Source organism: Candidatus Microbacterium phytovorans (genome assembly GCA_029202445.1).
Classification (GTDB): domain Bacteria; phylum Actinomycetota; class Actinomycetes; order Actinomycetales; family Microbacteriaceae; genus Microbacterium; species Microbacterium phytovorans.
The window spans coordinates 628,957-742,075 of sequence record CP119321.1 but is presented as its reverse complement, the minus strand read 5'-3'; the positions used below and the strand labels follow the sequence as shown (position 1 = coordinate 742,075).

Here is a 113,119-nt window from a genome sequence, read left to right as displayed (position 1 = left end):
AAGGCGGCGAGCGGACGTTCCTCGCCTCGACGGTCGAGTTCCTCGCGAACGATGCGGGGGAGGTCCGTGCGCTGCGGATCGCGGAGACCGAGTACACCTCCGACGGCCGTCGCGTGCCCAAGAGCGGCACGGAGCGCGAGATCCCGGCTGACCTGGTACTCATCGCGATGGGTTTCACCGGCCCGGAGCGCAGCGCCCTCGAGGACCAGCTCGGTACCGTGTTCACGGGCCGCGGCAATGTCGAGCGCGGCGACGACTACCAGTCGACCACCCCGGGCGTCTTCGTCGCGGGTGACGCGGGCCGCGGTCAGTCGCTCATCGTGTGGGCGATCGCCGAGGGTCGTGCCGCCGCCGCGGCCGTGGACGAGTACCTCATGGGCCGGACGACTTTGCCGTCGCCCGTGCGCCCGACCGACATCGCTATCGGCCTCCAGCCCGCGTAGGCTGGAAATCCTTCCCGAACAACCAAACACAGACCGGAGAGTCAGTCAGTGAGACGCGCGAAGATCGTCGCAACCCTGGGTCCCGCCACCGAGTCGTATGAGATGATCCGCGCGATCATCGACGCCGGTGTCGACGTGACCCGCATGAACCTCAGCCACGGATCGTATGCGGAGCACGAGGTCCGCTTCGCCAACGTCCGCAAGGCCGCCGACGACTCCGGTCGCGCCGTCGCCATCCTCGTCGACCTGCAGGGACCGAAGATCCGGCTCGGCAAGTTCACCGACGGCCCGCACGAACTCGCCGTCGGTGACATCTTCAAGATCACCGCGGAAGACGTCCCCGGCACCAAGGAGCTCGTCTCCACGACCTTCAAGGGGCTTCCCGGGGACGTCAAGCCCGGCGACTTCTTGCTCATCGACGACGGCAAGGTGCGCGTCCAGGTCGAGAGCGTCGACGGCCCCGTGGTGACGACGAAGGTCATCGTCGCCGGTCCTGTCTCCAACAACAAGGGCATCAACCTGCCCGGCGTGGCCGTGAGCGTGCCGGCGCTGTCCGAGAAGGACGAGGCCGACCTGCGCTGGGGCCTCCAGGCCGGTGCGGACATCATCGCGCTGTCGTTCGTGCGCAACGCCGCCGACGTCACGCGGGTCCACGAGATCATGGCGGAGGAGGGCCGCAAGGTCCCCGTCATCGCCAAGATCGAGAAGCCGCAGGCGGTCGACAACCTCGAAGAGATCATCGACGCCTTCGACGGCATCATGGTCGCCCGCGGCGACCTGGGTGTCGAGCTTCCGCTGGAAGCCGTGCCGATCGTGCAGAAGCGTGCGGTCGAGCTCTGCCGCCGCATGGCGAAGCCCGTCATCGTCGCTACGCAGATGCTCGAGACGATGATCGAGAACCCGGTTCCCACGCGCGCCGAGACGAGCGACGTCGCCAACGCCGTCCTCGACGGCGCGGATGCGGTCATGCTCTCGGGCGAGACGAGCGTCGGCAAATACCCCGTCGTCGTCGTCGAGACGATGGCGCGCATCGTGGAGTCCACCGAGGAGCACGGCCTCGAGCGCATTCGTCCGTTCACGGCGAAGCCGCGCACGCAGGGCGGCATCATCACACTCGCCGCTCACGATGTCGCCGAGTTCGTCGAAGCGAAGTACATCGCGATCTTCACCGAGTCCGGCGACACCGCGCGCCGGATGTCGCGTCTGCGCTCCGGCATCCCCATGATGGCCTTCGCCGTCGATCCCGCCATCCGACGCCGGATGGCGCTGACCTGGGGCGTGCAGTCGACCCTCGTCGAGCACGTCGAGCACACCGACCTGATGTTCGTGCAGGTGGACGAGTTCTTCCTGAACAACAAGCTCGCCGAAGAGGGTGACAAGGTCGTCGTGATCTCCGGCTCGCCTCCCGGAATCATCGGCTCGACCAACGACATCCGGGTGCACCGGATCGGCGACGCCGTGCATGGCAAGGCGCCGATCTACCAGGCTGCCAAGTAGGTCGAACGACGAAGAGCGGATGCCGGACGGCATCCGCTCTTCGTCGTTTTCCGAGTGTTGTCGTGCCGGTGGTGGGAGTCGAACCCACACGCCCTCGCGGGCAACCGAGTTTGAGTCGGTCGCGTCTGCCATTCCGCCACACCGGCGCACGTCGAATCGACGATACCGCAGAAGCAGGCACGGTCCTGGCTCTAGGATGGACAGGTGACAGAGCAGGAACTGAGCGCAGCCGCCACGGCACCCGCCCCCCGACGCGTCGTCGTCGCTGAGGACGAGTCGCTGATCCGCCTCGACATCGTCGAGATCCTCCGCGACAGCGGGTTCGACGTGGTGGGTGAGGCAGGCGACGGCGAGACCGCCGTACAGCTGGCCACCGAGCTTCGGCCCGACCTCGTGATCATGGACGTGAAGATGCCCGTCCTCGACGGCATCAGCGCCGCGGAGAAGCTCAGCAAAGCGCACATCGCGCCCGTCGTGCTCCTCACCGCATTCAGCCAGAAGGAGCTCGTGGAGCGCGCGAGCGAGGCAGGTGCCCTCGCCTACGTCGTGAAGCCGTTCACCCCGAACGACCTGCTGCCGGCGATCGAGATCGCGCTGGCCCGCTACGAGCAGATCATCACGCTCGAGGCCGAGGTCGCCGACATGGTGGAGCGGTTCGAGACCCGCAAGCTCGTCGACCGTGCCAAGGGCCTTCTGAACGAGAAGATGGGTCTGAGCGAGCCGGAGGCCTTCCGCTGGATTCAGAAGGCGTCGATGGACCGCCGACTGACCATGCAGGACGTCGCGAAGGCGATCATCGAGCAGCTGTCGCCCAAGAAGGGCTGAGCCCCAGAAAGCTGGGGCCCAGGGAGGCTGAGCCGCGATCGAGCGGCCGCGCGTCAGCGCTGAGCGAGGTCGCGGATCATGTTCGTGATCCGGATCGTGGAGCACCGGCGCCCCTGATCGTCGGTGACGACGATCTCGTGCACCGTGATGCTGCGACCGAGATGCACGGGCGTGCACACGCCCGTCACGGTGCCCGACGTGGCCGAACGGGTGTGGGTCGCGTTGATGTCGACGCCGACGGCGAGCCGATCCGGGCCGGCATGCAGGTTCGCCGCCATCGAGCCGAGCGACTCACCGAGCACGACGTATGCCCCGCCGTGCATCAGGCCCACCGGCTGCGTGTTGCCTTCGACCGGAAGCGTGGCGACGCACCGATCGACCGAGAACTCGAGGAACTGCATGCCCATCTTCTCGGCAAGCGCACCCATCCCTCGGCGGGCGGCCCACTCCAGGCCGGCGGACGCGTCGGACGAGTCGGGTCGATCGGATGCGGCGGGGGCGGAATCGGGCTTCATCGCTCACCTTCGAAGGGGGCCGTTCGGGGTGTCCGCCCTCGCGTCTAGGCTTGCAGGGTGACGGACTCCGGAAAGCCTACCCTTCTCGTCGTCGACGGCCATTCGCTGGCCTATCGCGCATTCTTCGCCCTCCCGGTCGACAACTTCTCGACGAAGGACGGGCAGCACACCAACGGCATCTACGGGTTCCTGTCGATGTTCGTGAACCTCGTGAAGGCCGAGAAGCCGACGCACCTCGCGGTGGCCTTCGACACCTCGCGCCACTCGTTCCGCACCGAGCAGTACGCCGAGTACAAGGCGAACCGCTCCGAATCGCCCGCCGAGTTCAAGGGGCAGATCCCGCTCCTGCAGGACTGTCTCGCCGCCATGAACGTGACCGTGCTCACGCGCGAGGGCGTCGAGGCCGACGACATCCTGGCCACCCTCGCCACCGAGGGTGCCGCGCAGGGCTACGACGTGCTGGTGTGCTCGGGCGACCGCGACACGATCCAGCTCGTCACCGACGACGTCACCCTTCTCTACCCGAGCGTGCAGGGCGTGTCGCAGCTCAAGCGGTACACACCCGACGCCGTCGTCGAGAAGTACGGGCTTCCCCCCGCGAACTATCCCGACATCGCGGCGCTGGTCGGCGAGACCAGCGATAACCTCCCCGGCGTGCCGAAGGTCGGCGAGAAGACCGCCGTCAAGTGGCTCACGCAGTTCGGTTCGCTCGAATCCCTGCTCGATCGTGCCGATGAGATCAAGGGCGTCGTGGGAGGCAACCTCCGCGACCATCTCGACACCGTGCGCCGCAATCGCACGCTCAACGCGCTCCTGCGCGATGTCGACCTCGACGTCACGCCCGCCGACCTCGCGGTGCGCCCGATCGACGCCGAGCAGGTCCGCGACATCTTCGCGCGCCTCGAGTTCCGCACCCTGCTCCCGCGCGTGTTCGAGGCGATGGGGGAGTCGGGCGACACCGCGCACGAAGCACCCGTCGCCGACGCTCCCGTGCCCGCCGAACCGGATGCCGCGGGCCTCGCCGCCTGGGTCGCCGCGGCGGAGGGGGCGACCGTGGGACTGACGCTCACGCTTTCCGGCGGGCTACCGCAGCGCATCGGCCTCGCGACGATGCAGGGCGCCGTCGAAGCGACGTGGTCGGCCGAGGTCGAGGCGGCACTTCGTCCGTGGCTCGAGGGCGACGCGCCGAAGGCCGTGTCCGACGCGAAACCGCAGGTGAAGGCACTGCGACGTGCCGGCATCCGTCTGGGCGGTCTCACGTTCGACCCGCTGCTGGCCGGTTGGCTCCTGCGTCCGAGCTTCCCCGACAAGGGCCTCGGCGACCTCGTGGGGCGCTACCTCGATGAGAAGCTGCCGGAGGCAGACCCCACTCAGCTCGTTCCCGAGACCGAGGGCGCGACACCGGGGCAGCTGTCGTGGTACGTCCTCCGGGTGACCGAGGCCATCCGGGCGGAACTGCCCGACAGCGTCTCGCGCGTCCTGACCGAGATCGAGCTGCCGACGCTCGATGCCCTCGCCGACATGGAGCTCGCGGGCGTCGCGGTCTCGCACCAGCAGTTGTCGTCGTTCTCGGCAGATCTGGGCGCGCGCGCCGACGCCGTCGCCCAGCTCGCCTATGCTGAGATCGATCGCGAGGTGAACCTGGGGTCGCCCAAGCAGCTCCAGGAGGTGCTGTTCGAGCAGCTGCAGCTCCCCAAGACGCGCAAGACGAAGACCGGCTACTCGACGGATGCCGCGGTCCTCGCAGATCTGCAGGAATCGCACCCGCACCCCTTCCTGGATCTGCTGCTTCAGCACCGCGAGGCCACGAAGCTCCGGCAGATCATCGAGTCGCTCGATGCCGCGATCGCGGCGGACGGACGCATCCACACGACCTACGTGCAGACGGGCAGCCAGACGGGACGCCTGTCCAGCACCGATCCCAACCTGCAGAACATCCCTATCCGCACCGAGGAGTCCCGGCGTATCCGCGCGGCCTTCCAGGTGGGCGCCGAATACGAGACGCTCCTCACCGCGGACTACTCGCAGATCGAGATGCGCATCATGGCGCACCTGTCGGCAGACCCCGGTCTCATCGAGGCGTTCAATTCGGGTGAAGACCTCCACCGTTTCGTGGGCGCCCGAGTGTTCGGCGTGGAGCCGAGCGATGTCACACCGGCGATGCGCACCAAGGTGAAGGCCATGTCGTACGGCCTCGTCTACGGTTTGAGTGCGTTCGGGCTCTCCAAGCAGCTGCGCATAGAACAGGCCGAAGCCAAGCAGCTCATGACCGAGTACTTCGCCCGGTTCGGGGCCGTGCGCGACTACCTCCGCTCCTCGGTCGGGCAGGCGCGGATCGACGGCTACACGGAGACCATCTTCGGTCGGCGCCGTCCGTTCCCCGATCTGGCCAGTCCCAACCGGGTGCTGCGGGAGAACGCCGAGCGCGCCGCCCTCAACGCCCCCATCCAGGGGAGCGCCGCCGACATCATGAAGATCGCGCTGTTCCGCATTCACGACGAGTTCGTGACGCGGGGACTCGCATCGCGCGTGCTCCTCCAGATCCACGACGAACTGGTCGTCGAGGTCGCCGAGGGGGAGTGGGATGCCGTCGAGGGCATCGTGCGTGCCCGGATGGGCGATGCCGCCGATCTGTCGGTACCGCTCGATGTGCAGATCGGTCGCGGCGGCGATTGGGATACTGCGGGCCACTGACGGCAGGCGGGATCTCGTCGCCGCGGCCGCACGCTCCGGGCTCCGACGACCTCCCTGAGATTCACGCGCCCCGGGGATAGGCTCGGAGGATGACTGATGCACAGCGCGCTTCAGAAGAGCGCACCCCCACGCAGATCGATGCCATCGCCGACGCCTGGGTCGACACGGCTGCCGAACTCTCGCCGGGCCTGGCCACGTACATCGGACGTTTCGAGTACAACGACCGGCTCGACGACCTCTCGCCGGAGGGCGCGCAGCGCGGCTACGACGCCGCGAAGGCGACGCTGGCGGCCCTGGAGGCCGCGGAGCCGGTGGACCAGGTCGATATCGTGACGCAGGCCGATCTCGCGGGCGACCTTCGTCTTCACCTCGAGCTCCATGAGGCCTCCGCCCACCTCCGCGACGTGAATGTGATCGCCTCGCCGGCGCAGGAGATCCGCAGCACGTTCGATCTCATGCCCACCGACTCCGTCGACGACTGGTCCGTCATCGCGGCGCGCCTCGGCGCTGTCCCCGGCGCGATCGCCGGCTACATCGAGACCCTTCGCGCCGGCATGGCCGAGGGGGTCGTTCCCGCACGCCGGCAGGTGACCGAGGTCGTCACGCAGATCGGTCGCTACACCTCCGACAACGGCTTCTTCGCCACTTTCGCGGGTGACGCCGCGCCCGCCGAGGGCAACCTGCCGGCCTCCCTGGCGCGCGACCTCACCGACCACGCCAACGCCGCGCGCGTGTCGTACGACGAGCTCGCCACCTTCCTCGCCACCGAGCTGGCTCCCGAAGCCTCGGAGGAGGATGCCGTCGGCCGCGACCTGTACGCGCTCCACTCGCGTCGCTTCCTCGGCGCCGTGATCGACCTCGACGAGACGTACGAGTGGGGGCTCGAGGAGCTGGCCCGCATGGTCGCCGAGCAGGAGTCGATCGCGCGCGAGATCAAGGCGGGCGCGACGGTCGAGGAGGCCGTCGCCTTCCTGGAGGGCGACGAGAGCCGGAAGCTCCACGGCACCGATGCACTGCAGAAGTGGATGCAGGAGACGAGCGACCGCGCCGTGGCCGAGCTGGGCAAGACGCACTTCGACATTCCCGAGCCGATCACTCACCTCCAGTGCATGATCGCCCCGACGAACGAGGGCGGCATCTACTACACGGGGCCCACCGACGACTTCTCGCGTCCGGGCCGCATGTGGTGGTCGGTGCCCGAGGGCGTCGATTCGTTCGACACGTGGCGGGAGCTGACCACGGTCTACCACGAGGGTGTGCCGGGGCATCACCTGCAGATCGCGCAGGCCGTGTACAACCGCTCCGAGCTGAACTCGTGGCGCCGCCTGCTGGCCGGCTCCAGCGGGCATGCAGAGGGCTGGGCCCTGTACGCCGAGCGCCTCATGGAGCAACTCGGCTATCTCGATGACCCGGCAGACCGGCTCGGCATGCTCGACGGGCAGCGCATGCGCGCCGCGCGCGTCGTCCTCGACATCGGCGTGCACCTGAAGAAGCCGCGGCCCGACGGTCAGGGCGTGTGGGACGCGGACTTCGCGCTGGAGTTCATGCGTCGCAACGTCAACATGTCCGACGAGTTCATCCAGTTCGAGGTCAACCGCTACCTCGGCTGGCCGGGACAGGCGCCGTCGTACAAGGTCGGACAGTGGATCTGGGAGCAGATCCGCGACGACGTGGCGGAGCGCGAAGGCGCCGCCTTCGACATCAAGCGTTTCCACATGCGTGCGCTCCGCCTGGGCGGCGTCGGTCTCGACACGCTCCGGATGGCGCTGGCACAGGGCTGATTCCGACGCGGCATTCCCGCCCCGTTCGCGTGGGCGGGAATGCCGCGTCCTCCTTCCCTGTTCCATTCACCGGAATAGAACGTCGGCAGAGGAGACAGCCATGGACACGGCGCATCAGGTGCAGCTCGGACTCGACACGTTCGGCGACGTCACCGTCGGCGACGACGGCGCGCGCGTCACCGACGCACAGGCGATTCGCGACACGGTCGACCAGGCCGTCCTCGCCGACCAGGTGGGTCTCCACTTCTTCGGCGTGGGAGAGCACCACCGTCACGAGTTCGCGGTGTCGAGCCCGGAGATCGTGCTGGCCGCGGCGGCGGCCCGCACCCGCGACATCCGCCTCGGAACGGCCGTGACGGTGCTCTCCAGCGACGATCCCGTGCGCGTGTACGAGCGCTTCGCAACGTTGGATGCCGTGTCCGGCGGACGCGCTGAGGTGATCCTGGGGCGCGGCTCGTTCATCGAGTCCTTCCCGCTGTTCGGCTACGACCTGTCGGACTACGAAGTGCTCTTCGAGGAGAAGCTCGAACTGTTCGCGAGGCTCCGCGAGGAGAAGCCCGTGACGTGGGAGGGCACGACGCGCGCCGCACTCCGCGACGCCGACGTGTACCCGAAGACCGAGAACGGATTCACGGCGTGGGTCGGTGTCGGCGGCTCGCCCGAGTCGGTCGTGCGCACCGCCCGCTACGGCTACGGGCTGATGCTGGCCATCATCGGCGGTGCGCCGGCACGCTTCCGCCCCTACGTGGACCTGTTCCACCGATCGCTCGACTCGTTCGGCCGCGACCGCCTGCCCATCGGCATCCATTCGCCGGGCCATATCGCCGACACCGACGAGCAGGCCTGGGAGGAGCTGTATCCGGCGATGGAAGCCAACCGCAACGCGATCGGCGCGGAGCGCGGGTGGCCTCCCTACAGCCGGCTCCAGTTCCAGCACGACGTGGGGCCGGAGGGCTCGGTCTACGCGGGCTCACCCGAGCGGGTCGCGCGGAAGATCGCCGACACCGTGCGGACGCTCGGGGCGGATCGCTTCGACCTCAAATACTCCAACGGCACGCTTTCGCACACGCGCATGATGCGCTCGATCGAGCTCTACGGCAGCGTCGTGATGCCGCGGGTCGCCGAGCTCCTCCACGAAGCCTCGGAGGCTCCGCGTCCGTAGCCCTCCGGTCGCGGCGGGTGCTCCGGCCGAGCGCCGAGCCGCGGTCGCCGGACCATAGAGTGGATGCCATGGCATCCGTCCGTTTCGTCGCGATCGGCGACTCGTTCACCGAGGGCGTCGGAGACGAACGCGCCGACGGCACCGTCCGGGGCTGGGCAGACCTCGCCGCGCGGGGATGGGCGGACTCCCGCGGGGAGAGCGTGCACTACGCCAACCTCGCGATCCGCGGCAAGCTGGTGTGGCCGATCGTCCGCGAGCAACTCGAGCGCGCGCTCGCCCTGGAACCCACGCACCTGTCGTTCAACGGCGGCGGCAACGACATGCTGCGTCCGCGCACGTCGGTCTCGCACATCGCCGACGCCTTCAGCCACGTCCTGCGTCGGTGCGACGAACAGGGCGTCCGCCTCATCCTGCTGTCGGGAGCCAACCCGTCCGGTCAGCTTCCCCTCGGTCGCGTCGTGCAAAGACGGGGCGACCTCATGTCCGCCGAGGTGGTCCGGCGCGTGGCGGATCGACCCGACGTCGTCCGCGCGCTGAACTGGCCGGACCGCGAGCTCTCCGACCCTTCCTACTGGTCCGAAGACCGCCTCCACATGAACAGCCGCGGACATCACCGTGTCGCCGCACGGGTGCTGGACGCTCTCGGCGAGCGCGTTCCCGACGGATGGTGGTCGCTGCCGCCCCTTCCCGACGCGGTGCGGCTGGCGCGTGGTGACTATATGCGGGATCACCTCGGGCCGTGGGTGCGCCGCCGGCTCACGGGAACCTCGTCGGGCGATGGCCGGGAGGCGAAGTACGGCACCTGGACGGAGATCTCGCCGTCCTGAGCCGGGGCCGCCTACACACGGCGCGTGGTGCCGTGTCAAGGGGTTCCTTCCGCGCCCTCTGCAGAGGACCATGGCATCACATCCAGCTGATCGGAGTGTGCACATGAGTATCGGAGCAGGTATCGCTCTCTTCGTCATCGGCGCGATCCTCGCGTTCGCCGTGAACGTCGATGTCGAGTACGTCGACCTCGACCTCATCGGTTACATCCTCATGGGTGCCGGTGCCGTCGTCTTCGTGATCGGACTGGTCCTCGTCGCACGGCGGCGCTCGACCGAGTCGGTCACGCGGACGGTCGACCCCGTCGCCGGGGAGCGCGTGACCCACACGGAGTCCCGCACGTCGGGCGACCAGACCATCTGAGTCGCTCGCCGCGCCGCCGCATCCTCACCGGGTGCGGCGGCGCGGCTTTTCCATGCCCAGGCGGATGCGCGTCCGTCGCCGCTCGACGACGATGAACGCCGAGCCCAGCAGCCACAGCGGCACCTGGGTGAGGAACGCGAGGCGGAACGCGTCGAGCGTGTAGGTCGCGGGCGTTCCGGCCCCCTGCAGGTCCAGGGCGAGGCCGATCATGAGGATGGCGAGAAGCGCCGCGAGGAATCCGCCCGCGTTGGTCACGCCTGTGGCGGTGCTCAACCGGTGGGCGGGGTTGTGCGTGCGCGCGTGGTCGAAAGCGATCATCGAGGCGGGACCGCCCATCGCGAGCGCGACGGCGAGCGCGACGAGGAGCCAGATCGGTGCGGGGCCCGGCCAGACGATCACGGCGACCCAGGCCACGAACTGGACGCCGATCGAGGGGAGCACGAGGACCCGCGAGCGCAAATGGGGAATGCGTCGCGACAGGTCGCCCATGACCGGACCGATGACCATACCCACGACGACGTAGGTCGAGATGATCGCGGATGCCGCCGCCTTGCTGAGTCCTTCGCCGGCGGTGAGGAACGGCATGCCCCACAGGAGGATGAACGCCGTTCCCGCGAAGGGAGAGGTGAAGTGCGACCAGAAGGCCAGGCGGGTACCGGGGTGTGACCAGGCCGCGCGGATGCCGACGCCGGTGTCGACCGCGGAGGTGACGACGCGGATGGCGCCCGTGTCGGTGTCGACGGCCACGTCGGAGGCGAGTTCGGGCGGCCGATTGCGGATCAGCAGCACCACGAGGACCGTGAAGAGCGCCCCGAGCCCCGCGATGCTCCCGAAGGCGATCGTCCACGACGTGGCGTGCAGCAGGGCGGCCAGCGGGATGAGCGCCACGAGCTGACCCGACTGCCCGACGATGCCCGTCAACTGGACCATGAGCGGCGCGCGCTGCGCAGGGAACCAGAGCGCGATCAGTCGGAGGACGCCGGGAAAGATCGCGGCGTCGCCGGCGCCGAGGAGCACGCGAGCGAGAATGGCGACGCCGACGCTGGGGGAGAGGGCCATCGTCAACTGCCCGATCGCCATGAGGATCATCCCCACCGTCATGACGGGCCTCGCACCGTAGCGATCGAGGAGCACTCCGACGGGGATCTGCATGCCCCCGTACATCGCGAGCTGCACGACCGCGAAGAGGGACAGGGTCGCGGCGTCCGCCTGGAAGCGCTCCGCGGCATCCACGCCCACGGCAGCGAGCGAGGTGCGGTTGGTGATCGCGAGCACGTAGGCCGCGACGCCGACCGTCCAGATGATCCACGCCCGGGCACTCGGCGCGCTGGCGGCGGAGACTGTCATGACACCGTCCACGTTACCGAGCGCTAGAGTGCGTCGGTGACCGACATCGAGATGAGGGCGATCGCCGGCGGGCGGGTCGAACTGCACGACGCGCGTCGGAAGATGCGACGCGCGGTCGACCTCGAGCCCTTCGAGATCGGTGTGTTCCCGCTCACCGAAGAGATGCGGGCAGAACTCCTCGGTGAGACCGCGCGTCATCCGCGGCGCCCCGCAGCGGACATCTCCTGGTTGCGTGCCGTACGGCTGTGCAATGCGGCATCCGAGTGGGAGGGCCTGGACCCCGCGTACACATTCGACGGCGAGGATGTCACGTGGCACGTCGATAGCGACGGATTCCGCCTGCCGACGGAGGCGGAGTGGGAGTTCGCATGCCGGGCCGGCTCGACGGGACCGCACTACGGGCCGCTCGCCGACGTCGCGTGGACCGCGGCAGACGGCGTGACGAGCCCTCAGGACGTCGGCGGCAAGCACCCCAACCTCCATGGTCTCTTCGACACGCTCGGCAACGTGTGGGAATGGTGCTGGGACCTGCTCGACCCCGCCCGGTACGGCGATTATCGCGTCTTTCGCGGCGGGGGGTTCGCCGACGACGCCTGGAGCGTGCGCGCGTCCACTCGCCGCGGCGGAGCCCCCCGTATGCATCACGAGGACGTCGGCGTGCGGTTGGCGCGCGGCGGCTTCGACTCCCCGGCCGCGGCCCAGGGTTGGTCGGCAGCCGCGGACCGAGAGCGGGCGGATGCCGACGGGCCGCTGCCTACGGGGTGGACGCCGCTGCGCTGACGTGCGCTGATCTGCGCTGACCTGCGCTGACCTGCGCTGACCTAGGGTGGGCTCCATGTCGCCTCGCCGCAAATACTCGGTCGACGTGTCGATTTCGTCGATTCTCGTTCGACGTCATAGTGAGAGGATGCCGCGGGCATCCGGATGAAGGAGACGGACAGATGAAGCACATGCTGATCATGCGGACCACGGCCGAAGCGCTGGAGGCGTCGAAGGAACTCGACTTCGAGGCGGTCATCAACGCGATGGGCGCCTACAACGAGTCGCTCATCAAGGCGGGAGTGCTCGCCGGCGGAGACGGGCTGGCGCCCGAGGCCGGTTACCTGGTGACGTTCTCGGCGGATGAGCCGCCGCTCGTGTCGGACGGCCCGTACGGGGAAGTGCACGAGCTCTTCAACGGCTTCTGGATCCTCGACACGGCGACGGCGGAGGAGGCGATCGAGTGGGCGAAGCGCTGCCCTCTCGGCCCCGGGAACACGCTGGAGGTCCGGCGGATCACCGACGAGTCCGACTTCGCCGACTTCGCTGACAACGAGTTCGTGCAGAAGGAGGCCGGCTGGCGCGAGCAGCTCGGCACGGTCTGATGCCGCTCGAGGCCACGCGAGCCGTCGAGGCCGTCTGGCGGATCGAGGGCCCCCGCATCGTCGCGACGCTCGCGAAGATGACGGGCGACCTCGGCCAGGCGGAGGACGTCGCCCAGGAAGCGCTCGCGGAGGCTCTGACGTCCTGGCCGGAGGCCGGGATACCCGCGAACGCGGGCGCCTGGCTCACGGCGACGGCCAAACGCCGTGCCATCGACGCGTGGCGTCGGCGCGAGCGCCGCGACGATCGCTATCGGCTCATCGCGCACGAGCTGTCGGAGTCGGCGGAAGACTCGTGGGAGCCGATCGACGACGACCTGTTGAGGCTCGTCTTCACGGCGTGCCATCCGGCGCTGTCACGGGAGTCGCAGGTCGCCCTCACCCTCCGCGTCGTCGGCGGTCTCACCTCGGCCGAGATCGCCCGAATGCTGCTGGTTCCTGTCGCCACCGTGCAGGCACGGATCACGCGAGCGAAGAAGACCCTGTCGGCGGCAGGTGTCGCCTTCGAGACGCCGGAACCGTCGGAGTGGCGGGCGCGGCTGGACGGCGTGCTCGGCGTGGTGTATCTGATCTTCACCGAGGGCTACGCGGCGACGGCAGGGGAACGGTGGATGCGCCCGGAGCTCGCCGACGAGGCCCTGCGCCTCGGACGGGTGCTGTGCGGGCTGGTCCCTCGAGAGCCGGAGCCGGTGGCGCTCGTGGCTCTCATGGAGTTCCAGCGCGCCCGGTTCGCCTCCCGAGAGGACGCCGCCGGGCGCCCGGTGCTGCTCGCCGATCAGGACCGAACGATGTGGGACCGGCGACAGATCGCACGCGGGCGAGCGGCCCTGCGGCGAGCAGACCTCCTGGCATCCGGTCGGGGACGGGGCACGTATGCGCTGCAGGCGGCCATCGCCGAGTGCCACACTGTGGCATCGCACGTCGACGACACCGACTGGGAGACGATCGTCGTGCTCTACGAGGCGCTCGGACGGATCGCGCCGAGCCCGATCGTCGAACTCAACCGCGCCGTCGCCGTATCGATGGCGACCGGTCCCGCCACCGCGCTACGGATCGTCGACGATTTGGCGCGGCGCGGAGAGCTCCGAGGCTCGCCGCTGCTGCCGAGCGTGCGCGGTGAACTCCTGGCACGGCTCGGGCGCGCCACGGAGGCGCGGGAGGAGTTCGCGCACGCCATAGCCCTGACCGCCAACGACGCGCAGCGCCGAGTGCTCGAGGAGAAGGCGGCCGCACTGGACTAACCTGCGACGCGCTCGACCCTCACATACTCCGAGCCCGATCGCGTGCGTTCGACGAGTCCGTGATCGACCAGATACCGCCGCAGCACGGCGACATCGCCCGCGGGGGCGTACGGCTCCAGCCGCGCGTTCACCGCGGCCTCATCGAGCACCACACCGTGCGGCAGGGCCCGCGCCGCGACCCACGTCAGAAGAGCCTTCCGGTCGGCGCTGCGCAGCGGGTAGCGGTCGATCCGTCCGTCGCGGTCGAGGAAGCGGGCGATATCGTCGGCGGCGGCCCGGGCGCGCGGGGCGGAGCGACTCCACTTGTGGCCGGCACCCCCGGCATCCTCGGGCGTGAACCCCAGCCGGCGCGCGAGAGACGCAGCAGCCTCGTCGCCCGCGTCGACCTCGGCGATGTAGCGCACGTCGTGGCCCCACGGCGCGGAGCCGAGAAGGCGGCCGATCGCTGCACGTGCGATCCCGCGGCGCCGCGCCGACTCGTCCACCTCGACGAACAGCTCGACGTCGCTGCTGCGCACACTTCCGCGCAGCACGCCGACATCGACGCCGTCGACACGAAGAGTCCATGATGTCGTGTCGACGCGGGGGATCAGATCGAGGTGGATGCGGGCGGGCGCCATCCCGACATTCTGCCCGTGCGAGGGGACGTCTAGGCAATATCACTGTTGCCTGATATAAATGCATCGTGAACTCCTTCGATCTGCTCGCCGATCCGGTGCGTCGGCGCATCGTCGAGATCCTCGCCAACGCCGACCGCACCTCGGGTGAGATCAGTCGAGCCATCGGCTCGGAGTTCGGCATCTCACAGCCCGCCGTCTCGAACCAGTTGCGTGTGCTGCGCGACGGGGGAGTCGCCGAGGCACGCGCAGACGGCGCCCGGCGACTGTACGCACTGCGGCCCGAAGCGCTCGACGAGGCCGCAGCCTGGGTGGCCGAGCAACGAGCTCGATGGACGCACCGGCTCGACGCCCTCGACACCGAACTGCGACGCGGGATCGCACACTCCGAGCAAGAGAGGCGAGAGGACCATGCGTGACCTGCTTCTTCGAGGCCTGACAGGCTCGTCGCACGAGCCGATCGTGACGATCGTGCGGCGCTACGCCGCGACTCCCGACGACGTGTGGTCGGCGCTCACCGACAGCTCCCGCCTCGCCCGCTGGCTCGGCGACGTCGAACGGGATGCCGATGACCCCGCCCTCGTGCGCATCCGTTTCGCGGATGATCCCGACGGCCCCGCTGCGCTGCGCATCGAGCAGTGCGCTCCCGCGGAGACCCTCGCCGTGGGGTGGACCTGGGATGCCGAAGCCCCGAGCCGCGTGCGCGTCGACCTCCGACGTGACGGCGACGGCACGATTCTCACCCTCGAGCACCGTCTCGGCGAGCCCGATCACGTCGCGGACTACGGCGGCGGGTGGGAGTCGCACCTTCGCGCGTTGGCCAAGCTCCACGGGGGAGCGGACAATGGCACGGATGCTGCCGCACCGTGGGCCCTGCTCGCACAGCGCCCGCTCCACCTGGAGATCGAGCTGTCGTCGCCGGTGGCCGACGTGTGGGCCTCCCTCACACGGCCCGAGAGGCTGCGCACCTGGTGGTGGAACCACTGGGACGACGTCGAGATCACGGCCGACGCCCGCCCGGGTGGCGCCTACCGGTTCGCGGCGGGAGCGGCAGGCATCGCCGTGGCGGGGCGCTACCTCGCCGTCGAGGCCCCGCACCGCCTGGCGTTCACGTGGCGGTGGAGCGACGCCGACGGCGAGAGCCGCGACGAAGCGTGCGACATCGACCTCCGCGAGACCGCCGCCGGGTGCGTCCTGACTCTGCGGCACACGGGTCCGTGGACGGACGACGGCCCTGTCGAGTCGTATCGACAGGGGTGGGAGTTCGTCTTCGCGGCGTTGCGCGTCAGCCTCGGGGAGGAGGGCACCCGATGAGGTTCGATCACGCGAACGGCGAGAGCTACGAGGATGCCGGAGGAGGCCGGGTCATCCATTCGGCCCCCGGGTTCCCGGGTTTCCCGCCGCGCCTGGCCGTCGAACTCTTCGAGCGGGCGCGTCTCCTGACCGGTCGCGAGCGCGTCGGCCTGTGGGATCCGATGTGCGGCGCGGGTGGCATCCCCACCGCCGTCGCGATGCTGCGACCGGAGAGAGTCCAGCGGGTGCTGGCGAGCGACGTCGATCCCGCCGCCGTCACACTCGCCGCGAAGAACCTCGCACTGGCGACACCCGCCGGGCTCGCGGAGCGGCGACGCGAGTTGACCGCCCGCGGCGCCGACGCCGACCGCCTGGCCGCGATCGATCGGCTGCTCGATGTTCCCGGGCGCTCCTCCGCACTGCGCACCGACGCGGTGGAGGCCGATGTCACGGATGCCGGTTCACTGGCACGGCTCGACCTCGACGGCATCCATGTGGCGCTCTGCGACCTGCCCTACGGCACACAGACCTCGTGGTCGGCGGCGACCTCCGCCGGACCTCCGGCGGCGGCCGCTCTCGAGACTCTTGGGGCGGTGCTCCCCACGGGCGCCGTCGTCGTGTTCGTGACGACGGAACGTGACGATCTGCGGCCGCTGCCGAACGCGACCCGTTCGTTCAAGCATGGCCACCGGCACGTTCGCATGTATCGCCTCGGTGAGGCCGCAGGGGGTGCGGACTGAGCAGGGGGGAGAGGGTACGCCGGGAGGTCTCACGAATCCGACGAGGGGTGCGCGCCGTCCGGCCACGCCGCGAGGCACACCTTGTTGCCCGCCCGATCGGCGAGGATCCACGCACTCGGCGCCTCGCTCTCGTCGACGATGCGTCCGCCGGCGGCGACAGCGGCCTCCAGCCGCGCCACGATGTGCTCACGGGGGAGTGACACATCCAGGTGCATGGCGTGACGCAGCGGCTTGCCGGAGTCGAGTTCCTGCATCCACACCGTCGACCCCTGGCCGAGCGGATCGAGGCCGTTGTCATCGTGCAGAGGCGCGTAGCCGAGCACAGCCCGCCAGAACGGCAGATCGATCGCGTCGGGCTGAGCGGCGACGGCGACCTGGACCTCCTGCACCGACGACGGGTCGGCGACCGCCCCGTGTGCGCGCGCCACGTCGGAGATTGCGCGAGCGACGGCGATGTGCTCCGCCTCGGTGCCCCACATCTCCCGCGTGAGCTTTACCGTGAGGCGGTCGGATGTCGCCGAGAGCAGGGTGCGGTCGCCGAGTCTGGGCACCTCGGCGATTGCGGCGGCCAGCCGCGCAGCCTCGGCCAGTGAGCCGACGCGGAACACCGCCGTCGGGCCGCCGTGGAGAATGACCCAGTCCGTCGGGTCGTCGTCGAGAAACGCGCGCCAGCCGTCTTCGCTCATGCGCGACACCCTACGCCCGTGCCGCGCTCGCACGCAGCGTCGGGAGTCCGGAGGGGAGTCACTTCCCACCTGCTCCGTTCGGTTGAGTTGACATAATGTGCATTATCGGAGAATGATCGATCGATGTGACAGCGCGGTGTTCCCGGCGGCTCTAGGCTCGAAGGATGCTGGAGGCGCTCACGGGTTTCGTCGTCATCGGCGTCGCCATCTTCGTGGGATGGCTCCTCGGGCGCATCGATCTGCTCGGGCCTCACGCGCGCCACGTGCTCGGACGGCTCGTGTTCTTCGTCCTCTCACCGTTCCTGCTGTTCGTCGTGCTCTCGCAGGCCGACGTCCACACGCTCTTCTCCGCCATGCTCCCGGTCTCGGCGATCGCCGCCGTCGTGATCTTCGTCGTGTACGGCCTCGTGGCTCGGCTCTGGTGGCGGCGGAGCGTCGGCGAGACCCTCATCGGCGCACTGTCGGCGGGACAGGTCAACTCGAACAACATCGGCATCCCCCTGTCGTTGTATCTCCTCGGCAGCGCGGCGTATCCGGCGCCGGTGATCCTGTTGCAACTCGTGGTGTTCACGCCGATCGCGATGGCGGTGTTCGAGGCCGTCTCCACCGGTCAGCGCCGCGTGACCCCGATCGTCCGACGCACCGTGAGCAACCCGCTCGTCGTCGGCTCGGTGCTCGGAATGCTCGTTTCGCTTTCCGGCTGGTCGCCGCCCCCGATGATCATCGAGCCGGCCACGCTCATCGCCAACGCCTGCGTGCCGGTCATGCTGATCTCGTACGGCATCTCCCTGCACGGCCGGCGTGTGCTCGGAACCCGCGGACGGCGCCGAGATGTCCTGGTCGCCTCCGGGCTCAAGCTGTTCGTGATGCCCGTGATCGCCTGGGCAGTGGCGGCATTCGTCTTCCGCCTCTCCCCCGCTGATGTTCTCATCGTCACCGTGTTGGCCGCTCTTCCCACGGCTCAGAACGTCTTCAACTACGCCCAGCGGTTCGACATCGGCGAGCCGATCGCGCGCGACACCGTTTTCCTCACCACCATCGGCTGCGTTCCCGTACTCCTGCTGATCACGGTTCTCCTCGGAAGCTGACACTTCGCCTACGGGATGTGTAACCGGTTCCGCGCGCATACCCGCGCGGCGGTCCGGATGGGGATATTCTGGCGCTGATCCCACTCAGGGAACTCCCAGAAAGGGGCACTCACCCATGTCAACTGACGTTCCGCTCGCGAAGTCCGAGGTCAACGGCATCCGCACGACACTCGGTCTCGCCGGACTCCTCACCCTCGTCGCCGGCATCCTGATCCTCGTCTGGCCGGGCCAGACCGCCGTCGTCGTGACGTGGATCCTCGCCATCTACATCATCGCCGCCGGCCTCGTCTACGCCGGCCTGGGCATCTTCAGCAAGACGAAGGGTGGCTGGGCTCGTGTCGGCCATATCGCCCTCGGCCTGCTCTTCGTCATCACGGGAATCATCACGTTCTCGAACCTCACCGCCACGACGGTCTGGCTCGCGGTCTTCGTCTCCGTCTTCATCGGTATCAGCTGGATCGTCGAGGGCATCGTCTCGCTCTCCACGCTCGGCGACTCGAAGTCGAAGGCCTGGACCGTCTTCTTCGCGATCGTGAGTGTCATCGCCGGGCTCTACCTGCTGTTCTCGCCGCTGTGGGGAGCCGTCGTCCTGTGGTGGCTGCTGGGCATCATGCTCATCGCCATGGGTGTCCTGAACCTCGTCCGCGCGTTCACGTTCGGCAAGTAGGGAGCTGACGCCGACCGACTCTGACGTCGACACGAAGAGGGCCCCGGGATCGCATCCCGGGGCCCTCTTCCGTATCTACCTCGAACTCAGACGGTGGGCAGGTAGCGCTGCCACCAGTCGAGGACGGCAGCGAACCGCTCCCGGCGGTGGCGCGGCTGACCCGATCGTGTGAGTTCGTGATCCTCCCCCGGGAAGATCAGCATCTCGGCATCCGTGCCCTGCCGTTTCAGCGCCGCGTAGTAGCGGGTGGCCTGCTCGAGCGGGCAACGGAAATCGAGTTCCGAGTGCAGTACGAGCGTCGGCGTCTTCACCTGTCCGACGACGGCCATCGGACTCTGGGCGGCCATCGCCTGCGGATCGACGCCCACGTACTCGTCACCGAAGAACGATCCGATGTCGCTCGTGCCCTGGAAGGTGGCCGGATCGAGAAAACCGCGCTCGACGATCGCTCCGGCGAAGCGGTGATCGTGCGCGATGACCCAGGCGGTGAGGTAGCCGCCGTAAGAACCGCCCATGATGCCGACGCGCGCGGCATCCAGACGCGGGTCTGCGTCGAGTGCAGCGTCGAGGAAGTCGATGACGTCGTGGAAGTCGACGGTGCCCATGCGCTGGCGGATGCTGCGGCCGTGCTCGCGACCGTATCCCGCACTGCCGCGCGGATTCGAGTAGACGACGGCATACCCGGCGTCGACGAGAACCTGCGTCTCGTCGAACGCATGGATGCCGTAGGAGGCATACGGTCCGCCGTGAATCTGCAGGATCACGGGGAACGGGCCGTCGCCCTCCGGGACGGCCACCCAACCATGCACCGGATATCCGTCACGACCAGGTATTTCCTTCTCCACTGGAATGACGACCCCGGCGTCTTGCAGAGCCTTGCCGAAGTGCGTGAGCGGCCCGGCATCCGCGAGGAACAGTTCCCCGGCGGACTCGGGCGTGGCCACGGATGCCACGATCCGCTCGCCCGTACCACTGGCGGCTTGACCGGACACCTCGACGTCACCGCCGATGACCACCGACATCTCCCCCTGGCGCGTCACCCGAAGCAGCTCGACGCGACCCCGCGTACGGTTCTGCACGAGGAAATCGGTGCCGGCGGCGCCGATGTGGGACCCGACCTCTCCGAGGTCGATCGTCTCGGGATCGGTGAGTCGGCGCGGTCCGTCGCCCTCGAGAAGCCACAGTGCGTCGCCGGGCGCGATGAAATCGACTCCGCTCTCCCCCATGTCGGCGGCGATCATGGCGATGACGCCGTCGGGCGCGACGAAGACGTCGTCGATCGCCAGGCCGCGGTCGGCTCCCACGACCTCTCGCTGGCCGCTCCCATCGGTCCGAACCGCCACGAGCCGGGAGCGCAGGTCGCGCCGATCGCGCTCGATCTCGTCGGGCACCGTCAGCACCTCGGAGCCGTCCGCCGCGAAGACGACACCCGAGTACGAGGTATCCCCGGCGGTGAGTTGGCGTGGCTCGGCGGCGACGATGCGCTTCGTGGGCGCCTCGGCGCCTTCCGGCAGCACGGCGGGTGCGGGCTCGTAGAACGGCTCGGCGTCGGTGGCGGGCACGGCGACCGTGAAGACGTGCGCGGGACGATCGGCCAGGTAGCCGAGCCCGTTGGCGTGCCAGCGGATGCCGGTGATCCGCCGCGGGGACTCGGCCGCAGGCTCGAGTCCCTCCACGCTGCCGTAACGACCTGCTTCGACGACGCGCGACGTGTAGGCGAACGCGTCGCCCGTCGGCGACCACGCGAAGCTCCCGACGCCGCCGGGGGCGTCGGTCGCCTGGACGGGTTCCCCGCCCTGTGACGCGACGACGTGGATCTGAGTCTTCCCGCGCGCGTCGGCACGGAGGAACGCAACCGCCTGCCCGTCGGGCGAGACCTGCGGAGCCGAGTCGGCCACGCCGCGGGTCAGTCGTCGCGGCGCTCCCTCGGGCAGGTCGATTCGCCAGAGCTGACCGACGTTCCGGTTGGCGAGAGTGTCGGGACGTGAGGTGGCGAACACGGCGAACCCGCCGTCTGCCGAGATGGCCGGACGGCCGACGCTGATGAGAGTGTCGATGTCGTCAGCGCGCATTTCACTCCCCGCCGAACGACGCCACGTCGCCGATGAGGCGCGTGTTGTCCGCCGGGATCGGCTCCACCGCTGCCAGCGCGACCTCGGCAGCGAACTCCGAGACGTTGTAGAGCTTGCCGGCCGACTCGCGACGGGACTCGATCGCTCCCGGGTTGGCGCGCTCCAACAGCGTCGCCGTGATCGTTCCTTCGATCATGTCGCCCGACACGACCACGAATCCGATGCCGTGCTCGGTGAGCGATGGGATGCGCTCACGAAGCGCATCCTCCCCCGCACGCTTGGACAGCGCGACCACCTCGTACTCGGGCATCGTGGGCGTCGTGCGGATGAAGTGCGCCTGGTGGCTCGTCACGAACACGACGCGGGAACCGTCGTGCAGCACGGGCAGCGCGGCGTCGAGCACGCCCACCTGCGCGTCACGGTTGAGGGTCATCGCGTAGTCCTCCGCCATTCCGCCCTCCATCCCGCCCGACGCGTTGAGAACGAGGATGTCGAGCGATCCGAAGCGCTCCCTCACGGCCGCGAACATCTCGCGCACCGAGTCCGCGTCGGTGAGATCGGCGCCGACGACCAGGACCTCCACCCCGAGTTCGCGCAACTCCGTGGCGAGCTTCTCGGCACGCGGCGCCTTGTTGCGGAAGTTGATGACGACGTTCGCGCCCGCCTGTGCGAAGTAGCGCACGGTGTCGGCGCCGATGCCCCGCGAGGAGCCGGTCACGAGGGCGGTGCGGCCGGCCAGAGCGCCGGCGGGAATGGGGTGAGACATGCTGCCGAGCCTATCAATCGACCCCCCTTCCCGACGGGGTGTTAGGGTTCGAGGACGCACCCCGGAAGGAGCCTGGCCGTGCTGCCCGATCTCACGCAGTACCTCTGGATCGCCTGGCTGGTCCTGTCGCTGGTGTTCGTCATCATCGAGCTGCTGACGCTCGAGTTCACCTTCCTCATGCTGGCCGCCGGCACGCTCATCGGCGGACTCGGCGTCAACCTCCTCGGCGGCCCCTGGTGGGCTCAGGTGCTCGCTGCCGCCGCCATCGCGGCGCTCCTCCTCTTCACGATCCGGCCGCTGCTCCTGCGCGCCCTGCACCGCAGCAGCACTCTGCAACCGACGAACGTCGACGCCCTCTACGGGCTCGGCGCTCGCGTCCTCCGCCCGTTCGTCGACGGCGACGGCTCGGTCAAGCTCGACAACGGCGAGACGTGGACCGCTCGGCTCGTCGGCACGGATCCCGGTCTGGATGCCGGTTCCCGCGTCACCGTCACCGCTGTCCGGGGGGCGACTGTCGAAGTCTCCCCCATCATCGAGGCCACCCCCGGTGAGCCCACTTCGGAGAGGAGCATCTGATGGCCGTCGACGTCGGCGCTTTCATCGGTCAGATCTTCATCATCGTCCTGCTGGTCGTCGTCGCGATCTTCGTGATCGTGGTGCTCTTCCGGTCGATCCGCATCATCCCGCAGGCCTACGCGGGTGTCGTGGAACGTCTCGGGCGCTATCAGCGCACCCTCTCCCCCGGACTGAACCTCCTGGTGCCCTTCATCGACCGGCTCCGCCCGCTCGTCGACATGCGCGAGCAGGTCGTCTCGTTCCCGCCGCAGCCCGTCATCACGGAGGACAACCTCGTCGTGTCGATCGACACGGTCGTGTACTTCCAGGTGACCGATGCTCGCGCAGCGACATACGAGATCGCCAACTATCTGGGTGCCGTCGAGCAGCTGACGACCACGACGCTGCGAAACGTCGTCGGCGGTCTCAACCTTGAAGAGGCGCTCACGAGCCGTGACGAGATCAACGGCCAGCTCCGCGTCGTCCTCGACGAAGCCACGGGCAAGTGGGGCATCCGCGTTTCGCGCGTCGAGCTGAAGGCGATCGATCCGCCGCACTCGATCCAGGACTCCATGGAGAAGCAGATGCGGGCCGAGCGCGATCGCCGCGCGGCGATCCTCACGGCGGAAGGATCCAAGCAGTCGCAGATCCTCGAAGCAGAGGGTCGCCGGCAGGCCGCGATCCTCGGTGCAGAGGGAGACAAGCAGGCCGCCGTGCTCCGTGCGCAGGGTGAGTCGGAGGCTATCCAGATGGTCTTCAACGCCATCCATCGCGGGCAGCCCGACGAGAAGCTCCTGGCATACCAGTATCTGCAGACTCTGCCGAAGATCGCCCAGAGCCCGTCGAGCAAGTTGTGGGTCATCCCCAGCGAGTTGACCGAAGCACTCAAGGGCATCGGCGACGCATTCGCCGGTCGCGCCACGGCACCCTCTCCCCGGCCGTCCGAAGATGTCCCCGGGCACGCAGGCGGTTCTGCGGCGGCTGAGGCCGCTGCCGCCGCGCGCGCCGCCGCCTCCGCCGCCGACGAGATCGCGAGTGAGGCGCAAGCCACCACTCCCCCGACCATCGACGACGGTTCCGCGCCGACGCCGACCTCCTGAGCACCGTCGTATCCATGCATCCGTGGTTCGCGGCATCCGCGTCTCCGCGCGTGCTCGCCCACCGAGGCTTCGTCCCGCCCGGGTCGGAGGGCGTGGCCGAGAACACGGCCGCGGCGTTCGCGGCGGCACACGCCGCCGGAGCTGCCTACGTGGAGTCGGACTGCCACCTGACGGTGGACGGACAGGTGGTCCTGTTCCACGACGACGATCTCTCGCGGGTCGCCGGCGACCCGCGACCGGTCTCGGCCGTCACCTTCGCCGAGCTGGAACGGATCATGTCGGACCGCGGCGGCCTCCTCGGACTCGGCCAGGCGCTCGATGCGTTCCCGACGCTGCGATTCAACCTCGATGTGAAGGCCGCCGCCGCAGCCGATGCCGTCGGGCGCGGCGTCGCCCGCGAGTCCTCCCGCGTCCTGCTCACGAGCTTCTCCGACGATCGGCGGCGCCGGGCCCTCGCCGCAGCCCGCGCGTCCGGCGGTGACCCGGCGACCTCCGGAGGCCGCGCGGTGATCACGACGCTGCTGGCCGCCGTAACGTCTCGGTCGCCTCGGCTCGTGCGGCGTGCCCTCGCCGGTGTGGATGCCGTGCAGGTGCCCGAGCGATACGGTCGCGTCCGTATCGTGACGCGGCGACTCGTGGATGCCGTCCACGGCGCGGGTGCCGAAGTGCACGTGTGGACGGTGAACGACCGGCACGACATGCTCCGCCTGCTCGACCTCGGCGTCGACGGACTCGTGAGTGACCGCGCCGACCTCGCGGTGGAGGCTGTCGCCTCCGAACGCTGAGGTGGGCAATCCCCCATAACCCGCGCCGCCCCGGTGAGTCTCGGAAGACGCTGGGCATCGGCTGTGAAAGACCGCCTGCGCCTGCCCGTTCGGATGATGCGCACAGGTGAGGGCGTTATACCTGACGGAGACGAGAGGACCACACAATGGCAGATCGCAGCCTGCGCGGCATGCGGATCGGCGCATCCAGCCTACAGAGCGAGGATGGCGTCGTTTTCCATGAGCGCGCGAACTTCACGTACGTGTGCACGCAGTGCTCACGAGAGACCGTCATGACCTTCGCGGCCGACGCGGAGGCCCCCGAGGCGTGGGAGTGCCGCACCTGCGGCGGAGAGGCCGTGCTCCGCACGGGTGACACCGTGGCGGAGGTCGATCACTCCGGTGACAAGACCCCGCGCACCCACTGGGACATGCTGATGGAGCGTCGCACCATCCCGGAGCTGGAGGAACTGCTCGAAGAGCGCCTCGCTCTCGTGCGCGCGCGGCGTGGCGACGGTGACGGGACCACCCGGCTGACCGCCTGATGCACGTGCGTCAGCTTCGCTGACCATCCACGACGCCGGCCTCCACCACGGGGGTCGGCGTCGTCGTGCGTCGCCGCACCCGCTGCAGGATGCCGAGCGCGAGCAGTGCCACGAGGCTCCCCACCCCGATCGACGTCTGGATCGCGCCGCCGAACAGCACCGCCGGCGTGAGCCCCGTGCGCAGCGGCACGTCGGTCACGAGCGCGCCCGCTCTGCCTGCCGGAAGGGAGTCGACGGTCGTACCGTCCGGAGCGATGACCTGACTCGTGCCAACCGTCGACAGATTGACGACCGCGCGTCCCGTCTCGATCGCACGCATGCGCGCGAACGCCAGTTGTTGGAGATTCTCGTCGGTGTCACGGAAGTCGGCGTTGTTCGTCTGGAACATGTAGACCTCGGCGCCCTCCCGCGCCCCGCTCCAGATCACGTCGTCGTAGATCACGTCGAAGCAGATCGCGAGCCCGACACCGACACCGTCGACGTCCATGAACGGCGCGTTGGTACCGGGGGTGTACTCGCGTTGGATGAGCCCGACCAGGTCGGGGGCGAGCTTCTCGAAGAACCAGCGGTCCGGGACATACTCCCCCATCGGCACCGGGTGGCTCTTGTCGTGGAAGGCCACCGGATTGTCGGCGCCCGCCTGCCACAGCATCGACGTGTTGAACGTGTCGGGTCCGCGCTGCGTGGCCGCATTGACGATGAGGGGGGCGTCCAGTGAGGCGGAGAGCCTATCGAGCACCCGCGCCACGGAGTCGTTGCGAGTGGGGTCGGCATCGATACCCCCTTCCGGCCAGAGCACGACGTCGACATCCTGACCGAACAGGGGCGCCGAGGCATCCAGCTGGGATTGGAGCACGGCGTACGGCTCGCGCTCGTCGAAGTATCCCGTCGGACCGTTGCCCTGGACCGCCCCGACCCGCATCGTGCCGGCATCGGTCGTGGGGAACGCGGGAGTGAGGACGAGGAGCAGGGCGGCCACAGCGACCGGGAGCAGGCGTGTCGGGGAGAATGACGTGGATCGCTCCGGCGCGTCGGTGGCGCGCCGCTTCCGCCCGCGAACGACCTCGAGCACCACCTCGACGGCGGCTGCACAGAAGAAGACCATCAAGAACGTGAGACCGCTGACGCCGGCCCACGACGCGATGTGCGCCAGAGGGCTCTCCGCCTGGCTCATGCCGATGCGGCCCCATGGGAACCCGGTGTACGGCCACCCGCCGAGCCACAGCTCGCGGGCCGTCCACAGTCCCGCGACCAGTACGGGCAGAGCGAGACGGCGCGCCCAGCCCCCGGGCGCGACCCGGGGAAGCCATCGGTAGGCGAGCGCGATCGCGATCGCCCCGACCGCGCTGAGGATCGTCTCCACCCCCGCGAGCGCGAACCACGGCACGGGACCGAGATAACGCGTGATCCAGACGATGTGGACGAGGTAGAAGCTGGCCGCGAACGCGGCTCCCACGGCCAGTGCCCCCGGCGCGGAGCGTCCGACCAGAGTCACGAGGGATGCCATCACCCCGACGAACGCGAGCGGCCACCAGCCGATGTCGGGGAAAGCGAGGTCGAGGATGACGCCCCCGGCGACGGCGACGAGGACGGCCGACCACAGCGGCAGGAGCGGTCGATCGGTGCGGCTCACGCGGCCCGCGCGCCCACCATCGGAATCGGATGCAGGGAGAGCCACGGGGGAAGCCACGGAAAAAGCCTAGGCGAGCTCAGACGGCCGAGTACGCCACGATGCCGCGGCGCACAGCGTCGAGCGCCTGCCGCGCCGTGGTCGCGACGGGCGGGTCGGCGACGATCGACAGCTGATCGAGCAGATCGATCGTCTGCTTCGTCCACCGCACGAAGTCGCCGGCCGCGAGGTCGGCTTCGGCGAGCACTCGATCGAGCGCCGCACCACGCGCCCACGAGTGTATCGCCTGGGCGAGGCCGGCCGCGACCGGCTCGGAGCCGGGCAGGCGGTGATCCCGCTCGAGGTCGTCGAGCACTGCCCAGAGCTGCTGCGTGTCACTCAGCGCCGCACGGAACGCACCGCGGGGCAGGGCGCGATCGCCGCCTTCGTCGCGTCGCGGCTCGTAGACCAGGCAGCAGGCGAGAGCGGCGAGCGACGGCGCATCCAGGGACGTCCAGATGCCGGTACGCAGCGACTCCGCGACGAGCAGGTCCCTCTCGCCGTAGATCCGCTTCATGGTCGCACCGGCGGGAGTGAGGCGCAGTCCGCCATCGACGTCCGGGGTGACGTACTCGAGCGCGGCGAGCACCTCGACGACACGGTCGAAGACGCGCGCCACGGTGCCGGTGCGGGTGTCGATCTGCTGACGCAGCTTGTCGGCCTGGCGCCGCAGCTTTCCGTAGCGCTCCCCCCACCGCGCGTGACTCTCGCGGTCGGGACAGGTGTGACACGGATGCCGCTGCAGCGCGCGGCGGAGGCTCTGGATCTGATTCTGCCGCTGTTGTCGGATCTTCGCCGGCGCCGTCCGGTCGGCGCGGTTCAGCTTCTCTAGGTCGCTGAGCTCACGCCGGAGTGCGGCGTACTCCGCGAAGTCGCCTCGGTCGCACGCCATCGCCTTCTCGTAACCGGCGAGCGACTCCTCGGCATCCTTCACCTGCCGCGCCAGCCCGACGACCGCGCGGTCGGCCTGGAACTGCGCGAAAGAGGACTCGAGGATCTCGCGCGCGCGAGGGCGACCGAACTGGTCGATGAGATTGACGGCCATGTTGTAGGTCGGACGGAAGCTGGAGTTCAGCGGATAGGTGCGCCGGGAGGCGAGCGCGGCCACGGCCTGCGGGTCGAGACCCTCGGTCCACTGGATGACCGCGTGGCCCTCGACATCGATGCCACGGCGGCCGGCGCGCCCGGTGAGCTGGGTGTACTCCCCCGCGGTGATCGCCACCCGCGCCTCACCGTTGAACTTCTCGAGCTTCTCGAGCACGACGGTCCTGGCCGGCATGTTGATCCCGAGCGCGAGCGTCTCCGTCGCGAAGACGACCTTCACGAGTTTGCGCTGGAAGAGTTCTTCGACGATCTCCTTGAAGGCGGGCAGAAGCCCTGCGTGATGGGCCGCGACCCCTCGTTCGAGGTTGTCGCGCCACTCCCAGAACCCGAGGACGGCGAGATCCTCGTCGGGGATCGTGCGAGTGCGCTCGTCGACGATCTGACGCACCTCGTCGCGTTCCTCACGCGTCGTCAGCCGCACGCCGGCGCGACGCACCTGCTGCACCGCCCCGTCGCACCCGGCGCGACTGAAGATGAAGAAGATCGCCGGAAGCAGGTTCGCGCGCCCCAGCAGCTCCACGACCTGCGGGCGGTCGATTCGTTCGATCCGCTGCACGTTGGCGGAGCGCACCGGCCGGCGTCCGCCCTTGTTCGGTCGCCTTCGCTGCGCTTCGTACCCGCCGGACGAACGGAACTCCTGCACCCGCCGGTTGTTGTCGAAGTTCGCGCCCTTCACCGAGCGGATGCGCATGAGCTCCTGATTGACCTGCGCGGTCGCGATCCCGGCGCGATCGTCGAAGAGCGGCAGCAGGTCGCCGCGCACCAGGACGTGCTGTTCGAGGGGAACGGGGCGCGTCTCCGAGACGATGACCTCCGTGTCGCCGCGCACGGTGTCGAGCCAGTCGCCGAACTCCTCCGCGTTGGACACGGTCGCCGAGAGCGACACGAGCCGGACGGCGGGCGGCAGGTGGATGATCACCTCTTCCCAGACGGCTCCGCGGAAACGGTCGGCCAGGTAGTGCACTTCGTCCATCACGACATAGCGGAGTCCCCGCAGCGCGGGTGAGTCGGCGTACAGCATGTTGCGCAGGACTTCCGTCGTCATCACGACGATCCGCGCGCTGCCGTTGATGTTCGTGTCGCCGGTGAGGAGCCCCACCTCGCTCTCGCCGTAGACGTCCTGCAACTCACGGAACTTCTGGTTCGACAACGCCTTCATCGGCGTCGTGTAGAACGCCTTCTCACCGGGCTCCTGCATGGCCAGGTGGATGGCGAACTCTCCGACGATGGTCTTTCCTGCGCCCGTCGGGGCGGCCACCAGAACGCTGCGTCCCGCCTCGAGCGCGTGACAGCCCGCGATCTGGAAGGGGTCGAGGTCGAAGCGCTGTGCCGCGGCGAATGCGGTCGTCACAGGATGCGTGCGGGCCGCCTCCGCGCGGGCGAACCTCGACGCGGGATCGTTCGCTGCGCTCACACGAGCCCGTCTCTCGCGGCCTGCTTGGCGCGACGGCGATCGAAGAGCATCGACACCCCGGCGGCGGCGAAGAACAGCACGACGAGGATGCCGGCGAGCAGCAGCATGCTGACCACGTCGGCAGCCGGTGTCGCAAGGCCCGCGAAAACGACCGCGATGATCACCGCGACCCGCCAGCCCTTGATGATGGCCCGACCGCTCATGACCCCGGCGAGGTTCAGCGCGACGAGGAAGACGGGGACGACGAACGAGACCCCGACGACGAGGAGGAGTTTGAAGACGAAGTCGTAGTAGTACTTGCTGTCGAACCAGTTCGCGGCGCCGTCGGGCGTGAAGGTCGCCATGATCTCGACGATGTGCGGCATCACCCACCAGCCGACGTACACGCCCGCGAAGAAGAGCGGGACGGCTGCCGCGACGAAGCCCACCGTGTAGCGGATCTCCTTGCGGGTGAGGCCGGGCATGAGGAAGGCCCAGATCTGCCAGATCCAGATCGGGGCGGACAGCAGGAAGCCCACCGCAAACGCGATGCGCAGACGCATGTCGAACGGCCCCGTGACCGTCTGGTACATGAGGCCGACCTTGTCCTCCATGCCGCGCTGCTCCGCGACCATGCGGATCGGCTCCGTCATCGCCCAGATGATGAAGTCGGTGAGGAAGAAGGCGAGGATGCCGGACACGACGAGCGCGATGAGGGCGATGATGAATCGCCGGCGGAGCTCCTTGAGGTGCTCGGCGAGCGACATGCGCCGGTCACGGCGCGGCGAGTCTTCGGCGGTGTCCGCTCGCTGGACTGTGGCCACGCGAGGCTACGGCTTGGGTGTGTCGACGCCGCCCGCGCCCGCGGTCGGATCGGCCGGTGCCGATGCCGTCGGCTCGGCGACGGGTGCGTCGGCGGCCGCGGAGGCGACCGTCGCGTCGTCGGTCTTCATCGCCTTCATCTCACCGCGGAAGATCCGGGCGGACTGACCCATGCTCTTGGCCAGCGCGGGGAGCTTGGCGGCGCCGAACAGCAGCAGGATGACGATGAGCAGGATCCACAGGTGAGGACCGGCAAACAGGTTGGACATGGCATCCCCTCGTCAGAGCTTGTCCGCAAGTCTAACCCGCCGAGTGACGCGGAACGCTCTCCCGCTCCGGGTCAGCGGTACTGGGCCAGGCCCGCCTCCGCCCAGGCGGCGACGGCGTGGCGCGCCTCCCCCGGCGCACGCACCTCGACGTCGCCGCTGTGCCGGGCGGCCACCCGCTTCAGGCTCCGCTCATCTGCCACCCGTACCTGCGCGGTACGGAACTCGCCCTCGCCTGCGACGGTCGACAGATCGAGGAAGTCGGACAGGAGCGGGACGACCGCGGCACGCACCCGGAGGTCGACGACGGCATCCGAATCGCTCGGCGCGAACAGCCCCGGTACGGGGTCGCCGCCGTGGGTGATCGGGATGTCGGTGAGGCGGACGTCGGATACGCGGTCGAGGTGGAACGTGCGCACCGCCTGCCGGAGATGACACCAGCCCTGCAGGTACCACTGGCCCGAGGCGATGTGGACCTTGACCGGATCGACCGTCCGCGTCGTGATCGGCGCGTCGGGGGCCTGGTAGGTGAAGGAGACGGCCACGCCCTCACGCAGCGCCTCGGCCACGGCCACGCGCACGTCGTCGACGGCTTCCGGCGCGACGATCACCTCCGCGGGAACGGCGGACGCCCCGCGTGCGAGCTTGGCCAGCAGCCCCTGCACGAGACCGCTGTCGCCGACTCCCGGAAGCGTCGCAGCCAGCTGCAGGCCCGCCAGCAGCGCGGCGGCCTCGCGCGCCGTGAGACGCGGCGTGCGCTCCAGTCCGACCGTGTTCGTGATCGAGACGACGCCGTGCTCGTCCAACAGATCCCAGTCGATGTCGAAGAGGTCGTTCGCCATCTGCCAGAAGCCGCCGTCACCCGGCAGCCCGATCACCGTGAGCTTCTCGACCATCGAGCGCATCTGCGCCTCGGTCACGTCGAACTCGTCGGCCGCCTCGGCCAGCGATACCTCGCCCTTGCCGATGAGATACGGCACGAGTTGCAGGATGAGCGCCGCCCGGTCGGTCGCCAACAGGGGGCCCGCGGTCATGAAGCGTCTCCGTCTCGATGGGTCGCCACCGTGCGCTCCAAACGCACGATGACCTGCTCACGCAGCTCCGCAGGTTCCACGACCCGAACCTCCGGACCGTAGGAGGCCAGTTCGTCGGCGAACACGTGCACGTCGACGAAAGGCACGAGGATGCCCTGTCGGGGGGCGTCCTCGGAGCCGGCGACCGCACGGCGCTCCAGCCGCAGCGCAGCCTCCGTGCCGGGTGCGACCTCCACGAGCGCCCGCTGCCGAGCCGCCACCTCCTGGAGTCCCCGAAGCGCCTGCTCCCCCGCGCCCTCGCGCAGCGCGGGATCGAAACCGCGCTTGGTGACCTGGACGGCGGACGAGATGCGCGACAGAAGGAAGGTGCGCATGGCATCCTGGTCGCGATCGAAGCCGTACACGTGCCAACGCCCCTCGTACTCCAGCAGCGCCAGCGGGCGCACGCGACGACGCATCGCGGCGCCTCCGCCGGGCTTCAGATAGTCGAACTCCGCCTCGCGCGCCTGCTCGATGGCGCGCTGCAGCGGGGCGAACGCCGGCTCATGCAGGCTGATGCGCGGCGAGTACCCGATGATGGGCGCGTCAACCTCGTTGCCGAGAGCACGGATCTTGCGCAAGCCACTACGGGCTTGGGACGACATGGAGCTCTCGCTCCAGACGCCTCCGGCGAGATTCAGCACCGCCAGCTCGGCGGAGGTGAAGTCGATGTCCACCGGCAGCTCATACTCACTCGTCGGGATGCGGTAGCGCGCCTCGCGGAGGTCGTCGGGATCGGCGAAATCGCCGATCGTCTCGATCGGGACGCCGAGACCACGGAGGTTCTCCTTGTCGCGCTCGAACATCTTCTCGAGCGCGTCCTTGCCCGCTCCGGCCTCGCTCTGCTCCCGATACCCCGAGACGGAGGTGAGGATCGTGTCTTTCGTCAGCCCCTGTTCGGTCGCCAAGAGGGCGACGACGAGGTTGACCAGCCGCTCCTCGGGTGCGATGCGCGTCGATTCGGTGGCCACGCGACTCATCCTAGGACGGTCACCGGCACCTCCGGCGCGACTACTCCGTAGGCGCGGGGGCGGGCGCGTCGACGCCGAGGACGTCGATCACGAAGACGAGAGTGGCGTTGCCGGGGATGGACCCGGTGCCTTCCTCGCCGTATCCGAGGTCGGGCGGGATCACGACCAGCAGCTGCGAGCCCACCGTCGCACCCTCGAGCGCCTGGGCGAATCCCGGCACGACGCCGTCGAGGGTCACGGCCGCCGATGCGCCCTTGTCCCATGTCGAGTCGAACACGGTGCGCTCGGCCCACGTGACGCCCGTGTAGTGGATGCGGATGCTGTCGTCAGCGGTGACCGCGGGGCCTTCGCCGCGCTTGAGCACCTCGACGGCCAGTTCCGCCGGCGGAGCGGCGTCGGGCACGATGATGCCGGGGGCGCCGCTGGGGGCGAGCACGACCGACGGCATACCCGGTCGGTCGTTGTACTGCGGGATGCCGTTCGCTGCGGGCAGGTAGACCTTCTGCAGGTCGAGCACGACGGCGAGCGACTGACCTTCGGTGAGCCCCATGCTCGAGGCCGCCTCGGCCGAGACGGCGTCGAACGGGAGGGCCCCGACGATGCGCGACCCCTCGGTGGCGCACTGCATCATGTCTGCCAGGCCCGCATAGTGCTCGGCCCAGCCGGAGACCGGACGGACGTCGGTGCCCGACGAGATGAGCGTCTCACCCGACGCGCCGTTGGCGATCGCAACGGAGAAGACGACGTCCTGCGCGTCGGAGGTGACGGCGGGACCGTCGCCGACGGTCACGTCCTCGAAGGACGTCTCGTCGACGTAGACCGGGTCGGCCAACGTCACCGCGGGCGAGCCCTCTGCGCCGGAGGCGTCGATCAGCCCCAGAGCGGACGAACCGGCATCGGGGCGTTCGCACGCCGCGGGCGCCGATGACGAGCAGCCCACGAGGGCGAGGGCGGACAGGCCGATGACGGCGAGAGCAGCAGGGATCCGACGCAGCACCGGATCAGTCTACGGCGTCGGCGCCACCGGACTCGGACGCGCGGCGCGCTCCGTCGACCGCGCGCTGCGCCTCCCGCACGCGCTTGCGCAGGTTCTTGTCCGTGATCTGCCGGTCGCCGACAGCCCCCGGGGTCCAGATCTCGACGTCCTCGTCGGCGTACGACGGCTTCTTGAGCGCACGCTTGCGGACGTCCGGCGGAACGGCCCCCGGGGCCAGTCGTCGGGCGGTGAGGAGGAATCCCGTGTGCGCGACCATCCGGTGGTCCGGGCGCACGGCGAGTCCCTCGACGTGCCAGCCCCGCACCATGGTCTCCGTCGCCTCGGGATCGGTGAACAGCCCCGTCGCGCGGAGATACTCCGCGACGCGGCTCAGCTGGGTCGCGGTGGCGACGTAGCAGAGCACGACACCACCGGGGGTGAGCGCGTCGGCGACGACGTCGATGCACTCCCAGGGCGCCAGCATGTCGAGAACGACGCGATCGACGGATGCCGGGGCCACCGCCTGCGGCAGCTGCTCCACGAGGTCTCCGACGACGACCTGCCACGTGTCGGGGTAGTGACCCAGGAACGTCTCAACGTTGGCCTCGGCGACCTGGGAGAACTCCTCCCGTCGCTCGAACGACACCAGACGGCCCGCCGTACCGATCGCCCGCAGCAGCCACAGCGACAGCGCTCCGGAGCCCACCCCGGCCTCGACCACGCTCGCCCCGGGGAAGATGTCCGCCGCGGCGAGGATCTGGGCGGCATCCTTCGGGTACACGATCGCCGCGCCGCGCGGCATCGACATGACGAAGTCGCGCAGCAGGGGTCGCAGGGCGAGGTACTCGTGGCCGCCGCTGTTGGTGACGACAGAGCCGTCGGGTTGGTCGACGATGCTCGCGTGCTTCAGCACACCGTGATGAGTGTGGAGCTCGCCGCCGTCGCGGAGCGTGATCGTGTGAAGGCGACCTTTGGGTCCCGTCAGCTGGACGCGGTCGCCGTAGCGGAACGGGCCGCTCGGTCGCAGATCGGTGTTCACGCGGGGGTCTCCTGGCGGTGAGCGGCATGGAAGGCGGCAAGATCGGCGACGGTTCGTCCGTCGAGCGTGGGCCACAGCTCGTGTGCCCCCACTCCGACCAGCGAGACCACGTTCGGCACGCCGAGCGAGGCGATCCCGGCCGCGAGCGACGAACGCAGACCGTTCGGCGAATCCTCGATCGCCACGACGTCCTCGGGTCGCACTCCCAGCGCCTCGCACGCCTGCAGGTAGGGATCGGGGAACGGCTTGGGCCGGGCCACGTCGTCGCCGCCGATGACCAGATCGAACGCCTCGAACTCGATGAGATCGACGATCTCGGTGGCCATCCGCCGCATCGACATCGTGACGAGCGCCGTCGGGATGCCGGCGTCCCGCAGACCGAGGAGGAGCTCCTTGGCACCCGGCCGGAACGGCACACCCTCGGAACGCAACTGCCGCATGACCTCGGTGGTGAGGACGTCGATGATCTCGTGGACAGGCATCCGCACGCCGGCATCCTGCAGAATGCGTGCGGCATCCTCCAGCCCCATGCCGACCATCTGCAGCGCCTGCTCGTGCGTCCACGTGCCCCCGAAGCGTTCGACGAGGGGCGCCTCCGCAGCGATCCAGTAGGGCTCGGTATCGACGAGGGTGCCGTCCATGTCCCAGAGGACCGCGGCGGGGAGAGCGGGAGTCACGTCTCCATCGTAACGAGCGCAGGGCGTCATCCCCGCGGGCCGACGCCCCGGTCAGGGCGGGCGGGCGTATCGTGGGGGAACGCCGCACGGACGGAAGGAGCGGGGTGGACGGTCTGGGTCAACGGGTACTCGTCATCGCCTTCGACGGGTGGAACGATGCCGGAGAAGCCGCCTCGGCGGCGGCCGCTCACCTGCGCACGACGCGCGACTACGAGCAGGTGTACGCCGTCGATCCCGAGTTGTACTTCGACTATCAGTACACGCGCCCGCACGTCCGTCTCACGGCCGAAGGTGCACGCGAGCTGGTCTGGCCGGACGCGACCCTCTGGCGACCGCCCCATCTCCCCGGGAGCGATCCCGAAGCCCCGAGGCTCTGGCTGCTGACCGGCGTCGAGCCCGCGCGGGCGTGGCAGGCGTTCGCGGCGGAACTCGTCGACGCGGCGCTCAGCGAGGACATCACCGGCATCGTCGCACTGGGGTCGATGATGTCGGACGTGCCGCACACCCGCCCGATCTCCATCTTCGCCGGCAGCGACAACGACGCCCTGCGCACGACGCTGTCGCTGGAGCGCCCCACCTACGAGGGCCCCGTCGGCATCCTGAGCGTGCTGGGAGCCGTCGCCGAGGAGGCGGGTATCCCCACCGTGGCCCTGTGGGCGAGCGTTCCCCACTACGTCGCGGGGCACACGCCCTCCCCCAAGGCGACCCTGGCGCTCCTCGACCGGCTGTCCGACATGACGGGCGCCGACGTGGAGCGCGGTCAGCTTCCGGCGGAAGCGCTCGCGTGGGAGGCCTCGATCGACGCGGCCGCCGCGGACGACGAGGAGATGACGGAGTACATCCATCAGCTCGAGGCGACGCGCGACACGTGGGACTCCCCCGAGGCCTCCGGCGACGCGATCGCACAGGAGTTCGAGAAGTACCTCCGTCGCGGCGGCGAGGGCCCGCAGAAGCCCGGCCGCGACGACCCTCGCCGCTGAGAGCTCAGTAGGCCTGCATCACGCCCGTCGCGAGCAGGATGATCAGCACGGTGCCCAGCGCAAGTCGGTACAGCACGAACGGGAGGAAGCTCCCCCGGCTGAGGTAGCGCATGAGGAAGGCGATCACGGCGAGGCCCACTCCGAAGGCGATGACGGTCGCGACGGCGGTCTCGACCATCGTGAAGACCTGCGCTCCGGGCTCGCGGATCGCGTGGTACAGCTCATAGAGCCCGCTGCCGAACACCGCCGGGACGGCGAGGAGGAACGCCACCTCGGCGGCGGCCGGTCGCGTGTACCCGAGGGCGAGACCCATCGTCGTGGTCGCGCCGGAGCGCGAGACACCGGGAACCAGCGCCAGCGCCTGCGCGACACCGAGGGCCAGACCGTGAGGATAGGTGAGGTCCTTCTCGGTGCGCACGCGCTTGCCGAGCGCGTCGGCCGCGCCCAGCAGCAGACCGAACACGATGAGCACGATGGCGACGAGCCACAGGTTGCGGAACGTGTCGCGGATCACGTCCTGGAACAGGAATCCCAGGATGCCGATCGGCAACGTCCCGAGGATCACGATCCACCCCATCCGCGCGTCAGGGTCGTTGCGCGGCACACGCCCCGTGAGCGAGCGGAACCACTGCGCGATGATCCGGACGATGCGGTGCCAGAAGTAGACGAGCACCGCGAGCTCGGTGCCGATCTGGGTGATCGCCGTGAAGGTCGCGCCCGGGTCCTGAGCCGCGGGCAGGATCTCGCCGACGATGCGCAGGTGAGCGCTCGAGGAGATCGGCAGGAATTCGGTGAGCCCCTGCACGATGCCGAGGATGATCGCGTCGAAGAACGAACCCATGAGGGCCTCTCAGTAGCTGCGGAGAAGGTCGGTGAGCACGCGCTGCCCGAAGGTGAGCGCGTCGAGCGGCACGCGCTCGTCCACCCCGTGGAACATACCGGTGAAGTCGAGTTCGCGCGGCAGGCGCAACGGGGCGAAGCCGTACCCGGCGATGCCGAGCTCCGCGAGCGCCTTGTTGTCGGTGCCGCCACCCATGAGGTACGGGATCACCGGCACGCCGGGATCGTGGCGGTCCAGGGCGCCGACCATCGCCTCGACCAGCGGGCCCGAGAACGGCACCTCCAGCCCGATGTCGCGATGGGAGATCTCCACGACGATGTCGTCGCCGACGATGCGCTGGATCTCTGCGAGCACCTCGTCCTCGCGCCCCGGAAGCGTGCGCACGTCGATCGTGGCGACCGCGGCGTCGGGGATGACGTTGTGCTTGTAGCCGGCGGTGAGGCCCGTCGGATTGGTCGTCGTGCGCAGCGTCGACCGGAGGAACCCGGATGCCGGGCCGGTGCTGTCGGCGACGGCATCCGGATCGCTCGGGTCGCCTCCGCAGAGATCGGCCAGGCCTGCCACCGTCTGACGCGTCGTGTCGGTGAGCGCAAGGGGCCAGGCGGTGCGCCCGAGTGCGGCGACGGCCTCGGCCAGCCGGGTGACCGCGTTGTCGGTGTGGAACCGGCTGCCGTGGCCGGCGACCCCGCGGGCGCGCAGGCGCAGCCACACGAGAGCCTTCTCGCCGACTTGGAGCAGGTAGGCCTGCCGGTCGCCGACGGGAATCGAGTAGCCGCCGACCTCGCTGATCGCCTCGGTGGCTCCGGCGAACCATTCCGGTCGCTCGCGGACGACGAGCTGCGAGCCCTCGACGCCGCCGTTCTCCTCATCGGCGAAGAACGTCACGACGAGATCCCGTTCCGGCTGCTCACCTGCTCGGAGGATGGTGCCGAGGGATGCCAGGATCATGGCGTCCATGTCCTTCATGTCGACGGCGCCGCGGCCCCACAGCATGCCGTCGCGGATCTCGCCGCCGAACGGGTCGACGCTCCAGTCCTCTGCGACGGCGGGCACGACATCGAGGTGACCGTGCAGGACGAGGGCGGGCTTGGTGCGATCACGACCGGGGACGCGCACCGACAGGTTCGTGCGGCGCGGCACGGGCTCGAAGTACTCCGGCTCGAGGCCGAGGCCTTCGAGGTAGGCGCCGACGTACTCGGCGGCCTCGCGCTCCCCCGCAGAACGACCCTCTCCCCAATTGGTGGTGTCGATCCGGATGAGGTCTCGCGCGATGCGGACGACCTCGGGCAGTTGCACGGGCTCGGGCATGCGCTCCACGCTACCGGAGACGGCGCCGTCCACCCGTCGGCGAGGGAGCATCCGGGAATGCGAAAAGGGCCCCTATCGGGACCCTTTTCGTTCTGTGCGCGAGGGGGGACTTGAACCCCCACGCCCTATACGGGCACTAGCACCTCAAGCTAGCGCGTCTACCTATTCCGCCACCCGCGCATGGGTGTGTGGTTGTCGCCAACCGAGGATCGAGCCTAGCACGTTCCGGAGACCCCGACGAACCGGAGTCAGCCGACCGAGACCCCGAAGACGAGACCGAGGATGTAGGTGATCGCGGCGGCGCCGAACCCGATCGCCAGCTGGCGCAGCCCCCGGCGCAGGGGCGGTGCACCCGAGAGCAGCCCGACGGTCGCGCCGGTCGCGAGGAGCGCGATGCCGACGAGTGCGAGCGCCAGCACGATCGCGGCGACGCCCGAGAGACCGAAGAGCCATGGCAGCACCGGGATAATGGCGCCCGACGCGAAGAAGAGGAAGCTCGACCCGGCGGCGCCCAGCGCGCTGCCGACGACCTCGTGGTCGGTGCTGCGTTCATGCGTCCGCACGACGCCCGCCTCTTCCCCCTGCGCGCGGGCCACGATCTCTCGGGCGTGCGCGAGCGCCTCGTCCTCGGTCATGCCCCGCGTGCGGTACACGAGCGCGAGTTCGTTCGCGTCGATGTCGAGCTCCGCCAGCACGTCGTCGGCGTGGTCGTTCGGCTCGGTGGCCTCGAGCAGCTCGCGTTGCGACCGTACCGAGACGTACTCCCCCGCCCCCATCGAGAGGGCGCCCGCGAGCAGGCCGGCGATCCCGCTGAAGAGCACGAACTGCGCGCCCACCCCCGTCGCGCCGATGCCCATCACGAGGGCGAGGTTCGAGACGAGACCGTCGTTGGCGCCGAAGACGGCCGCACGGAACGTGCCCGACAGGCGTCGCCGGCCGCGCGCCGCGAGCCCGCGGACGACTTCGCCGTGGATCTTCTCGTCGGCGGCCATCCGCGAGGTCGCGAAGGGCTCGGAGTCGTACGGCGAGCGCGACTCGGCGTTCTGGGCGAGGGCGAGCACGAAGATCGAGCCGAACCGCCGCGCCATCCACCCCAGCAGACGCGAACCGACACTCGGCGCCGGCAGTCGCTGCGGCTCTCCTCCGAGGAGTTCCAGCCAATGCGCCTCGTGGCGGCCCTCGGCATCCGCGAGCGCCAGCAGGATCTCGCGTTCTTCACCCTCGCGCCGGTCGGCGAGCTCGCGGTAGACGCGCGCCTCGCTCCGTTCGTCGACGAGATACTGCGCCCAGCGGCGGTGGTCGCGGGGCGTGGCGGACGCAGGGGAACCGGGGGAATTCACCCCCTTACGCTAGAGCGGCCTCACGGCCCAACCGTCGCCGAGCGCGACATTGCCAGCATTTCGGGGTTCCGAAGCGGTTCACCGCCGCCAGCGGACAGGGGCGGTCAAGCCCGCACGCGAGCGCGGAGGAGCTCGATGCGCGCCTGCAGCTGGGCGACGGTGGCACGCGAGACCTCCGGTCCGCCGCACACTCGACGCAGCTCCGCGTGCACCGACCCATGCGGCTCGCCGCTCTGACGTGCGTACAAACCGACGAGGCTGTTGAGGAGCTGCCGCTGCTCGCGCAGAGTGCGGTGGAGCGGCGCGGGGAGTCCGTCACCGGCATCCGGGGCACTCCCCGCCTCGGACGTCGACGACTCGCGCAACCGACGGTGGCGGGACTGACGCGCTTGCCGCTGCATCAGGAGCTCGTGGACGTGCTCGGGCTCGAGCAGGCCGGGAAGGCCGAGGAACTCCTCCTCCTCGGGCGTCCCGGGCACAGCCAGCTGCCCGAACTCCTTCCCGTCGAAGAGCACGCGGTCGAAGTGGGCGACCGAACCGAGCGCCTGGTAGCTGAACTCCTCGGTGAGCGCGTCGGAGGCCGAATCCTCGCGCTCTGCGGAGTCCAACAGGTCGTCGTCGAGCCCATCGCCGTCGCCGTCGGTCTCGCGATCGAGCGCGTGATCGCGTTCACGTTCGAGCTCCCCCGCCAGGTTCAGCAGCTGCGGAACGTTCGGCAGGAAGACGGATGCCGTCTCGCCGCGACGCCGCGCGCGAACGAATCGACCGATGGCCTGCGCGAAGAACAGGGGCGTCGAGGCGCTCGTGGCGTACACACCCACCGCCAGCCGAGGCACGTCGACCCCTTCGGACACCATGCGCACCGCGACCATCCAGCGCGACGTCGACTGGGCGAAGGTCTCGATCCGCCGCGACGCGGCCTTGTCGTCGGAGAGGACGACGGTCGGCTGCTCGCCCGTGATGTCGCGGAGGATCGCCGCGTAGGCGCGTGCGGCCGTCTGGTCGGTCGCGATCACGAGGCCGCCGGCATCCGGCACGTCCTGTCGCACCTCGCTCAAGCGCCGGTCGGCGGATTGGAGGACGGCCGGTATCCAGTCCCCCTCGGGATCGAGGGCGGTGCGCCACGCCTGTGCCGTGATGTCCTTCGTGTTGTCCTGCCCGAGATGGGCTTCCAGCTCGTCTCCCGCGCGCGTGCGCCACCGCATCTTGCCCGCGTAGACGAGGAAGAGCACCGGACGCACGACGCCGTCGGCGAGCGCCCGCCCGTAGCCGTAGTTGTAGTCGGTACGGGAGAGGCGGATGCCCTTCGCGTTCGGGTGGTACTCGACGAACGGAATGGGGGCGGTATCGCTGCGGAACGGCGTTCCCGACAGGAGCAGGCGACGAGTCGCCCGGCCGTAGGCCTCGCGCAGCGCCTCCCCCCAGCTGAGCGCATCGCCGCCGTGGTGCACCTCGTCGAGGATGACGAGTGTGCGGGCGTCCATCACGAGTCGCTGATGCACCGACGCCTTCACCGCGACCTGCGCATACGTCACCGCCACCCCGTGATAGTGCCGGGCGGGCGCGTGGTGGCGATTGCTGAAGCGCGGGTCGAGGCGGATGGAGACGCGGGCGGCGGCGTCGGCCCACTGTGTCTTCAGATGCTCGGTGGGAGCGACCACGACGATGCTATCGACCACGCCACGGCGCAGGAGCTCGGAGGCGAGCCGCAGTGCGAACGTGGTCTTGCCGGCACCGGGTGTCGCCGCGGCGAGGAAGTCGCGCGGTCCGTTGCCGACCCCGTCGGGACCGTCGGCCGCGAAGTACGCCTCGAGGGCCTCAGCCTGCCAGGCGCGGAGATTCTGGGCGGTCCCCCACGGTGCGCGCTGGGGGAACGCGGGCGACAGATGCTCGGCGGCGAAGCTGCCGAAATGCGTCTGCTCGTCCCCTGTCACGAGTGACCACCCTAGACGCTCGCGGGCGGGAGTAGCCTCGAAACGACCCCCCTGACCCCCGGACCGGGGCCTGTCTGTGTCGAGGAAGAAGCATGCGCCGAAACGAACCACCGAACGACGACCACCGCACACCGTCCGCGCCGATCGAGGTCGCCCATCCCTGGCAGCGCATGGTGGCGATCGGCGACTCCTTCACGGAGGGCATCGGCGACCCCATCCCCGGCTCCCCCGGTGAGCACCGCGGCTGGGCCGACCGGGTCGCCGAGGTCCTCGGAGCGCAGGTGGACGACTTCGCGTACGCGAACCTCGCCGTTCGCGGCAAGCTGATCGGGCAGATCGTGGCCGATCAGGTGGAACCGGCGCTGGCTCTCAACCCCGACCTGGTGACCTTCTCCGCCGGGGGGAACGACGTGATCCGTCCGGGCGGCGACCCCGACGCCGTGGCGGCACAGTTCGAGGATGCCGTCGTCCGGCTGTCGTCCCGGGGCGCGACGGTCGTGGTCTTCACGGGCATCGACACCGACTTCACCCCCGTGTTCCGCGGCATCCGTGGGCGTGTCGCGATCTACAACGAGAACATCCGCGCGATCGCCGATCGTCACGACTGCATCGTGGCCGATCAGTGGGCACTCAAGGAGGTGCAGGACATGCGCTTCTTCGACGACGATCGCCTGCACTACAACTCCCTCGGCCACCACGAGGTCGCGCGGATGGTGCTGCGGGCGCTCAACGTCCCCAACGATCTGCGTCCCATGCAGCCCGATCCTCTCCCGTCCCTGACGTGGCGCGAAGCGCGGGGGAACGACATCGTCTGGGCGCGTCAGTACCTCGTGCCGTGGGTGCTGAGACGCCTCCGCCAGCAGTCCTCCGGCGACGAGATCGTCGCCAAGCGCCCCGACGCCCTGCCGATCGTCACCCTCGCCCCGGGCGCCGACTTCGACGCTCCGCGCGGTCACTCGGTCTAGCGGAGCGCCCACAACGCGACGGCCGCCGCCGCCGCGACATTGAGCGAGTCCACCCCGCCGGCCATCGGGATGGTCACGACGGTGTCGGCCGCCGCGAGCGCGCGCCTCGACAGCCCGTCGCCCTCGGCACCGAGCAGCAGCGCCACTCGCTCGGGTCGCGCGGCCGCGAACGCGTCCAACGGCACGGCGCCGTCGGCGAGGGCGAGCGCCGCCACGTGGAGGCCTGCATCGCGCAGCACCGCTCCGGCATCCGGCCACTCCGGCAGCCGCGCCCACGGCACCTGGAAGACGGTGCCCATGCTGACGCGCACGCTGCGGCGGTAGAGCGGGTCGGCGCAGCGGGGGCTCACGAGCACCGCATCGGCGCCGAGGCCCGCCGCCGCGCGGAAGGCCGCTCCGACGTTGGTGTGGTCGACGATGTCTTCGAGCACGAGCACGGTGCGCGCCGAGGCGATCACGTCGGCCACCGACGGAAGAGCGGGTCGGTGCATCGCCGCCAGTGCGCCCCGGTGCACGGCATAACCGGTCACGGCCTCCGCCACGTCGGCGGGGACGACGAAGATCGGCACGTCGACCGCATCCGCCTCTTCGAGGAGCGCCGTCACTTCGTCGAGCCATTTCTCCTGCACCAGCACGGAGCGCGGCCGGTGGCCGGCGCTCAGCGCCCGACGGAGCACCTTCGCGGACTCGGCGATGTACAGGCCGCCCTCCGGCTCCCGCACGCGTCGCAGCGCGACGTCGGTGAGGTCACGGTAGTCGGCGAGCCGAGGGTCATCGGCGGCGTCGATCCGGGAGATGTCCATGGCATCCACTGTGGCACGGGCCGCCGCCGTAACATCCCCGAAAACGGGCAGGCGTAGTGTCGGACGCGACGCGAACGCGAAGGGGGTGGGACGATGACGAGCGTGCTGGACCTCGATCATGCAGCGACCGCCGCCGTCGGCCGTGCCGTCGATGTGCTCGCCGGCCGCCGCGTTGCCGTGCTCACCGGCGCCGGCGTCTCGACCGACTCCGGCATCCCCGACTATCGAGGCAAGGGCGCGCCCGTCCGCACGCCCATGACGGCGCAGGAGTTCCTCTCCAGCGAAGCGGCCCGGCGACGCTACTGGGTCGGCAGTCACCTCGGATGGAACGCGTTCGCAGCCTCCTCACCCAACGGCGGCCACGAAGCCCTCGCCGCGCTCGAGCACGTCGGGATCGCGACGGGCATCATCACCCAGAACGTCGACGGACTCCACGTGCGTGCGGGCAGTCGCCGCGTGGTCGAGCTCCACGGCACGATGCGGCGCGTGTTCTGCACCCACTGTGGCCAGGTGTTCGACCGCCGCGACCTGGCGGTGCGGGTGGAAGCCGAGAACCCCTGGATCACGGTGCCGGAGAACGTGCGTCTCGGTCCCGACGGGGACGTGCTGCCCGAGTCCAGCGACGGCTTCGTCGTCCCGGCGTGCAGCGTGTGCAAGGGCATGTTGAAGCCCGACGTCGTCTTCTTCGGCGAGTTCGTGCCCGTGGAGAAGTTCCAAGAGGCCGAGCAGCTCGTCCGTTCGAGCGATGCGCTCCTGGTGGCGGGGTCATCACTCGTGGTGAACTCCGGGGTGCGGCTGGTCGAACGCGCTCGCCGCCGCAAGCTGCCGGTGGTGATCGTCAACCGCGGCGAGACCCGCGCGGATGCCAAGGCCACCGTCAAGATCGATGCGGGCACGACCGAGGTGCTCCGTGCGTTGACCTCGGCCCTCGCGGCGCTGCACTGACGCCCCATGCTGTCGGGCGGCGGTCGGGCGGTGGGTCGTACGCGGTTAGGCTCGAAGTGTGACGACCCTGACGCTCGTCCGCCACGGCGAGACGGACTGGAACCTGCAGCGACGAATCCAGGGATCCACTGACATCCCGCTCAACGACACCGGGCGGCGGCAGGCCCGCGACGCGGCGGAGGCGCTGCGGGCGCGGCTGGCCGGAGACGGACCGCTCGTGGTCGCCGCCAGTGACCTCTCCCGAGCGCGGGAGACGGCCGGCATCATCGCCGCCACTCTCGGTGCGACCGAGCCGCGCACCTACCCGGAGCTGCGGGAGCGCAATTACGGGGATGCCGAGGGCGTCGACATCGGCGAGTTCCGCGAGCGCTGGGGCGACTGGGATCACGCCGTCGTTCCCCGCGCGGAGGCGTGGGCGGATGTCCGCGTACGGGCGCTGTCGGGGCTGCGCGCCGCGATCCGCGATGCCCGCCGGACATCGTTTCCCATCGCACCGTCGCTCATCGTCGTCTCGCACGGCGCGCTCATCCGCGAGGTCATCCGCCACGCGTCCGGCGGCGACTTCCCGCTGGCGGGCGAGCGGCTGGCCAACGGCTCGGCGCACACGTTCCTCATGGAACGCGACCGGTTGAGCCTCCTGGACTACTCCGGCATCTCCGTCTGAGTCGCGCGCGCCACGATGGTGCGGGCATGGCGGAGCACGGGTTCGTCGACCATTCGCCCCTCGAAGCGGAACACGCCCGGTTGGTCGGCCGCCGCCGCGAGCAGGCGGCGGGCACGGGCGAGGTCGTCGGCATGCGGCCGGTACGCCGCGCGCACGACCGCGACCTGCGACGGGTGGATGCAGGCGGTGCCCGTGAAGCCGCTCGCCGCGGCATCCTCCGCTTCCCGTCGTTGACCGCGCTCGTCGGCGATGTCCAGGTGCACGGCGTCGTAGGCCGCCTTTCCCCGCGCCCCCGCGGCCAGGAGCACACGAGAGCGGGCGTAGCGTGCGATGTCGCGGTAGCCGCCCTTCTTCTTGCGGCTCGAGGTTCCGCCCAGCGAGGCGATGAGGTCTTCCGCGCCCCACATGAGTCCGACGACCGCGTCGAGCGCGGCCATCGCCTCGGCCTCCGCCACCCCCGCGGCCGTCTCGCACAGCGCGATCAGCCGGTAGCGGGGATCGATCTCGCCGAGGCGCCGGGACGATTCCGCCTTGGCGACCATGATCGTCCGGTAGTCCGTCTGGGAGAGGGTGGCGAGGTCGGCGAGGAAGTCGGCGCTGTCCGTCGGGTTGACGCGCACGATCACCCGGTCGGGGTCTATCGGCACGTCGATGAGGTGCCCGCGCGCAGCGGCTTTCGCGCCGGGCCCGACGGCATCCTCCAGGTCGAGGATCACGGCGTCGGCGCGCGCGAGCGCCTTCTCGAAGCGTTCGGGACGGTCGGCGGGACAGAACAGCAGAGCCGGACCGAGCGGGGCCGGGGATGCCACGGGGTGCGTCACGATGTCACGCTACCGGTCACGCGATGCCGAGAGCGCGGGCGATCACCAGCAGCTGCACCTCGCTCGTCCCCTCACCGATCTCGAGGATCTTCGAGTCGCGGTAGTGGCGGGCGACCGGGTACTCGTTCATGAACCCGTTGCCCCCGAAGATCTGGGTCGCATCGCGCGCGTTGTCCATCGCGGCGTCGCTCGCCGTGAGCTTCGCGATGGCTGCTTCGGTCTTGAAGGGCCGTCCGGCATCCCGCAAGCGGGCCGCGTGCTGCCACGCCAGCCGCGCGACGTGCACGCGCTGCTGCATGCGGGCGATCGTGAACTGAACGCTCTGTCGAGTCGAGAGCGCTTCACCGAAGACGGTGCGCTGGCGGGCGTAATCGACGGCCGCCTCGAGGCATCCCTCCGCTGCTCCCGTCGAGAGCGCGGCGATCGCGATGCGGCCCTCGTCGAGGATGTGCAGGAAGTTCGCGAAACCTCGCCCCTCCTCCCCCAGCAGATTCTCGGCAGGCACGCGCGCACCGGCGAAGGAGAGCGGGTGCGTGTCGGAGGCGTGCCACCCGACCTTGTCGTAGGCGGGTCCGACCTCGAAGCCGGGCGTCCCCGAGGGCACGATGATCGTCGAGATGCGTTTGCGCCCCTCGTGCTCTCCCGTCACGGCGGTGACGGTGACGAAGCGGGTGATCGCCGTTCCCGAGTTGGTGATGAACTGCTTGGCCCCGTCGATGACCCATTCCTCGCCGTCGCGACGTGCGGTCGTGCGGGTGGCCCCCGCGTCGGAGCCCGCCTCCGGTTCGGTCAGACCGAATCCCGCGAGCGCCTCGCCCGCGAGGAGCGCCGGCAGCAGCTCGCGCTTCTGCTCCTCGGTGCCGAAGCGGAAGACGGGCATCGCCCCGAGGCTGACGGCCGCTTCGAGGGTGATCGCGATCGACTGGTCGACACGGGCCAGGGCTTCGATCGCGAGGCAGAGCGCCATGTAGTCGCCGCCCTGCCCGCCGTACTCCTCGGGGAACGGGAGCCCGAACAGCCCCATCTCCCCCATAGCGGCGACCACGTCCAGCGGCAGCGTCTTCGTGCGATCGGCTTCGTAGGAGCGCGGCGCGACGACCTCGTCGGCGAACTGCCGGACGAGGTGTGCGAGTTCGCGCTCCTCTTCGGTGAGTGTCATGTCATCTCCATCGACGTCACGATCCCGTCACAGCCGTTGTCGCTCGAAGACCCGACCGGTTAGGTTTCACTAACTGATTCTCTGTAGGTTAGCGAGGATTAACTGAGATGGCAACGGGGACGACGGAGCGCCACCGCGCCAAGGCGGAGCGGCACCACTCTCTTCTGCGCGCCGCGGCGCGCCTGTTCGCCGAACGCGGCTTCAGCGGCGTGAGTCTGGAGGAGCTGGGGGCGGCGGTCGGGGTCAGCGGCCCCGCCGTGTACCGGCACTTCGCGAACAAGCAGGCACTGTTGGCCGAGATCCTCGTCGGCGTCAGCCGGCGCCTGCTCGACGGCGGACGCGAGGTCGTCGCCGGCACCACCGACGCCGCCGCGCAGCTGACGGCCCTCGTCGACTTCCACGTCGACTTCGCCCTCGCGGATGCCGACGTGATCCGTGTGCAGGACCGCGATCTCGCCAGCCTCACCACCGACGACCGCGCCGCGGTGCGCGAACTGCAGCGCTCCTACGTCGACGTGTGGATCGACGCACTGCGGGGCCTGCACCCCGCGCGGAGCACCGATGAACTCCGGATCCGGGTCCACGCCGCGTTCGGCCTCATCAATTCGACACCGCACACGGTGCGCACCGCGCGCGGCACGACCGACACCGAGGGACTCCACGGCATCCTGCGGGACATGGCGCTGGCCGCGCTCCGCGCCTGATCGCGTTCTCGACCGCCCGGACACGGCCCGCTCAGCGCAGGAGCATCGCGCGGCCGGGTTCCCGCAGCACGTCCGCCACCTCGCGCAGGAAGCGCGAACCCTGCTCGCCGTCGACCAGCCGGTGGTCGAACGAGAGGCTCAGCGTCATGACGTCGCGAAGCGCGATACCGCCCTCGAACTCCCACGGCTGCCGGCGCACCGCGCCGAGACCGAGGATGCCCGCCTCACCTGGATTGAGGATCGGCGTACCGGCGTCGACGCCGAACACGCCGAAGTTGGTCAGCGAGAACGTCCCACCCGTGAGCCGGTCAAGTCCCGCCCGACCACCGCGCGCCACCGAGGTCAGCTCCCCCAGCGCATCAGCGAGGGCGACGAGATCGAGCGTCTCGGCATCCTTGATGTTCGGAACCACCAGTCCACGCTCGGTCGCGGCCGCGATGCCGAGGTTCACGTAGCCGTACTGGATGATCTCGCCCGCCTCCTCGTCCCACCGGGCGTTGAGCTCCGGATGCCGTCCGAGGGCGAGACAGACCGCTTTGGCAACCACGGCGAGCACGCCGACGCGGTGTCCGTCCAACCGCCGATCCTCGCGCAGCGCATCCAGCAGCCGCATCGTGGCGGTGACGTCCACCGTGAGGAAGGTGGTGACGTGCGGCGCGGTGAATGCGCTTCGCACCATGGCGGCCGCGGTCGCCTTCCGCACCCCGCGAATCGGGAACCGGGTCTCCCGCGCACCGCGGCCGTCGCCGATCGGAGCGGCGCCGGTGTCGACGGCGTGCGCCTCGTCCGACGAACCCGCCGACGACGGAGCGAGCCGCAGGGCGAAAGCCTCGACGTCGGCGCGGGTGATGACCCCCGTGACGCCGGAGGCCTCGACCAGCGCGAGATCGACGCCGAGGTCCTTCGCGAGCTTGCGCACCGGCGGCGTCGATCGCGGTCGCTCGTGACGCGGCTCCTCCGGAGGGGCAGGCGCGAGGAGGTCATGCGGCGCGTCGAGCACCGCGGTGTCGCCGGTCGCGGCTCGCGAGCCCGCCCGCGCACGACGCTGCGGCCGTCCGGCGGCGCGAGGCGGCGCGCCGTACCCGACGAGGTTGGGCGTCCGCACCTCGTCGGGCGACGTCGACGCGGTTCCCGAGTCACCCTCGGGGGCCGCATCCGCGGAAGCCTCTTCGATGTCGAACGTGATGAGCAGCTCCCCCACCGAGACGACATCCCCCGCGGCGCGCGAGAGTTCGCTGACGACACCGGCAAAAGGCGAGGGCAGCTCCACGATGGCTTTGGCGGTCTCGACCTCCGCGATCGTCTGATTCAGCGTCACGCTGTCCCCGGGGGCCACGTGCCACTCCACGATCTCGGCCTCGGGGAGCCCTTCGCCGAGGTCTGGGAGGCGGAACTGAGCGATCATTGCGCGACCTCCGAGAGGCTGTGGGGCCGATCCAGCACGCGATCGACGGCATCGAGGATGCGGTCGAGGTCGGGAAGATGGTGCCGCTCGAGCTTTGCGGGCGGATACGGGATGTCGTGACCGGTCACCCGAACCGGAGCCGACTCGAGATAGTGGAAGCACTTCTCCGTCACGCTGGCGATGAGTTCCGCACCCACGCCCGCCTCACGGGCCGCCTCGTGCGTCACCACGACACGACCGGTCTTGCGCACCGAGGCCGTCACGGTCCGGTAGTCCACGGGCGAGAGGGAACGAAGATCGATCACCTCGATCGAGATGCCGTCGTCTTCGGCAGCGGTCGCGGCATCCATCGCCGTGGTCACCTGTGCCCCATACGTCAGAAGCGTGACGTCGGTCCCCTCTCGGACGACGCGGGCGAGCCCGAGCGGCGCCGCATCGGCGACGTGACCGGCGAGATCGACCTCACCCTTCGCGTGGTAGAGCCGCTTGGGTTCGAAGAAGATCACCGGGTCGTCGCTCGCGATCGCCTGGCGGAGCATGGTGTACGCGTCCTGCGGGTTCGACACCGCGACCACCCGCAGTCCCGCCGTGTGGACGAAGTAGGCCTCGGGCGACTCGGAATGGTGCTCGGCCGCGCCCACGCCGCCGGCCCAGGGGATGCGGATGGTGATCGGCAGCCGCACTTTGCCGCCGGTCCGATAGTGGAGCTTCGCGACCTGGCACACAATCTGGTCGAAGGCCGGGTAGACGAAGCCGTCGAACTGGATCTCCACGACCGGGCGGAACCCCCGGAGAGCCAGGCCGACGGCCGTGCCGACGATGCCCGACTCCGCCAGCGGGGTGTCGATGACGCGGGCCGCGCCGAACTCGTCCAGCAGGCCGTCCGTGATGCGGAAGACCCCGCCGAGACGGCCGACGTCCTCCCCCATGATCAGCACGCGGTCGTCGTCCGCCATCGCCTGACGCAGCCCGGCCCCGAGCGCCTTCCCCATCGTCATCTCCGGCATCAGCGCGTCTCCTCGTCCGCGAATCCGGCGAGGTACGCGGCGAAGTGCTCGCGCTCCTCGTCGATGCCGGTGTGAGGCTCCGCGTACACGGAGTCCAGCAGCGCGAGCGGCGGACGCGTGGTCGCGCCGACGGCGGCCGCACGCATCTGCGTCGTGTACGAAAGCGCATCGGCGTCGACATCGGCGCGGAACGCATCGTCGAACGCATCGATCTCGCGGAGGTGGGCCTCCAGGCGCAGCAACGGGTCACGTGTCCGCCACTTCTCGAGTTCGGCCGAGTCGCGGTAACGCGTCGGATCGTCGGAGGTCGTGTGCGGACCCATCCGGTACGTCACCGCTTCGAGGAACGCCGGTCCCTCACCGCGCCGTGCATGATCGAGGGCCCAGCGCATCGCCGCCGTGCAGGCGAGCACGTCGTTGCCGTCCACGCGCAGGCTCGGGATGCCGAAGCCCGGCGCACGTCCGGCGATCGGGAACTTCGACTGCACCGTGACGGGTTCGGAGATCGCCCACTGGTTGTTGGAGCAGACGAACACGACCGGCGCGCCGAACGACGACCCGAACACCATGGCCTCGTTCACGTCGCCCTGGCTCGTCGCCCCGTCGCCGAAGTACGCGACGGCGACCTGGTCGCCTCCGTCGCGCTGCACGCCCATCGCGTAGCCCACCGCATGGAGAGCCTGCGCCCCGATGATGATCTGCGGCGGGGCGGCATGGAGCTCGTGCGGGTCGTAGGTCGAGAGCACCTCTCCGCGCCACGACAGCACGAGGTCGGCGGGTGCCGCCCCCCGAACCAGGAGAACACCGAGTTCGCGGTAGCTGGGGAAGAGGAAGTCGTCGGGCCGGCAGGCGCGGGCGCTGGCGATCTGAATGGCCTCCTGGCCCTGCGCCGGAGCCCACAGGCCGAGCTGCCCCTGCCGTTGGAGCGCCACCCCCTCCGCATCCACGCGGCGCGCGATGGCCATGTCGCGATACAGGCCCTGCAGCGCCTCAGCGTCGAGGTCGGCGATCCACGGTTCCAGTCGAGCGTCGTGGCGTCGCTCGCCCTCGGGGGTCAGCAGCTGCAGCGGTGCGTCGAGATCCGTGTGCTGCGCGGTGTCGGTCGTCGGGGTGTACGTCATCGTCGTCCCTTCTGCGAGAAGCCGCGACATCTTGTGGACGACGCGGTCGCTTCCCTTCGCCGGCCTCGTCGCCGGTGACCCGAGGCTACGTCGCTCGCGCACCTAGCTCAAGCATTGCCATTCGTATTGAGCATGTTGCGCAGACACGATCCGATCGCGATGCTATGGTTTCGCACTATGGGATCTCTTGACCACGTCGATCTCGAGCTGCTGAACGCCCTGGCCGACGACCACCGTGCGACCGTCGTGGCGCTCGCCGAGCGCTTGGGACTGTCACGCAACACCGTGCAGGCACGCATGGCGAAACTCGAGCGCTCCGGCGTGTTCGGGTCCTTCGAGCGCGCCATGGCGCCCGTCGCGTTGGGGTACCCGATCGAGGCGATGGTGAGCATCGTGGTCCGTCAGGCCGACCTTCCGCGCATCACCGAAGAGCTCTCCCGTATCCCCGAAGTGCTGCAGGCCCACGGCCTCAGCGGGCAGGTCGACCTCCTCGCGCGCGTCGCCGCACGCGACACGCAGCACCTCTTCGGCATCGACGCCCGCATCCTGGCCATCGACGGCGTCGAACGCACCGAGACGTCGCTCGTCATGGGCGAGGTCATCGGCTATCGGGTGCGACCTCTGCTGGAAGCGGCTCGGCGAGAGTCGTGACGGCGGGCGTCGCCTCGGCGTCCATACGAACGAGCACGACGCCGACGAGGATGAGCGCTCCCCCGAGGAACTGGATCGGCGCGGGCGTCTCCGCCAGGAGGAGCCACGCGAACATCAGCGCGAAGAGCACCTCCGACAGGCCGATGAACGACGCGAGGCGCGAACCGGTGCGCGGTACCGCCATCACGCCCAGCGCGTAACCCACAGACGTCGCCACCCCGCCGACCCACAGGAGCGGAACCCAACCGGCGACCTCGACCCCGCGGAAGACGACCGTCACGTCGGGGGCGGCGAAGGGCAGGATGCCGACAAGCGCCAGGAGCCCCGTGAACAGCGCGCCCACCACGAGCCCGCCCGATGCGAGGGCGAGCGGGGGCAGGTCGTCACCGGTGCGCTCCGACATGACGAAGTACACGCAGACGCACAGGGCAGCCCCGAGTGCGAGCAGCGTGCCCAGGAGGTCGAAGCGCGCGCCGGAGATGTCGACGACGAGGACGAGTCCGGCCATCGCGACCGCCGAGCCCACGAGAACGAGACGCGACGGAGCCCGGCGCGTGCGCAGCCAGACGAAGCCCACGAGGAACACCGGCGCGAGGTACTGGATGAGCAGCGCGACGGCGACCGGCATCCGCTGCATCGCCGAGAAGAAGAGCAGCTGACACCCGGCGACGGGGATGAGCCCGAAGGCGAGCAGTGCGAGTCCGTGGCGTCGCACGAAGGCGCGCTCCCGCCGAACGGCACGGACCAGCGCGGGCGACAGCACGAGTGCCGCGAGTCCCATACGCACGATGAGGGCCGCCGACAGCGACCAGCCGGCCTCCAGAAGCGGCTTGACGAGCGGTCCGCTCGACGAGAACGCCAGTGCCGACGCCACCGCCATGAGCACGCCGACGCCGCGTCCGTGCGACGATCGACCCGCCTCGCCGACGATGGGGCGGATCACGGGGAGCGGCGCGGTCTGGGTCACGGGAACCTCGGATGTCATGAGTGATCGTTGTTTACACTGGTGACAGTACTGCCCCCTTCAGTCAGGAGTCAACATGGTCTTCATTCGTGACACCGAGCTCGCGCTGCGCGCCGGGGTCGCCCTCGTGAACACCCTGCCCGACACCGACACCGAGGGCGTGGATCGCCTCGATACCCCGGCCGACTTGGCCGCGTTCCTCGCCGACTATCCGTACACGGGAACGATGACGCGCGACGAGGCCGAACTCTCTGCCGTACGCGGCATCCGGGGCCCGCTCCGCGCCCTGTGGGATGTCGATCGAGACGGCGCCGTGCCCATCGTCAACGCCATGCTGCGTGACGGCCGCGCACTCCCCCAGCTCGTCATCCACGACCAGTTCGATTGGCACATCCACGCCACCGACGACTCCGCACCCCTCGCGACGCGCATCCTCGTCGAGGTCGCCATGGCGTTCGTCGAGGTCATCCGCGCCGACCAGTGGGACCGGGTGCGCCTCTGCGACGCAGACGACTGCCGGTCGGTCTACGTCGACTACTCGAAGAACGGGTCGAAGCGGTACTGCGACACCGGGAACTGCGGCAATCGCATGAACGTCAACGCGTACCGGCGTCGGAGGGCGAAAGAAAGCGCGTGACCGCGGCGGCGGCCTGATCGGGTGTTTCGTAGTGGATGAGATGCCCGACACCCGGGATCTCGACCAGCGTCGCGTCGGCGAACAGCGTCTGCAGGTGGCGTTCGGCCTCGATCGGCGTGATGTCATCGCGGTCGGCGGCGACCAACAGCGTCGGCTGCGCGATGCGGGGCGCGAAAGCCCGCACATCGTGCGACACCGAGGCGACGAACGCGTCGCGCAGCACATCCCGATCGGCGAAGTCCGAGAAGTACGTGTCGTGCTGATCGTGGATGAAGGCACGCAACCCGCGATCGCGGGTCTTCGCCATCGAGACGCTCATCACGCGCACCACCAGGCGATTGCGCAGCAGAGCCTCCCCGAGGCGCCGCGGCAGACGGGCACCCGCCGCATAGTAGAAGACCGCGAGGCGGGTGAGTATGCCGCGCGGCCCGTCGAGCGCAGGGGCGCCGATGGGGTTGACGAGCACGAGGCGATCGGTGGGGAGGCCGCCCGCCACCGCGGCGGAAGCGACGATCGACCCGAATGAGTGGCCGAGCACGATCGCTCCCGGTGCTGCGGCCGCCGCGAATGCGGTCAGCCACCGCGCGTAGGTCTCCAGCGTGTGCGTCAGCCCGGGCAAGGGCGGAGTCTCGCCGAACCCCGGAAGGTCGGGTGAGATCACCCGGATGCCGTCCAGGTATGCCACGACGGGTTCGAGACCGTGGTGGTCACCGCGGAAGCCGTGCACCGCGAGGAGGGTGACGGGCGCGTCGGCCGGGCCGTACACCCAGTACGCGGTGCGGCCACCCAGGACATCGATCTCGCGACGCTCGACCGGGATACTCGCGAGGCGCGCGGCGTACGGGTTGATGACCACCCGTCGAGTCTACGAGGCGCCGCGCGCGCCGCGTCCCGGATGTCGGAGCGCACCCGTAGCGTCGAAACATGGTCGATTGGCTCTCCGTATCGCTCCCGCTGTGGGATGACGACGAGGTCGCCGAACAGCCGGTCATCAGCACCCCTACCCTCACCCCCGCGTCCGCGCTTCCGCCCTGGGCGCGGCGCGTCGGCGTGTTCGACCTGGAGACCACGGGGGTCGACGTCACGCACGACCGCATCGTCACGGCGCACGTCGGCGTCCTCGACCACACCGGGGAGGTCGTCTCCGCCCGTTCCTGGATCGCCGACCCCGGGATCGACATCCCCGCCGGGGCCACCGCCGTCCACGGCATCACGACGGAGTACGCCCGGGCACACGGGCGCCCGGCGCGCGACGTCGTCGCCGACGTGGTCGACGATCTCCGGCGGCTGTTCGATCTCGGCATCCCCGTCGTCGCCTATAACGCCCCCTACGACTTCTCCCTGCTCAAGTACGAGGCTCTGCGCCACGGCCTCGCCCCCATCGCCTCGCCCTCGCCCGTCGTCGATCCGCTCGTCCTCGACAAGACGTACGACCGGTACCGCAAAGGCAAGCGCACGCTGGAAGTCGTCGCTGCGCACTATGCCGTCACGCTCGAGGGCGCGCACGACGCGTCGGCGGATGCCGTGGCCGCCGGCCGCGTCGCGCAGGCGCTGGCCGCTCGCTACGCACTCTCGCACGCGGTCGAAGAGCTGCACACCCAACAGATCGGGTGGGCTCGCTCGCAGGCGGAGAGCCTGACCGAGTACTTCATCTCGGTGGGGCGGCTGAGCCCCGAAGACGCTCTCGACGGCAGCTGGCCCATCCGCTGAGGACCCGTGGCCGCAGAAACGAGGAAGGCCCCGCCGGAGCGGGGCCTTCGTGGAAGCGGCTTACTTGCTCGAGCCGCCGAAGTTCTTGAAGCGCTGGTTGAACTTCTCGACGCGGCCGGCCGAGTCCATGATGCGCTGCTTGCCCGTGTAGAACGGGTGCGAGGCGGACGAGATCTCGACGTCGATGACCGGGTAGGTCTCACCGTCCAGCTCGATCGTCTTGTCGCTGGACACCGTCGAACGGGTCAGGAAGGTCTCACCGGAGCCGAGGTCGCGGAACACGACAGCCTTGTACTCGGGGTGGATGTCAGTCTTCATTGGGTTCCTCACGAGATGCCCTGGATTTTGCCAGGGGCGGGTGGAAGTCTGCGGTGCGAGCGCACCAAAGAACGATTCTACCACTCCCGGCACCGGCGAACCGACCGAGCGTGGTAGACGGTCAGTAGGCGCCTGCCGCCGCGCGCGCCGCGTACCGGCCGCCGTCCTCCGTGAGGACGATCTCGGCCCCGAATGTCGCCGTCAGGTTTTCGGCCGTGAGGGCTTCTCCGATCGGACCGGCAGCGACCACCTGTCCGTCACGCAGCAGCAGCACGTGGGTGAATCCAACGGGGATCTCCTCCACGTGATGGGTGACCATCACCATGGCCGGCGTCGTCGGCTCCTGTGCGTAGCCGCTGAGAAGGGCGAGCAGTTCTTCGCGAGCACCGAGATCGAGGCTGGCGGTGGGCTCGTCCAGCAGCAGGAGCTCCGGGTCGGTCATGACGGCCCGGGCGATCTGCACGCGCTTCTGCTCACCATCCGACAGCGTTCCGAAGGTGCGCTCGGCGAGGTGCTCGAGCTTCCACGTCGCCAGGACGCGACGGGCACGGCGTTCGTCGATCGCCTCGTACGACTCGTTCCATCGGCCGAGCACCGAGAACGCGGCAGTCAGGACGACATCGAGCACGGTCTCCTCCGGCGGCACCCGCTTGGCCATCGCCGACGACGCGAATCCGATCCGGGGACGCAGTTCGAACACGTCCGTGCGGCCCAGCCGCTCGTCGAGGATCGTGACGGAGCCGGACGTGGGGTGGATGAGCGTGGATGCCAGCTGGAGGATCGTCGTCTTGCCCGCCCCGTTGGGACCGAGGATCACCCACCGCTGGTCGTCGGTGACACTCCATGCGAGATGGTCGACGATGTTTCGAGCATTGCGGCGGACGACGACGTCAGCGAACTCCAGGACCAGCGGCATGCTCCCAGCCTATCGACTGGCCGGGGTCACTTCCCCGTCACCTCGCGGTACAGCGCCGAGGTGGCATCCGCGATCGCCTGCCAGCTGAACTCGTCCGCGGCCCGCCGCCTACCCGCTTCGCCGTAGGCACGTGCCGTCTCGGGATCGGTGACGACCTCGGTGAGGACGGCGGCGAGGTCGGCGACGAATCGGTCGGGGTCGGTCGGGGTGCCCGTGCCGTCCTGCACCTGGTCGATCGGGACGATGCGACCCGTGACGCCGTCGACGACGACCTCGGGGATGCCGCCCGTCCCGGTGCCCACCACCGCGGCCCCGCACGCCATCGCCTCGAGGTTGACGATCCCCAGCGGCTCGTACACGGACGGGCACACGAACGTCGTGGCCGCCGTCAGGATCGCGCAGAGCTGGTCGCGCTGGAGGAACTCGTCGATCCAGACGACACCGTCGCGCTGTTGCTGCAGCTCACGGACCAGCCCTTCGACCTCGGCAAGGATCTGCGGCGTGTCGGGTGCTCCGGCGCACAGGATCACCTGCACATCCGCGGGAAGCAGCGCGGCCGCGCGCAGGAAGTACGGCAGGCCCTTCTGCCGCGTGATCCGGCCGACGAACACCACTGACGGTCGTGACGAGTCGATCCCGAATCGCTCCAGGAGCGCCTCATCGCGCACGGGTCGCCACGACTCGACGTCGATGCCGTTGTAGATGACCTTGACCCGGTCGGGGTCCAGCGACGAGTAGCTGCGCAGGATGTCCTGACGCATGCCTTCACTCACGGCCACGACCGCCGCCGCGCCCTCGTAGGCGGTCTTCTCGATGTAGCTCGAGACCGCGTAGCCGCCGCCCAGCTGCTCCGCCTTCCAGGGCCGCAGCGGCTCGAGCGAGTGCGCCGTCACGATGTGCGGGATGCCGTGCAGCAGCGACGCGAGGTGGCCCGCGAAGTTGGCGTACCAGGTGTGACTGTGGACGACGTCGGCGCCCGCGACGTCGCCGACGATCTCCAGATCCGTGCCCAGCGTCTGCACGGCCGCATTCGCCTCGGACAGCTCCGCGGGAACGCCGTAGGCGGTCGTTCCGGGCTCGTCGCGAGGGGCGCCGAACGCCCGCACACGCACGTCGATGTGGTCGCGCAGCGCCTTGACGAGCTCCGTCACGTGGACCCCTGCGCCTCCGTAGATCTCCGGCGGGTACTCCTTCGTGACGATGTCTACGCGCATGGGACGAACGCTAGTACAGACGCGATCACGGGGCATAGTGTGGTGCCATGCCTGCAGCGCCGAAGGTCTTTGGAATCATCCTCGCGGGCGGCGAGGGGAAGCGGCTCATGCCCCTCACCGTCGACCGAGCCAAGCCCGCCGTGCCCTTCGGAGGGCAGTACCGGCTCATCGATTTCGCGATCTCGAATCTCATCAACTCGAGCCTTCGCCAGATCGTCGTGCTCACCCAGTACAAGTCGCACAGTCTCGACCGCCACGTGTCACAGACCTGGCGGATGTCGGCGCTGCTCAACTCGTACGTCACCTCCGTCCCGGCGCAGCAGCGGTTGGGCAAGCGGTGGTTCTCCGGCTCCGCCGACGCCATCCTCCAGTCCCTCAACCTCATCCACGACGAGAAGCCGGACATCGTGATGGTGATCGGCGCCGACCACGTGTACCGGATGGACTTCGAGCAGATGCTGCAGGCCCACATCGAGTCGGGGGCCAAGGCGACCGTCGCCGGAATCCGTCAGCCGATCTCGCTGGCCAATCAGTTCGGGGTCATCGACGTGGACCCGACCGACAACATCACCATCCGCGACTTCCTGGAGAAGCCCCAGAACCCCACGGGCCTGTCGGACAACCCGAACGAAGTGCTGGCCTCCATGGGCAACTACATCTTCGATGCGCAGGCCCTCATCGAGGCCGTGGAAGCCGACGGCGAACTGCCGACGTCGAACCACGACATGGGCGGCGACATCATCCCCTACTTCGTCGGTCGGGGCGAAGCGGCGGTCTACGACTTCAAGCGCAACGACGTGCCCGGTTCCACAGCCCGGGACAAGGACTACTGGCGCGACGTGGGCACGATCGAGTCGTTCTTCGACGCGCACATGGATCTCATCTCGACCCTTCCGATCTTCAACCTCTACAACACGGACTGGCCGATCCACTCGCAGTCGCTGAACTCGCCGCCCGCGAAGTTCGTGCGAGACGGCGTCGGCCGGATGGGCAACGCGATCGACTCCATCGTGTCCCTCGGTTCCGTTCTGTCGGGCACGCACCTGGAGCGCAGCGTCGTGGGTCCGTGGACCTTGTCGGGAGGCGGGTCGACCATCACCGACTCTGTGCTGTTCGACCACGTCAACGTCGGTCCCGGTGCGCGTGTGCATCGCGCGATCCTCGACAAGAACGTCGTCCTCGACGCCGGCGCGACAGTGGGCGTCGATCGCGAACGCGACCTTGCGCGCGGCTACACCATCACCGAGAGCGGCATCACGGTCGTCGGGAAGAACGTGCACGTCACGGCCTGACCCCGGCTCGGTAGGTTGGGAGCGTGCCTGATGCCCGCTTCCTCGTCGTCTTCGACGCCGACTCCACTCTCATCCGCAACGAGGTCATCGAACTCATCGCCGACGAGGCGGGGCGCGGCGTCGAGGTCGCTGCCGCGACGGAAGCCGCGATGCGCGGCGAGGTCGACTTCGCCACCAGCCTGCGCAGTCGCGTCCACGCCCTGCGCGGCGTGCCGGTCGCGGCCTTCTCCCGGGTTCTCGCGCGGATCGAGCCGACTCCGGGCGTGCGCGAACTCATCGCCGAGATCCATCGTCGCGGCGGAGTCGCCGCCGTCGTCTCCGGCGGGTTCCACGAGATCCTCGACACGGTGGCCCCCGACCTCGGCGTCGACGTGTGGCGCGCCAATCGGCTCGCGGTCGACGACAGCGACAATCTCTCGGGCGCCGTAGACGGCCCGATCGTCGACGCCGCAGCCAAGGCCGACGCCCTCCGTCAGTGGGCCGCCGAACGCGACATCCCTCGCCACCGGACCATCGCGATCGGCGACGGAGCGAACGACCTGCACATGATGGCGGATGCCGGTCTCGGCCTGGCCTTCAACGCCAAGCCGACGGTGCGCGCGCGCGCCGACCTCGTGATCGATCGCGTCGACCTCCGAGAGGTCATCCCGCTGCTGCCCTGACCTCGCTTCTGCCCTGGCGTCGCGGGCCCCTCGGTGGGTCGATGTTCTGCGCGTCGCCGGGTTTCGTTTTCCGGCTCGCGCCGAAATCCGCCGGGCCCGGTCAGTGCCCCATGCCGAGACCGCCGTCGACGGGGATCACCGCGCCCGAGATGTACGCCGCGTCGTCGGATGCCAGCCAGGTGACGACGCCGGCGACCTCGTCGGCCGTGGCGAACCGGCCCGCAGGGATGTTCCGCTTGTACTCGGTCTGCGTGTCTTCGGGAAGCTCCGCGGTCATGTCGGTCTCGATGAACCCCGGCGCGACGACGTTGGCCGTGATGCCGCGGCCGCCGAGCTCGCGGGTGAGCGAGCGCGCGAAGCCGACGAGGGCGCTCTTGGAGGACGAGTAGTTGATCTGCCCGGCGGAGCCGTAGAGCCCGACGACGCTCGAGATCAGGATGACGCGACCCCACTTGGCGCGCAGCAGCCCCTTCGCCGCGCGCTTGACGACGCGGAACGTGCCGCCGAGATTCGTCGAGACGACCGAGTCGAAGTCGTCCTCGGACATGCGCAGCAGCAGCGTGTCCTTCGTGATGCCCGCGTTGGCGACCACGATCTCGACGGGGCCGAGCTGCTGCTCGACCTCCGTGAAGGCGGCGTCGACCTGCGCGGCATCCGTCACGTCGGCCCGTACCGTCAGGGTACCGTCGGGGCCCTCGCCCGACCGCGCGGTGACGGCCACGCGGTAGCCCGCTGCGACGAAGCGCTCGGCGATGGCGCGGCCGATGCCGCGGTTGCCTCCCGTGACGAGAACGACGCGATCGGTCGACATGAGTGCTCCTGAAGTTCGATGGCTGCTCAGCGACCCCGGAAGGGGCGCATCGGGCGCGTGGGCGCCGATCCAGCCTACTGGGAGGGCCGGGTCCTCTCCCGGGTTCGGTGGCAGGACCGATAGCCTGGATCGCAGGCAACCAGAGGAGAATTCGTGAGCGAGCCCACCCCGCCGAGCAACGCGCCCGTCCCCGAGGGCCTGACGCCCCCCGCCCCCGGCGCCGCCTCGCAGAACCCGCCGCTTCCGCCGTACGCGACCCCGCAGCCACCGGCCGGTGCGGCACCGTATCAGGCGCCCGCCTACCCGCCTCCCGCCTACGGCGCCCCCGGACAGGCGGGCGCGCAGCCTCCCGCCGCCGGCTACCCGGCCGGCGCCTATCCGCCGCCCGCGGGGTACGGCGCTCCCGCCGGCTATGCCCCGCCGGCGTATGGCGCTCCCGTGGGCTACGCCGCCCCGTACGGCTACGCGACCGTGCGGACGAACCCGCTCGCGGTGACCTCGATGGTCGCCTCGCTCGTGGGCTTCGTGCTCGCGTGGACGTGGGTGCTCGCCCTCGGTCTGATCGTCGGCGTGATCACCGGGCACATCGCGCTCGGCCAGATCGCACGTACGAAGGAGAAGGGCCGCGGCATGGCCCTGGCCGGCGTCATCGTCGGCTGGATCGGCATCGGCTTCGGCGTTCTGCTCCTCATCGTCATCGGACTGTTCGTCACGACCTCACCATCCAGCTTCTGACGGCGTCGCGATCGGCGCACATGCGTCCGCGATGCGCCGGACCGGCGTAGCCTGGATGCACCGTGAACACCTCGGAGCTGTCATGAAGTCGCGCACGCCGCAGTCGGCGACGTCTCTGCGTCGTGCGCCGCGCGACGACGCCCACGCGCGGATGACGAAGTACTTCATCATGATGAGCGTTCGCGTCGTCTGCTTCGTCCTGATGGTCGTCATCACACCGTACGGCTGGCACACTGGCATCCTCGCCGTCGGGGCCGTCGCGCTGCCTTACCTGGCCGTGGTCGTGGCGAACGTCGGGTCGGCGGCGGACGAGCCGGATGCGGTTCCGCCCGAGCGGCAGATCACCGCCGCGACGGCGCCGCCCGCACCGGCGAACCCGACCGTCATCCGCATCTCCGAGTCGCAGGCGAAGCCGCCGGCCGAGTCGTGAGCACCGCCGTCTGCTCGCGCGCCGGGTGCCGCGCCGATGCCGCTTGGCAGGTCGTCTGGCGCAATCCCCGGATTCACACCGCCGATCGCCGCAAGATCTGGACCGCGTGCGAGGACCATGTGACGTATCTCCGCGACTACCTCGCCGCTCGCGACTTCCCGGTCGAGGTAGAGCGCTTCGACGCCGCGGGGGCGTCATGAGGACCGGTGCTCGCTGGGCGGGCTACGTGGCGTTCGCGGTGGTCTTCGCCGTCGCGTGCGGGTTCCTCGCCGACTGGCAGTTCACGCGCAACGCCGACCGCGAGGAGCAGCTGACCCTCATCGCCGCCAACTACGACGCAGACCCCGTTCCCCTCGCGGAGCTGGTTCCCGCCGGCGGTGCGTTCGACCCGGCGGATCAGTGGCATCCGGTCGTCCTGGAGGGCCAGTACCTCCCCGACGAGCAGCTTCTCGTGCGAAATCGACCGCACGGCGGGACGAGCGCGTTCGAGGTACTCGTGCCCTTCCGCCTGGACGATGGTCGGGTGCTCGTCGTCGACCGGGGATGGGTGCCGCCCGGAGAGGACTCCCCCGACCCGGATGCCGTCCCCGAGCCCCCCACGGGCGAGGCGACGGTTATCGTGCGGCTTCAGCCGGGCGAGCCGCTTCCCCGATCGGGACGCACTGCGCCGGAGGGTCAGGTGCCCACCATCCATCTGCCGCTGATCGCCGGGACGATCGCGTCGGGCGGCGCCGCCATGACCGACGTCTACGGCCTGATGGTGTCCGAGTCGCCTGCGCCGGCTACCCAGCCCTCGGCCCTCGCGTCGCCGTCGGAAGACCCGGGACCCCATCTGTCCTACGCGATCCAGTGGATCCTCTTCGCCGTGATGGGGTTCGTCTTCATCTGGTACATGATCCGCACCGAACGGCGACACCGCCGAGAGGATGCCGAGGACGGCGACGGCCGTCCCCGCGTTCCGCGGGAGAAGCGGCGCCGCGACCGCGACATGCAGGAGGAGGACGCGCTCCTCGACGCGGTCACGCCAAGGTGATCAGGTCGATGTAGTCGCGACCCCAGATGTCCTCGACGCCGTCGGGCAGGATGAGGACGCGCTCGGGGTTCAGCGCCTGCACGGCACCCTCGTCGTGGGACACGAGCACCACTGCGCCCTCGTAGTGGGCCAGCGCACCCAGGATCTCCTCGCGGGACGCCGGATCGAGGTTGTTGGTCGGCTCGTCGAGCAGGAGCATGTTCGCGCTCGAGACGACGAGCGTCGCAAGGGACAGCCGGGTCTTCTCCCCGCCGGAGAGCACACCGGCGGGCTTGAGCACGTCGTCACCCGTGAAGAGGAACGAGCCGAGCACCTTCCTCGCCTCGGTAGCGCTGATGTCGGGCGCGGCGGACATCATGTTGTCGAGCACCGATCGACTCACGTCGAGGTTCTCGTGCTCCTGGGCGTAGTAGCCCACCTTGAGCCCGTGCCCCGGCTCGATCGATCCGGTATCGGGGGCATCGACGCCCGCGAGGATGCGCAGCAACGTCGTCTTGCCCGCCCCGTTGAGCCCGAGCACGACGACCTTGGAGCCGCGATCGATCGCGAGGTCGACGTCGGTGAAGATCTCCAGCGATCCGTACGACTTCGACAGGTTCTTCGCCATGAGAGGCGTCTTGCCGCACGGGGCGGGCTTGGGGAACCGCAGCTTCGCCACCCGATCGTCCTGGCGCACTTCGTCCAGTCCCGACAGCATCTTCTCGGCACGGGCCACCATCTGATGGGCGGCAGCGGCCTTCGATGCCTTCGCGCCGAACCGAGCTGCCTGCTGCTGCAGAGCGGTCGCCTTCTTCTCGACGTTCGCGCGCTCCTTCTTGCGGCGCTCCTCGTCGGCGACCCGCTGACGCAGGTAGTTCTTCCAGTTCATGTTGTAGACGTCGATGACCTGACGCATGGCATCCAGGTAGAACACACGGTTCACCGTTTCGCCCACGAGCTCGACATCGTGACTGATCACGATGAGCCCGCCCTTGTAGTTCTTGAGGAACTCGCGGAGCCAGACGACGCTGTCGGCGTCGAGGTGGTTGGTCGGCTCGTCGAGGATCATCGTCTGAGCGTCGGAGAAGAGGATGCGCGCGAGCTCGATGCGGCGACGCTGTCCTCCGGAGAGCGTCTTGAGCGGCTGGTCGAGGATGCGGTCGGGCAACGACAGGTTGTGCGCGATGGATGCCGCCTCCGCCTCGGCGGCGTAACCGCCGAGCGCCTCGAAGCGCTCGGTCAGGTTGCCGTAACGCCGCATGGCTTTCGCAGCGACGTCGGCGTCGGCCGAACCCATGAGCTCGCTGGCCTCGTGCATGCCCAGGAGCAGGGAGCCGAGCCCGCGCGCGTCGAGGATGCGGGTGCGTGCCAGCATCTCGGGGTCGCCCGAGCGGGGGTCCTGCGGCAGGTAGCCCAGCTCGCCCGAGCGCTCTACTTTGCCGTCGGCCGGGAGCAGGTCACCCGCGAGCACCTTCGTCAGGGTCGTCTTCCCGGCGCCGTTGCGGCCGACGAGCCCGATCTTGTCGCCGTCGGACACACGGAACGACACCTCCGACATGAGCGTGCGTGCGCCCACGCGGATCTCGAGGTCGTGCACGGCGAGCACAGCGGACGTCCGTTCGGTCGTAAATGGGTGATGGCCGAGTAGCCAGCCTCCGAGTCTACCGGGCGGGGAGGCGCGACGCGTCCGGCCGCGGGAGTCGACCCACCTGCGCGCGTGGTCGAACCCCGACAGAATTCGCCGATCCTCTTGTCGGACTCGGTACACAAAGTCGCACGGCACCGCCCATAGGATGAGTCGCGACGTCGCCGACCTGTCCGGCGCGCTTCCGGATCAGCTCGGCACACCATGCCCCGAAGGAGACCGCATGTCCCTCACCGCCTCCGCCCGCCGCCCCGTCCTCACCGACCTCATCGCCCGCCCTCGTGCGGGCGCTCGGGTGTTCGCGCTGGATGCCACGCTCGTCCTCGCGGGCGCGGCGGTGGTCGCTCTCCTGGCGAAGGTCTCGTTCTTCATCGGCCCCGTGCCGATCACCGGTCAGACGCTCGGCGTGATCGTCGTCGGCGCCGCGCTGGGATCGCGCCGTGGCGCAGCCTCGCTCACGACGTACCTGCTCGCGGGCCTGGCGGGCGCTCCGGTCTTCGCGGGAGCGACGGCAGGGCCCGCCTACGTGCTGGCTCCGTCCTTCGGCTTCGTTCTGGGCTTCATTCCCGCCGCGCTCCTCGCGGGCTGGTTCGCCGAGCGGGCCTGGGACCGCACACCGTGGCTCGCATTCGTGGGCTTCGTCTCGGCATCCATCGTTCCGTTCCTGATCGGCGTCCCGTACATGGCGCTCATCTTCGCGACCGTGCTCGACAAGACCGTCACCGTCGACGCCGTACTCACCGCTGGGGTATGGCCCTTCATCGTTCCGGGCCTGATCAAGGCGGCGTTCGCCGCCCTCCTGATCCCGGGAGCCTGGCTCCTCGTGCGTGCCCTGGAACGCGGCGCTCGGCACTGACGACGGGCGGGGTGACCTTCAGTCCGCCTGCAGCGGATTCGCGCGCCAGAGGCGAGGTAAGTAAAGTAAGGCTGTCCTTACTAGCCCCCTTCTGGAGGAACCTGTGCCCCGATTCCGCACAGCCTCGGTCGCCGCGATCGCGGCCGCCCTGCTGCTCACCGGCTGCGCCACCACGACCACCCCGACGGGCTCCGGCTCCCCCGAGAGCAGCGCGAGCGCCGACGCTTTCCCGCTGACCATTACGCACGCATTCGGCGAGACGACCATCACCGAGAAGCCCGAGCGCGTCGCCACCGTGTCGTGGGCGAATCAGGAGGCCGCCCTCGCGCTGGGCGTCGTTCCCGTCGGCATGCCTGCCGTCACCTGGGGCGACGACGACGGCGACGGAGTGCTTCCGTGGGTGGAGACCAAGCTCGAAGAGCTCGGAGCCGAGACCCCCGTCCTCTTCGACGAGACCGAGGGAATCGACTTCGAGGCTGTGGCGGACACCCAGCCCGACGTCATCCTGGCGGCCTACTCCGGCATCACGCAGGAGGACTACGACACGCTGTCCAAAATCGCTCCGGTCGTGGCGTATCCCGATGTCGCCTGGGGAACGACCTGGCAGGAGCTGACGGTCATCAACGGCACGGCGCTCGGTCTCCGCGACGAAGCAGAAGCACTCGTCGACGACCTGACGGCTCACATCGCCGAGCTCGTCAGCGCGTACCCCGCCGTCGCGGGCAAGACGACGCTGTTCAGCTCGTTCGATGCGACCGACCTCAGCCAGTTGGGCTTCTACTCCCTCGAGGATCCGCGCCCGCTCTTCCTCAACGACCTCGGCCTCGTTCCGGCCGCCACCGTCACCGAGCAGTCGGCGGAGAGTTCCGAGTTCTGGATCACCAACAGCACCGAGGAGATCGAGCGGTTCGAAGACCTCGACGTACTCGTCACCTACGGCGACGACGCGACGCTCGCGGCGATGCAGGCCGACCCGCTGCTGTCGCGCATCCCGGCGGTCGCCAACGGCGCCGTCGTCGTGCTCCCGATCGCCAACGCGCCCCTGTCGGCCGCCGCGAACCCGAGCCCGCTGTCGCTGACCGACGACCTCACCGCCGAGTATGTCTCGCTCATCGGCGAGGCCGCTGAGAAGGTCTCGGAGTGATCAGCACCACGAGCGTCTCGGTGCCGTGAGCGTCGACACCCTCACCGCTCCCGCCGTCTCGGCCCCCGCTCTCGGGCGCGGGTCGAGGCGGCGGCGGGTCGTGTGGCTGCTCGTCCTGGTCGCCCTGCTCGTAGCGGCCGGCATCCTGTCCGTCACCTTCGGAACCCGATCAGTGGCTGTCGGCGACATCCTGGCCGGCCTTACGGGCGACCTCGACACGGCCTCGGCGGCGGCCGTCGCGAAGCGGATCCCGCGCACCGTGCTCGCGATGCTCGTCGGCGCGGCCCTGGCGCTCGCGGGCGCGATCATGCAGGGCGTCACGCGCAACCCCCTCGCCGATCCCCAGATCCTCGGCATCAACGGAGGGGCATCGCTCGCGGTGGTCATCGGCATCGCCTTCTTCGGGATCACGAGCGCGTTCGGGTATATCTGGCTCGCCCTCATCGGCGCGGCGGTGTCCGCCGTCTTCGTCTACGCGATCGGCTCGCTCGGTCGCGGCGGCCCGAGTCCGCTGAAGCTCGCGCTCGCGGGCGCAGCCACCGCCGTCGCGTTCACGTCGCTCATCAGCGCGATCCTGCTGCCCCGCATCGACGTCATGAGCGTCTTCCGCTTCTGGCAGATCGGCGGCGTGGGTGGCGCGACACCGGACAAGATCGCGCTCGTCATCCCCTTCCTCGCCGTCGGCGCCATGCTGTGCATCATCAGCGCCACGTCGCTCAACTCGCTCGCACTCGGCGACGAGCTCGCGGCCGGCCTCGGAGAACGCGTGCGCACCGCCCGCCTGGTCTCCGCGCTCGGTGCGGTGATCCTCTGCGGCGCCGCAACCGCCGTTGCCGGCCCGATCGGGTTCGTGGGACTCATCGTTCCCCACATCTGCCGCCTCCTCGTCGGGCCGGACCACCGCTGGCTCCTCCCGGTGACCGCCCTCACGGGGGCGATCCTCCTCACCGTCGCCGATGTCGTCGGCCGCGTCATCGCACGGCCCGAGGAAGTCGAGGTCGGAATCGTGACGGCCCTCATCGGTGCGCCGTTCTTCATCGCGATCGTGCGCCGTCAGAGGATGCGTGCCCTGTGAGCTCCCCGGCATCCACGGATCGGGTTACCTCCGCCCCCTCGACACTGCGCATCGTGACGAAAGCGCGAGCCCGACGCGCACGCCGACGCCGTGTCGTGACGGGCGGGCTGTTCGCGGCGGTCCTCATCCTGTTCGCCGCCTCGCTCATGGTCGGTCAGACCTTCTACGGGCCTGCCGAGGTCTGGGGGGTCCTCACGGGTCAGACCGTTCCGGGCGCATCCTTCACGGTCGGCGAGCTCCGACTCCCCCGCGCCACCGTCGCCCTGTTGACCGGCTTCTGCTTCGGCATGGGCGGTGTCGTCTTCCAGACGATGCTGCGCAATCCGCTGGCCAGTCCTGACATCATCGGCGTCAACTCCGGGGCGAGCGCCGCCGCCGTCGTCGGGATCGTCGTCCTGTCCCTCGACGAAACAGCCGTCTCATTCCTCGCTACCGTCGCGGCACTCGCGACGGCGCTCACGATCTATCTGCTCGCCTTCAAGGACGGCGGCGCGAGCGCCCGATTCATCCTCATCGGCATCGGCGTCGCGGCCATCTTCAACAGCGTCGTCTCCTACGTCATCTCCCGGGCGGCGGAATGGGATCTGCAGGCGGCCATGCGCTGGATCACAGGCAATCTGAACGGGAGCTCCTGGGATCAGGCCGCACCGCTCGCCCTCGCTATGGCGGCGCTCGTGCCGGTCGTGCTGCTGCTCGCCCGCGACCTCGAACTGCTGCGGTTGGGCGACGAAACGGCGTCGGCGCTCGGCGTGCCGGTGAAACGTCGACGGGTGCTCCTCATCGTCGCCGCCGTCGGCCTGCTCGCCTTCGCCACGGCCGCAGCGGGACCCATCTCGTTCGTCGCGTTCCTCGCGGGTCCGATCGCCGCGCGGCTGCTCGGTCCCAACGGCTCACCCGTGCTGCCCGCGGCTCTGTTCGGCTCCGCGCTCGTCCTCGCCGCCGACCTCGTCGCGCAGTACGGGCTCGGCACGCGCCTCCCGGTCGGCGTCGTCACCGGTGTGCTCGGTGCCCCGTATCTCATCTTCCTGCTGATCCGCAGCACTCGCTCGGGGGGTTCCCTATGACCGCTGACCGTTCTCTCCTCGCCGACGGTGTGCGGCTGAGCTACGGCGACCGCACGATCGTCGACGGCCTCGACCTGGAGATCCCCGCGGGTCGTGTGACCGCCATCGTCGGCGCCAACGCGTGCGGCAAATCGACCCTGCTGAAGGCGATGGCGCGACTGCTCACACCTCGAGCCGGTCAGGTGCTGCTCGACGGCAAGGACATCCATCGTCTGCCGACGAAACAGGTGGCCCGCGACCTCGGGCTCCTCCCCCAGTCGCCGATCGCGCCGGAGGGCATCACCGTCTCCGACCTCGTGAGCCGCGGGCGCACGCCCCACCACGGCACCTTCGCGCGCTGGACGCGCGCCGACGACGAAGCGGTCGCCCGCGCCCTCGACACGACCGACACGACGGCGCTGGCAGACCGCTCCGTCGACGAGCTGTCCGGCGGACAGCGGCAGCGGGTGTGGATCGCCATGGCACTCGCGCAGGAGACCGATGTGCTCCTCCTCGACGAACCGACGACGTTTCTCGACGTGAGCCACCAGATCGACGTGCTCGACCTCCTCACCGACCTCAATCGCACGCGGGGAACGACGGTCGTCATGGTCCTCCACGACCTCAATCTCGCCGCACGCTATGCGGATCACCTCGTGGCCATGGCCGACGGACGCCTCTACGCCGCCGGAGACCCCACGAGCGTTCTCACGACCGAGACGGTCGATGCGGTCTTCGGACTCGTGAGCCGGATCATCCCCGACCCGCTCACCGGTCGCCCGCTCGTTCTTCCCATCGGCCGCCACCACGTGCCGGCCGCCTCCACCGACACCGCCTGACCCCCTCCCGGACGGAACCCATGACTGACACCCTCCGCTTCTTCCGCGCCCCTGTGCGTGCGATCTCCGACGTGACGCCCAGCTTCCGGCGGTTCACCTTCGGCTCCCCCAACCTCGCCGACTACGGCGACCCGGGGTTCGATCAGCGCGTCAAGATCCTGTTCCCCACCCCCACGGCGTCCCTCGACGACATGCCCACGGGCGACGACTGGTACGACCGCTGGCGCGAACTGCCCGACGAGCGGCGTCCGGTCATGCGCACGTACACGACCCGAGCCGTGCGCAACGACGCCGGCGAGGTCGACATCGACATGGTCGCCCACGACGTGCTGGGCCCTGCGTCGGCCTGGATCTCCGAGGCATCCGTCGGCGACGAGGTGCTGATCCTCGCTCCGACCAGTTCCCACACCGGCGTCAGCTACGGCATCGACTTCGTCCCGCCCGCGCGCAGCGAGAACATCCTCCTCGCGGGCGACGAGACCGCCGCGCCCGCGATCGCCGTCATCCTCGAGCAGCTTCCGCCCGAGGCGCGCGGCGTCGTCGTCGTCGAGTTGCCGCATCCCGCCGATGCGGAGTACCTGCCGCGACACGACGGCTTCGAGTACCACGTGTCGGCGCGGGAGGGCGACGCCACCCGCCACACGCACCTGCTCACCGCCGTTGCGGAGTGCGCGGAGCGGCTGGTGCCCGGTGGGCGCGGTGCCGACGTCGAGGAGATCGACGTGGACACCGACATCCTGTGGGAAGTCCCCCGCACGGCGAAAGGCGGTGCTGCGCTGAAGAGCGCACCGCTCTATTCATGGCTCGCGGGAGAAGCCGGAGCCATCAAGACGCTTCGACGGCATCTCGTGACCGAGCGAGGGGTCGACCGGCGCGCCGTCGCCTTCATGGGCTACTGGCGCCTGGGACGCTCCGAGAACTGACGTCAGCGCGCGAGAGCCTCGTGCGCGTGACCGAGACGCAGGCCCGGCACCAGCGCGAGCAGCGCCAGCGCGGCGGCCAGCAAGAACACCGCGACGAAGCTCGCGCCGGTGGCCTGCAGCATCACGAACACGAGCCCCATCGCGGCGATCGATGCGGACGCGCCGATCGAGTCGGAGATCGACAGCGCCGACGAGTTGAACCCCTGATTCTGCGGCGTGGAGTAGGCGAGGGTGAGCACCGTCAACCGGGGATACATCAGACCCATGCCGCCCCCGGCGAGTGCCCACCCCACGATCAGGACGGCGGGGTGCAGGGCGAACGCCGCGGTCGCCGCGGCCGCGAGCGTCGCGGCGACGAGCTGGGCCGTGCCGAGCAGGGTGATGCATGTGTTCCCGAGCCGATCGCCGTATCGGCCCTGGAGGTCTGCTCCGAGCGCCCACAGGAGGGCGGCGCTCGTGAGTCCGAGGCCCGCCCAGGTCGACGAGAAGCCGTACTCCTCGATGAGGAGGTACGGAACGTAGATCTCCGCTCCGAACAGGGCTCCGGCGATCAGTCCCCTCATGAGGATGACGCTCGGAAGACCACGCCGCGCGCGGAGGGTCGATTCGGGGAGGAGCGGGCGCGCGCCCCAGCCGATCGCTGCCAGCGACAGCGCGATCACCGGCAGCGACCAGGCACCGGCCTCGCCGGCCAGACTCAAGCCGAGCGCCCCGGCCGCGACGACGATCGCCCACGACAGTCTGCGGAGCACCGGGGCATCCGAGGGCTCGCTCGTGCGAAGCGGCAGTCCGCGCAGGCGGAGGAACACCACGGCGAAGGCGATCGCGGTGAGCGCCGCCACGCCGAGGAACACCCACCGCCAGTGAAGGTAGTCGGCGACGGCACCCGCGAGGACGGGGCCGACAATGGAGGGCACCACCCATGCCGCGGAGAATGCGGCGAAGACGCGCCCGTGCAGCGCCGACGGGTAGACGCGCGCGACGACGACGTAGAGGGCGACGGTCTGGCCTCCCGTCCCGAGTCCCTGCACGAGGCGTCCCACGACGAGCGTGGTCATGTCGCCGGCGGCACCCGCGATCAGCAGCCCCACCACGAAGAGCGCGACGGCGGATGCCAGAGGGAGCACAGGGTCGGTTCGATCGCACCAGGCCCCGACGGCGACCATGCCGATGACGCTCGTGGCCAGCGTTCCGGCGAAGGCAACCGCGTACAGCGCCGCCCCATCCAGGTCGGCGCTGACCACCGGCATCACGGTCGTGACGGCGAGCGCCTGCGTGGCGGCGAGGAAGATCATCGCCACCGCACCCGCGGTCACCCACACGTACTGCGGATGCCAGATCCGTTCGGTCGTGGTCACGATGCGGCGGCGAGGGCTCCGATGCGCGCGATCGCCGTGCGGAGGAGGTCGGGCGAGCATCCGAAGTTGAGCCGTACGTGGCCGATGCCCTGTGCGCCGAAGAGCGGGCCGTGGTGGAGCGCGACCTTGGCATCCGTCAGGATCCGCCGCGCAGGGTCGTCACCCCAGCCGTAGGCCGAGACGTCGATCCATGCGAGGTATCCCGCGTCGGGAACGCGGTACCGCGCGAGCGGAAGGTGCTCGGCGAGCAGCTCTGCCAGCAGATGGCGGTTGCGGTCGAGGGTCGCCTTCAGCCCAGCGAGCCAGGCGTCGGAGGCCTCGTCGAACGCGGCAACGCCCGCCAGCGCCCCGAACAGGCCGGTACGCCATTCCACCTCCGGCCAGAGTCCGCGGAGAACCGCGCTGGGGCCGTCGGCCGCCGTGATCATCAGCGCGCACTTCAGGCCCGCGAGGTTGTAGGCCTTCGAGGCGCTCGTCACGGCGTAACCCACCTCGGCTGCGGCATCGGAAGCGGCGAGGAACGGCGTGAACGGACCGTCATGAACGAGCGGCGCATGGATCTCGTCGCTGATGACGACCGCACCGTGGCGATGGGCGAGATCGGCGAGGGCGGCGAGCGATGCCCGGGAGTGCACGGTGCCGGTCGGGTTGTGCGGGTTGCACAGGAGCACGGCGCGGGCCCCGCCGGCGAGGGCGGCGTCGATGCCGGGGAGGTCGAGCGACCAGCCCGCTCCGTCGTCGATGAGCGGAACCTCCTCGACGACACCACCGGCTTCGGGGATGCACATGGAGAAGGGCGGGTAGACGGGGGGTGCGATGATCACACGGTCGCCCGGCTGGATGGTCGCCCGGAGGAGCTCGACGACGCCCATCATGACGTCGCCCGTGGAACGCACCCGTGCGGGGTCGACCGTCCAGCCCCAGTGTCGGGCAGCGTAGGCGGCGAAGGCCGCGCGGAGGCCGGGATCGGGCGGGGTGTACCCCGTGTCGCCGGCGTCGATGGCGGCGTGGAGGACAGCCGTGATCGGTTCGGCGAGCGCGAAGTCGGTCTCGGCGACGAACATGGGGATCACGTCGTCGGGATACGACTGCCACTTGGTGCTCGAGCGGCGGCGGAGCGCGTCCAGGGGCAGCGCCTCCAGCGGTGGAGTCTCGGGAACGAGGGTGTCGAGGGGCGGTACCGTCACGTCTCGACCCTATCCCCGGCCGCCGACTCCACCCCCTCCTCCTCGACACCGTCCGTCACTTTCGCCGCCGTCCGCCAGGGGCGGGTCAGGACGAGCCAGGCCACGACCGCCACCCCCGCGTACACGGCGTACATGCCCACCCACGCCCACAGTTCCCACTCGACCTCCGCCCACGAGAACGGCAGGGGCAGGAGGATCACGAAGAAGGCGAGCAGTCCCGTGGCGTAGCAACCGGCCCATACCCCGCGGCGCCACACCCACAGGCCGCGTCCCGGGAGGCCACCGATGGGCAGGAGCGCGAGAGGCAGCGACGAAATACCCCCGACGGTGATCCCCGCCAGCGTCTCGGCGATGAGGGTGGCCGGCACGGAGTCCCCGATGCCGGGCACCGTCAGTCCGTAGAGCACCCAGGCGATGAGCGACGCGACGAACGCGAAGCCCATCGTGACGAGCGTGCTGCGCGCCTTGGCCGCCGCACCGGGGAGCGAGGCGAAGGCGACGCCCGCGACGAGCCCGAACACGATGCCCGGCTCGAAGCCCGTCACGCGCGTGAAGATCACCGCCGCCACCACGACGAGGAGGCTCGCCGGCCGGAAGGAGTAGTCATGCCCGACACCCGGGTGGAACCGCGACATCACCCAGATCACCAGTACCCATCCGAGCACGATGTCGACGGCGAACGACACCAGGAGCGACAGCACGACGCGCGCGGAACCGGGGTTGAACCCGAACTGCGGGTCGACGAACGCCGAGACGACGGATGCCGCGAGCACCCCGGATGCCGCCCACCACCAGGAGGTTCGCCACCGTGGTGTCTTCTCGGCTGCGCCGTCGTGTGGCGCCCGGGTCCGGCGCCACGCGACGAGGCGGTCGGCTCCGGCTTCGACCGCACGGTTGAGCAGCCCCGAGGGGAAGGCGACCAGGAGCACGAGGATGACGGTGAGGAGGGCCGTCGTCAGCAGGCTCGCGGGGCTGACCACGACCTCGGTCGGAGGGACGAGGGCGCTCAGCACACTGGGGGCCGCAGGGTCGCCGGACGCGAGCCGCGACGCGGTGCCGGCGGTCACGGTGCACGCGGTCGGGGTGAACAGGCAGGGGTCGACCGCCACCGGCGTGCCCTCCCACACGATCGTTCGCGCATGCGCGTAGCCCTCGCTACCGTCGGGGCATGCCGTCCAGTCCACGGGTTCCTGCGTGAGCGTCGCCGTGAACCCGTCGATGCGAGCCGAGACGGTGAGGGCGCGTTCCCCGTGGCCGATGGTGCACGGATCGCCCGCCGCCGCTTCGGCATCCTCGCCTCCGATCGTCTCCCCGACCGTCAGCGGAACACCCCCGAGGAACCCGAAGCCGGGTTCGGAGACGACGCGGCACTCCGCTGCCACGCACGCCACCCGCACGTCGCCGCGCTGTGTGCGCACCGTCTCCTCGCCCTCCGGCCCCACGCTCGTGTCGGTGGCGACGACCGCGTAGACCGCGACCCCCCGCTCGACGTCGGACCCCGACGCGGTCGACGAGGCGGCACCGGGGAGAAGCACGACACCGGCCGCGAGGAGCGCGATCACTGCCGCGCGCATCAGTCGCCCCGCTTCGTGAGGACGAGGTCGGACGCTCCCGACCATTCCACTTCGAAGGCCTCGCAACCGGGGTAGCCCGGTGGGATTTCCTCTGTGACGCGGAACGAGCTCTCAGTGCGTCCGCGCAACTCGGTCACGACGAAGCGTCCGTCCTCCACCTCGGCCGCCGTGGGCGTCACTGTCCACCGCACGGTGTTCCGCGCCGACCCGACCTCCTCCGTGGTGCCGTCCGCGTAGGTCCACAGACACAGCGGCCGCGCGTCGTCCGTGCCCCACGTGTAGTCGTCGGCCCCCGCGACCAGGCCGGTCGTGGCGTCGAGCAGGCTGCCGTCGGCGGTGCTGATCGTCTGCGTGTCGACGCTGGCCTCGCAGGTGCCGGATGCGCAATCGAGATGGAACACGAAAGTGAGGTCACGGGTCTGCCCGGGCCGGAGGACGAAGAGCTGGTCGCAGGTCGCACCCGTGCACTCCGACTCGACCCCGGTCCGGCGAACGTCGAAGACGCCGTCCAGGATGCCACGTGACGGGTCGGCCTCGGCGAACAGATCGGCGACCGGCGTCATCCCGCCGTCCGCATCGAGCTCGGCGCTGCGCCGGCTCCACTCGTCGGGCAGGAGCTCTCCCCAGGTGGCCAGGCGGGCGCTGTCGACGACGCTCACCACCGCGCCGCGCCGCACGGATGTGAGCGACCCGTCTCCGCCGACGCCCCCGGTGGCACGCACCCGACACGGCTCTTCCCGGCAGTCCACCACGAAGACCTCGCCCCGGTCGCGTGCGCGTCCCGCGCCTGCGACGTCGATCGCGTAGCCGAGGTTCTCCGGCGCACGGTTCCACGACACGCCGCCCTCCTGGTGGCCGCGCGACGCGAACGGACCGCCCGGATCGCCGACCGTGAAGGTCGTGCCGGGGCCGAGTCGCGTCACCGCACCGTCCGACCACGCGACGTCGACCATCGCGTCGTCCCCCGTCGTGGTGACGACATCACCGGGAGACAGCTCCCTCTCCTCGGCCTCTGCGACGTCGACCGAATCGTCCTGCTGCCCGGCTGCGGTCACCGTGGCGGACCCGTCGCGCACGCGGAGAACGCCGCTCGATCCCACATCCTCTTCGATCGTCGGCGACGGGGCGCACGCGCTGATGATCGCGGCCGCCAGGACCAGTACCGCCGTCACAACCCCCGCATGCGTCCGCATGGCCGGCTCCCCAGTGACGCCCGCGAGGCGCGTTCCCCAGTGAGCGCGTCCCGGTGTCTGTGTGCATGATGCACCCGCGCCGGGTCGGCGTCAAGACACCCCGTCAGGGGTGGTCGAACGGCGGATCAGATGGCGAAGCCGAGTGCCCGCATCATGTCGCGTCCGTCATCGGTGATCCGCTCGGGACCCCAGGGCGGCATCCAGACCCAGTTGATCCGGAAGCGGTCCACCACGTTGTCGAGCGCTTGCGCGGTCTGCTCCTCGAGCACGTCCGTGAGAGGGCAGCCCGCCGACGTCAGCGTCATGTGGATGACGAGAGCGTCGTTCTCGTCATCCCAGCTGAGGTCGTAGATGAGGCCCAGGTCGACGACGTTGATCCCGAGTTCCGGGTCCATGACGTCCTTGAGTGCCTCTGTGACCTCGTCGTGCTTGTCGGGGCTGAGCGTGGCGGTCATGCGTCGATCCTAGGCCTCGACGGCATCCGCGGGCTCGGACGAACCCTCGTCGAGGTACCGGTCGTACCCCTCGTCCTCGAGGCGATCGGCCAGCTCGGACCCGCCCTCCTCGGCGATCCGGCCCTTGACCATGACGTGCACGAAGTCGGGCTTGATGTAGCGGAGGATGCGCGTGTAGTGCGTGATGAGGAGCACGCCGAGGTCGGTCTCGCCCTTGGCGCGGTTGACGCCCTCGGAGACGATCTTCAGGGCGTCGACGTCGAGCCCGGAGTCGGTCTCGTCGAGCACCGCGATCGCGGGGCGCAGGAGCTCCAGCTGCAGGATCTCGTGACGCTTCTTCTCGCCGCCCGAGAAGCCTTCGTTCACGTTGCGGCTCGCGAACTTGGGATCCATCCGGAGGTTCTTCATCGCCCCCTTGACGTCCTTCGTCCACGTGCGGATGGCAGGAGCCTCGCCATCGATGGCCGTCTTCGCGGTGCGCAGGAAGTTGGTCACGGTGACGCCGGGGATCTCTACCGGATACTGCATCGCCAGGAAGAGCCCCGCGCGCGCGCGCTCGTCGACGGACATCTCCAGCACGTCTTCGCCGTCGAGGGTGATCGAACCGGAGGTCACCGTGTACTTGGGGTGGCCGGCGATCGTGTACGCCAGAGTCGACTTGCCCGAGCCGTTCGGGCCCATGATGGCGTGGGTCTCCCCGGTGCGCACCGTCAGAGTCACGCCGTTGAGGATCGGGGTCGTGCCGGCGTCGGTCTCGACCGTCACGTGGAGGTCGCGGATCTCGAGAACAGCCATGTCAGTACCTTCTTCAGTTCACTTCTTTGGTGACGGTGGGGTCGATGAGGACGTCGTCGCCATCGATGGTCACCGCATAGACGGGCACCGGCTCGTAGGCCGGAAGATTGAGCGGGCGTCCGGTGCGCAGCGAGAAGGCCGAACCGTGGGCCCAGCACTCCAAGGTCTCCCCCTCGACGAAACCGTCAGACAGGGAGATGTCGCCGTGGGTGCAGGTGTCGCCGATCGCGTGCACCTCGCCGTTGCCGTCGAGCACGACGGCCATCGGCACGCCGTCGATCTCGACGCGTACGGCGGCGTCCTGCTCCAACTCGCTGAGCTTCAACACCTTCTGCGCGGTCATGCCTGCACTCCCGCGGCGAGCTCGGCCTCGATCGCGGCGATGAGCTCCTCTTCGAGAGCGGGGATGCCGGTCTTCTGCACGATCTCGGCGAGGAACCCGAGCACGACAAGACGCCGCGCCTCGGTCTCCGCGATGCCACGGGCCTGCAGGTAGAAGAGCTGCTCGTCGTCGAATCGACCCGTCGCGCTGGCGTGCCCAGCGCCCTGGATGTCGCCGGTCTGGATCTCCAGGTTGGGAATCGAGTCGGCGCGGGCGCCGTCGGTGAGCACGAGGTTGCGGTTGGCTTCGTACGAGTCGGTGCCGACGGCATCCGGCCCGATGAGCACGTCGCCGATCCAGACGCTGCGCGCGTCGGCGCCCTGCAGGGCACCCTTGTAGAGCACGTCTCCGACGGTGTGCGGACCCTTGTGGTGCAGGTAGACCTGGCTCTCGAAGTGCTGCCCCGCGTCGGCGAACGACAGCCCGTAGAGCTTGCCGTCGGCGCCCGCGCCCGCCAGTTCCACCGAAGGGTTCACCCGGACGAGGCGACCACCGAGGGTCACGACGATGTGCGTGAGAGACGCGTCGCGGTCGACGCGCGCCTGGTGGGATGCCAGGTGCACCGCGTCGTCGTCCCACCGCTGCACGCTGATGACCGTGAGGGCGGCACCGTCGCGGACGATGATCTCGACGTTCTGCGCCTGGTGCGCGGTGCCTTCGTGGCGAAGGACGACGGTGGCGCGGGATGCCGGCTGGGCCTCGATCACGACGTGCGCGTGCGCGAGACCACCGCTACCCGTGAGCCGCACGATGACGGGCTCCGCGAGCTCGACGCCGGCGGGGATGCGGATGAGCGGCGCCTCGGTCTCCTGCGTCCAGGCGATGGCGCTGGCGAGGTCTTCGGGACGGAACACCTCTCCGCGCGGCGCCTGGTCGGGACCGAGTCGGAGCTGTTCGACGCCCTCCGGTGCGGTCACCTCCACGGAGATGATCCCGTGAGGACCGGCCTCGTTCTGGAGAAGGGGCTGGGCGAGCGCGATCGGCGTGTGCTTCCAGTTCACCTCACGCCCCGTCGGGGTGCCGAAATCGGCAGGATCGAACGAGGTCGGTCGGTCGGAGCGGGTCTGCACGGGGACGAACGCCGCCGCAGGATCGATGTGGCCCTCCGCCGCGGCGGGGGCCTGAGTAGCGGTCGCCATCAGCCGACGGATCCTTCCATGCCCATCTCGATGAGCTTGTTGAGCTCGAGCGCGTACTCCATCGGGAGCTCCCGCGCGATCGGCTCGATGAAGCCGCGGACGATCATCGCCATGGCCTCGTCCTCCGGCATCCCCCGGCTCATGAGGTAGAACAGCTGCTCCTCGCTCACCTTCGAGACGGTCGCCTCGTGGCCGAGCTGCACGTCGTCGACGCGGATGTCGATCGCCGGGTAGGTGTCGGAGCGGGAGATGGTGTCGACGAGGAGCGCGTCGCAGCGGACGGTGTTGGCGGAGTGGTGCGCGTTGGCATCCACCCGCACTTCACCGCGGTAGCCTGCGCGGCCGCCGCCTCGCGCGATCGACTTCGAGACGATCGAGGACTGCGTGTAGGGCGCCATGTGGATCATCTTGGCGCCGGCGTCCTGGTGCTGGCCCGGGCCTGCGAAGGCGACGGAGAGCGTCTCGCCCTTGGCGTGCTCGCCCATGAGATAGATGGACGGGTACTTCATCGTGACCTTCGAGCCGATGTTCCCGTCGACCCACTCCATGGTGGCGCCCTCGTGAGCGACGGCACGCTTGGTCACCAGGTTGTAGACGTTGTTCGACCAGTTCTGGATCGTCGTGTAGCGGACGCGGGCGTTCTTCTTGACGATGATCTCCACGACCGCCGAGTGGAGCGAGTCGCTCTTGTAGATCGGGGCCGTGCAGCCTTCGATGTAGTGCACGTACGAACCCTCGTCGGCGATGATGAGCGTCCGCTCGAACTGGCCCATGTTCTCGGTGTTGATGCGGAAGTAGGCCTGCAGCGGGATCTCGACGTGCACGCCGGGCGGCACGTAGACGAAGGAACCGCCCGACCAGACCGCGGTGTTCAGCGCCGCGAACTTGTTGTCCCCGGCGGGGATGACGCTGCCGAAGTACTCCTCGAAGAACTCGGGGTGCTCCTTGAGCGCGGTGTCGGTGTCCATGAAGATGACACCCTGCTCCTCCAGCTCCTCCTGGATCTGGTGGTAGACGACCTCCGACTCGTACTGCGCGGCCACGCCCGCGACGAGGCGCGCGCGCTCTGCCTCGGGGATGCCGAGGCGCTCGTACGTGTTCTTGATGTCCTCGGGAAGGTCTTCCCACGACTGCGCCTGCTTCTCCGTGGACCGCACGAAGTACTTGATGTTGTCGAAGTCGATGTCGGAGAGGTCGGCGCCCCACGTCGGCATGGGCTTGCGACCGAAGAGCTGGTGACCCTTGAGTCGCGTCTTCAGCATCCACTCGGGCTCCGCCTTCAGAGCGGAGATGTCGCGGACGACAGCCTCGCTCAGGCCGCGCCGTGCGCTGGCACCCGCGGCGTCCGCATCGTGCCAGCCGAACTCGTAGACACCGAGGCCCTCGAGTTCCGGACGGTCGATCAGCACATCCGACATGGTTTTCCTCCTCTTCGGCCGCAACGGTGTCATCCGCTCCGGCATTCCCCCGACCCCGTCGTTCTCACGCTGGAGGGTCGTGGACGTGGAGAGGGATGCCGCTTTCAGGGCCGTTCGTGTTGTCGCTCCTCCCGGACGGACCGGGCGGAACCGGCGCTGACGACGCGCCTAGACTTAGGGGGACAGCACGCGCATCGCGCGACTGTTCCAACCCTTCGAGTCTACAGGCAACGCCCGACCCCGTGGCGTGGCCTCACGCCCTTCGGGGCACCATCACAGGAGGCAACGCACATGTCGGGTGCGACCAGCGGCGTGGAGATCGACGAGCGCCCTACGGGCGGGGAACGACCGCCGAGCCGCTTCCGCCTCCCCGGACGCATCGGCCGCGCCACGCGCGTGGTGGCCTGGCTCGTACTGGCGAGCAACGTGCTGATCGTCGGGACCGGCGGGCTCGTGCGCCTCACCGGGTCGGGCATGGGGTGCGAGACGTGGCCGTACTGCACGGCGGACTCGCTGGTGCCCACGCGAGAGCTCGGCATCCACGGACTCATCGAGTTCGGAAACCGCACGCTCACGGGCGTCCTCGTCGTGGTCGCTCTCCTCGCGTTCCTCTCCGTCGTGCGCCTGGCCGCGCCCCGGCGCGACCTCGTCGCCCTGACGCTCGCCGTTGGCTTCGGCATCATCCTGCAGGCGGTGATCGGCGGGATCACGGTGTGGATGCACCTGCACCCGAGCATCGTCGGCCTGCACTACCTCGTCTCCGCCGCGCTCGTGGCCGTCTCCACGGTCTACGTGCACCGCGTCTACGCCGCGCCCGGGCCGCGCGTGCGTCGCGTGACGCCGCCGTACGCCGCTCTCGTCCACGCGACGAGCGCCGCGGTCCTCGTCACGGTGGTCGTCGGCATCCTGCTCACGGGGGCGGGCCCCCACGCCGGCGACGACGCCGCCGCGCGCAACGGACTCGATCCCGTCTTCTGGCAGCACGTCCACAGCTGGCCTGCCTATGTCACCCTCGCGCTGACCCTCACGATCTTCGCGCTGTCGTTCCGGATGCCGGGCGAGCTCCACCTCCCCCGGTGGACTGGACTGCTGCTGCTCGTCGAGCTGGTGCAGATCGGTGTCGGACTCTGGCAGGCGCGGACGGGCCTTCCGATCGTGCTCGTCAACATCCACATGGTGCTCGCGGTGTGCCTCGTGGCCGCGATGACGACGGTCGTGATGAACCTGAAGGTGCTCGACGAGTCGGTCGTCGCCCCGAAGGGCGCGTACACAGCGGCCTCATAGGCGACGCATCGGCCCCGCACGGGTCGGTCCCGCACAGTGTCGGAGGCCGCGAACCCGCGGCACCGCGCCTCCGCTTCCTGCGGTGCGCGGTTGCGACACCCGAGGAGCACCCGCCCATGTCCACTCGTCCCCGTCTGACCCACAGCATCCCGTTCTGGGCGCTCGTCGCCTTCTCCCTGGCATCCGGTCTGGGCGGCGCGTACCTCCTGGTCGAGAAGCTCGGCGGCATGGACGCCCGCCTCACCGATGGCACCGCCACGAGCAACGACGTGTATGTCGGGCAGATCTGGGCCATCCTCGGCGCGATCCTGATCGGCGCGGGTGTCATCGGACTCACCCTGGCGCTGACCGTCGCGGCGCTGCGCTCCTTCGTGCCCGCCCCGGCGGCCGAGGTCGTCGAGCCGCCGGCTTTCGACGCTGAGGACTCCGCCGACGAGTACGGCTACGACGCCCAGCTGGGCTACGAGGCCAACGAGGCCGAGGCGGGCTCGGCGGCGCTCACTGACGCCGATCGCGAGGCCGCGCCCGCCGCACGCTGAGCCCGCGGGGATGATCTGCGCTTCGCCGGCCCGCACCGCCCCCGCCGGTCCGGCGAAGCGCAGACCCTCGCGATCGCCTCGAGCGGAAGCGAGATCAGAACGGCAGCAGCGGGTCGACGGCGATGGCGACGAAGAGCAGCGTCAAGTACGTGATCGAGGCGTGGAACACGCGCATGGGCTTGGTCTGCTCGCCGCGCACCGCCCGGTTGTAGAGCACGTGGGACTCGTAGATGAACCAGCCGCCGAACACGAGGGCCGACACGGTGTACACGACGCCCATGCCACCCACGGGGATGAGCAGGAGCGACGACGCGACGGTCGCCCACGCGTAGAGGATGACCTGCAGCCCGACCTGCGTGCCGCCGCGGGTCGCACCCAGCATCGGCACGTCGACGTCGGCGTAGTCGCCCTTGTACTTCATCGACAGCGGCCAGTAGTGCGGCGGGGTCCACAGGAAGACCAGCAGGAAGAGGATGAACGGCGTCCACGTCAGCGACGCGGTGACCGCCGACCATCCGATCAGCACAGGGAAGCATCCCGCGATGCCGCCCCACACGATGTTCTGCTCCGTACGACGCTTCAGAAGCATCGTGTAGATGACGACGTAGAAGAAGATCGCAGCGACGCTGAGCGAGGCGGCGAGCCAGTTGGTCGTGATCAGGAGCCAGACGGTGGATGCCACGGCCAGCGTCCACGCGAAGACGAGCGCTCCCCGCGGCGAGACCTCGCCCGTCACCAGCGGCCGGTTCTCGGTGCGGTGCATGTGCGCGTCGATGTCGCGGTCGAGGTACATGTTGAACGCGGCGGCCGAACCGGCGCTGAGCGACCCGCCGACGACGGTCGCGAGCACGAGCCACAGGTCGGGCAGACCGTTCTGCGCGAGGATCATGACCGGCACGGTCGTCACGAGCAGCAGCTCGAGCACGCGCGGCTTCGTCAGTTGGACGTACGCCCGGACGGTGCGGCCGAGGGAGGACTTCGGCGTCGTGCGCCCGCTCGTCGTCGTGATGTCCATCGCCCCCGCCGTTTGTTCCGGTCGATTCAGTCTATGGCATCCATTTTCCCGGCCATTCCGGGCGTCGGCCAGGCTCGGGAACCCCGTCACGGAACGCGACACATGGCCGTGGACGCATGCCACAGCGATATGCTGAACACACCTGCGCGCGCGACGCCGCACTCCCCCTTCTGAGGCTCCGATGGGTCGCGCACGTGCCACGACGAAAGGCGAAGTGTGTCAGAGCTGCTGTGGGACGAGATCGATCGGCGCGCGGTGGACACCGCTCGTGTGCTGGCCGCGGATGCCGTGGAGAAGGTCGGCAACGGCCACCCCGGCACCGCGATGAGCCTGGCACCGGCGGCCTATCTCCTCTACCAGCGAGTGCTTCGTCACGATCCGACGGACGTCGACTGGCTGGGGCGCGACCGCTTCATCCTGTCGGCCGGCCACTCCTCGCTCACGCAGTACGTCCAGCTCTACCTGGGCGGATTCGGGCTCGAGCTCGATGACCTGAAGGCGCTCCGCACATGGGGCTCGCTCACGCCGGGTCACCCCGAGTACGGCCACACCAAGGGCGTCGAGATCACGACGGGCCCGCTCGGTCAGGGCCTGGCGTCGGCGGTGGGTTTCGCCTACGCCGCCCGCTACGAGCGCGGACTCTTCGATCCCGAGGCGGCCGCGGGCGAGAGCCCGTTCGACCACTTCGTCTATGTCATCGCCGGTGACGGCGACCTCCAGGAGGGTGTCACGAGCGAGGCCGGATCGCTCGCCGGTCATCAGCAGCTCGGCAACCTCATCGCCATCTACGACTCCAACCAGATCTCGATCGAGGACGACACCAACGTCGCGTTCACGGAGGACGTCCAGAAGCGGTACGAGGCGTACGGCTGGCACGTGCAGACGGTCGACTGGAAGCGCTCTGGCGAGTACGTCGAGGACGTCGCCGAACTCCACTCGGCCATCGAGGCTGCCCAGGGCGTCACCGACAAGCCCTCCCTCATCATCTTGAAGACGATCATCGGGTGGCCCTCGCCCGGCAAGCAGAACACGGGCAAGATCCACGGGTCCGCGCTCGGCGCCGACGAACTGGCCGCCACGAAGAAGGTCCTCGGCTTCGATCCGGAACAGACCTTCGCGGTCGCCGACGACGTCATCGCCCACACCCGCGCACTCGCAGAGCGCGCCGCCGAGGCTCGCACGACGTGGCAGGCGTCGTTCGACGCGTGGGCCGCGGCGAACCCCGAGCGTAAGGCGCTGCTCGACCGTCTCGAGGCCGCGGAGCTTCCCGACGACCTGTCGGCGCCCGTCTTCGAGTCGGGCAAGGAGGTGTCCACGCGTGCGGCGTCCGGTCAGGTCATCAACGCCCTCGCCGCGCAGCTCCCCGAGCTGTGGGGCGGGTCGGCAGACCTCGCCGAGTCGAACCTCACGACGATCAAGGACGCCAAGAGCTTCATCCCCGCCGAGTGGTCGACGCACGAATGGTCGGGCGACCCCTACGGGCGCGTGCTGCACTTCGGTATCCGCGAGCACGCCATGGGCGCCATCGTCAACGGCATCAAGCTCCACGGGCCCACCCGCCCGTTCGGCGGCACGTTCCTGATCTTCAGCGACTACATGCGTCCTGCCGTGCGCTTGGCCGCACTCATGGACATCCCGTCGATCTTCGTCTGGACGCACGACTCCGTCGCCCTCGGTGAGGACGGTCCGACCCACCAGCCGATCGAGCAGCTCGCCACGCTGCGGCTGATCCCGAACTTCACGGTCGTCCGGCCCGCCGATGCGAACGAGACCTCCGCCGCCTGGCTGGAGATCGTGCGCCGCACGAGCGGCGGCCCCGTGGGCATCGCCCTCACGCGCCAGAACATCCCCGTGTTCCCCCGCGGTGAAGGCGGCTTCGCCACGGTCGACGGCGTCGCGAAGGGTGCCTACGTGCTCGTGGATGCCGCCAGCGGCACACCCGACGTGATCCTCATCGCGACGGGCTCCGAGGTCCAACTGGCCGTCTCCGCCCGCGAGACCCTCGCCGCCGAGGGCATCGACGCGCGCGTGGTCTCGGCCCCGTCGCTCGAGTGGTTCGCGGAGCAGGACGACGCGTACCGCGAGTCGGTGCTTCCCGCCGCCGTGACCGCCCGCGTCTCCGTCGAAGCCGGCGCGACGCCCCTGTGGCGCAGCATCGTCGGCGACCGCGGTCGCTCGGTCGGCATCGATCACTTCGGCGCATCCGCCGACTACAAGACCCTGTTCGAGAAGTTCGGCGTCACCGCCGAAGCGGTCGTCGCGGCAGCTCGGGAGACTGTCGGCGCGGCTCGCGCAACTGTCAAGGAGAACGCATGACCACGCCCACGCAGCAGCTGTCCGACGCCGGCGTCAGCATCTGGCTCGACGACCTGTCGCGCTCGCGCATCACGTCCGGCAACCTCGCCGAGCTGATCGAGAGCCGCACGGTCTCGGGTGTGACGACCAACCCGTCGATCTTCCAGGCGGCGATCGGCAACAAGGAGGACGACTCCTACCAGTCGGCCCTCGAGGAACTCGCCGCGCAGGGCGCCGACGCGGATGCCGCGATCTTCGCCCTGACGACCGACGACGTGCGCAACGCCGCCGACATCTTCCGTCCCGTGTACGACGCGACGAACGGCGTCGACGGACGCGTGTCGATCGAGGTCTCCCCCGACCTCGCTCACGACACCGAGGCGACGGTCACCGAGGCGAAGAAGCTGTGGGAGACGGTCGCCCGCGAGAACGCGCTCATCAAGATCCCCGCGACGAAGGCGGGCCTTCCCGCGATCACCGAGGTCATCGCCGCCGGCATCTCCGTCAACGTCACGCTGATCTTCTCGCTGGAGCGCTACGCCGAGGTCATCGACGCCTACCTCGCGGGGCTCGAGCGCGCCGACGCCGCCGGCATCGACCTGTCCGGCATCCACTCGGTCGCCTCCTTCTTCGTGTCTCGCGTCGACACCGAGGTGGACAAGCGTCTCGTCGCGATCGGCTCCGACGACGCCCTCGCGCTCAAGAGCCTCGCCGGTGTCGCCAACGCCCGCCTTGCGTACGAGCTGTTCGAGAAGGCCTTCGCCGACGCGCGCGCGACCGACCTTCTCGCCCGCGGCGCGAACGTCCAGCGGCCGCTGTGGGCCTCGACGGGTGTCAAGGACCCGGCCCTGCCCGACACGCTCTACGTCACCGAGCTCGTCGCCCCCGGCACGGTCAACACCATGCCCGAGAAGACCCTCGAGGCGACGTTCGACCACGGCGTAGTCAGCGGCGACACCATCACCGGCGCCTACGCCGGAGCCCACGACGTCTTCGATCGCCTCGCGGCGGTCGGTGTCGACTTCGCCGACGTCACCCAGGTGCTCGAAGACGAGGGCGTCGAGAAGTTCATCGTCTCCTGGCACGACCTCCAGAACACCGTCTCCGCCGCACTGTCGGCGACGCCGGAGGGCTCGCGTTGAGCTTCGAGATCCACGTCTCGGGGCGCGTCGCGCGGTTGGTCGAACAGACGCTGCCCGGTCTCGTCGATGACCTCGTGGCCAGCGGCATCACGGCCGGCGACGCCGACCTGTGGGGCCCTGCGGCCTCGGACGAGGCGTCGCGGCGCCTCGGCTGGGTGCAAGCGGTCTCCGTCTCGCGGCCGCTCGTCGGCGAGATCGAGGCGCTCCGCGCGGAGCTGCATGCGCGCGGTGTGAGCCGCATCGTTCTCGCCGGCATGGGAGGGTCCTCGCTCGCACCGGAGGTCATCACCCAGACCGCCGGCGTTCCGCTGGTCATCCTCGACTCGACCTCGCCCGGCCAGGTGCTCGCCGCGATCGACGGCGACGCGGCGACGGGCGGTCTCGCCCAGACCGCGCTGGTCGTGTCCTCCAAGTCGGGTTCCACCGTCGAGACCGACTCGGCACGCCGAGCGTTCGAGGCGGCGTGGCGCGACCTGGGGATCGACCCCGCGGAGCGCATCGTCGTCGTGACCGACCCCGGCTCGCCCCTCGAAGCCTCGGCGCGTCAGGCCGGCTACCGCGTGTTCACCGCGGATGCCTCGGTCGGCGGCCGGTACTCGGCCCTCACGGCCTTCGGACTAGTCCCCGCCGGCCTCGCGGGCGTCGACATCGCCGAACTCCTCGACGAAGCGGAAGCCACGCTGCTGGAGGTCGCCATCGACGACCCCCGCAACCCGGCTCTCGTGCTCGCGGCCGCCATCGCGGGCACGGATGCCACGGGCGTCCGCCGCGACAAGCTCGCCCTCGCGAGCGACGGCACCCACATCGTCGGCCTCCCGGACTGGATCGAGCAGCTCGTCGCGGAGTCGACCGGGAAGGAAGGCACCGGCATCCTGCCCGTCGTCCTCCTGCCCGTCTCGCCCGAGGTGGAGCAGACACCCGACGACGTCCAGGTGCTCCGCATCGTCGACGACGCGGAGCACTTCCGTCTGCTCGAACAGAATCCCGACGAGATCCTCATCAGCGGCTCGCTCGGCGCACAGTTCATCGTGTGGGAGTACGCGACGGCCATCGCCGGCCGCCTGCTGGGCATCAACCCGTTCGACCAGCCCGACGTCGAGTCCGCGAAGGAGGCCACTCGTGGCCTCCTCGACGCGCGGCCCGACGCGGGCGCACCCGTCTTCACGCAAGACGGCGTCGAGGTGCGCGTAACCGACCCCGCGCTGGCGGCGTCCGGCACGCTCGAGGGCGTGTTCGATGCCCTGTGGGCGCGCGTTCCCGCCGACGGCTACGTCACCGTGCAGGCTTACGTCGACCGCGGCACGCTCCCGCAACTGTCGGGTCTGCGAGAGCTCATCGCCGCCGACAGCGGACGCCCGACGACCTTCGGCTGGGGGCCGCGGTTCCTCCACTCGACGGGCCAGTATCACAAGGGTGGGCCTGCTCAGGGAGTCTTCGTCCAGATCCTCGAGTCCACCGACGTGGACCTCGAGATCCCGGGTCGTCCGTTCACCTTCGGGGAGCTCATCCGCGCCCAGGCCGCCGGCGACGCGCAGGTCCTGGCCGCGCACGGCCGCCCCGTCGTCACCCTGACCTTGACCGATCCGCAGGTCGAGGTCCTCGCGCTGTTCGAAGCAGCCCAGTAGGAAGCACCCCATCCGATGACTGTCGAGATCTCGCGCGGCCACAATCCGCTGCGCGACCCCGATGACCGCCGCCTCAACCGCATCGCCGGACCGAGCGCCCTGGTCATCTTCGGCGTGACGGGAGACCTGTCGCGCAAGAAGCTGATGCCCGCCGTGTACGACCTCGCCAATCGTGGCCTTCTCCCGCCGGGCTTCGCCCTCGTCGGGTTCGCACGCCGCGACTGGGAGGACCAAGACTTCGCGCAGGTGGTGTACGACGCCGTGCGGCAGCACGCACGCACCCCGTTCCGCGAGGAGACCTGGAAGCAGCTCCTGCAGGGCATCCGCTTCGTCTCGGGCGAGTTCGGTGACGCCGATGCGTTCCGCCGGCTGCGCGAGACGGTGGAGCGGCTCGACACCGAGCGCGGCACCATGGGCAACCACGCCTTCTATCTGTCGATCCCGCCCAAGGACTTCCCGATCGTCGCGCGGCAGCTCAAGGACTCCGGCCTCGTCGACGACACGGCCGACGAGGACAGCTGGCGCCGCGTCGTGATCGAGAAGCCGTTCGGCAGCGACCTCCAGACCGCACGGGAATTGAACGCGGCGCTCGAGGTCGCCTTCCCCGCCGACTCGATCTTCCGCATCGATCACTATCTCGGCAAGGAGACGGTGCAGAACATCCTCGCGCTGCGCTTCGCGAACGAGCTGTACGAGCCGATCTGGAACGCGAACTACGTCGACCACGTGCAGATCACGATGGCCGAAGACATCGGCGTCGGCGGCCGCGCCGGGTACTACGACGGTATCGGTGCCGCCCGCGACGTCATCCAGAACCACCTGCTGCAGCTTCTGGCGCTGACCGCGATGGAGGAGCCGATCTCGCTCGACGCGACGCACCTCCGCGCGGAGAAGGAGAAGGTTCTCGCCGCCGTCCGCGTACCGGAAGACCTCGCGACGTCGACGGCCCGCGGACAATATGCGGGCGGTTGGCAGGGCGGCGAAGAAGTCACCGGCTTCCTCGACGAGGACGGGATGAACCCGTCGTCGACGACGGAGACCTACGCGGCGGTGAAGCTCGAGATCGCAACCCGCCGATGGTCCGGGGTGCCCTTCTACCTCCGGACGGGCAAGCGCCTCGGACGGCGCGTCACCGAGATCGCCGTGGTCTTCAAGCGCGCTCCGCAACACCTGTTCCTTCGCAATCAGACCACCGAACTCGGCCAGAATGCGCTCGTCATCCGGGTGCAGCCCGACGAGGGCGTGACGATCCGATTCGGGTCGAAGGTGCCGGGTGCGGCGACCGAGGTGCGCGACGTCACGATGGACTTCGGCTACGGCCACGCGTTCACCGAGTCGAGCCCCGAAGCCTACGAGCGACTGATCCTCGACGTGCTGCTCGGCGACCCGCCGCTGTTCCCGCGTCATGAAGAGGTCGAGCTGTCCTGGCGCATCCTCGACCCCATCGAGCAGTACTGGGCGAGCCTCGACGAGCCGCTCGAACAGTACTCCCCCGGCTCCTGGGGCCCCTCGTCAGCCGATGAACTCTTGGCCCGCGATGGCCGCGTCTGGAGGCGCCCGTGATTGTCGACCTGCCCGACACCACTGTGTCGAAGATCGCCCGCTCGCTCGTGAACGTGCGCGAGGAGGGCGGCGCCGTCGCTCTCGGCCGTGTCCTCACCCTCGTGATCGTCACCACGCACGGACTGGAGGAGGAGGCGATCGAAGCGGCCAACGACGCGTCGCGCGAGCACCCGATGAGGGTGATCGTGCTCATGACGCAACCGGAGGGCCCCTCTAAGCTCGACGCGCAGATCCGCGTAGGCGGCGATGCCGGCGCGAGTGAGGTCGTCGTCCTCCGCGCCTCGGGCGACGCCGCCAGCAATGACGAGAGCCTCGTCACGGGTCTCCTGCTCCCCGACGCGCCCGTCGTGGCCTGGTGGCCCGATAACCCGCCGGCCGAGCCCGCCTCCTCGCCCATCGGCCGCATGGCGCAGCGGCGCATCACGGATGCCGCGACGAAGCCCTACTCGAAGGACCGGCTGTCGCTGCTCGGCCCTCACCACGCCCCGGGTGACACCGACCTGGCGTGGACGCGTCTCACGCACTGGCGCGAGCAGCTCGCCGCCGTGCTGGACCAGCCGCCGTACGAACCCGTCACCGCCGTCGAGGTCGTCGGCAGCGGCAGCTCCCCCTCGACGGGACTGCTCGCCGCGTGGCTCCGCCTCAAGCTCGACGTGCCCGTCGACTGGCGCTACGCGCCGCGTGAGGAGTGGCCGCACGGCATCCAGCGCGTGAGGCTGACCCGCGCCTCCGGGGATATCCTCCTGGAGCGCAGCAACGACATCGACGCCACCCTGACGCAGCCGGGTCAGCCGTCGCACGACATCGTCCTCCCGCGCCGAACCCTGCGGGAGTGCCTCGCCGAGGAGCTGCGCAGACTCGATCCCGACCTCCTGTATGGTCGAGTGATCACCGAGGGGTGGGAGCTTCTCGGACCGCCCGAGTCGTCGTCCGGGGAGTCCCCCGTTCCGACCGCGTAGACGACGAAGGAGTCACGATGGCAGTGTTCTCGACCGAGAAGCGAGTCGTCATCAGTGCGGATGCCGGTAGTCTGGCCGCCGCCGTTGCACGTCGCTTCCTCGACCGCTTGGTGCGGCGGGGCGCGGCCGGGAAGACGAGCCACGTTGCGTTGACCGGCGGTCACATCGGCACCGACGTGCTGCGTGCCGCCGGCGCGGACCCTCGGCGCGAAGACGTCGACTGGACACGGGTCCACTTCTGGTGGGGTGACGAGCGGTTCGTCCCGCGCGACGACGAGGAACGGAACGAGCGTGCCGCGCGTCAGGCGCTGCTCGACCACATCGCCGTGCCCCCGGAGAACGTGCACGCCATGGCATCATCCGAAGACGGCCTCGATCTGGATGCCGCCGCGCAGGCCTACGCCGACGAACTCGCTCGTTTCGGCACCGACGACCAGGCATGGCCGACGTTCTGGGTCTGCTTCCTGGGTGTCGGGCCCGACGGTCACATCGCCTCGCTGTTCCCCGATCGTGCGGAGATCCAGGTGACGGACCGCTCCGTGGTGGCCGTGCGGGACTCCCCCAAGCCGCCCGCGGACCGCATCACCCTGACACGGCCCGTGATCAACTCGTCCCGGTGCGTGTGGATGGTCCTGTCGGGCGTCGACAAGGCGGCGGCGTTGGGCCTCGCTCTCGCGGGTGCGAGCTACGACAGTGTGCCGGCGGCAGGGGCGAAGGGGCAGAAGCGCACGATGCTGTTCGTCGACGAAGCGGCAGCACAGCACGTTCCGCCGGAGCTCATCGATCCCGAGTTCTGAGCGGCACCGTCTCGACCGTTCGGTGGCGACCCGTCAGTCTTAGTCTTGGCCGCGACGCTCGCGCAGCTGCTGCAGCGCGTCTCCCAGGAGGGCTTCCGCCTCTTCCTCGGTGCGACGCTCCTTCACATAGGCGAGGTGCGTCTTGTACGGCTCGGTCTTCGCGACGGCCGGCGGATTCGCCTTGTCGCGCCCGGCCGGAAGCCCGGAGTGCGGGGAGTCGATGACCTCGGGAATCTCCTCCTCGGCGATACCCGCCGCGAAGTAGCGGACGGTCTCGTTACCGAGAGCGTCCCAATAGGACACCGCCACACGGTCAGCGTGATGCCCGTGGTCCTGTTCGCCCATCGGTCCCGCACCGACACGGGTGCCGCGGATCGCGTTGCCTCCGGTCGCCATCAGAGGCCCTGGAACTTCGTGATGAGCCCGAGGGCGACGATCGCGACGAACCACACGAGGGCGAGCACGATCGTGAAGCGGTTGAGGTTGCGTTCCGCGAGACCGGAGGAACCGAGCGCGGAGCTCATGCCACCGCCGAACATGTCGGAGAGGCCACCGCCGCGGCCCTTGTGCAGGAGGATCAGGAGCGTCAGCAGGAGGCTGGTGATTCCCAGCAGCACCTGCAGCACGAGCGCGATGATGTCCACAGTCGAAGAGCCTTTCGTGGCGCCCACGGGAGGCGCACAAGGGTCGAGTATACCGGCTGGTGCGGCACGAGACGGCGCCGCACCAGCCGGTGGTCGGGATCAGACCCCGACGTGCTTCTGGTAGCGGATGATCGCGGCGAACTCGTCGGCGAGGAGGCTGGCTCCCCCGACGAGTGCACCATCGACGTCGGGTTCGCGCATGAAGCTCGCGATGTTGCCCGACTTCACCGAACCGCCGTACAGCACGCGCGTGCGCTCGGCCGCGTCGGCTCCGAGGGTTTCGGCGATGACGGAGCGCAGCGCCACGCAGACCTCCTGGGCCTGCTCGGGCGAGGCGACCTGGCCGGTGCCGATGGCCCAGACCGGCTCGTAGGCCACGACGATGTCGGCGTCCGCTGCGACACCCTCCAGGGCCGCACGGAGCTGGGCGACGGAGACGGCCGTGGGCCCGGACTCCTCACGCTGTTCGAGGGTCTCGCCGACGCAGATCACGGGCACGAGACCGTGCTTCAGCGCAGCCTTGACCTTGGCGGCCACGACCTCGTCGGTCTCGTGGTGATACTCCCGACGCTCGGAGTGGCCGATGATCACGTAGTGGACGTCCAGCTTCTTGAGGAAGGCGCCGGACACCTCGCCCGTGTACGCCCCGGCATCCTGCGTCGAGACGTCCTGCGCGCCGAGCTCGAACGGGATCTTGTCCGCGTCGAGAAGCGTCTGCACCGTGCGGATGTCGGTGAAGGGCGGGAAGACTGCCACCTCCACCGAGTCGTCGTCGTGCTTGGCATCCTTCAGTGTCCAGTGCAGCTTCTGCACGAACGCGACCGCCTGGAGGTGGTCGAGGTTCATCTTCCAGTTGCCGGCGATGAGGGGTGTGCGCGTCACTGCCATCCGAGGATCTCCAATCCGGGGAGCTTCTTGCCTTCCAGGAACTCGAGGCTGGCACCGCCACCCGTCGAGATGTGTCCGAACGCGTCGTCCGCGAAGCCGAGCTGACGCACGGCCGCGGCCGAGTCGCCACCACCGACGACGGACAGTCCCTCCACCTGGGTGAGAGCCTCGGCGACGGTGCGGGTGCCTGCCGCGAAGGCGGGCATCTCGAACACTCCCATGGGGCCGTTCCAGAACACCGTCTTCGAGCCGCGAACGGCGTCCGCGAACAGCGTCGCGGTCTCGGGACCGATGTCCAGACCCATGCCGTCGGCGCCGAAGGGCGTCTCCTCCAGCGCGTCCGCGCGCGCCACCACGTGATCCGCGTCTGCGGCGAACCCGGATGCCATGACCGCGTCGACCGGGAGCAGCAGTTCGACCCCGCGCTCCTCAGCCGTCGCGATGTAGCGCTTCACGGTGTCGATCTGGTCGGCTTCCAGGAGGCTCTTGCCCACCTTGTGGCCGAGCGCTGCGAGGAACGTGAACAGCATTCCACCGCCCACCAGGATCTTGTCCGCGCGCGGAAGCAGGTGCTCGATGACGCCCAGCTTGTCGCTGACCTTCGAGCCGCCGAGGACCACGGCGTACGGACGCTCGGGGTTCTCGGTCAGGCGGTCGAGCACGTCGACCTCCTTCTCGATGAGGTAGCCGGCAGCAGACGGCAGGAGCTCGGCGAGGTCGTAGACCGACGCCTGCTTGCGGTGGACGACGCCGAAGCCGTCGGAGACCAATGCGTCGCCCAGAGCAGCGAGCTCTTCCGCGAAGGCGCGACGCGCGGCATCGTCCTTGGCCGTCTCGCCGGCGTTGAAGCGGAGGTTCTCGATCACGGCGATGTCGCCGTCTTCGAGCGCATCCACCGCCTCGCGCGCCGAGGTTCCGACCGTGTCGCGCGCGAACGCGACGGGCTTACCGAGAAGCTCGGACAGCCGCTGCGCGACGGGCTCGAGGCTGTACTTGGCGTCGGGCGCGCCGTCGGGACGGCCGAGGTGGGAGCAGGCGATGACGCGCGCCCCCTGATTGAGCAGATGGTTCAGGGTCGGGAGAGCTGCCCGGACACGACCATCGTCCGTGATGACGCCGTCCTTGAGAGGAACGTTGAAGTCAACACGGACGATGACGCGTTTTCCGGCCAGCGAACCCAGCGAATCGAGGGTGCGCAGAGCCACGGGTCTACCTCAGAGCTTTTCGGCGACGAGCTCGGTGAGGTCGACGAGGCGGTTGGAGTAGCCCCACTCGTTGTCGTACCAGGACGACACCTTCACGAGGTTGCCGCTCACGTTGGTCAGACCGGCGTCGAAGACCGACGAGTGCGGGTCGAGCTGGATGTCGCTGGAGACGATCGCGTCCTCGTTGTACTTCAGGAACCCGACGAGCTCACCCTCCTCGGCCGCCTTCTTGTAGGCGGCGTTGATGACCTCCACCGTCAGGCCCTCGGTCGGCGTGACGATCGTCAGGTCGACGATCGAGCCGGTGGGGACGGGGACACGGTACGACGAGCCGCTGAGCTTGCCGTTGAGCTCCGGGAGGACGAGGCCGATGGCCTTGGCCGCACCGGTCGACGCCGGCACGATGTTGATCGCGGCGGCACGGGCACGGTGCAGGTCGCTGTGCGGGCCGTCCTGCAGGTTCTGGTCGGCCGTGTAGGCGTGGGCCGTCATCATGAAGCCGCGCTCGATGCCGAAGTTGTCGTTGAAGACCTTGGCGAGCGGGGCGAGGCAGTTGGTCGTGCACGACGCGTTGGAGATGACGTGCATCGTCTCGGAGTCGTACGTGTCGTCGTTCACGCCCATGACGAACGTGCCGTCGACGTCGGTGCCGGGAGCCGAGATGATGACCTTCTTGGCACCGCCATCGATGTGCTTCTTGGCGTCGACCGCCTTGGTGAACCGGCCGGTCGACTCGATGACGATGTCGACGCCGAGCTCGCCCCAGGGCAGGTTCGCGGGGTCGCGCTCTTCGAACACCTTGATGGACTTGCCGTTCACGGTGATCGAGTCCGCATCGTACGAGACCTCGGCGTCCAGGCGGCCGCCGACGGAGTCGTACTTGAGCAGGTGCGCGAGCGTCTTGTTGTCGGTGAGGTCGTTCACCGCCACGATGTCGAGGTCCGCACCCTGCTCCAGCGCGGCGCGAAGGAAGTTACGTCCGATGCGGCCGAAGCCGTTGATTCCGATCTTGACAGCCACGGAAATTCTCCTGAGTGTGTCGTGCGCGAGTGCGCGGTTGTTGCGATTCGAACAATGGACAACGGCGTCCGGCCAGGTCGTCAGGAAGCGACGACCGTGACGATCATGACAGTACCAGCAGCCCCGAGGTCTTCTCCCGAGCCGTGTCAAAGCGGGCCTGGACATTGCCCCAGTTGGCGATGTTCCAGGCGGCCTTGACGTAGTCGGCCTTGACGTTCAGGTAGTCGAGGTAGAAGGCGTGCTCCCACATGTCGAGCTGGAAGATCGGAACGGTGCCCTGCGCGGTGTTCGACTGCTGGTCGAACAGCTGTTGGATGATGAGCTGAGCGCCGATCGGGTCCCAGCTCAGCACAGCCCAACCGGATCCCTGGATGCCGGTCGCGGCCGCGGTGAAGTGGGCCTGGAACTTCTCGAAGCTGCCGAAGAACTCGTCGATCGCCGCCTTCAGCTCGCCCTCGGGCTGGCCGCCTCCCCCGTTGCCGGCCGGCGCGAGGTTGGTCCAGAAAATGGAGTGGTTGACGTGACCGCCGAGGTTGAACGCGAGGTCCTTCTCGAGCTTGTTGACGTTCGCGAGGTTGCCCGAGTCACGCGCCTCGGCCAGCTGCTCGAGAGCGGTGTTCGCCCCGGTGACGTACGCCTGGTGGTGCTTCGAGTGGTGCAGCTCCATGATCTTGCCGCTGATGCTGGGCTCCAGCGCCGCGTAGTCGTAGGGGAGCTCGGGAAGCGTATAGGTCGCCATGTTCTCTTCTTCCTGTCGTGCCGCGCCGTAGCGCGACGAGGTGACACTGTGTCGGACTGGGCTTGTTTCAATCCTATTGAGGATTGAGCCAGTCGGCACCGGGTTGCGCCCCATGTGACGCGGGTGTAACCGCCTCAGTCCTCGAGACCTGCGGGCACCGCGGACTCGGTGTCGGGGATGCCGTCGACGGCGGCCTTCTTGTCGGCCATGGCGAGGAGGCGGCGGATGCGACCCGCGACGGCATCCTTCGTCAGCGGGGGGTCGGCGTGGTGACCCAGTTCGTCCAGGCTGGCGTCGCGATGGGCGAGGCGGAGATCGCCGGCCTCACGCAGATGGTCGGGAACGTCGTCGCCGAGGATCTCGAGGGCTCGCTCCACGCGTGCGCACGCCGCGACGGCCGCCTGAGCCGATCGCCGCAGGTTCGCGTCGTCGAAGTTCACGAGACGGTTGACGCCCGCCCGCACCTCGCGTCGCTGGCGCAGCTCTTCCCACGCACTCGCGGTGCGCGCCGCACCCATCTCGGCGAGGGCGGCGCGGATCGCTTCACCGTCGCGCACGACCACGCGGGGAGCGCCACGCACCTCGCGGGCCTTCGCAGCGATACCCAGACGGTGCGCCGCTCCGACGAGCGCCATCGCCGCTTCGGGCGACGGGCACGCGATTTCGAGGGCCGCCGACCGGCCGGGTTCCGAGAGCGCGCCGGCAGCGAGGAATGCGCCGCGCCAGATGGCGGCGAGGTCACCGCGGGAGCCGGTCGTCAGACGGTTGGGGAGTCCTCGCACCGGGCGACGACGCTGATCGAGAAGGCCCGTCTGGCGGGCGAGCGTCTCGCCACCCTCGATGACACGGACAGCGAAGTGTCCACCCGCGCGACCTCCCGATGCCTGCACATGTGCGAGCTCCGGACGCACGCCGTAGATCTCCATGAGCTCACGCGCGACGCGGCGCGCGAGGGCTTCGCTTTCCAGTTCGGCTTCGACCGCGACGCGTCCGGCGATGGAGTGGAGACCTCCGGAGAACCGGAGGAGGGCCGTCAGTTCGGCCACGCGGGCCGTCGGCCGGGGGTCGCGCACCGCCGCCAACTCGATCTTCACGTCAGCGGTCAGGGGCACGGCGGTCCTTCGGTCGAGGGGTGGGGAAAGGGGGCGCGGGATCCTCCGCGACGATGTTCCAGCCTACTCGCGGCCCAGGTCGCGATGTTTCACGCGGACGGCCACCCCGGGGACGTCGGCGAGACGCGCGGCGAGCTCCTTCACCGTGACGACCGACCGGTGCTTGCCTCCCGTGCAGCCGACGGCGACGACCGAATGCTGCTTGTTCTCCCGTTGGTACCCCTCCAGCACCGGGCGGAGCGCGAGGGCGTACGCGTCGATGAACGTCACAGCGCCCTCCTGGGCGAGCACGTAGTCACGCACTTCCGGGTCCTCCCCCGTCAGGGCCTTGAGCTCGGGAACCCAGAACGGATTGGGCAGGAACCGCATGTCGGCGACGAGGTCCACGTCGGTGGGAAGTCCGTACTTGAATCCGAAGCTCATCACGGTCACGGTGTGACGCGCCTGATCCTCGGCGCGGAAGATGTCGAGGATGCGGGTGGCGAGCTGGTGGATGTTGAGGTCGCTCGTGTCGACGATCAGATCGGCTCCCTCGCGGACGACGGCGAGCCGCTCTCGCTCACGACGGATTCCATCGAGGATCGTTCCGTCGCCCTGCAGCGGGTGAGGACGGCGCACGGACTCGAACCGCCGCACCAAGACGTCGTCGGACGCGTCGAGGAACAGTACGCGTAGCGAACGCCCTCCACGCAGCGCCTGGGTGACCGCGGGCAGCGCGGAGAACAGATCGCGCCCGCGGACGTCGACGACCGCCGCCACCTTCGGCAGCGCTCCGGCCGCGGCCTCGGACATCTCGAGGAGGGGTCGCAGCATGAGCGGCGGGAGATTGTCGACGACGTACCAGCCGATGTCTTCGAGCGCATTGGCCGCTGTCGTGCGGCCCGCCCCGGACATCCCGGTGACGATCAGGACCTCGCCTGCCACGTCCGCCACGTGCGCCCCTTCTCTCGTGAGTCCCAGCCTAGCGATTGGCCGCCGGCCCGTGGCTGCTCCTCACCCCGCGGAGAGGTGACCGTGGATGGCCGCCGCGAGTGTGGGGCCGATGCCCGGGAGCTCTGCGATCTCCTCGGGGCTCGCATTGCGCAGCGCGGCCACGGAGCCGAAGTGACGCAGGAGAGCTTTGATCCTCGCGTCGCCGAGACCCGGAACTTCGCTGAGCACCGAACTGATGTCACGCTTGCGCCGCTTGCGCTGGTGGGTGATCGCGAAACGGTGCGCCTCGTCGCGCAGGCGCTGCAGAAGGTACAGCGCTTCCGAGGTGCGCGGCAGGATGACGGGGAAGTCGTCACCGGGGAGCCACACCTCTTCCAGCCGCTTCGCAATGCCGCAGAGCGCGATGTCCTCGTGTCCCGCGTCGCGGAGCGCTCGTGCGGCGGCTTCGACCTGCGGTTGTCCGCCGTCGACGACGAGCAGCTGCGGCCGATACGCGAACCGCGGCCTCTTGCGGGCGGTCACCACGGGTTCGTCGTCGCCGTCCGCCGTCGGGTCGGGCAGGTCTTCGCGCTCGTCCGCGTCGATGTGCGCGAGTCGGCGACGAAGGACCTGGTAGAGCGAATCCGTGTCGTCGGTGGTCTCGGGGACACCGAACGAACGGTACTGGTCCTTGCGCGGGAGTCCGTCTTCGAAGACGACCATGGATGCCACGACGTTCGTGCCGCCGAGGTGCGACACATCGAAGCACTCGATGCGCAGGGGCGCTTCCGACATCCCCAGTGCTTCCTGCAAGTCGGTGAGTGCGCGCGTCCGAGCCGTGTAGTCGCTCGTCCGGCGGGTCTTGTGCAGCATCAACGCCTGTCGGGCATTGAGGGTGGCCGTCTTCATCAGCTCGGCCTTGCGCCCGCGCTGCGCCACTTGCACGGTGACCCGCTTGCCCCGGCGCGACTGCAGCCATGCCTCCAGTTCGTTCGCGTCGTCGGGAAGCGTGGGCACGAGCACCTGCCGGGGAATGTCCGCCGGACTCGCGTCGCCGTAGGTGCGCTGGAGAACCTGGTCGACGAGCTCAGCTCCCGAGATGTCGAGCTCTTTGTCGATCGTCGTCGCGCGGACACCGCGGACACGACCACCGCGGATGACGAAGTGCTGCACCGCAGCGGAGAGCTCGTCTTCGTCGATGCCGAACAGGTCGGCATCCGTGTCCTCCGCCAAGACGAGCGCGCTCCGGTTGAGCACCGCGTCGATCGCCTGCAGCTTGTCACGGTAGACGGCGGCGGACTCGTAGTCCATCGCCGCCGCGGCTTCTTTCATCCGCGCGGTGAGGGTGCGAGTGAAGCGCTGGTCGCCGCCGGACATGAAGGCGACGAAGTCGTCGACGATGGCGCGGTGCTCCGCCACGGTGACCGTCATGGAGCACGGGCCCCCGCAGCGGCCGATCTGCCCGGGGAAACAGGGGCGTCCCGTGGTCATCGCCTTCTTGTACGAGGCGTCGCTGCACGTGCGAATCGGGAACACCTTGATCATGAGATCGATCGTGTCGTGAACGGCCCAGACCTTCGGGTACGGGCCGAAGTACTTCGCTCCCGGAATCCGACGATTTCGTGTGACGATCACGCGCGGAGCCTCGTCAGCTAGTGTGACGGCGAGATACGGGTACGACTTGTCGTCTTTGTATCGCACGTTGAACGGCGGCGAGAACTCCTGGATCCACATGTACTCGAGCTGCAGAGAGTCGACGTCGGTCGCGACGACGGTCCATTCGACCGACGCCGCCGTCGTGACCATGCGCCGCGTGCGTTCGTGGAGCGTATGCAGGGGTGCGAAGTAGTTCGACAGGCGGGCGCGCAGGTTCTTCGCCTTGCCGACGTAGAGCACACGACCGTCGGCGTCGCGGAAGCGGTAAACGCCGGGGTTGGTGGGGATCTCGCCCGGCTTCGGCTTGTACGGGAGCGCGGACGCCACTTCAACCTGCCTTGCGCGCAGTGGCCGCTCTCGTCGCCGGGAGAATCTCGGCCAGGAATGCGCCGGTGTGGCTCTCGCTGACCGCCGCCACCTGCTCGGGGGTGCCCGTCGCGACGATCTGGCCGCCGCCGGCGCCGCCCTCGGGCCCCAGATCGATCACCCAGTCGCTCGACTTGATGACATCGAGGTTGTGCTCGATCACGATGACCGTGTTCCCCTTGTCGACGAGTCCGCCGAGCACTTCGAGCAGGCGACTGACGTCCTCGAAGTGGAGACCTGTCGTCGGCTCGTCGAGCACGTAGATGCTGCGCCCGTTGGATCGCCGCTGCAGTTCGGTGGCGAGCTTGACCCGCTGTGCTTCACCGCCGGAGAGGGTCGTGGCCGATTGCCCCAGCCGCACGTAACCGAGGCCCACGTCGACCAGCGTCTTCAGGTAGCGGTGAATGGCCTGGATGGGTTCGAAGAACTCCGCAGCCTCGGCGATCGGCATGTCGAGCACCTCGGCGATGTTCTTGCCTTTGTAGTGCACCGCCAGGGTGTCACGGTTGTACCGCTTGCCGTGGCAGACCTCGCAGTCGACGTACACGTCGGGGAGGAAGTTCATCTCGATCTTGATCGTGCCGTCACCCGAGCACGCCTCGCACCGACCGCCCTTGACGTTGAAGCTGAACCGCCCCGGCTGATATCCGCGGACCTTCGCCTCGGGGGTTTCGCTGAACAGCGTGCGCACCCGGTCGAAGACGCCCGTGTACGTCGCCGGGTTCGAGCGCGGCGTGCGGCCGATGGGAGCCTGATCGACGTGGACCACCTTGTCGAGGTTGTCCAGCCCCGTCACCCGGGTGTGCTTGCCCGCCACGCGTCGAGCACCGTTCAGCTTCGTCGCCAGCACTTCGTACAGGATGCCGTTGACCAGCGTCGACTTGCCCGATCCGCTCACCCCCGTCACGGCTGTCAGCACGCCGAGCGGGAAGTCGACCGTCACGTTCTTGAGGTTGTTCTCCCGTGCCCCCACGACGGTGACGACGCGCTTCTTGTCGATCTTGCGACGGCGCGTGGGCGTCTCGATCGCGCGGCGTCCGCTGAGGTAGGCGCCGGTGATCGAACGCTCGTCGTCGAGGAGCGAGGACAGCGGCCCGGAGTGCACGACCTCTCCCCCGTGCACACCCGCGCGCGGTCCGATGTCGACCACCCAGTCGGCGGCGTCGATGGTCTCCTCGTCGTGCTCGACCACGATGAGCGTGTTGCCGAGGTCTTTCAGCCGCACCAGCGTCTCGATGAGGCGACGGTTGTCGCGCTGATGGAGCCCGATCGACGGTTCGTCGAGCACGTAGAGGACTCCGGTCAGGCCGGAACCGATCTGGGTCGCGAGACGGATGCGCTGGGCTTCGCCGCCCGAGAGAGAGCCGGCCGACCGGCTCAGGCTGAGGTAGTTCAGTCCCACCTGGATGAGGAAGTCGAGGCGTGCGCGGATCTCCCGCAGCACCGCCGCGGCGATCTGCGCCTCGCGATCGGTGAGCTCGAGGTCGGCGAAGTAGGTCTGCGCTTCGCCGAGACTCATGCGAGAGGCATCCGCGATGGAGTGTCCATGCACCTGGACGGCGAGAACTTCCGGCTTGAGCCGATCGCCCTTGCACACGGGGCACGGCACCTCGCGCAGATACTCCGACCAGCGCTGGCGCTGCGTGTCGGACTCCGCCTGCGTGTACTGCCGCTCGATGTACGGGATGACGCCTTCGAACCCGGACGTGTAGCGCATCTCACGGCCGTAGCGGTTCTTCCAGCGGACGGTGACCTTGAAGTTCTCGCCGCGCAGCACGGCGTCCTGCACGCGATCGGGAAGGTCGCGCCACGGGGTGTCGAGGGAGAAGTCGAGATCGTCGGCGAGGCCTGTGAGCAGGCGCTCGTAGTACTGGAAGAGCCCCTTCCCCTGGGTCGTCCACGGCAGGATCGCCCCCTCGTTGATCGACAGTTCCTCGTCGCCGAGGAGCAGGTCGACATCGACGGACATGCGGGTGCCGAGCCCGGAACAGGCCGGGCAGGCACCGAACGGCGCGTTGAAGGAGAAGGTGCGGGGCTCGATCTCGGTGAGCTGCAGCGGGTGCCCGTTCGGACACGCCAGCTTCTCCGAGTAGTTCTGCCACGCGTCGTCGCCCTGCTCGTCGACGAAGTTGACCTGCATGGTCCCGCCCGCGAGCCCGAGCGCCGTCTCGACCGAATCGGTGATCCGCCCGAGCAGATCCGGGGCGGCGACGAGGCGGTCGACGACGACGGCGATGTCGTGCTTGTAGCTCTTCTTCAGCGTGGGCGGCTCGGCCAACTGCACGAGCTCACCGTCGACGACGGCGCGCGCGTAGCCCTTCGCGGACAGCTCCTTGAAGAGGTCGACGAACTCGCCCTTCTTCTGGGTGACGACGGGAGCGACGATCTGATAGCGCGTGCGCTCCGGCAGTTCCGCCAGCTGATCGGCGATCTGCTGGACTGTCTGACGCTGGATGCGCTCGCCGCACTCGGGGCAATGCGGAACCCCGATGCGCGCCCAGAGGAGGCGCATGTAGTCGTGGATCTCGGTGATCGTGCCCACCGTCGAGCGCGGGTTGCGGTTGGTCGACTTCTGATCGATCGACACCGCTGGGCTCAGCCCCTCGATGAAGTCGACGTCGGGGCGGTCGACCTGCCCCAGGAACTGACGCGCGTAAGAGCTCAGCGACTCGACATAGCGACGCTGACCCTCGGCGAAGATCGTGTCGAACGCGAGACTCGACTTTCCGGACCCCGACAGGCCCGTGAACACCACGAGCGCGTCGCGCGGGAGGTCGAGATCGACGTCTTTCAGGTTGTGTACGCGGGCACCGCGGACACTGAGTTTCGACGGGGAGGCGACGGGGACAATGGGCACCGGACAAGTCTAGGTCGGGCCTCGGACATCGGCTCCGGCAGGTGCGCGGACGCACCCGCCGACGGGTGTCAGCGCCGGGGGCCGGCAAAGCGTACGAGGGCGTCGCGTAACGCGGCGACCTCGGTGGCATCCATTCCCGTGAGCTCCAGGATGCGCTTGGGGACAGCGAGCGCTTCCTCGCGCAGCGCCAGCCCCTCGGCGGTCAGACCGATCTCCAGCACGCGTTCGTCGTCGGCGCGGCGGGCGCGAACGACCCGCCCCTGCGCCTCGAGCCGCTTCACGAGGGGCGAGAGGGTGGCAGGCTCCATCGCCAGTTCATCGGCGAGGCCGGCGAGCGAGCGCGGTGCGCTCTCCCAGAGCGCGAGCATGACGAGGTACTGCGGATGAGTGAGACCGAGCGGTTCGAGGACCGGTCGATAGAGCGCGACGACGTTGCGGGCCGCCGTCACGACAGCGAAGCAGAGCTGATTGTCGAGCTTCAGCAGGTCCGCACGCTCATCCATGCGCCGAGTGTAGCAATTACTTAGTACACTAATCATCATGACGCGAAGCGAATCACGCCCGCCGCTGCGAGAGCGCGTGCGGGAGGCCGGCGGCTGGTATGCGTACCTCAACAGCCGGCTCATCCGCGTTGCCGGTCCCGCGTCGGTCGGCCCCTACGACACGGATCCGGAGCCCGTACGCACCGAGCGGGCCTGCCCCCTGTGCGGTGCGCCGATGTCGCAGCACAGTTTCGATCGGAGCGGACCCAAGCCGCTCATGCACTGCCCGTAAGCACTGCCCATAAGCACTGCCCATAAGCACTTCCGACGGCACTACCGGCGAGCATCACCTGCGCAGATTCGGGACGCGGCGCAGGTCACCCGCCGTCGAGAGAGATCGTCCCGTCTGCGGCAAGCGTCCATCCCGGATTGACCGCGACTTCCCATGGATGCCCGTCGGGGTCGATGAACACTCCGGAGTATCCGCCCCACTCCGTCCGCGCCGCCTCCCGGGCGAGCCGTGCTCCGGCATCCTTTGCCGTCTGCAGGATGCCGTCGACCTCCTCGGGGGTCTGCACGTTGTAGGCGAGGGTGACCCCTCCCCAACCACCGGCGTCATCGACGCCCGAGTCGGCCGCGAGCGAGTCACGTGACCACAGGGCGAGGACCATCCCGCCCATCTGATAGAACGCGACCTCACCCGGGACGGACGCGTCGTGCGGCTCCCATCCGAGCGCCGCGTAGAACGAGCGTGAGCGCTCCAACCTCGCCACTCCGAGGGTGATGAGGCTGATGCGCTGTTGCATGAGGGTTCCTTCTCCGGCGAATGGCCGGGCGACGGCTCAGGCGTGCCCCGCACGCTCCATGGCGCGGAGTTCCCGCTTGAGGTCCTGCACCTCGTCGCGAAGACGTGCGGCGAGTTCGAACTTCAGCTCCCCCGCAGCGGCGAGCATCTGGTTCGACAGATCTTCGATGGTCGCCTCCAGTTGGTTCGCACCCTCCGCGGCGATGCCCTCCCGCCGGAGTCCGGGCGTGGGACTCTTCCCCTTGCCGGACTTCGTCTTCTTCGACAGCATCGCCTTCGTGTCAGACGCCTCGCGGGCAAGCACATCGGTGATATCGGCGATCTTCTTGCGGAGCGGCTGCGGATCGATGCCGTGTGCCGTGTTGTAAGCGACCTGCTTCTCGCGGCGACGGTCGGTCTCTTCGATGGCCGCTCGCATGGAGTCGGTCATGTTGTCGGCGTACATGTGCACCTCGCCCGACACGTTGCGCGCCGCGCGGCCGATGGTCTGGATGAGCGAGGTCCCGGAACGGAGGAAGCCCTCCTTGTCGGCGTCGAGGATCGCAACGAGTGACACCTCTGGCAGATCGAGGCCCTCGCGGAGGAGGTTGATGCCGACCAGCACGTCATAGACGCCCGAACGAAGCTCGGTGAGCAGTTCCACTCGGCGGAGCGTGTCGACGTCCGAGTGCAGGTAGCGCACGCGTACACCGTGCTCACCCAGGAAGTCGGTGAGTTCTTCGGCCATCTTCTTCGTGAGCGTGGTGACCAGGACGCGCTCGTCGCGATCGACGCGGAGGCGGATCTCTTCGAGCAGGTCGTCGATCTGCCCCTTGGACGGCTTCAGGATGATCTGAGGATCGACGAGTCCGGTCGGACGGATGATCTGCTCGACCACTCCATCGGCGATCCCCATCTCGTAGCGGCCGGGCGTCGCCGACAGGTAGACGGTCTGTCCGATGCGCTGCTTGAACTCGTCGAAGCGCAGCGGACGATTGTCGAGCGCGCTCGGAAGCCGGAAGCCGTGGTCGACGAGCGTGCGCTTGCGAGACGCATCGCCCTCGTACATCGCTCCGATCTGCGGCACGGTGACGTGCGACTCGTCGATGACCATGAGGAAATCGTCGGGGAAGAAGTCGAGCAGCGTGTGCGGGGGCTCCCCCGCACTGCGCCCGTCGAGGTGACGCGAGTAGTTCTCGATGCCGGAGCAGAACCCCAGCTGCTGCAGCATCTCCAGGTCGAACGTCGTGCGCATGCGCAGACGCTGGGCCTCGAGCAGCTTGCCCTGGCCTTCGAGCTCCGCGAGCCTGGCCGCCAGCTCGGTCTCGATCGTGCCGATGGCCCGCTGCACGGTGTCGGTCCCCGCGACGTAGTGGGATGCCGGAAAGATCGGCACGCTGTCGAGCTTCTGCACGACCTCGCCCGTGAGCGGGTGCAGCATGTACAGCGCCTCGATCTCGTCGCCGAAGAGCTCGATCCGGACGGCGTACTCCTCGTACACCGGGATGATCTCGATGGTGTCGCCCCGCACCCGGAAGTTGCCCCGCGAGAAGTCGACGTCGTTCCGGTTGTACTGCATCGCGATGAACTTGCGGATGAGAGCGTCGCGGTCGTATCGCTCACCCACCTGCAATGCCACCATCGCGCGCATGTACTCCTCGGGCGCGCCGAGGCCGTAGATGCAGGACACCGTCGACACGACCACGACGTCGCGTCGGCTGAGCAGCGAGTTCGTCGTCGAGTGACGCAGCCGCTCCACCTCGGCGTTGACCGAGGAGTCCTTCTCGATGAAGGTATCGGTCTGCGGAACGTAGGCTTCGGGCTGGTAGTAGTCGTAGTAGCTGACGAAGTACTCGACCGCGTTGTGGGGCATGAGGTCGCGGAACTCGTTGGCCAGCTGGGCGGCGAGGGTCTTGTTGTGCGCAAGGACGAGCGTCGGTCGCTGCACCTGTTCGATGAGCCACGCAGTGGTCGCCGACTTGCCCGTACCGGTGGCGCCGAGGAGGACCACATCGGTCTCCCCCGCGTTGATGCGAGCGGCCAGATCGGCGATCGCCTGCGGCTGATCACCGCTCGGGGCGTACTCGCTGACGACCTCGAAGGGTCGGACGGATCGCGTGGGCTGCATCATTCCAGCGTAGGCCGCACCTCCGACATCGTGGGTCGGATGCCGAGGCGCCGCGTACGCTGGTGGCGTGATCGAGTTCCTGGTCGGATCGGGCTTGGCGGCCGCCGCCGGCCTGAACGCGTGGATGCCGCTCTTCCTGCTCGGCCTCGCCGATCGAATCGTCCCCGCCGTCGAGCTTCCCGCCGCCTGGGCGTGGCTGTCCAGCGACGTGGCCCTCTGGATCACCGGCGTGCTGCTGGTCGTGGAGATCGTCGCCGACAAGGTGCCCGCGGTCGATTCGGTCAACGACGTCCTGCAGACGGTCGTCCGACCCGCATCGGGTGGGATCGTCTTCGGGGCCGGCGCGACCAGCGAGACAGCGCGAGTGGCCGACCCGGCATCCCTGTTCGTCGACAACGCGTGGGTCCCCATCGTGGTGGGCGTCGTGATCGCGCTCGCCGTCCACGCGGTGAAAGCCTCGGTGCGCCCGGTCGCGAACCTTGCGACCGCGGGCGTTGCGGCGCCCGTCGTGTCCACGATCGAGGACGTGTCGGCATTCGCCCTCGTCGCGGCCGCGATCTTCGTTCCGGTGCTCGCCGGCATCCTCCTGATCGCGCTGCTCGTCGCCGCGATCGCGCTGTTGCGCCGGCGTCGACGCCTGCGCACTCTGCGCGCCGGCGCTCAGCCCTCGTTCGACTGACGCCCGAGCGGCGACGCAGCGCGCAGACGCTCCCACAGGCGGTCCGTCTGATCCTGCGTCGCGCTGAGCTGCCCGCCCGTGTCGATCACGACATCCGCGATCGCGAGACGACGATCGTCGGAGGCTTGCGCCCCGATGCGTGCTGCGGCATCCTCCTCCGTCATCCCCCGCACCTCGACGAGCCGTCGTCGACGAACGTCCGCCGGAGCGTGGGCGACGACCACGAGATCCCACGGGTCGTCGACGCGCGCCTCCACCAGCAAGGGGACGTCATAGACGACGACCGCCCCGGGGTCGTCGGCGAACGCCGCAGCGAACCGGCGAGCCGACTCCTCGCGTACCGCAGGATGGACGATGCCGTTCAGCCGGGCGAGAGCCGCCGGGTCGCCGAAGACGCGGGCTCCGAGCGCCGCCCGGTCCAGCTCACCGTCAGGCCGCAGCACGTCGTCGCCGAACTCGGCGGCGATCGCAGCGAGCACCGGTGAGCCGGCGCGTTGCACCTCGCGGACCAGCGCGTCGGCGTCGACGATGACGGCACCGAGGGCCTTCAGCCGCGCCGCGATGGTGGATTTCCCGGAGGCGATCCCTCCGGTCAGAGCGATGAGAGGCATGGCTAGAGGATGTCATGACCTTTCGCTGATCATCTCCTCTCCCAAGCCCAAGCGACGCTTGAGGGCGTCTTGAGGGAAACCTGAGACTGCCCCTCTAACGTCAGTGATGCAGGCAGAGAGACCCGAAATCGAAGCCTCACCGAAGCGGGACCCGAACCCGCCTCGGTCACATCGAATAAATCCGGTCAGCCCGAACACGACCGACACAGCCCCGCCCCGGAGGACCCGAACCTCCGGTGGCGCGGCGCTGTTCGGCGCGCTCGAACACCGACACCATCGCCTGAAAGGCCCCCCGAAATGACCTCGAACGACATCACCACCGCTCCCGTCCAGACCGAGGAGCGCAAGAGCAAGCGCCGCGCGATCGTGGCCTTCACGCTCGCCGCCCTCGCCGTCGGCGGCATCGGCGCCGCGGCCACGAGCGCCGCCTGGACCGACAACGTCTTCTTCTCGGCCAAGGCCGAGGCGGCGACCTTCAACCTCCAGGGTTCGCTCAACGGCACCACCTGGCAGGAGTCGGACAACAGCGGCTCGATCCAGCTGGTCGTCCCCGCCTCGAGCCTCGCGAACCTGCTGCCGGGCGACACCCGCACCATCAACCTCTACGTGAAGAACCTCGGCACGGCCGCCGCCTCGCTGACCTCCTCGGTCGCCTGGGCCACGTCGCCGGCCTCCACCTTCACCACCAACCCGACCACCGCCGTCGAGGGCCTCTCGGCCACGCTGACGCCGGCCGGCGGAGCGACCGAGACCGACCAGTTCCAGCTGAAGGTCACCACCGACAGCGCCTGGGCCTCGAGCAACCAGGGCAAGTCCGGCACGATCATCGTCACGATCGCCGGCACCGCCGTCGCTCCGTAATCGCGACACCGCACACGACAACAGACCCACCGCAGCTCACACAGGAAAGAGAGGAACGACGATGAAGCTTCTGCGCAGACTCGCCGACATCACCCTCTGGATCCTCGCCGCGGTGGGTCTGGCGTGTGCCCTGGTCTGGGGCGCGACCGCCCTCGGCCTCATCAAGCCGCTCATCGTGATCTCGGGCTCCATGGAGCCGGGGATCATGACGGGTGACCTCGTTGTGGATGTTCCGGTGGCTACCGCCGACGTCGTCGTGGGAGACGTCGTGAGCTTGCCCTCGGACCTCACTCACAACCTGGTGACACATCGAGTCCAGAAGATCGTCGACCTGGGGGACGGCCGTTTTCGGATCTCGATGAAGGGCGACAACAATGCCGCTCCGGACGCCCTCGATTACAACGTGGGTGACCGGGTGTGGCAGCCGGTGCTGCAGTTCAGCGGCTGGGGGGCCGCTGTGCAGCGTCTCACGACACCGGCTGTCGCCCTGCCTCTGGTGATCGGGCTCGTAGCACTGCTGGGGATAACTCTGCTGCTGCCCGCTCCGAAGAGCCGGCGTTCCGGTGCGGTCGCGGGGGCTCCTTCCGTGCCGGACGCCACAACGGTCACGACCGAAACCGACCGTGCCGACGCTGAGCTGGTGCTGCGGTGACCGCGGCCCGCGCGCGTCTGGTCGCGCTCGCCGCCGTCGTCGGCGCGACCGCCGCGATGGGGATCGCCGGCGCGTCGCCTGCCAGCGCTCGCACGGTGCCTCTGACGTACGACCTCGGTGTCGTCCTGCCCGGTCAGACGCGCTCGATCGAACGCACCATCGACATCCCTCGGGATGCCACGGTGGTCTCCGCACAGTTCGCGGACGGTGCGGGGGGAACCGGGTGGGACGCTCAGCTCTGCAAGGAAGATGACTGCTCCGCGGTGGGCGACCTGACCGATGCGGCCCTGGCTGCGGGAGAGTATCGTCTCGTCGTGACCCTCGCCATGCCCGTCGACGCCACGGGCGTCCTGGGAACCTCGGCCACCGGATCGTTGACTCTCGTCGACGCCGGCGTGGATGCGGACGCGATTCTTCCCGCCACGGGCGGCACGCTTCCGCTCGCGGCCGGCCTGGTCGGCGGCGCTCTCGCCGCAGGCGGGATGCTCCTCCTCCTCGTCGGTGGAGGTCGCCGCCGGCGTCAGGTACCCGCCGAGGCGCGCTCATGACCCGCGTCCGCGCCGCTCGCACACGCTGGGCGACCGCCGTCGTGGCGGTGCTGCTCGCTGTCGGCGGCATCGGTGTCGCGGGTGCCGTGCAGGACACGCAGGCCGCATGGACCGACCGCACGCATGTGTCTGCTGTCGCCACGGGCGGCAGCTGGGTGGCCCCGACGACCTATGGATGCACGGCGATGAACGCCAACGGCACCGAGAAGAACGGGGGCCGTTGCACCGTCACGTCGGTCACGGCCAACGAATGGGGTACTGCCCCCGACCGCCAGCGCGGCTACACCGTGACCTTCAACACGAACGCCGGCAACGGCTACGTCCAGTTCTCGATCAGCCTCGTCGTCTCGGGCGTATCCTCGGACTTCTCCTGGAGCAACGCGGGCGTCCTCGACAACGGTCAGGTCACCCCGAACAACGGCTGGACGTGCGCGCAGCTCCCGACTCTCACGGGCAAGACCCCCACCAACTGGGGATGGGGAAGCTCGAGCCAGATCTACTTCCAGGTCACCGAGAACCGCTCCAGCGCGACGGTGACCTGCGGATGAGCGCGCCGACACAGCCTTCGTCCGTCCGGTTCCGATCCGTCTTCTGGGATATCATCTCGGATGCCGGTCCCCTCACCGCCATCTCCGACCGGCAATCGGAGGGAACCCCGTTGCCGGACTCACAGGTCGCCGTCGTCGTCGAAGACGATCCGGACATCCGCGCACTCATCACGGACGTCCTGGATCAGGCCGGGTTCCGCGTGTATCCCGCGGGCTCCGGTGTCGAAGGGCTCGCGCTCATCGCCGAGCACCAGCCGATCGTGACGACTCTCGACGTCAGCCTTCCCGGCATGGACGGCTTCGAGACCGCTCGACGCATCCGCTCCGTCAGCGGCACGTACATCGTCATGCTGACGGCGCGCGCCGACGAGATCGACACCCTCCAGGGGCTCCAGGCGGGCGCCGACGACTACATCACCAAGCCGTTCCGCCCCCGCGAGCTGCGCGCCCGCATCGAGGCGATGCTCCGCCGCCCCCGCACGTTCGGGCTCCCCGACCTGCCGGCCGGCGTCGAGTCGACGGTACCGAGCATTCCCGCTCCCGCGCCCGATGAGGGCGGGTGGCTCGAGCACAAGGGACTGCGTCTGCACCCTGACATGCGTATCGCGTCGGCCGACGAGGAAACCCTCGATCTCACGCGCAGTGAGTTCGACATCCTTCACAACCTCTTGAGCGCGGGCCGGCGGGTCGTCGGCAAGAACGAACTCGCATTGATGCTCCGTGGTGAGAGTCATCTGGGCATCGGGTTCGTCAGCGAACACGACACGCGCGCGATCGAAGTCCACGTCGCGAACCTGCGCCGCAAGCTCGGCGAATCGGCCGCACAGCCCCGCTGGATCGAAACGATCCGCGGAATCGGCTACCGCCTCACCCTCTGAATCGCGCTCCGTCCGCCCGCGTCGTCACTCCGCTTCCGCGAGGATCACGGAGGCGTCCGGGCTCGTCGAGGAACGTCGCGCGGCACGCTGGGCCGCATCCACCAGCGCGCCGGCGTCGTGTCCGAGTTCGTCGCTCAGGGCGACGCCGATGCCGATCACGGGGATGACGGCACTCCCCCGGGCGGCGAAGTCATCCAGGAGTCGACGCTGCACGCGGCTCGCGATGCGACGGGCGTCAGCGGCGGTGGGCGGCTCGAAGGCGATCAGCATGGCATCCTCCGCCTCACCCACGAGGGAGAACGTCGGCGCATACCGGCGCACTCCTCGCCGGAACCCCTCATCGATCGCCTCCTGCTCCCCCGTGCCGAAGGCGACCCCGATGTGAGAGAGGTCATCGATGCGCAGCGCGACGACACCGAACAGCTCGCCGGAGTTCTGCGCGCGGGTCAACACGCTCGGCAAAGCGGCCCGGAAGGACGCCGGGCTCAGGGTGCCGTCCGGCGACACCTCGAGGATCGCGTGCTCCCTGTCCTGACGCACGGTGACTCGGCCGCTGCGGAGCATCGTCGCCGTCGTGAGGGCGACGATGGTCAAGACGATCGACACGAGACCGGTGATACTCGACGAGAACCAGGTCATGAAGATCGGGCTTTCCGGGCCCTGCGTGGCGAGGACGAACGCGCGTCCGTAGTAGTAGATCGCGACGAGTGCCAGCACGATGGTGAACCCGAGCGAGCTCAACACGGCCCCCATCGCGCCGCGGCGGGACTCGATCGAACCCAGCAGGGAGAACGTGGCGATGCCGAGGAACATCTGCACCGAGCCGGCCCAGTCCCCCGCCTGCGGACCGGGAAGCAGTGTCGCGAGGAGCTGACCCACGACGGCGGCGGCCACGACGACGCCCGGGATGCGGATGCTGCGACCGTTGAAACTGCGACCGCCGAGCCAGAAGAAGCCGCCCGTGGCGACGAGCGCGGAGTTGCCGATCGCGATGGCGATCCAGGGCTCAGAGGTCGCTTGCCAGACGAGGTAGGCGGTCACCGTGAGCATGCCGCTGAGGAAGGCCAGCGCCCACACACGGCCCGCACCGACCTCCCGACGCAGGAGCGTCTCCACGAGATACAGCACGCCCGCCGTGAGGGTGACGATCGCCACGATCAGATTGACGGTGAACAGGTCGATCACGGAGCGCCCTCCTCGGCGTTGGGGGAATGAGCGGGTTCCGCGCCTATGACGGGTGCCTCTTTCGGGTGCGCGAGCGGCAGTCGCACGATGAAGGTCGCGCCTTCATCGAGTCCGGTCCGGACGGTGATCTCCCCCGCGTGAGCCCGCACGATCTCCCGACTGATCGCGAGACCGAGTCCGCTGCCGTGCGTCGTCGAATTGCGCACGAGCCCGGAACGAAAGAACCTCTCGAACAGGCGGGGCAATTCACTCTCCGGGATGCCGGGGCCGTTGTCGCTGACCGCGAGCCACACGTGCGCCTCGTCGCTGGTGAGACCCACCGTGACCCTTCCACCGGGGTGGCTGTACTTGATCGCGTTGGAGAGCAGGTTGTCGATCACCTGACGCATCCGCAGCGGATCGGCGACCGTGCGGACGTCCTCGACTGCGTCGGTCTCGATCGTCATGCGGCGCTCCGTCGCGCGCGGCAGGGCGGACTCCACAGCGGAGTCGACCAGCTTGGCGAGATCGACGAGTTCGGGTCGAAGCGTGAGTTCCACGCCGCGGTGGGATGCCGCCGACGCTGTCAGCAGGTCTGCCACCAGATCGAGGAGCCGGCTGGAGTTGCGTTCCACCACCTCGAGGCTGCGCCTGCTCACCGGCGACAGGCTCGGGTCGTCCAGCGCGAGCTCGACGTATCCCATGATTGACGTCAGCGGGGTGCGCAGCTCGTGGGAAACGGATGCCACGAGGTCTTCTCTTGCACGCAGCGCGAGCTCTTCGGCCGTGACGTCGAGCGTGACGATGATCATGCCGGCATCCGTCAGGTCTTTGTCGACGAGTCGGCGGGCGGTGGACCGCAGCGCTCGCCGCTTCTCCTCACCGGGGTCACCGTGCCAGACGAGGGCGTTCTCGAACTCCTCACCGCGGCGGGCGCGCGCGAGCGGAAGGTCGTCATCGCCGATCGGCGTGATGCCGTCCGCCGCGTACGCGCGCGATGCGCCTGCACTCGCCCGCTGCAGGCGCCCGTGTGCTTCGTTCGTGACGACGAGCGATCCGTCGGTCGTGAGGCGGATGACTCCGAAGTCGACGGCTTGCAGTACCTCCGTCACGAGATCCTCCTGGCTGCGTGCCCGGTCCACGGAGCGCTGCAGGTACTGGGACTGCTTGTCCAGGAGCACCCTCTGTACGAGGGCGCGACGAGACCCGAGCGCGGCCACCGTCGCCAGGCCCGCGATCATGACCGGGAAGAGGAACGTCGACGGGCTCAGCGTCTGCGACGGCTCCAATGCCATGAGCGACCAGTACGCGGCCGAGATCACGGACACACCGAGGAAGGCGCCCCACCCGCCGAACGCTGAGGCGATCCAGATCGCGGGAAACGCCCAGAGCAGTCCGAGCGCCGCCTCGGGGGCTGCGGCGCGCAGCAACATGATGGCGCCGATGTCGACGAGAGGGAGGATGAGGATCGCGAGGGAAGGGAACCTCGTCCAGGGCAGGATGAACGCGGCGCCGGTCGCGAGGAACACGATGGTCACTCCGTACATGAGGAGCGGACCGCTTCCCACCATGTCGAACAGGACCACGAGCACCGAGGCCAGGAGCACGACAGCGCCGAGCAACACCTGATTCAGGAGCAGAGACCGGTCACGACCGCGCCCGATGGTGCGGGGGGTCGGCGCCGGTCCGGTGAAGCTCACATACAGACGCTACAGCCCGAAGACCCCGCAGACGCGGAAGGGGGCCGCGACCTGACGGTCACGACCCCCTTCGGAGCGATTCGACTCAGCGGCCGGAGAGCTTCTCGCGAAGCGCCGCGAGCGCCTCGTCGTCGGCCAGCGTGCCGCCGACGCT

At 69.2% G+C, this 113,119-nt stretch carries 114 protein-coding genes and 2 tRNA genes (2 of these 116 running past the window's edge); 55 read left to right on the top strand and 61 right to left on the bottom strand.

What is annotated here, in order from left to right; all coding sequences use genetic code 11:
• Positions 1-443, top strand: the 3' portion of a protein-coding gene (locus tag P0Y48_03545) for a glutamate synthase subunit beta (protein WEK14297.1). It extends 1,027 nt beyond the left edge of the window; only the last 443 of its 1,470 coding nucleotides appear in the window; its start codon lies off the left edge, out of view; its stop codon occupies positions 441-443.
• Between the two features lie 48 nt (positions 444-491).
• The gene (gene pyk, locus P0Y48_03540) at positions 492-1,940 is read left to right on the top strand and encodes a pyruvate kinase (GenBank protein ID WEK14296.1); all 1,449 of its coding nucleotides are present in this window, start codon (positions 492-494) and stop codon (positions 1,938-1,940) included.
• 63 nt (positions 1,941-2,003) lie between these two features.
• Here the strand turns inward: pyk and P0Y48_03535 are convergent.
• Positions 2,004-2,086 (bottom strand) — tRNA-Leu (locus P0Y48_03535).
• A 58-nt stretch (positions 2,087-2,144) separates the two neighbouring features.
• Between P0Y48_03535 and P0Y48_03530 the strand changes: the two genes are divergently transcribed.
• The gene (locus P0Y48_03530; GenBank protein WEK14295.1) at positions 2,145-2,765 is read left to right on the top strand and encodes a response regulator; all 621 of its coding nucleotides are present in this window, start codon (positions 2,145-2,147) and stop codon (positions 2,763-2,765) included.
• A 53-nt stretch (positions 2,766-2,818) separates the two neighbouring features.
• Here the strand turns inward: P0Y48_03530 and P0Y48_03525 are convergent, their stop codons facing one another.
• The gene (locus P0Y48_03525) at positions 2,819-3,193 is read right to left on the bottom strand and encodes a hotdog fold thioesterase (GenBank protein WEK14998.1); all 375 of its coding nucleotides are present in this window, start codon (positions 3,191-3,193) and stop codon (positions 2,819-2,821) included.
• Between the two features lie 144 nt (positions 3,194-3,337).
• Here P0Y48_03525 and polA point away from each other — a divergent pair, with 144 nt between their 5' ends.
• The 5 genes from polA to P0Y48_03500 all read left to right on the top strand — a co-directional run bounded on the left by polA (position 3,338) and on the right by P0Y48_03500 (position 10,105).
• Positions 3,338-5,974, top strand: coding sequence for a DNA polymerase I (gene polA, locus P0Y48_03520; GenBank protein WEK14294.1), 2,637 nt, complete (start codon positions 3,338-3,340; stop codon positions 5,972-5,974).
• Between the two features lie 89 nt (positions 5,975-6,063).
• The gene (locus P0Y48_03515) at positions 6,064-7,755 is read left to right on the top strand and encodes a DUF885 domain-containing protein (protein WEK14293.1); all 1,692 of its coding nucleotides are present in this window, start codon (positions 6,064-6,066) and stop codon (positions 7,753-7,755) included.
• A gap of 100 nt (positions 7,756-7,855) precedes the next feature.
• On the top strand, positions 7,856-8,917 hold the full coding sequence (locus tag P0Y48_03510; protein WEK14292.1) for an LLM class flavin-dependent oxidoreductase: 1,062 nt from the start codon (positions 7,856-7,858) through the stop codon (positions 8,915-8,917).
• 68 nt (positions 8,918-8,985) lie between these two features.
• The gene (locus P0Y48_03505; GenBank protein ID WEK14291.1) at positions 8,986-9,744 is read left to right on the top strand and encodes an SGNH/GDSL hydrolase family protein; all 759 of its coding nucleotides are present in this window, start codon (positions 8,986-8,988) and stop codon (positions 9,742-9,744) included.
• A gap of 103 nt (positions 9,745-9,847) precedes the next feature.
• A complete protein-coding gene (locus P0Y48_03500; GenBank protein ID WEK14290.1) occupies positions 9,848-10,105 on the top strand; it encodes a DUF6458 family protein in 258 nt (85 codons plus the stop codon).
• A 24-nt stretch (positions 10,106-10,129) separates the two neighbouring features.
• On the opposite strand, the gene P0Y48_03495 is transcribed toward P0Y48_03500, so the two are convergent.
• Entirely contained in the window at positions 10,130-11,452 is a 1,323-nt protein-coding gene (locus P0Y48_03495) for an MFS transporter (GenBank protein WEK14289.1), read from the bottom strand.
• Between the two features lie 36 nt (positions 11,453-11,488).
• Between P0Y48_03495 and P0Y48_03490 the strand changes: the two genes are divergently transcribed.
• The 3 genes from P0Y48_03490 to P0Y48_03480 all read left to right on the top strand — a co-directional run bounded on the left by P0Y48_03490 (position 11,489) and on the right by P0Y48_03480 (position 14,054).
• Positions 11,489-12,232 (top strand): SUMF1/EgtB/PvdO family nonheme iron enzyme, encoded by a 744-nt coding sequence (locus P0Y48_03490; protein WEK14288.1) that lies wholly within the window; start codon positions 11,489-11,491, stop codon positions 12,230-12,232.
• 161 nt (positions 12,233-12,393) lie between these two features.
• Positions 12,394-12,816 (top strand): YciI family protein, encoded by a 423-nt coding sequence (locus P0Y48_03485; GenBank protein WEK14287.1) that lies wholly within the window; start codon positions 12,394-12,396, stop codon positions 12,814-12,816.
• Positions 12,816-14,054 carry a sigma-70 family RNA polymerase sigma factor gene (locus P0Y48_03480; protein ID WEK14286.1) on the top strand — a complete coding sequence of 413 codons (1,239 nt, stop codon included), beginning with the start codon at positions 12,816-12,818 and terminating at the stop codon, positions 14,052-14,054. The genes P0Y48_03485 and P0Y48_03480 overlap by 1 nt, the downstream gene beginning before the upstream one ends.
• Here P0Y48_03480 and P0Y48_03475 read toward each other — a convergent pair.
• Complete coding sequence (locus P0Y48_03475) at positions 14,051-14,674, bottom strand: DUF2087 domain-containing protein (GenBank protein WEK14285.1); 624 nt, start codon at positions 14,672-14,674, stop codon at positions 14,051-14,053. The two genes, P0Y48_03480 and P0Y48_03475, sit on opposite strands and share 4 nt — an antisense overlap.
• Positions 14,675-14,739: 65 nt before the next feature.
• Between P0Y48_03475 and P0Y48_03470 the strand changes: the two genes are divergently transcribed.
• From P0Y48_03470 to P0Y48_03460, 3 genes are read left to right on the top strand one after another with little or no spacing between them, the layout of a single operon-like run.
• Positions 14,740-15,090 carry a metalloregulator ArsR/SmtB family transcription factor gene (locus P0Y48_03470; GenBank protein WEK14284.1) on the top strand — a complete coding sequence of 117 codons (351 nt, stop codon included), beginning with the start codon at positions 14,740-14,742 and terminating at the stop codon, positions 15,088-15,090.
• Complete coding sequence (locus P0Y48_03465) at positions 15,083-15,985, top strand: SRPBCC family protein (GenBank protein ID WEK14283.1); 903 nt, start codon at positions 15,083-15,085, stop codon at positions 15,983-15,985. The genes P0Y48_03470 and P0Y48_03465 overlap by 8 nt, the downstream gene beginning before the upstream one ends.
• Positions 15,982-16,704 carry a hypothetical protein gene (locus P0Y48_03460; GenBank protein WEK14282.1) on the top strand — a complete coding sequence of 241 codons (723 nt, stop codon included), beginning with the start codon at positions 15,982-15,984 and terminating at the stop codon, positions 16,702-16,704. The genes P0Y48_03465 and P0Y48_03460 overlap by 4 nt, the downstream gene beginning before the upstream one ends.
• 29 nt (positions 16,705-16,733) lie before the next feature.
• On the opposite strand, the gene P0Y48_03455 is transcribed toward P0Y48_03460, so the two are convergent.
• Positions 16,734-17,390, bottom strand: coding sequence for a VOC family protein (locus tag P0Y48_03455; protein WEK14281.1), 657 nt, complete (start codon positions 17,388-17,390; stop codon positions 16,734-16,736).
• 164 nt (positions 17,391-17,554) lie between these two features.
• Between P0Y48_03455 and P0Y48_03450 the strand changes: the two genes are divergently transcribed.
• Both P0Y48_03450 and P0Y48_03445 read left to right on the top strand, forming a co-directional pair.
• Entirely contained in the window at positions 17,555-18,478 is a 924-nt protein-coding gene (locus P0Y48_03450) for an AEC family transporter (protein ID WEK14280.1), read from the top strand.
• Between the two features lie 115 nt (positions 18,479-18,593).
• The gene (locus P0Y48_03445) at positions 18,594-19,145 is read left to right on the top strand and encodes a DUF308 domain-containing protein (protein ID WEK14279.1); all 552 of its coding nucleotides are present in this window, start codon (positions 18,594-18,596) and stop codon (positions 19,143-19,145) included.
• Positions 19,146-19,231: 86 nt separating this feature from the next.
• On the opposite strand, the gene P0Y48_03440 is transcribed toward P0Y48_03445, so the two are convergent.
• Entirely contained in the window at positions 19,232-21,217 is a 1,986-nt protein-coding gene (locus P0Y48_03440) for a S9 family peptidase (GenBank protein WEK14278.1), read from the bottom strand.
• 1 nt (position 21,218) lies between these two features.
• The gene (locus P0Y48_03435; protein ID WEK14277.1) at positions 21,219-21,983 is read right to left on the bottom strand and encodes an SDR family oxidoreductase; all 765 of its coding nucleotides are present in this window, start codon (positions 21,981-21,983) and stop codon (positions 21,219-21,221) included.
• A gap of 78 nt (positions 21,984-22,061) precedes the next feature.
• On the opposite strand from P0Y48_03435, the gene P0Y48_03430 reads away from it, so the two are divergent.
• The 4 genes from P0Y48_03430 (at position 22,062) to P0Y48_03415 (ending at position 24,947) form a co-directional block, all read left to right on the top strand.
• A complete protein-coding gene (locus P0Y48_03430) occupies positions 22,062-22,559 on the top strand; it encodes an NfeD family protein (GenBank protein ID WEK14276.1) in 498 nt (165 codons plus the stop codon).
• Complete coding sequence (locus P0Y48_03425; GenBank protein ID WEK14275.1) at positions 22,559-23,638, top strand: SPFH/Band 7/PHB domain protein; 1,080 nt, start codon at positions 22,559-22,561, stop codon at positions 23,636-23,638. The genes P0Y48_03430 and P0Y48_03425 overlap by 1 nt, the downstream gene beginning before the upstream one ends.
• Before the next feature lie 14 nt (positions 23,639-23,652).
• A complete protein-coding gene (locus P0Y48_03420) occupies positions 23,653-24,423 on the top strand; it encodes a glycerophosphodiester phosphodiesterase family protein (protein ID WEK14274.1) in 771 nt (256 codons plus the stop codon).
• A 146-nt stretch (positions 24,424-24,569) separates the two neighbouring features.
• Positions 24,570-24,947, top strand: a complete 378-nt coding sequence (locus P0Y48_03415; GenBank protein WEK14273.1) for an RNA polymerase-binding protein RbpA — start codon at positions 24,570-24,572, stop codon at positions 24,945-24,947.
• 10 nt (positions 24,948-24,957) lie between these two features.
• On the opposite strand, the gene lnt is transcribed toward P0Y48_03415, so the two are convergent.
• The 9 genes from lnt to P0Y48_03370 all read right to left on the bottom strand — a co-directional run bounded on the left by lnt (position 24,958) and on the right by P0Y48_03370 (position 34,937).
• Positions 24,958-26,580 carry an apolipoprotein N-acyltransferase gene (gene lnt, locus P0Y48_03410; protein WEK14997.1) on the bottom strand — a complete coding sequence of 541 codons (1,623 nt, stop codon included), beginning with the start codon at positions 26,578-26,580 and terminating at the stop codon, positions 24,958-24,960.
• A gap of 76 nt (positions 26,581-26,656) precedes the next feature.
• Positions 26,657-29,134, bottom strand: a complete 2,478-nt coding sequence (locus P0Y48_03405) for a DEAD/DEAH box helicase (protein WEK14272.1) — start codon at positions 29,132-29,134, stop codon at positions 26,657-26,659.
• Positions 29,131-29,880 carry a twin-arginine translocase subunit TatC gene (tatC, locus tag P0Y48_03400; GenBank protein WEK14996.1) on the bottom strand — a complete coding sequence of 250 codons (750 nt, stop codon included), beginning with the start codon at positions 29,878-29,880 and terminating at the stop codon, positions 29,131-29,133. Before tatC ends, P0Y48_03405 begins: the two co-directional genes overlap by 4 nt.
• Positions 29,881-29,943: 63 nt before the next feature.
• Positions 29,944-30,204: a twin-arginine translocase TatA/TatE family subunit gene (locus P0Y48_03395; protein ID WEK14271.1), complete on the bottom strand. Its 261-nt coding sequence runs from the start codon at positions 30,202-30,204 to the stop codon at positions 29,944-29,946.
• A gap of 71 nt (positions 30,205-30,275) precedes the next feature.
• Positions 30,276-31,235 (bottom strand): WYL domain-containing protein, encoded by a 960-nt coding sequence (locus P0Y48_03390; protein ID WEK14270.1) that lies wholly within the window; start codon positions 31,233-31,235, stop codon positions 30,276-30,278.
• Positions 31,232-32,245, bottom strand: a complete 1,014-nt coding sequence (locus P0Y48_03385) for a WYL domain-containing protein (GenBank protein ID WEK14269.1) — start codon at positions 32,243-32,245, stop codon at positions 31,232-31,234. The genes P0Y48_03390 and P0Y48_03385 overlap by 4 nt, the downstream gene beginning before the upstream one ends.
• 40 nt (positions 32,246-32,285) lie before the next feature.
• A complete protein-coding gene (locus P0Y48_03380) occupies positions 32,286-33,242 on the bottom strand; it encodes an FKBP-type peptidyl-prolyl cis-trans isomerase (GenBank protein WEK14268.1) in 957 nt (318 codons plus the stop codon).
• A gap of 4 nt (positions 33,243-33,246) precedes the next feature.
• Positions 33,247-34,260, bottom strand: coding sequence for a tRNA (adenine-N1)-methyltransferase (locus P0Y48_03375; protein WEK14267.1), 1,014 nt, complete (start codon positions 34,258-34,260; stop codon positions 33,247-33,249).
• A complete protein-coding gene (locus P0Y48_03370) occupies positions 34,257-34,937 on the bottom strand; it encodes an HAD family phosphatase (GenBank protein WEK14266.1) in 681 nt (226 codons plus the stop codon). The genes P0Y48_03375 and P0Y48_03370 overlap by 4 nt, the downstream gene beginning before the upstream one ends.
• Positions 34,938-35,041: 104 nt before the next feature.
• On the opposite strand from P0Y48_03370, the gene P0Y48_03365 reads away from it, so the two are divergent.
• Positions 35,042-35,917 (top strand): PAC2 family protein, encoded by an 876-nt coding sequence (locus P0Y48_03365; GenBank protein WEK14265.1) that lies wholly within the window; start codon positions 35,042-35,044, stop codon positions 35,915-35,917.
• 4 nt (positions 35,918-35,921) lie between these two features.
• Here P0Y48_03365 and P0Y48_03360 read toward each other — a convergent pair whose 3' ends face one another.
• The 5 genes from P0Y48_03360 to P0Y48_03340 form a co-directional block, all read right to left on the bottom strand.
• Positions 35,922-36,758: an undecaprenyl-diphosphate phosphatase gene (locus P0Y48_03360; GenBank protein WEK14264.1), complete on the bottom strand. Its 837-nt coding sequence runs from the start codon at positions 36,756-36,758 to the stop codon at positions 35,922-35,924.
• A 9-nt stretch (positions 36,759-36,767) separates the two neighbouring features.
• Entirely contained in the window at positions 36,768-38,066 is a 1,299-nt protein-coding gene (locus P0Y48_03355) for a M20/M25/M40 family metallo-hydrolase (protein ID WEK14263.1), read from the bottom strand.
• Between the two features lie 95 nt (positions 38,067-38,161).
• Positions 38,162-38,246 (bottom strand) — tRNA-Leu (locus P0Y48_03350).
• Between the two features lie 68 nt (positions 38,247-38,314).
• Complete coding sequence (locus P0Y48_03345) at positions 38,315-39,406, bottom strand: VIT1/CCC1 family protein (GenBank protein ID WEK14262.1); 1,092 nt, start codon at positions 39,404-39,406, stop codon at positions 38,315-38,317.
• Positions 39,407-39,510: 104 nt separating this feature from the next.
• Entirely contained in the window at positions 39,511-41,340 is a 1,830-nt protein-coding gene (locus P0Y48_03340) for a DEAD/DEAH box helicase (GenBank protein ID WEK14261.1), read from the bottom strand.
• 92 nt (positions 41,341-41,432) lie between these two features.
• On the opposite strand from P0Y48_03340, the gene P0Y48_03335 reads away from it, so the two are divergent.
• Positions 41,433-42,305 carry an SGNH/GDSL hydrolase family protein gene (locus P0Y48_03335; GenBank protein ID WEK14260.1) on the top strand — a complete coding sequence of 291 codons (873 nt, stop codon included), beginning with the start codon at positions 41,433-41,435 and terminating at the stop codon, positions 42,303-42,305.
• Here the strand turns inward: P0Y48_03335 and P0Y48_03330 are convergent.
• Positions 42,302-43,108 (bottom strand): RNA methyltransferase, encoded by an 807-nt coding sequence (locus P0Y48_03330; GenBank protein ID WEK14259.1) that lies wholly within the window; start codon positions 43,106-43,108, stop codon positions 42,302-42,304. The two genes, P0Y48_03335 and P0Y48_03330, sit on opposite strands and share 4 nt — an antisense overlap.
• A 93-nt stretch (positions 43,109-43,201) precedes the next feature.
• On the opposite strand from P0Y48_03330, the gene P0Y48_03325 reads away from it, so the two are divergent.
• Positions 43,202-44,053, top strand: a complete 852-nt coding sequence (locus P0Y48_03325; GenBank protein WEK14258.1) for an NAD-dependent deacetylase — start codon at positions 43,202-43,204, stop codon at positions 44,051-44,053.
• Positions 44,054-44,111: 58 nt separating this feature from the next.
• Positions 44,112-44,717 (top strand): histidine phosphatase family protein, encoded by a 606-nt coding sequence (locus P0Y48_03320; GenBank protein ID WEK14257.1) that lies wholly within the window; start codon positions 44,112-44,114, stop codon positions 44,715-44,717.
• On the opposite strand, the gene P0Y48_03315 is transcribed toward P0Y48_03320, so the two are convergent.
• Both P0Y48_03315 and P0Y48_03310 read right to left on the bottom strand, forming a co-directional pair.
• Positions 44,696-45,538 carry a CoA ester lyase gene (locus tag P0Y48_03315; GenBank protein WEK14256.1) on the bottom strand — a complete coding sequence of 281 codons (843 nt, stop codon included), beginning with the start codon at positions 45,536-45,538 and terminating at the stop codon, positions 44,696-44,698. The two genes, P0Y48_03320 and P0Y48_03315, sit on opposite strands and share 22 nt — an antisense overlap.
• Before the next feature lie 16 nt (positions 45,539-45,554).
• Complete coding sequence (locus tag P0Y48_03310) at positions 45,555-46,697, bottom strand: acyl-CoA dehydrogenase family protein (protein ID WEK14255.1); 1,143 nt, start codon at positions 46,695-46,697, stop codon at positions 45,555-45,557.
• A 107-nt stretch (positions 46,698-46,804) separates the two neighbouring features.
• Between P0Y48_03310 and P0Y48_03305 the strand changes: the two genes are divergently transcribed.
• Entirely contained in the window at positions 46,805-47,401 is a 597-nt protein-coding gene (locus P0Y48_03305) for a TetR/AcrR family transcriptional regulator (protein WEK14254.1), read from the top strand.
• Positions 47,402-47,432: 31 nt separating this feature from the next.
• Here P0Y48_03305 and P0Y48_03300 read toward each other — a convergent pair whose 3' ends face one another.
• Genes P0Y48_03300 through P0Y48_03290 form a run of 3 tightly spaced genes read right to left on the bottom strand, consistent with a single transcriptional unit; the run spans position 47,433 to position 50,934 of the window.
• Positions 47,433-48,806 carry a dihydrolipoamide acetyltransferase family protein gene (locus P0Y48_03300; protein WEK14253.1) on the bottom strand — a complete coding sequence of 458 codons (1,374 nt, stop codon included), beginning with the start codon at positions 48,804-48,806 and terminating at the stop codon, positions 47,433-47,435.
• Entirely contained in the window at positions 48,803-49,813 is a 1,011-nt protein-coding gene (locus tag P0Y48_03295) for an alpha-ketoacid dehydrogenase subunit beta (protein WEK14252.1), read from the bottom strand. The genes P0Y48_03300 and P0Y48_03295 overlap by 4 nt, the downstream gene beginning before the upstream one ends.
• The gene (locus P0Y48_03290; protein WEK14251.1) at positions 49,813-50,934 is read right to left on the bottom strand and encodes a thiamine pyrophosphate-dependent dehydrogenase E1 component subunit alpha; all 1,122 of its coding nucleotides are present in this window, start codon (positions 50,932-50,934) and stop codon (positions 49,813-49,815) included. Before P0Y48_03290 ends, P0Y48_03295 begins: the two co-directional genes overlap by 1 nt.
• A 177-nt stretch (positions 50,935-51,111) precedes the next feature.
• Between P0Y48_03290 and P0Y48_03285 the strand changes: the two genes are divergently transcribed.
• The gene (locus P0Y48_03285) at positions 51,112-51,585 is read left to right on the top strand and encodes an Lrp/AsnC family transcriptional regulator (GenBank protein ID WEK14250.1); all 474 of its coding nucleotides are present in this window, start codon (positions 51,112-51,114) and stop codon (positions 51,583-51,585) included.
• On the opposite strand, the gene P0Y48_03280 is transcribed toward P0Y48_03285, so the two are convergent.
• Positions 51,533-52,465: a DMT family transporter gene (locus P0Y48_03280; GenBank protein ID WEK14995.1), complete on the bottom strand. Its 933-nt coding sequence runs from the start codon at positions 52,463-52,465 to the stop codon at positions 51,533-51,535. The two genes, P0Y48_03285 and P0Y48_03280, sit on opposite strands and share 53 nt — an antisense overlap.
• Before the next feature lie 160 nt (positions 52,466-52,625).
• On the opposite strand from P0Y48_03280, the gene P0Y48_03275 reads away from it, so the two are divergent.
• The gene (locus P0Y48_03275) at positions 52,626-53,186 is read left to right on the top strand and encodes a CGNR zinc finger domain-containing protein (protein ID WEK14249.1); all 561 of its coding nucleotides are present in this window, start codon (positions 52,626-52,628) and stop codon (positions 53,184-53,186) included.
• Here the strand turns inward: P0Y48_03275 and P0Y48_03270 are convergent.
• Positions 53,146-54,042: an alpha/beta hydrolase gene (locus tag P0Y48_03270; GenBank protein WEK14248.1), complete on the bottom strand. Its 897-nt coding sequence runs from the start codon at positions 54,040-54,042 to the stop codon at positions 53,146-53,148. The genes P0Y48_03275 and P0Y48_03270 overlap by 41 nt on opposite strands.
• Before the next feature lie 68 nt (positions 54,043-54,110).
• On the opposite strand from P0Y48_03270, the gene P0Y48_03265 reads away from it, so the two are divergent.
• Positions 54,111-54,896 (top strand): exonuclease domain-containing protein, encoded by a 786-nt coding sequence (locus P0Y48_03265; protein ID WEK14247.1) that lies wholly within the window; start codon positions 54,111-54,113, stop codon positions 54,894-54,896.
• A gap of 60 nt (positions 54,897-54,956) precedes the next feature.
• Here the strand turns inward: P0Y48_03265 and P0Y48_03260 are convergent, their stop codons facing one another.
• The 3 genes from P0Y48_03260 to glgA form a co-directional block, all read right to left on the bottom strand.
• On the bottom strand, positions 54,957-55,214 hold the full coding sequence (locus P0Y48_03260; GenBank protein ID WEK14246.1) for a type B 50S ribosomal protein L31: 258 nt from the start codon (positions 55,212-55,214) through the stop codon (positions 54,957-54,959).
• A 121-nt stretch (positions 55,215-55,335) separates the two neighbouring features.
• Entirely contained in the window at positions 55,336-56,130 is a 795-nt protein-coding gene (locus P0Y48_03255) for an ABC transporter ATP-binding protein (protein WEK14245.1), read from the bottom strand.
• A 26-nt stretch (positions 56,131-56,156) separates the two neighbouring features.
• Positions 56,157-57,344: a glycogen synthase gene (gene glgA, locus P0Y48_03250; protein WEK14244.1), complete on the bottom strand. Its 1,188-nt coding sequence runs from the start codon at positions 57,342-57,344 to the stop codon at positions 56,157-56,159.
• Positions 57,345-57,391: 47 nt separating this feature from the next.
• Here glgA and glgC point away from each other — a divergent pair, with 47 nt between their 5' ends.
• Positions 57,392-58,636 carry a glucose-1-phosphate adenylyltransferase gene (gene glgC / locus P0Y48_03245; GenBank protein ID WEK14243.1) on the top strand — a complete coding sequence of 415 codons (1,245 nt, stop codon included), beginning with the start codon at positions 57,392-57,394 and terminating at the stop codon, positions 58,634-58,636.
• Between the two features lie 23 nt (positions 58,637-58,659).
• Positions 58,660-59,298 carry a phosphoserine phosphatase SerB gene (serB, locus tag P0Y48_03240; protein WEK14242.1) on the top strand — a complete coding sequence of 213 codons (639 nt, stop codon included), beginning with the start codon at positions 58,660-58,662 and terminating at the stop codon, positions 59,296-59,298.
• A gap of 100 nt (positions 59,299-59,398) precedes the next feature.
• Here serB and fabG read toward each other — a convergent pair whose 3' ends face one another.
• Positions 59,399-60,109, bottom strand: a complete 711-nt coding sequence (gene fabG, locus P0Y48_03235; protein WEK14241.1) for a 3-oxoacyl-ACP reductase FabG — start codon at positions 60,107-60,109, stop codon at positions 59,399-59,401.
• A 153-nt stretch (positions 60,110-60,262) separates the two neighbouring features.
• Here fabG and P0Y48_03230 point away from each other — a divergent pair, with 153 nt between their 5' ends.
• The 4 genes from P0Y48_03230 to P0Y48_03215 all read left to right on the top strand — a co-directional run bounded on the left by P0Y48_03230 (position 60,263) and on the right by P0Y48_03215 (position 62,307).
• Positions 60,263-60,844: a DUF4190 domain-containing protein gene (locus P0Y48_03230; GenBank protein WEK14240.1), complete on the top strand. Its 582-nt coding sequence runs from the start codon at positions 60,263-60,265 to the stop codon at positions 60,842-60,844.
• A gap of 82 nt (positions 60,845-60,926) precedes the next feature.
• A complete protein-coding gene (locus P0Y48_03225) occupies positions 60,927-61,274 on the top strand; it encodes a DUF3099 domain-containing protein (GenBank protein WEK14239.1) in 348 nt (115 codons plus the stop codon).
• A complete protein-coding gene (locus tag P0Y48_03220) occupies positions 61,271-61,474 on the top strand; it encodes a hypothetical protein (GenBank protein WEK14238.1) in 204 nt (67 codons plus the stop codon). Before P0Y48_03225 ends, P0Y48_03220 begins: the two co-directional genes overlap by 4 nt.
• Positions 61,471-62,307 carry an SURF1 family protein gene (locus P0Y48_03215; protein ID WEK14237.1) on the top strand — a complete coding sequence of 279 codons (837 nt, stop codon included), beginning with the start codon at positions 61,471-61,473 and terminating at the stop codon, positions 62,305-62,307. Before P0Y48_03220 ends, P0Y48_03215 begins: the two co-directional genes overlap by 4 nt.
• Here the strand turns inward: P0Y48_03215 and P0Y48_03210 are convergent.
• Positions 62,294-63,892, bottom strand: a complete 1,599-nt coding sequence (locus tag P0Y48_03210) for an ABC-F family ATP-binding cassette domain-containing protein (protein WEK14236.1) — start codon at positions 63,890-63,892, stop codon at positions 62,294-62,296. The genes P0Y48_03215 and P0Y48_03210 overlap by 14 nt on opposite strands.
• A gap of 262 nt (positions 63,893-64,154) precedes the next feature.
• Here P0Y48_03210 and P0Y48_03205 point away from each other — a divergent pair, with 262 nt between their 5' ends.
• From P0Y48_03205 to P0Y48_03180, 6 genes are all read left to right on the top strand, one after another.
• Positions 64,155-64,787, top strand: coding sequence for a biotin transporter BioY (locus P0Y48_03205; protein WEK14235.1), 633 nt, complete (start codon positions 64,155-64,157; stop codon positions 64,785-64,787).
• A gap of 103 nt (positions 64,788-64,890) precedes the next feature.
• Entirely contained in the window at positions 64,891-65,931 is a 1,041-nt protein-coding gene (locus P0Y48_03200; protein ID WEK14234.1) for an iron-siderophore ABC transporter substrate-binding protein, read from the top strand.
• Positions 65,932-65,956: 25 nt separating this feature from the next.
• Positions 65,957-67,006, top strand: coding sequence for an iron ABC transporter permease (locus P0Y48_03195; protein ID WEK14233.1), 1,050 nt, complete (start codon positions 65,957-65,959; stop codon positions 67,004-67,006).
• 53 nt (positions 67,007-67,059) lie between these two features.
• Positions 67,060-68,070: an iron chelate uptake ABC transporter family permease subunit gene (locus P0Y48_03190; GenBank protein WEK14232.1), complete on the top strand. Its 1,011-nt coding sequence runs from the start codon at positions 67,060-67,062 to the stop codon at positions 68,068-68,070.
• Entirely contained in the window at positions 68,067-68,888 is an 822-nt protein-coding gene (locus P0Y48_03185) for an ABC transporter ATP-binding protein (protein ID WEK14231.1), read from the top strand. The genes P0Y48_03190 and P0Y48_03185 overlap by 4 nt, the downstream gene beginning before the upstream one ends.
• Before the next feature lie 20 nt (positions 68,889-68,908).
• Positions 68,909-69,811, top strand: a complete 903-nt coding sequence (locus tag P0Y48_03180) for a siderophore-interacting protein (GenBank protein WEK14230.1) — start codon at positions 68,909-68,911, stop codon at positions 69,809-69,811.
• Positions 69,812-69,813: 2 nt separating this feature from the next.
• On the opposite strand, the gene P0Y48_03175 is transcribed toward P0Y48_03180, so the two are convergent.
• The 9 genes from P0Y48_03175 to sufB form a co-directional block, all read right to left on the bottom strand.
• Positions 69,814-71,169, bottom strand: coding sequence for an MFS transporter (locus P0Y48_03175; protein WEK14229.1), 1,356 nt, complete (start codon positions 71,167-71,169; stop codon positions 69,814-69,816).
• A complete protein-coding gene (locus tag P0Y48_03170) occupies positions 71,166-72,356 on the bottom strand; it encodes an aminotransferase class I/II-fold pyridoxal phosphate-dependent enzyme (protein WEK14228.1) in 1,191 nt (396 codons plus the stop codon). Before P0Y48_03170 ends, P0Y48_03175 begins: the two co-directional genes overlap by 4 nt.
• Positions 72,353-73,930, bottom strand: a complete 1,578-nt coding sequence (locus P0Y48_03165) for a hypothetical protein (GenBank protein ID WEK14227.1) — start codon at positions 73,928-73,930, stop codon at positions 72,353-72,355. The genes P0Y48_03170 and P0Y48_03165 overlap by 4 nt, the downstream gene beginning before the upstream one ends.
• Positions 73,930-75,123 (bottom strand): hypothetical protein, encoded by a 1,194-nt coding sequence (locus tag P0Y48_03160; GenBank protein WEK14226.1) that lies wholly within the window; start codon positions 75,121-75,123, stop codon positions 73,930-73,932. The genes P0Y48_03165 and P0Y48_03160 overlap by 1 nt, the downstream gene beginning before the upstream one ends.
• A gap of 125 nt (positions 75,124-75,248) precedes the next feature.
• Positions 75,249-75,578 (bottom strand): metal-sulfur cluster assembly factor, encoded by a 330-nt coding sequence (locus P0Y48_03155; GenBank protein ID WEK14225.1) that lies wholly within the window; start codon positions 75,576-75,578, stop codon positions 75,249-75,251.
• A gap of 9 nt (positions 75,579-75,587) precedes the next feature.
• Positions 75,588-76,373, bottom strand: coding sequence for a Fe-S cluster assembly ATPase SufC (gene sufC / locus P0Y48_03150; GenBank protein ID WEK14224.1), 786 nt, complete (start codon positions 76,371-76,373; stop codon positions 75,588-75,590).
• 13 nt (positions 76,374-76,386) lie between these two features.
• The gene (locus tag P0Y48_03145; GenBank protein WEK14223.1) at positions 76,387-76,716 is read right to left on the bottom strand and encodes a non-heme iron oxygenase ferredoxin subunit; all 330 of its coding nucleotides are present in this window, start codon (positions 76,714-76,716) and stop codon (positions 76,387-76,389) included.
• Positions 76,713-77,894: a Fe-S cluster assembly protein SufD gene (gene sufD / locus P0Y48_03140; GenBank protein ID WEK14222.1), complete on the bottom strand. Its 1,182-nt coding sequence runs from the start codon at positions 77,892-77,894 to the stop codon at positions 76,713-76,715. Before sufD ends, P0Y48_03145 begins: the two co-directional genes overlap by 4 nt.
• Entirely contained in the window at positions 77,894-79,312 is a 1,419-nt protein-coding gene (gene sufB, locus P0Y48_03135) for a Fe-S cluster assembly protein SufB (protein ID WEK14221.1), read from the bottom strand. The genes sufD and sufB overlap by 1 nt, the downstream gene beginning before the upstream one ends.
• A 291-nt stretch (positions 79,313-79,603) precedes the next feature.
• Between sufB and P0Y48_03130 the strand changes: the two genes are divergently transcribed.
• Complete coding sequence (locus tag P0Y48_03130; protein WEK14220.1) at positions 79,604-80,596, top strand: COX15/CtaA family protein; 993 nt, start codon at positions 79,604-79,606, stop codon at positions 80,594-80,596.
• A gap of 116 nt (positions 80,597-80,712) precedes the next feature.
• Positions 80,713-81,135, top strand: coding sequence for a dinucleotide-utilizing enzyme (locus P0Y48_03125; protein WEK14219.1), 423 nt, complete (start codon positions 80,713-80,715; stop codon positions 81,133-81,135).
• A gap of 94 nt (positions 81,136-81,229) precedes the next feature.
• Here P0Y48_03125 and P0Y48_03120 read toward each other — a convergent pair whose 3' ends face one another.
• Complete coding sequence (locus tag P0Y48_03120; GenBank protein ID WEK14218.1) at positions 81,230-82,150, bottom strand: heme o synthase; 921 nt, start codon at positions 82,148-82,150, stop codon at positions 81,230-81,232.
• Between the two features lie 216 nt (positions 82,151-82,366).
• On the opposite strand from P0Y48_03120, the gene tkt reads away from it, so the two are divergent.
• From tkt to pgl, 6 genes are read left to right on the top strand one after another with little or no spacing between them, the layout of a single operon-like run.
• Positions 82,367-84,466 (top strand): transketolase, encoded by a 2,100-nt coding sequence (gene tkt / locus P0Y48_03115; GenBank protein WEK14217.1) that lies wholly within the window; start codon positions 82,367-82,369, stop codon positions 84,464-84,466.
• Positions 84,463-85,587 (top strand): transaldolase, encoded by a 1,125-nt coding sequence (tal, locus tag P0Y48_03110; protein ID WEK14216.1) that lies wholly within the window; start codon positions 84,463-84,465, stop codon positions 85,585-85,587. The genes tkt and tal overlap by 4 nt, the downstream gene beginning before the upstream one ends.
• Positions 85,584-87,212, top strand: a complete 1,629-nt coding sequence (locus tag P0Y48_03105) for a glucose-6-phosphate isomerase (protein ID WEK14215.1) — start codon at positions 85,584-85,586, stop codon at positions 87,210-87,212. Before tal ends, P0Y48_03105 begins: the two co-directional genes overlap by 4 nt.
• Positions 87,213-87,227: 15 nt before the next feature.
• Positions 87,228-88,775, top strand: a complete 1,548-nt coding sequence (zwf, locus tag P0Y48_03100) for a glucose-6-phosphate dehydrogenase (GenBank protein ID WEK14214.1) — start codon at positions 87,228-87,230, stop codon at positions 88,773-88,775.
• Positions 88,772-89,734: a glucose-6-phosphate dehydrogenase assembly protein OpcA gene (locus P0Y48_03095; protein WEK14213.1), complete on the top strand. Its 963-nt coding sequence runs from the start codon at positions 88,772-88,774 to the stop codon at positions 89,732-89,734. The genes zwf and P0Y48_03095 overlap by 4 nt, the downstream gene beginning before the upstream one ends.
• A 17-nt stretch (positions 89,735-89,751) precedes the next feature.
• A complete protein-coding gene (gene pgl, locus P0Y48_03090) occupies positions 89,752-90,531 on the top strand; it encodes a 6-phosphogluconolactonase (GenBank protein ID WEK14212.1) in 780 nt (259 codons plus the stop codon).
• A gap of 39 nt (positions 90,532-90,570) precedes the next feature.
• Here pgl and P0Y48_03085 read toward each other — a convergent pair whose 3' ends face one another.
• The 11 genes from P0Y48_03085 to P0Y48_03035 all read right to left on the bottom strand — a co-directional run bounded on the left by P0Y48_03085 (position 90,571) and on the right by P0Y48_03035 (position 102,433).
• Positions 90,571-90,927: an RNA polymerase-binding protein RbpA gene (locus P0Y48_03085; protein ID WEK14211.1), complete on the bottom strand. Its 357-nt coding sequence runs from the start codon at positions 90,925-90,927 to the stop codon at positions 90,571-90,573.
• Positions 90,927-91,175: a preprotein translocase subunit SecG gene (gene secG / locus P0Y48_03080; GenBank protein ID WEK14210.1), complete on the bottom strand. Its 249-nt coding sequence runs from the start codon at positions 91,173-91,175 to the stop codon at positions 90,927-90,929. Before secG ends, P0Y48_03085 begins: the two co-directional genes overlap by 1 nt.
• A gap of 99 nt (positions 91,176-91,274) precedes the next feature.
• Complete coding sequence (gene tpiA, locus P0Y48_03075; GenBank protein ID WEK14209.1) at positions 91,275-92,063, bottom strand: triose-phosphate isomerase; 789 nt, start codon at positions 92,061-92,063, stop codon at positions 91,275-91,277.
• Positions 92,054-93,268, bottom strand: a complete 1,215-nt coding sequence (locus tag P0Y48_03070) for a phosphoglycerate kinase (protein ID WEK14208.1) — start codon at positions 93,266-93,268, stop codon at positions 92,054-92,056. Before P0Y48_03070 ends, tpiA begins: the two co-directional genes overlap by 10 nt.
• Before the next feature lie 9 nt (positions 93,269-93,277).
• The gene (gene gap / locus P0Y48_03065) at positions 93,278-94,288 is read right to left on the bottom strand and encodes a type I glyceraldehyde-3-phosphate dehydrogenase (GenBank protein WEK14207.1); all 1,011 of its coding nucleotides are present in this window, start codon (positions 94,286-94,288) and stop codon (positions 93,278-93,280) included.
• Between the two features lie 103 nt (positions 94,289-94,391).
• Positions 94,392-95,027, bottom strand: a complete 636-nt coding sequence (locus P0Y48_03060) for a superoxide dismutase (protein ID WEK14206.1) — start codon at positions 95,025-95,027, stop codon at positions 94,392-94,394.
• A gap of 134 nt (positions 95,028-95,161) precedes the next feature.
• Positions 95,162-96,139: a DNA-binding protein WhiA gene (whiA, locus tag P0Y48_03055; GenBank protein WEK14205.1), complete on the bottom strand. Its 978-nt coding sequence runs from the start codon at positions 96,137-96,139 to the stop codon at positions 95,162-95,164.
• Positions 96,140-96,202: 63 nt separating this feature from the next.
• On the bottom strand, positions 96,203-97,033 hold the full coding sequence (rapZ, locus tag P0Y48_03050) for an RNase adapter RapZ (protein ID WEK14994.1): 831 nt from the start codon (positions 97,031-97,033) through the stop codon (positions 96,203-96,205).
• Positions 97,034-97,132: 99 nt separating this feature from the next.
• On the bottom strand, positions 97,133-99,034 hold the full coding sequence (uvrC, locus tag P0Y48_03045; protein ID WEK14204.1) for an excinuclease ABC subunit UvrC: 1,902 nt from the start codon (positions 99,032-99,034) through the stop codon (positions 97,133-97,135).
• Between the two features lies 1 nt (position 99,035).
• Entirely contained in the window at positions 99,036-101,930 is a 2,895-nt protein-coding gene (gene uvrA, locus P0Y48_03040) for an excinuclease ABC subunit UvrA (GenBank protein WEK14203.1), read from the bottom strand.
• A 68-nt stretch (positions 101,931-101,998) separates the two neighbouring features.
• On the bottom strand, positions 101,999-102,433 hold the full coding sequence (locus P0Y48_03035) for a MarR family transcriptional regulator (GenBank protein WEK14202.1): 435 nt from the start codon (positions 102,431-102,433) through the stop codon (positions 101,999-102,001).
• Between the two features lie 37 nt (positions 102,434-102,470).
• Here P0Y48_03035 and P0Y48_03030 point away from each other — a divergent pair, with 37 nt between their 5' ends.
• A complete protein-coding gene (locus tag P0Y48_03030; GenBank protein WEK14201.1) occupies positions 102,471-102,704 on the top strand; it encodes a hypothetical protein in 234 nt (77 codons plus the stop codon).
• A gap of 85 nt (positions 102,705-102,789) precedes the next feature.
• Here P0Y48_03030 and P0Y48_03025 read toward each other — a convergent pair whose 3' ends face one another.
• Together P0Y48_03025 and uvrB are read right to left on the bottom strand one after the other, a co-directional pair.
• Positions 102,790-103,218: a VOC family protein gene (locus P0Y48_03025; GenBank protein WEK14200.1), complete on the bottom strand. Its 429-nt coding sequence runs from the start codon at positions 103,216-103,218 to the stop codon at positions 102,790-102,792.
• A 36-nt stretch (positions 103,219-103,254) separates the two neighbouring features.
• Positions 103,255-105,324 carry an excinuclease ABC subunit UvrB gene (gene uvrB, locus P0Y48_03020; protein ID WEK14199.1) on the bottom strand — a complete coding sequence of 690 codons (2,070 nt, stop codon included), beginning with the start codon at positions 105,322-105,324 and terminating at the stop codon, positions 103,255-103,257.
• Positions 105,325-105,391: 67 nt separating this feature from the next.
• Here uvrB and P0Y48_03015 point away from each other — a divergent pair, with 67 nt between their 5' ends.
• A complete protein-coding gene (locus P0Y48_03015; GenBank protein WEK14198.1) occupies positions 105,392-106,003 on the top strand; it encodes a DUF4126 domain-containing protein in 612 nt (203 codons plus the stop codon).
• Here the strand turns inward: P0Y48_03015 and coaE are convergent.
• Positions 105,985-106,614: a dephospho-CoA kinase gene (gene coaE, locus P0Y48_03010; GenBank protein ID WEK14197.1), complete on the bottom strand. Its 630-nt coding sequence runs from the start codon at positions 106,612-106,614 to the stop codon at positions 105,985-105,987. The genes P0Y48_03015 and coaE overlap by 19 nt on opposite strands.
• A gap of 297 nt (positions 106,615-106,911) precedes the next feature.
• Here coaE and P0Y48_03005 point away from each other — a divergent pair, with 297 nt between their 5' ends.
• From P0Y48_03005 to P0Y48_02985, 5 genes are all read left to right on the top strand, one after another.
• Positions 106,912-107,475, top strand: a complete 564-nt coding sequence (locus P0Y48_03005) for a hypothetical protein (protein WEK14196.1) — start codon at positions 106,912-106,914, stop codon at positions 107,473-107,475.
• A gap of 61 nt (positions 107,476-107,536) precedes the next feature.
• Entirely contained in the window at positions 107,537-108,127 is a 591-nt protein-coding gene (locus tag P0Y48_03000; GenBank protein WEK14195.1) for a signal peptidase I, read from the top strand.
• Positions 108,124-108,675, top strand: coding sequence for a hypothetical protein (locus P0Y48_02995; protein ID WEK14194.1), 552 nt, complete (start codon positions 108,124-108,126; stop codon positions 108,673-108,675). The genes P0Y48_03000 and P0Y48_02995 overlap by 4 nt, the downstream gene beginning before the upstream one ends.
• Positions 108,672-109,223, top strand: coding sequence for a hypothetical protein (locus tag P0Y48_02990; GenBank protein ID WEK14193.1), 552 nt, complete (start codon positions 108,672-108,674; stop codon positions 109,221-109,223). Before P0Y48_02995 ends, P0Y48_02990 begins: the two co-directional genes overlap by 4 nt.
• On the top strand, positions 109,220-110,101 hold the full coding sequence (locus P0Y48_02985) for a response regulator transcription factor (protein ID WEK14192.1): 882 nt from the start codon (positions 109,220-109,222) through the stop codon (positions 110,099-110,101). The genes P0Y48_02990 and P0Y48_02985 overlap by 4 nt, the downstream gene beginning before the upstream one ends.
• 24 nt (positions 110,102-110,125) lie before the next feature.
• Here the strand turns inward: P0Y48_02985 and P0Y48_02980 are convergent, their stop codons facing one another.
• The 3 genes from P0Y48_02980 to rpsA form a co-directional block, all read right to left on the bottom strand.
• Positions 110,126-111,286: a hypothetical protein gene (locus tag P0Y48_02980; GenBank protein WEK14191.1), complete on the bottom strand. Its 1,161-nt coding sequence runs from the start codon at positions 111,284-111,286 to the stop codon at positions 110,126-110,128.
• Positions 111,283-112,965, bottom strand: a complete 1,683-nt coding sequence (locus P0Y48_02975) for a HAMP domain-containing sensor histidine kinase (GenBank protein ID WEK14190.1) — start codon at positions 112,963-112,965, stop codon at positions 111,283-111,285. The genes P0Y48_02980 and P0Y48_02975 overlap by 4 nt, the downstream gene beginning before the upstream one ends.
• A gap of 85 nt (positions 112,966-113,050) precedes the next feature.
• Positions 113,051-113,119, bottom strand: partial view of a 30S ribosomal protein S1 gene (rpsA, locus tag P0Y48_02970; protein ID WEK14189.1) — the final stretch only. The gene runs 1,383 nt beyond the window's last position; the window shows 69 of its 1,452 coding nt (coding positions 1,384-1,452); the start codon falls outside the window, past its right edge; the stop codon is at positions 113,051-113,053.

What these genes read in the sequence shown, in the direction of transcription:
- P0Y48_03525 (WEK14998.1), bottom strand. Translation starts at nt 3,193, where the DNA reads ATGGGTGCGCTTGCCGAGAAGATGGGCATGCAGTTCCTCGAGTTCTCG.
- P0Y48_03515 (WEK14293.1), top strand. Translation starts at nt 6,064, where the DNA reads ATGACTGATGCACAGCGCGCTTCAGAAGAGCGCACCCCCACGCAGATC.
- P0Y48_03510 (WEK14292.1), top strand. Translation starts at nt 7,856, where the DNA reads ATGGACACGGCGCATCAGGTGCAGCTCGGACTCGACACGTTCGGCGAC.
- P0Y48_03505 (WEK14291.1), top strand. Translation starts at nt 8,986, where the DNA reads ATGGCATCCGTCCGTTTCGTCGCGATCGGCGACTCGTTCACCGAGGGC.
- P0Y48_03500 (WEK14290.1), top strand. Translation starts at nt 9,848, where the DNA reads ATGAGTATCGGAGCAGGTATCGCTCTCTTCGTCATCGGCGCGATCCTC.
- P0Y48_03495 (WEK14289.1), bottom strand. Translation starts at nt 11,452, where the DNA reads ATGACAGTCTCCGCCGCCAGCGCGCCGAGTGCCCGGGCGTGGATCATC.
- P0Y48_03485 (WEK14287.1), top strand. Translation starts at nt 12,394, where the DNA reads ATGAAGCACATGCTGATCATGCGGACCACGGCCGAAGCGCTGGAGGCG.
- P0Y48_03480 (WEK14286.1), top strand. Translation starts at nt 12,816, where the DNA reads ATGCCGCTCGAGGCCACGCGAGCCGTCGAGGCCGTCTGGCGGATCGAG.
- P0Y48_03475 (WEK14285.1), bottom strand. Translation starts at nt 14,674, where the DNA reads ATGGCGCCCGCCCGCATCCACCTCGATCTGATCCCCCGCGTCGACACG.
- P0Y48_03465 (WEK14283.1), top strand. Translation starts at nt 15,083, where the DNA reads ATGCGTGACCTGCTTCTTCGAGGCCTGACAGGCTCGTCGCACGAGCCG.
- P0Y48_03460 (WEK14282.1), top strand. Translation starts at nt 15,982, where the DNA reads ATGAGGTTCGATCACGCGAACGGCGAGAGCTACGAGGATGCCGGAGGA.
- P0Y48_03455 (WEK14281.1), bottom strand. Translation starts at nt 17,390, where the DNA reads ATGAGCGAAGACGGCTGGCGCGCGTTTCTCGACGACGACCCGACGGAC.
- P0Y48_03450 (WEK14280.1), top strand. Translation starts at nt 17,555, where the DNA reads ATGCTGGAGGCGCTCACGGGTTTCGTCGTCATCGGCGTCGCCATCTTC.
- P0Y48_03445 (WEK14279.1), top strand. Translation starts at nt 18,594, where the DNA reads ATGTCAACTGACGTTCCGCTCGCGAAGTCCGAGGTCAACGGCATCCGC.
- P0Y48_03440 (WEK14278.1), bottom strand. Translation starts at nt 21,217, where the DNA reads ATGCGCGCTGACGACATCGACACTCTCATCAGCGTCGGCCGTCCGGCC.
- P0Y48_03435 (WEK14277.1), bottom strand. Translation starts at nt 21,983, where the DNA reads ATGTCTCACCCCATTCCCGCCGGCGCTCTGGCCGGCCGCACCGCCCTC.
- P0Y48_03425 (WEK14275.1), top strand. Translation starts at nt 22,559, where the DNA reads ATGGCCGTCGACGTCGGCGCTTTCATCGGTCAGATCTTCATCATCGTC.
- P0Y48_03420 (WEK14274.1), top strand. Translation starts at nt 23,653, where the DNA reads ATGCATCCGTGGTTCGCGGCATCCGCGTCTCCGCGCGTGCTCGCCCAC.
- P0Y48_03415 (WEK14273.1), top strand. Translation starts at nt 24,570, where the DNA reads ATGGCAGATCGCAGCCTGCGCGGCATGCGGATCGGCGCATCCAGCCTA.
- tatC (WEK14996.1), bottom strand. Translation starts at nt 29,880, where the DNA reads ATGTCGCTCGCCGAGCACCTCAAGGAGCTCCGCCGGCGATTCATCATC.
- P0Y48_03395 (WEK14271.1), bottom strand. Translation starts at nt 30,204, where the DNA reads ATGTCCAACCTGTTTGCCGGTCCTCACCTGTGGATCCTGCTCATCGTC.
- P0Y48_03390 (WEK14270.1), bottom strand. Translation starts at nt 31,235, where the DNA reads ATGACCGCGGGCCCCCTGTTGGCGACCGACCGGGCGGCGCTCATCCTG.
- P0Y48_03360 (WEK14264.1), bottom strand. Translation starts at nt 36,758, where the DNA reads ATGGGTTCGTTCTTCGACGCGATCATCCTCGGCATCGTGCAGGGGCTC.
- P0Y48_03355 (WEK14263.1), bottom strand. Translation starts at nt 38,066, where the DNA reads ATGCCCGAGCCCGTGCAACTGCCCGAGGTCGTCCGCATCGCGCGAGAC.
- P0Y48_03335 (WEK14260.1), top strand. Translation starts at nt 41,433, where the DNA reads ATGCGCCGAAACGAACCACCGAACGACGACCACCGCACACCGTCCGCG.
- P0Y48_03330 (WEK14259.1), bottom strand. Translation starts at nt 43,108, where the DNA reads ATGGACATCTCCCGGATCGACGCCGCCGATGACCCTCGGCTCGCCGAC.
- P0Y48_03325 (WEK14258.1), top strand. Translation starts at nt 43,202, where the DNA reads ATGACGAGCGTGCTGGACCTCGATCATGCAGCGACCGCCGCCGTCGGC.
- P0Y48_03310 (WEK14255.1), bottom strand. Translation starts at nt 46,697, where the DNA reads ATGACACTCACCGAAGAGGAGCGCGAACTCGCACACCTCGTCCGGCAG.
- P0Y48_03305 (WEK14254.1), top strand. Translation starts at nt 46,805, where the DNA reads ATGGCAACGGGGACGACGGAGCGCCACCGCGCCAAGGCGGAGCGGCAC.
- P0Y48_03300 (WEK14253.1), bottom strand. Translation starts at nt 48,806, where the DNA reads ATGATCGCTCAGTTCCGCCTCCCAGACCTCGGCGAAGGGCTCCCCGAG.
- P0Y48_03295 (WEK14252.1), bottom strand. Translation starts at nt 49,813, where the DNA reads ATGCCGGAGATGACGATGGGGAAGGCGCTCGGGGCCGGGCTGCGTCAG.
- P0Y48_03290 (WEK14251.1), bottom strand. Translation starts at nt 50,934, where the DNA reads ATGACGTACACCCCGACGACCGACACCGCGCAGCACACGGATCTCGAC.
- P0Y48_03285 (WEK14250.1), top strand. Translation starts at nt 51,112, where the DNA reads ATGGGATCTCTTGACCACGTCGATCTCGAGCTGCTGAACGCCCTGGCC.
- P0Y48_03280 (WEK14995.1), bottom strand. Translation starts at nt 52,465, where the DNA reads ATGGCGGTGGCGTCGGCACTGGCGTTCTCGTCGAGCGGACCGCTCGTC.
- P0Y48_03275 (WEK14249.1), top strand. Translation starts at nt 52,626, where the DNA reads ATGGTCTTCATTCGTGACACCGAGCTCGCGCTGCGCGCCGGGGTCGCC.
- P0Y48_03265 (WEK14247.1), top strand. Translation starts at nt 54,111, where the DNA reads ATGGTCGATTGGCTCTCCGTATCGCTCCCGCTGTGGGATGACGACGAG.
- P0Y48_03260 (WEK14246.1), bottom strand. Translation starts at nt 55,214, where the DNA reads ATGAAGACTGACATCCACCCCGAGTACAAGGCTGTCGTGTTCCGCGAC.
- P0Y48_03255 (WEK14245.1), bottom strand. Translation starts at nt 56,130, where the DNA reads ATGCCGCTGGTCCTGGAGTTCGCTGACGTCGTCGTCCGCCGCAATGCT.
- glgA (WEK14244.1), bottom strand. Translation starts at nt 57,344, where the DNA reads ATGCGCGTAGACATCGTCACGAAGGAGTACCCGCCGGAGATCTACGGA.
- glgC (WEK14243.1), top strand. Translation starts at nt 57,392, where the DNA reads ATGCCTGCAGCGCCGAAGGTCTTTGGAATCATCCTCGCGGGCGGCGAG.
- fabG (WEK14241.1), bottom strand. Translation starts at nt 60,109, where the DNA reads ATGTCGACCGATCGCGTCGTTCTCGTCACGGGAGGCAACCGCGGCATC.
- P0Y48_03225 (WEK14239.1), top strand. Translation starts at nt 60,927, where the DNA reads ATGAAGTCGCGCACGCCGCAGTCGGCGACGTCTCTGCGTCGTGCGCCG.
- P0Y48_03215 (WEK14237.1), top strand. Translation starts at nt 61,471, where the DNA reads ATGAGGACCGGTGCTCGCTGGGCGGGCTACGTGGCGTTCGCGGTGGTC.
- P0Y48_03205 (WEK14235.1), top strand. Translation starts at nt 64,155, where the DNA reads ATGTCCCTCACCGCCTCCGCCCGCCGCCCCGTCCTCACCGACCTCATC.
- P0Y48_03185 (WEK14231.1), top strand. Translation starts at nt 68,067, where the DNA reads ATGACCGCTGACCGTTCTCTCCTCGCCGACGGTGTGCGGCTGAGCTAC.
- P0Y48_03180 (WEK14230.1), top strand. Translation starts at nt 68,909, where the DNA reads ATGACTGACACCCTCCGCTTCTTCCGCGCCCCTGTGCGTGCGATCTCC.
- P0Y48_03165 (WEK14227.1), bottom strand. Translation starts at nt 73,930, where the DNA reads ATGCGCGCGGCAGTGATCGCGCTCCTCGCGGCCGGTGTCGTGCTTCTC.
- P0Y48_03160 (WEK14226.1), bottom strand. Translation starts at nt 75,123, where the DNA reads ATGCGGACGCATGCGGGGGTTGTGACGGCGGTACTGGTCCTGGCGGCC.
- P0Y48_03155 (WEK14225.1), bottom strand. Translation starts at nt 75,578, where the DNA reads ATGACCGCCACGCTCAGCCCCGACAAGCACGACGAGGTCACAGAGGCA.
- sufC (WEK14224.1), bottom strand. Translation starts at nt 76,373, where the DNA reads ATGGCTGTTCTCGAGATCCGCGACCTCCACGTGACGGTCGAGACCGAC.
- P0Y48_03145 (WEK14223.1), bottom strand. Translation starts at nt 76,716, where the DNA reads ATGACCGCGCAGAAGGTGTTGAAGCTCAGCGAGTTGGAGCAGGACGCC.
- sufD (WEK14222.1), bottom strand. Translation starts at nt 77,894, where the DNA reads ATGGCGACCGCTACTCAGGCCCCCGCCGCGGCGGAGGGCCACATCGAT.
- sufB (WEK14221.1), bottom strand. Translation starts at nt 79,312, where the DNA reads ATGTCGGATGTGCTGATCGACCGTCCGGAACTCGAGGGCCTCGGTGTC.
- P0Y48_03130 (WEK14220.1), top strand. Translation starts at nt 79,604, where the DNA reads ATGTCGGGTGCGACCAGCGGCGTGGAGATCGACGAGCGCCCTACGGGC.
- P0Y48_03125 (WEK14219.1), top strand. Translation starts at nt 80,713, where the DNA reads ATGTCCACTCGTCCCCGTCTGACCCACAGCATCCCGTTCTGGGCGCTC.
- P0Y48_03120 (WEK14218.1), bottom strand. Translation starts at nt 82,150, where the DNA reads ATGGACATCACGACGACGAGCGGGCGCACGACGCCGAAGTCCTCCCTC.
- tal (WEK14216.1), top strand. Translation starts at nt 84,463, where the DNA reads ATGACCACGCCCACGCAGCAGCTGTCCGACGCCGGCGTCAGCATCTGG.
- zwf (WEK14214.1), top strand. Translation starts at nt 87,228, where the DNA reads ATGACTGTCGAGATCTCGCGCGGCCACAATCCGCTGCGCGACCCCGAT.
- pgl (WEK14212.1), top strand. Translation starts at nt 89,752, where the DNA reads ATGGCAGTGTTCTCGACCGAGAAGCGAGTCGTCATCAGTGCGGATGCC.
- P0Y48_03085 (WEK14211.1), bottom strand. Translation starts at nt 90,927, where the DNA reads ATGGCGACCGGAGGCAACGCGATCCGCGGCACCCGTGTCGGTGCGGGA.
- tpiA (WEK14209.1), bottom strand. Translation starts at nt 92,063, where the DNA reads ATGGCAGTGACGCGCACACCCCTCATCGCCGGCAACTGGAAGATGAAC.
- P0Y48_03060 (WEK14206.1), bottom strand. Translation starts at nt 95,027, where the DNA reads ATGGCGACCTATACGCTTCCCGAGCTCCCCTACGACTACGCGGCGCTG.
- rapZ (WEK14994.1), bottom strand. Translation starts at nt 97,033, where the DNA reads ATGTCCGGGGCGGGCCGCACGACAGCGGCCAATGCGCTCGAAGACATC.
- P0Y48_03035 (WEK14202.1), bottom strand. Translation starts at nt 102,433, where the DNA reads ATGGATGAGCGTGCGGACCTGCTGAAGCTCGACAATCAGCTCTGCTTC.
- P0Y48_03030 (WEK14201.1), top strand. Translation starts at nt 102,471, where the DNA reads ATGACGCGAAGCGAATCACGCCCGCCGCTGCGAGAGCGCGTGCGGGAG.
- P0Y48_03025 (WEK14200.1), bottom strand. Translation starts at nt 103,218, where the DNA reads ATGCAACAGCGCATCAGCCTCATCACCCTCGGAGTGGCGAGGTTGGAG.
- uvrB (WEK14199.1), bottom strand. Translation starts at nt 105,324, where the DNA reads ATGCAGCCCACGCGATCCGTCCGACCCTTCGAGGTCGTCAGCGAGTAC.
- coaE (WEK14197.1), bottom strand. Translation starts at nt 106,614, where the DNA reads ATGCCTCTCATCGCTCTGACCGGAGGGATCGCCTCCGGGAAATCCACC.
- P0Y48_03005 (WEK14196.1), top strand. Translation starts at nt 106,912, where the DNA reads ATGACCTCGAACGACATCACCACCGCTCCCGTCCAGACCGAGGAGCGC.
- P0Y48_03000 (WEK14195.1), top strand. Translation starts at nt 107,537, where the DNA reads ATGAAGCTTCTGCGCAGACTCGCCGACATCACCCTCTGGATCCTCGCC.
- P0Y48_02990 (WEK14193.1), top strand. Translation starts at nt 108,672, where the DNA reads ATGACCCGCGTCCGCGCCGCTCGCACACGCTGGGCGACCGCCGTCGTG.
- P0Y48_02985 (WEK14192.1), top strand. Translation starts at nt 109,220, where the DNA reads ATGAGCGCGCCGACACAGCCTTCGTCCGTCCGGTTCCGATCCGTCTTC.